This window comes from Bacteroidota bacterium, assembly GCA_016713925.1.
GTDB lineage: Bacteria > Bacteroidota > Bacteroidia > AKYH767-A > OLB10 > JAJTFW01.
Genome location: JADJOH010000002.1, coordinates 288358 through 403700, shown reverse-complemented (window position 1 = coordinate 403700; position 115343 = coordinate 288358). Strand labels below are relative to the sequence as shown.

At 42.9% G+C, this 115343-nt stretch carries 86 protein-coding genes, 1 tRNA gene and 2 pseudogenes (2 of these 89 only partly in view); 37 read left to right on the top strand and 52 right to left on the bottom strand.

The genetic code is table 11. The annotated features are described in order from the left end of the window. Positions 1-430, bottom strand: the 5' end (the start) of a protein-coding gene (locus IPJ86_01665; GenBank protein MBK7886041.1) for a nitronate monooxygenase. Its footprint begins 602 nt before the window's first position; the window shows 430 of its 1032 coding nt (coding positions 1-430); it begins with the start codon at positions 428-430; its stop codon lies off the left edge, out of view. Positions 431-510: 80 nt separating this feature from the next. Here IPJ86_01665 and IPJ86_01660 point away from each other — a divergent pair, with 80 nt between their 5' ends. Further along, positions 511-2283: a long-chain fatty acid--CoA ligase gene (locus IPJ86_01660; protein ID MBK7886040.1), complete on the top strand. Its 1773-nt coding sequence runs from the start codon at positions 511-513 to the stop codon at positions 2281-2283. Positions 2284-2591: 308 nt separating this feature from the next. Here the strand turns inward: IPJ86_01660 and IPJ86_01655 are convergent, their stop codons facing one another. The 3 genes from IPJ86_01655 to IPJ86_01645 form a co-directional block, all read right to left on the bottom strand. Then, on the bottom strand, positions 2592-3914 hold the full coding sequence (locus tag IPJ86_01655) for a pyruvate dehydrogenase complex dihydrolipoamide acetyltransferase (protein ID MBK7886039.1): 1323 nt from the start codon (positions 3912-3914) through the stop codon (positions 2592-2594). Positions 3915-4033: 119 nt separating this feature from the next. Then, positions 4034-5050: a pyruvate dehydrogenase (acetyl-transferring) E1 component subunit alpha gene (gene pdhA / locus IPJ86_01650; protein ID MBK7886038.1), complete on the bottom strand. Its 1017-nt coding sequence runs from the start codon at positions 5048-5050 to the stop codon at positions 4034-4036. 240 nt (positions 5051-5290) lie between these two features. Then, a complete protein-coding gene (locus tag IPJ86_01645) occupies positions 5291-5779 on the bottom strand; it encodes a cytidine deaminase (GenBank protein MBK7886037.1) in 489 nt (162 codons plus the stop codon). A 161-nt stretch (positions 5780-5940) separates the two neighbouring features. Here IPJ86_01645 and IPJ86_01640 point away from each other — a divergent pair, with 161 nt between their 5' ends. Together IPJ86_01640 and IPJ86_01635 are read left to right on the top strand one after the other, a co-directional pair. Further along, on the top strand, positions 5941-6741 hold the full coding sequence (locus IPJ86_01640) for a GNAT family N-acetyltransferase (protein MBK7886036.1): 801 nt from the start codon (positions 5941-5943) through the stop codon (positions 6739-6741). A 236-nt stretch (positions 6742-6977) separates the two neighbouring features. Further along, positions 6978-7559: a GNAT family N-acetyltransferase gene (locus tag IPJ86_01635; protein ID MBK7886035.1), complete on the top strand. Its 582-nt coding sequence runs from the start codon at positions 6978-6980 to the stop codon at positions 7557-7559. A gap of 62 nt (positions 7560-7621) precedes the next feature. Here the strand turns inward: IPJ86_01635 and dnaJ are convergent, their stop codons facing one another. The 6 genes from dnaJ to IPJ86_01605 all read right to left on the bottom strand — a co-directional run bounded on the left by dnaJ (position 7622) and on the right by IPJ86_01605 (position 15254). Further along, entirely contained in the window at positions 7622-8785 is a 1164-nt protein-coding gene (gene dnaJ, locus IPJ86_01630; protein MBK7886034.1) for a molecular chaperone DnaJ, read from the bottom strand. Between the two features lie 11 nt (positions 8786-8796). Continuing rightward, entirely contained in the window at positions 8797-9387 is a 591-nt protein-coding gene (locus tag IPJ86_01625; protein MBK7886033.1) for a nucleotide exchange factor GrpE, read from the bottom strand. A gap of 143 nt (positions 9388-9530) precedes the next feature. After that, a complete protein-coding gene (locus tag IPJ86_01620) occupies positions 9531-10115 on the bottom strand; it encodes a TlpA family protein disulfide reductase (GenBank protein MBK7886032.1) in 585 nt (194 codons plus the stop codon). Between the two features lie 293 nt (positions 10116-10408). Continuing rightward, the gene (gene murA, locus IPJ86_01615; GenBank protein ID MBK7886031.1) at positions 10409-11719 is read right to left on the bottom strand and encodes a UDP-N-acetylglucosamine 1-carboxyvinyltransferase; all 1311 of its coding nucleotides are present in this window, start codon (positions 11717-11719) and stop codon (positions 10409-10411) included. 19 nt (positions 11720-11738) lie between these two features. Further along, the gene (locus IPJ86_01610) at positions 11739-12407 is read right to left on the bottom strand and encodes a DUF4290 domain-containing protein (protein ID MBK7886030.1); all 669 of its coding nucleotides are present in this window, start codon (positions 12405-12407) and stop codon (positions 11739-11741) included. 429 nt (positions 12408-12836) lie between these two features. Beyond that, positions 12837-15254: a UvrD-helicase domain-containing protein gene (locus tag IPJ86_01605; protein MBK7886029.1), complete on the bottom strand. Its 2418-nt coding sequence runs from the start codon at positions 15252-15254 to the stop codon at positions 12837-12839. Positions 15255-15524: 270 nt separating this feature from the next. Between IPJ86_01605 and IPJ86_01600 the strand changes: the two genes are divergently transcribed. Continuing rightward, on the top strand, positions 15525-17897 hold the full coding sequence (locus IPJ86_01600; protein MBK7886028.1) for a T9SS type A sorting domain-containing protein: 2373 nt from the start codon (positions 15525-15527) through the stop codon (positions 17895-17897). A gap of 179 nt (positions 17898-18076) precedes the next feature. Continuing rightward, positions 18077-19606, top strand: coding sequence for a T9SS type A sorting domain-containing protein (locus tag IPJ86_01595; GenBank protein ID MBK7886027.1), 1530 nt, complete (start codon positions 18077-18079; stop codon positions 19604-19606). Between the two features lie 166 nt (positions 19607-19772). Here the strand turns inward: IPJ86_01595 and IPJ86_01590 are convergent, their stop codons facing one another. From IPJ86_01590 to IPJ86_01560, 7 genes are all read right to left on the bottom strand, one after another. Beyond that, positions 19773-20483 (bottom strand): DUF3570 domain-containing protein, encoded by a 711-nt coding sequence (locus tag IPJ86_01590; protein ID MBK7886026.1) that lies wholly within the window; start codon positions 20481-20483, stop codon positions 19773-19775. A gap of 6 nt (positions 20484-20489) precedes the next feature. Then, the gene (locus tag IPJ86_01585; protein MBK7886025.1) at positions 20490-21005 is read right to left on the bottom strand and encodes a hypothetical protein; all 516 of its coding nucleotides are present in this window, start codon (positions 21003-21005) and stop codon (positions 20490-20492) included. Between the two features lie 2 nt (positions 21006-21007). Next, positions 21008-21256, bottom strand: coding sequence for a DUF4266 domain-containing protein (locus IPJ86_01580; protein MBK7886024.1), 249 nt, complete (start codon positions 21254-21256; stop codon positions 21008-21010). Next, positions 21219-22124 carry an FAD:protein FMN transferase gene (locus IPJ86_01575; protein ID MBK7886023.1) on the bottom strand — a complete coding sequence of 302 codons (906 nt, stop codon included), beginning with the start codon at positions 22122-22124 and terminating at the stop codon, positions 21219-21221. The genes IPJ86_01580 and IPJ86_01575 overlap by 38 nt, the downstream gene beginning before the upstream one ends. Continuing rightward, the gene (locus IPJ86_01570; GenBank protein MBK7886022.1) at positions 22121-22522 is read right to left on the bottom strand and encodes a thioredoxin family protein; all 402 of its coding nucleotides are present in this window, start codon (positions 22520-22522) and stop codon (positions 22121-22123) included. The genes IPJ86_01575 and IPJ86_01570 overlap by 4 nt, the downstream gene beginning before the upstream one ends. Before the next feature lie 372 nt (positions 22523-22894). Next, entirely contained in the window at positions 22895-24571 is a 1677-nt protein-coding gene (gene hutU / locus IPJ86_01565) for a urocanate hydratase (GenBank protein MBK7886021.1), read from the bottom strand. 319 nt (positions 24572-24890) lie between these two features. Next, positions 24891-25052, bottom strand: a complete 162-nt coding sequence (locus IPJ86_01560) for a hypothetical protein (protein MBK7886020.1) — start codon at positions 25050-25052, stop codon at positions 24891-24893. Positions 25053-25179: 127 nt separating this feature from the next. On the opposite strand from IPJ86_01560, the gene IPJ86_01555 reads away from it, so the two are divergent. The 4 genes from IPJ86_01555 (at position 25180) to IPJ86_01540 (ending at position 31440) form a co-directional block, all read left to right on the top strand. Next, positions 25180-25773 (top strand): DUF3332 domain-containing protein, encoded by a 594-nt coding sequence (locus tag IPJ86_01555; GenBank protein MBK7886019.1) that lies wholly within the window; start codon positions 25180-25182, stop codon positions 25771-25773. Positions 25774-25785: 12 nt separating this feature from the next. After that, positions 25786-26670: a pyridoxal-phosphate dependent enzyme gene (locus tag IPJ86_01550; GenBank protein ID MBK7886018.1), complete on the top strand. Its 885-nt coding sequence runs from the start codon at positions 25786-25788 to the stop codon at positions 26668-26670. Between the two features lie 79 nt (positions 26671-26749). Then, complete coding sequence (locus IPJ86_01545) at positions 26750-27742, top strand: glucosaminidase domain-containing protein (protein ID MBK7886017.1); 993 nt, start codon at positions 26750-26752, stop codon at positions 27740-27742. Positions 27743-28065: 323 nt separating this feature from the next. Continuing rightward, positions 28066-31440 (top strand): T9SS type A sorting domain-containing protein, encoded by a 3375-nt coding sequence (locus IPJ86_01540; GenBank protein MBK7886016.1) that lies wholly within the window; start codon positions 28066-28068, stop codon positions 31438-31440. 34 nt (positions 31441-31474) lie between these two features. On the opposite strand, the gene IPJ86_01535 is transcribed toward IPJ86_01540, so the two are convergent. From IPJ86_01535 to IPJ86_01515, 5 genes are all read right to left on the bottom strand, one after another. After that, the gene (locus IPJ86_01535) at positions 31475-32446 is read right to left on the bottom strand and encodes a YitT family protein (protein ID MBK7886015.1); all 972 of its coding nucleotides are present in this window, start codon (positions 32444-32446) and stop codon (positions 31475-31477) included. 214 nt (positions 32447-32660) lie between these two features. Further along, entirely contained in the window at positions 32661-35009 is a 2349-nt protein-coding gene (locus IPJ86_01530; protein MBK7886014.1) for a gliding motility-associated C-terminal domain-containing protein, read from the bottom strand. 393 nt (positions 35010-35402) lie between these two features. After that, complete coding sequence (locus IPJ86_01525) at positions 35403-37163, bottom strand: choice-of-anchor L domain-containing protein (GenBank protein MBK7886013.1); 1761 nt, start codon at positions 37161-37163, stop codon at positions 35403-35405. Positions 37164-37557: 394 nt separating this feature from the next. Next, positions 37558-37797, bottom strand: coding sequence for an ATP synthase F1 subunit epsilon (gene atpC, locus IPJ86_01520; protein ID MBK7886012.1), 240 nt, complete (start codon positions 37795-37797; stop codon positions 37558-37560). Between the two features lie 21 nt (positions 37798-37818). Further along, positions 37819-39321 (bottom strand): F0F1 ATP synthase subunit beta, encoded by a 1503-nt coding sequence (locus IPJ86_01515; GenBank protein ID MBK7886011.1) that lies wholly within the window; start codon positions 39319-39321, stop codon positions 37819-37821. Positions 39322-39458: 137 nt separating this feature from the next. Here IPJ86_01515 and IPJ86_01510 point away from each other — a divergent pair, with 137 nt between their 5' ends. From IPJ86_01510 to IPJ86_01500, 3 genes and pseudogenes are all read left to right on the top strand, one after another. Further along, entirely contained in the window at positions 39459-40394 is a 936-nt protein-coding gene (locus IPJ86_01510; GenBank protein MBK7886010.1) for a bifunctional riboflavin kinase/FAD synthetase, read from the top strand. Between the two features lie 85 nt (positions 40395-40479). Continuing rightward, positions 40480-41085, top strand: coding sequence for a leucine-rich repeat domain-containing protein (locus IPJ86_01505; GenBank protein MBK7886009.1), 606 nt, complete (start codon positions 40480-40482; stop codon positions 41083-41085). Positions 41086-41241: 156 nt separating this feature from the next. Beyond that, positions 41242-42351 (top strand): annotated as a pseudogene (locus IPJ86_01500) (ABC transporter permease). A 751-nt stretch (positions 42352-43102) separates the two neighbouring features. On the opposite strand, the gene IPJ86_01495 reads toward IPJ86_01500, so the two are convergent. Both IPJ86_01495 and IPJ86_01490 read right to left on the bottom strand, forming a co-directional pair. Continuing rightward, entirely contained in the window at positions 43103-43573 is a 471-nt protein-coding gene (locus IPJ86_01495) for a hypothetical protein (protein ID MBK7886008.1), read from the bottom strand. Between the two features lie 183 nt (positions 43574-43756). Continuing rightward, the gene (locus IPJ86_01490; protein MBK7886007.1) at positions 43757-44674 is read right to left on the bottom strand and encodes a flavin reductase family protein; all 918 of its coding nucleotides are present in this window, start codon (positions 44672-44674) and stop codon (positions 43757-43759) included. A gap of 153 nt (positions 44675-44827) precedes the next feature. Between IPJ86_01490 and IPJ86_01485 the strand changes: the two genes are divergently transcribed. Next, positions 44828-44909 (top strand) — tRNA-Leu (locus IPJ86_01485). 262 nt (positions 44910-45171) lie between these two features. Here IPJ86_01485 and IPJ86_01480 read toward each other — a convergent pair. After that, a complete protein-coding gene (locus tag IPJ86_01480) occupies positions 45172-45372 on the bottom strand; it encodes a hypothetical protein (protein MBK7886006.1) in 201 nt (66 codons plus the stop codon). Between the two features lie 148 nt (positions 45373-45520). On the opposite strand from IPJ86_01480, the gene tig reads away from it, so the two are divergent. The 3 genes from tig to clpX all read left to right on the top strand — a co-directional run bounded on the left by tig (position 45521) and on the right by clpX (position 48904). Then, entirely contained in the window at positions 45521-46888 is a 1368-nt protein-coding gene (gene tig / locus IPJ86_01475) for a trigger factor (GenBank protein MBK7886005.1), read from the top strand. Between the two features lie 18 nt (positions 46889-46906). After that, the gene (gene clpP, locus IPJ86_01470; protein ID MBK7886004.1) at positions 46907-47596 is read left to right on the top strand and encodes an ATP-dependent Clp endopeptidase proteolytic subunit ClpP; all 690 of its coding nucleotides are present in this window, start codon (positions 46907-46909) and stop codon (positions 47594-47596) included. A 66-nt stretch (positions 47597-47662) separates the two neighbouring features. Continuing rightward, positions 47663-48904 (top strand): ATP-dependent Clp protease ATP-binding subunit ClpX, encoded by a 1242-nt coding sequence (clpX, locus tag IPJ86_01465; GenBank protein MBK7886003.1) that lies wholly within the window; start codon positions 47663-47665, stop codon positions 48902-48904. 62 nt (positions 48905-48966) lie between these two features. Here the strand turns inward: clpX and IPJ86_01460 are convergent, their stop codons facing one another. Beyond that, on the bottom strand, positions 48967-49458 hold the full coding sequence (locus IPJ86_01460; protein ID MBK7886002.1) for a dihydrofolate reductase: 492 nt from the start codon (positions 49456-49458) through the stop codon (positions 48967-48969). A gap of 182 nt (positions 49459-49640) precedes the next feature. Between IPJ86_01460 and IPJ86_01455 the strand changes: the two genes are divergently transcribed. From IPJ86_01455 to IPJ86_01440, 4 genes are read left to right on the top strand one after another with little or no spacing between them, the layout of a single operon-like run. Continuing rightward, entirely contained in the window at positions 49641-50036 is a 396-nt protein-coding gene (locus IPJ86_01455; GenBank protein MBK7886001.1) for a hypothetical protein, read from the top strand. 5 nt (positions 50037-50041) lie between these two features. Next, the gene (locus IPJ86_01450; GenBank protein ID MBK7886000.1) at positions 50042-50791 is read left to right on the top strand and encodes a polyphosphate polymerase domain-containing protein; all 750 of its coding nucleotides are present in this window, start codon (positions 50042-50044) and stop codon (positions 50789-50791) included. Position 50792: 1 nt separating this feature from the next. Next, the gene (locus tag IPJ86_01445) at positions 50793-51371 is read left to right on the top strand and encodes a DUF4956 domain-containing protein (protein ID MBK7885999.1); all 579 of its coding nucleotides are present in this window, start codon (positions 50793-50795) and stop codon (positions 51369-51371) included. A gap of 3 nt (positions 51372-51374) precedes the next feature. Then, positions 51375-52034, top strand: coding sequence for a DUF2490 domain-containing protein (locus IPJ86_01440; GenBank protein ID MBK7885998.1), 660 nt, complete (start codon positions 51375-51377; stop codon positions 52032-52034). A gap of 116 nt (positions 52035-52150) precedes the next feature. Here IPJ86_01440 and IPJ86_01435 read toward each other — a convergent pair whose 3' ends face one another. Continuing rightward, the gene (locus IPJ86_01435; protein ID MBK7885997.1) at positions 52151-54496 is read right to left on the bottom strand and encodes a CotH kinase family protein; all 2346 of its coding nucleotides are present in this window, start codon (positions 54494-54496) and stop codon (positions 52151-52153) included. 414 nt (positions 54497-54910) lie between these two features. Then, the gene (locus IPJ86_01430; protein MBK7885996.1) at positions 54911-55705 is read right to left on the bottom strand and encodes a thymidylate synthase; all 795 of its coding nucleotides are present in this window, start codon (positions 55703-55705) and stop codon (positions 54911-54913) included. 145 nt (positions 55706-55850) lie between these two features. Here IPJ86_01430 and IPJ86_01425 point away from each other — a divergent pair, with 145 nt between their 5' ends. Continuing rightward, the gene (locus tag IPJ86_01425; GenBank protein MBK7885995.1) at positions 55851-56252 is read left to right on the top strand and encodes a hypothetical protein; all 402 of its coding nucleotides are present in this window, start codon (positions 55851-55853) and stop codon (positions 56250-56252) included. Positions 56253-56309: 57 nt separating this feature from the next. Here the strand turns inward: IPJ86_01425 and IPJ86_01420 are convergent, their stop codons facing one another. Then, positions 56310-57617 carry an HlyC/CorC family transporter gene (locus tag IPJ86_01420; protein MBK7885994.1) on the bottom strand — a complete coding sequence of 436 codons (1308 nt, stop codon included), beginning with the start codon at positions 57615-57617 and terminating at the stop codon, positions 56310-56312. A gap of 86 nt (positions 57618-57703) precedes the next feature. Further along, a complete protein-coding gene (locus tag IPJ86_01415; protein ID MBK7885993.1) occupies positions 57704-58030 on the bottom strand; it encodes a nucleotide pyrophosphohydrolase in 327 nt (108 codons plus the stop codon). Between IPJ86_01415 and IPJ86_01410 the strand changes: the two genes are divergently transcribed. Then, the gene (locus IPJ86_01410; GenBank protein ID MBK7885992.1) at positions 58029-58223 is read left to right on the top strand and encodes a hypothetical protein; all 195 of its coding nucleotides are present in this window, start codon (positions 58029-58031) and stop codon (positions 58221-58223) included. The genes IPJ86_01415 and IPJ86_01410 overlap by 2 nt on opposite strands. Before the next feature lie 51 nt (positions 58224-58274). Here IPJ86_01410 and IPJ86_01405 read toward each other — a convergent pair whose 3' ends face one another. Further along, positions 58275-58727: a D-tyrosyl-tRNA(Tyr) deacylase gene (locus IPJ86_01405; protein MBK7885991.1), complete on the bottom strand. Its 453-nt coding sequence runs from the start codon at positions 58725-58727 to the stop codon at positions 58275-58277. A 321-nt stretch (positions 58728-59048) separates the two neighbouring features. Continuing rightward, positions 59049-59966, bottom strand: a complete 918-nt coding sequence (gene rsgA / locus IPJ86_01400) for a ribosome small subunit-dependent GTPase A (GenBank protein MBK7885990.1) — start codon at positions 59964-59966, stop codon at positions 59049-59051. Between the two features lie 63 nt (positions 59967-60029). On the opposite strand from rsgA, the gene gldA reads away from it, so the two are divergent. Together gldA and IPJ86_01390 are read left to right on the top strand one after the other, a co-directional pair. Beyond that, positions 60030-60944 (top strand): gliding motility-associated ABC transporter ATP-binding subunit GldA, encoded by a 915-nt coding sequence (gene gldA, locus IPJ86_01395; protein ID MBK7885989.1) that lies wholly within the window; start codon positions 60030-60032, stop codon positions 60942-60944. A 77-nt stretch (positions 60945-61021) separates the two neighbouring features. Further along, positions 61022-62383 (top strand): methionine adenosyltransferase, encoded by a 1362-nt coding sequence (locus tag IPJ86_01390; GenBank protein ID MBK7885988.1) that lies wholly within the window; start codon positions 61022-61024, stop codon positions 62381-62383. 95 nt (positions 62384-62478) lie between these two features. On the opposite strand, the gene IPJ86_01385 is transcribed toward IPJ86_01390, so the two are convergent. Next, positions 62479-63150: a DUF2461 domain-containing protein gene (locus tag IPJ86_01385; GenBank protein ID MBK7885987.1), complete on the bottom strand. Its 672-nt coding sequence runs from the start codon at positions 63148-63150 to the stop codon at positions 62479-62481. A 190-nt stretch (positions 63151-63340) separates the two neighbouring features. On the opposite strand from IPJ86_01385, the gene IPJ86_01380 reads away from it, so the two are divergent. Next, positions 63341-63565 carry a hypothetical protein gene (locus tag IPJ86_01380; protein MBK7885986.1) on the top strand — a complete coding sequence of 75 codons (225 nt, stop codon included), beginning with the start codon at positions 63341-63343 and terminating at the stop codon, positions 63563-63565. On the opposite strand, the gene IPJ86_01375 is transcribed toward IPJ86_01380, so the two are convergent. Beyond that, positions 63566-64642, bottom strand: a complete 1077-nt coding sequence (locus IPJ86_01375; protein MBK7885985.1) for an anhydro-N-acetylmuramic acid kinase — start codon at positions 64640-64642, stop codon at positions 63566-63568. Between the two features lie 83 nt (positions 64643-64725). Here IPJ86_01375 and IPJ86_01370 point away from each other — a divergent pair, with 83 nt between their 5' ends. From IPJ86_01370 to IPJ86_01360, 3 genes are read left to right on the top strand one after another with little or no spacing between them, the layout of a single operon-like run. Further along, the gene (locus tag IPJ86_01370; protein ID MBK7885984.1) at positions 64726-65865 is read left to right on the top strand and encodes an acyl-CoA dehydrogenase; all 1140 of its coding nucleotides are present in this window, start codon (positions 64726-64728) and stop codon (positions 65863-65865) included. 5 nt (positions 65866-65870) lie between these two features. After that, positions 65871-66638, top strand: coding sequence for a polysaccharide biosynthesis/export family protein (locus IPJ86_01365; protein MBK7885983.1), 768 nt, complete (start codon positions 65871-65873; stop codon positions 66636-66638). Then, complete coding sequence (locus IPJ86_01360) at positions 66635-69136, top strand: polysaccharide biosynthesis tyrosine autokinase (protein MBK7885982.1); 2502 nt, start codon at positions 66635-66637, stop codon at positions 69134-69136. The genes IPJ86_01365 and IPJ86_01360 overlap by 4 nt, the downstream gene beginning before the upstream one ends. 145 nt (positions 69137-69281) lie before the next feature. Here the strand turns inward: IPJ86_01360 and IPJ86_01355 are convergent, their stop codons facing one another. The 10 genes from IPJ86_01355 to IPJ86_01310 all read right to left on the bottom strand — a co-directional run bounded on the left by IPJ86_01355 (position 69282) and on the right by IPJ86_01310 (position 84217). Beyond that, positions 69282-70583 (bottom strand): UDP-N-acetylmuramoyl-tripeptide--D-alanyl-D-alanine ligase, encoded by a 1302-nt coding sequence (locus tag IPJ86_01355; protein MBK7885981.1) that lies wholly within the window; start codon positions 70581-70583, stop codon positions 69282-69284. A 141-nt stretch (positions 70584-70724) separates the two neighbouring features. Next, positions 70725-72356 carry a chaperonin GroEL gene (gene groL, locus IPJ86_01350; GenBank protein MBK7885980.1) on the bottom strand — a complete coding sequence of 544 codons (1632 nt, stop codon included), beginning with the start codon at positions 72354-72356 and terminating at the stop codon, positions 70725-70727. Between the two features lie 43 nt (positions 72357-72399). Beyond that, positions 72400-72678 carry a co-chaperone GroES gene (locus IPJ86_01345; GenBank protein MBK7885979.1) on the bottom strand — a complete coding sequence of 93 codons (279 nt, stop codon included), beginning with the start codon at positions 72676-72678 and terminating at the stop codon, positions 72400-72402. Between the two features lie 184 nt (positions 72679-72862). Continuing rightward, the gene (gene secG, locus IPJ86_01340) at positions 72863-73225 is read right to left on the bottom strand and encodes a preprotein translocase subunit SecG (protein MBK7885978.1); all 363 of its coding nucleotides are present in this window, start codon (positions 73223-73225) and stop codon (positions 72863-72865) included. A gap of 17 nt (positions 73226-73242) precedes the next feature. Then, positions 73243-75252, bottom strand: a complete 2010-nt coding sequence (locus IPJ86_01335; GenBank protein ID MBK7885977.1) for a hypothetical protein — start codon at positions 75250-75252, stop codon at positions 73243-73245. Beyond that, entirely contained in the window at positions 75252-75755 is a 504-nt protein-coding gene (locus IPJ86_01330) for an LptE family protein (GenBank protein ID MBK7885976.1), read from the bottom strand. The genes IPJ86_01335 and IPJ86_01330 overlap by 1 nt, the downstream gene beginning before the upstream one ends. Continuing rightward, positions 75752-76969, bottom strand: coding sequence for a sigma-54-dependent Fis family transcriptional regulator (locus IPJ86_01325; GenBank protein ID MBK7885975.1), 1218 nt, complete (start codon positions 76967-76969; stop codon positions 75752-75754). The genes IPJ86_01330 and IPJ86_01325 overlap by 4 nt, the downstream gene beginning before the upstream one ends. A gap of 393 nt (positions 76970-77362) precedes the next feature. Next, positions 77363-78835, bottom strand: a complete 1473-nt coding sequence (gene miaB / locus IPJ86_01320) for a tRNA (N6-isopentenyl adenosine(37)-C2)-methylthiotransferase MiaB (protein MBK7885974.1) — start codon at positions 78833-78835, stop codon at positions 77363-77365. 372 nt (positions 78836-79207) lie between these two features. After that, positions 79208-82522: a T9SS type A sorting domain-containing protein gene (locus IPJ86_01315; GenBank protein ID MBK7885973.1), complete on the bottom strand. Its 3315-nt coding sequence runs from the start codon at positions 82520-82522 to the stop codon at positions 79208-79210. Between the two features lie 18 nt (positions 82523-82540). Next, on the bottom strand, positions 82541-84217 hold the full coding sequence (locus IPJ86_01310) for a T9SS type A sorting domain-containing protein (protein MBK7885972.1): 1677 nt from the start codon (positions 84215-84217) through the stop codon (positions 82541-82543). 501 nt (positions 84218-84718) lie between these two features. Between IPJ86_01310 and IPJ86_01305 the strand changes: the two genes are divergently transcribed. Together IPJ86_01305 and IPJ86_01300 are read left to right on the top strand one after the other, a co-directional pair. Continuing rightward, positions 84719-85015 (top strand): hypothetical protein, encoded by a 297-nt coding sequence (locus IPJ86_01305; protein ID MBK7885971.1) that lies wholly within the window; start codon positions 84719-84721, stop codon positions 85013-85015. Positions 85016-85084: 69 nt separating this feature from the next. Next, entirely contained in the window at positions 85085-85306 is a 222-nt protein-coding gene (locus IPJ86_01300; GenBank protein MBK7885970.1) for a hypothetical protein, read from the top strand. Between the two features lie 470 nt (positions 85307-85776). Here IPJ86_01300 and IPJ86_01295 read toward each other — a convergent pair whose 3' ends face one another. Next, the gene (locus IPJ86_01295) at positions 85777-88872 is read right to left on the bottom strand and encodes a leucine-rich repeat domain-containing protein (GenBank protein MBK7885969.1); all 3096 of its coding nucleotides are present in this window, start codon (positions 88870-88872) and stop codon (positions 85777-85779) included. Between the two features lie 484 nt (positions 88873-89356). Between IPJ86_01295 and topA the strand changes: the two genes are divergently transcribed. The 7 genes from topA (at position 89357) to gldN (ending at position 99754) form a co-directional block, all read left to right on the top strand. Further along, positions 89357-91954, top strand: coding sequence for a type I DNA topoisomerase (gene topA, locus IPJ86_01290; GenBank protein ID MBK7885968.1), 2598 nt, complete (start codon positions 89357-89359; stop codon positions 91952-91954). A 26-nt stretch (positions 91955-91980) separates the two neighbouring features. Beyond that, positions 91981-93153, top strand: coding sequence for a formimidoylglutamase (locus IPJ86_01285; protein MBK7885967.1), 1173 nt, complete (start codon positions 91981-91983; stop codon positions 93151-93153). 773 nt (positions 93154-93926) lie between these two features. After that, complete coding sequence (locus IPJ86_01280; protein MBK7885966.1) at positions 93927-94841, top strand: type IX secretion system membrane protein PorP/SprF; 915 nt, start codon at positions 93927-93929, stop codon at positions 94839-94841. A gap of 135 nt (positions 94842-94976) precedes the next feature. Continuing rightward, positions 94977-96278: an SUMF1/EgtB/PvdO family nonheme iron enzyme gene (locus tag IPJ86_01275; protein MBK7885965.1), complete on the top strand. Its 1302-nt coding sequence runs from the start codon at positions 94977-94979 to the stop codon at positions 96276-96278. Between the two features lie 154 nt (positions 96279-96432). Then, positions 96433-97197, top strand: coding sequence for a gliding motility protein GldL (gene gldL / locus IPJ86_01270; GenBank protein MBK7885964.1), 765 nt, complete (start codon positions 96433-96435; stop codon positions 97195-97197). 55 nt (positions 97198-97252) lie between these two features. After that, positions 97253-98839, top strand: coding sequence for a gliding motility protein GldM (gene gldM / locus IPJ86_01265; protein ID MBK7885963.1), 1587 nt, complete (start codon positions 97253-97255; stop codon positions 98837-98839). Between the two features lie 66 nt (positions 98840-98905). Next, positions 98906-99754 (top strand): gliding motility protein GldN, encoded by an 849-nt coding sequence (gene gldN, locus IPJ86_01260; GenBank protein MBK7885962.1) that lies wholly within the window; start codon positions 98906-98908, stop codon positions 99752-99754. Between the two features lie 488 nt (positions 99755-100242). On the opposite strand, the gene IPJ86_01255 is transcribed toward gldN, so the two are convergent. From IPJ86_01255 to crtI, 7 genes and pseudogenes are all read right to left on the bottom strand, one after another. Beyond that, positions 100243-100386: a transposase gene (locus IPJ86_01255; GenBank protein ID MBK7885961.1), complete on the bottom strand. Its 144-nt coding sequence runs from the start codon at positions 100384-100386 to the stop codon at positions 100243-100245. 126 nt (positions 100387-100512) lie between these two features. After that, complete coding sequence (locus tag IPJ86_01250) at positions 100513-100851, bottom strand: transposase (protein ID MBK7885960.1); 339 nt, start codon at positions 100849-100851, stop codon at positions 100513-100515. A gap of 1653 nt (positions 100852-102504) precedes the next feature. Next, the gene (locus IPJ86_01245; GenBank protein MBK7885959.1) at positions 102505-104667 is read right to left on the bottom strand and encodes a PD40 domain-containing protein; all 2163 of its coding nucleotides are present in this window, start codon (positions 104665-104667) and stop codon (positions 102505-102507) included. A 25-nt stretch (positions 104668-104692) separates the two neighbouring features. After that, entirely contained in the window at positions 104693-105661 is a 969-nt protein-coding gene (locus IPJ86_01240) for a type IX secretion system membrane protein PorP/SprF (protein ID MBK7885958.1), read from the bottom strand. Positions 105662-105688: 27 nt separating this feature from the next. Then, a complete protein-coding gene (locus tag IPJ86_01235) occupies positions 105689-113551 on the bottom strand; it encodes a gliding motility-associated C-terminal domain-containing protein (protein ID MBK7885957.1) in 7863 nt (2620 codons plus the stop codon). A gap of 255 nt (positions 113552-113806) precedes the next feature. After that, positions 113807-114639: pseudogene (locus IPJ86_01230) on the bottom strand (phytoene/squalene synthase family protein). Beyond that, positions 114623-115343: the 3' portion of a phytoene desaturase gene (gene crtI / locus IPJ86_01225; GenBank protein ID MBK7885956.1), read on the bottom strand. 767 nt of this gene lie beyond the right edge of the window; 721 of the gene's 1488 nt are visible here — the last part of the coding sequence; the start codon falls outside the window, past its right edge; the stop codon is at positions 114623-114625. Before crtI ends, IPJ86_01230 begins: the two are co-directional and overlap by 17 nt.

Here is a 115343-nt window from a genome sequence, read left to right as displayed (position 1 = left end):
ATCCATCACACTGCAACGACGCACATTTTTCGGCATGTTCCGCATTGGTGACATCGCAAAACACTTTCCCTCCATATTCATGTGCTCTTTGAATTACCTCTTTTGGATTTCCCAGACTGGTAATGTAGAAGGGCACCTTTTCCTTTACACAAATTTCAAGGTGATCTTTGTATAACGGATTTGTTTGCTGAACAATAAGGTTCACACCATAATTTCCCGGAGCATTGTGTTCCTTTTTAAAAAGATTTAAGGTTTTAAGCAATGCACTCAGTTCATTCTCTTTTCTATAGTTGAGCGTAGGGAAGGTGCCCATAATTCCACATTGCATCGCGCTCTTCATCATGGCCTCGTTCGAAACCAGGAACATAGGCGCCATGATGACCGGAATGCGCAATTGAAACATGTCGGTAAATGAAGTATTAAATGACATAATTTATAATTATTTCTACGCTGTTTCGCTATTTCACGAACCAGATGTATATTTGACCTAAAGCTAAAACATTTCGGATTATGTCAGTGACCCGTCTCTTCGATTTATTAAACCGCTATCGTGAATTATATCCTGATAAAAAGGATGCACTCGCTGCTAAGGTAAACGGCCAATGGCTGCCGGTCTCCGCTGCTGAGTTGCTGCTTCAAACGGAGTTGGTGAGCTATGGTTTTCTAGAGATGGGCTTGCAAAAGGGAGATAAAGTGGCTACCCTGAGTAATAACCGACCCGAATGGAATTTCATTGATTTGGGTCTCATGATGGCCGGTGGTATTCATGTGCCGGTTTATCCAACGGTTTCCACGGATGATCTTCGGTTTATTCTCAATGATGCCGAAGTGAAATATGTCTTTGTATCAAGTGCAGAACTTTGGGAAAAGATAGCACCGGTAGTTCAGTCGATGCCTGGAATTAAGGCGATGTATTGTTTCGACACCATTCCCGGAAAACCGCATTGGACAGAAATTGTTGCATTGGGTAAAGCCCATCCTGCTCCTGAAAAAGTCAAGAGTATTTGCGATACCATTGGCGCCAATGACCTCGCCACTTTATTATATACGAGTGGAACCACCGGCTTTCCGAAAGGAGTCATGTTGTCGCATGATAACATTATCAGTCAGTTGCTGGCAGCACAAACGCTGGCCCCTGTTGACAGCAATAGCAGGGCACTGAGTTTCCTCCCCCTGAATCACGTGTATGAAAGAGTATTGAGCTATCTCTATATGTATCTGGGTGTCGGAATTTATTATGCAGAGAGTATTGAAAAAGTAGCCGATAATCTGAAAGAAGTACAGCCGGAAATTTTTGGATGTGTTCCGCGTCTCTTTGAGAAAGTCTATGACCGGATCATTGCAAAAGGTGCCGACCTCACCGGAATCAAGAAAAAGTTGTTTTTCTGGGCGGTAGATCTGGGATTAAAGTATGAAATCAATTCCGCCAATGGTGCTTTTTATGAATGGCAATTGAAGATCGCGCGAAAGCTGATTTTCAGCAAGTGGCAGGAAGCATTGGGAGGGAAAGTCAAGGCCGCCATTTCCGGTGGTGCAGCCCTTCAGCCCCGCCTTGCGAGAATTTTCTGGGCAGCGGATATTCCTATTTTGGAGGGATATGGTCTCACAGAAACCAGTCCTGTTATTGCAGTAAATACACTAAAGCCGGGAGGATTGAAATTCGGTACGGTTGGAAAAACAATAGAAAAGGTAACGGTGCGCATTGCCGAAGATGGAGAAATTCTTTGCAAAGGTCCGAACGTGATGTTGGGTTATTACAAACGCCCTGACCTCACCGCAGAGATGATCGACGAAGAGGGCTGGCTGCATACCGGTGATATCGGCGAGATGGTAGATGGAGTCTATCTCAAAATCACCGACCGTAAGAAGGAGATTTTCAAAACTTCAGGAGGAAAGTACATCGTTCCTCAAATCATCGAAAACAAACTGAAGGAGTCGCGCTTCATTGAACAAGTGATGGTGATAGGCGAGCATCAGCGGTTCGCTGCAGCGTTGATTGTTCCGGGTTTCGCTTTTGTGAAAGAATGGTGCGAAAGGAAACAAATACCAATACCGGCTACCAACGAGGAACTCATAAAAATCGAACGTGTCAAAAACAGAATCATGAAGGAAGTGAATGCGGTGAATGAAGGTTTAGGTTCCTATGAAACCATTAAAAAAATAGAACTCCTCCCCAGGGAATGGAGTATTGACAGAGGAGAGATGACGCCGAAGCTCAGCTTAAAGCGAAAAGTAATTCTGGAAGCGAATAAAGCATTGGTAGATAAAATATACGCCGATTGAATTCAGAATTCAGAATTCAGAATTCAGAATTGGAGTGTTGAATTATTGGAGTGTGCTTATGGAACAGGGGGCCTTAGTAATTAAGGTAAGACTTCAGCGAATAACGATGTGTTCAATTTGATTCTAAGTACCGGGAATCGACGTACAGAATAGTGTACGTGTTAGTTATAAGCTAGACCAAGATGCTGTACTATTCAAAATATCAAATACTCCGGCACTCAGGTCTTTTCAAATCATCTAATTCCATCATTCGATAACCATTCGAAATATTTTAATTCAACCTTCATCAAAAAAAATTCATAATTCAATTAAATATTTCCTTGCCCAAGCAGTACCACCGGATTTTCCAACAGCGCCTTAAACGTATTCAGAAATTTCGATCCAACTACTCCGTCAACAGCACGGTGATCACAGCTCAATGTTACCTTCATCACATTGCCCGGTTGAATAGTTCCGTTTTTCACAACTGGAATTTGCTTAATCGCTCCTACTGCTAAAATACAGGCATCCGGTGGATTAATAATCGCAGTAAATTCTTCGATATTAAACATGCCGAGATTAGAAATGGTAAACGTATTTCCTTCCCAATCTTGCGGCTGCAATTTTTTCTCCTTGGCTTTTTTAGCATACTCCTTCACTTCAACAGCAATTTGACTCAAGGTCTTGCTGTCGGCGAAACGAACTACAGGAACCAGCAATCCTTCATCTACCGCCACTGCGATACCAATATTGATATGATGATTATACCGGATACGATCGCCTAACCACGACGCATTTACGGCAGGATGCTGACGCAGTGCGGATGCCGCTGCTTTCACAACGAAATCATTGAATGAAATCTTGACTTCTGTGACCTGATTCACGCTCTCTCGGGCCCGAACCACTTCGTCCATGTCGATATCCATGGTGAGGTAGAAATGAGGTGCTGAAAATTTACTTTCACTCAGGCGACGGGCAATGGTTTTACGCATTTGGGAAACAGTCACCTCTTCAAAACTCTCTTTAGTGACCGCATTGGTAGCTAACGGCGACGAGGATACGAAAGTGCCCGGCTTAAACCAGTCGATATCACGTTTCACTATTCTTCCGTGTTCGCCGGAACCTTTCAGCATGCCGAGATCAATGCCTTTTTCATTCGCCAACCGTTTGGCCAGCGGAGAAACCTTCAAACGTTGATCGCCATTCATGGTGCTCATCATCTCCTTCACTTTTGGTGCAGCGATCGATGGGGCAGGAGGGGTAACAGGAGCAGAGGAAGGAACCGCTCCCGCAGAGGCAACAACAGCAGGTTCGGCTTTTTCAACCGGAGCTTTCTTCGCTTCCGGTGCAACCACAGATTTTGCACTGGCAGTGGCAGCTTCTTCCTTTGCAAGTAATTCTTTATAATCCTCACCGGCTTTTCCTAAAATGGCTAAGATGCTGTCAACCGGTGCAGCTTTCCCTTCTTCAATGCCAATATAAAGTAAAGTGCCCGCCTGATACGATTCAAATTCCATCGTGGCTTTGTCGGTCTCAATTTCTGCAACCAGGTCACCGTTTTTTATAGTGTCTCCTACTTTCTTATGCCATTTCACTACTACGCCTTCCGTCATGGTATCTGACATCTTGGGCATCCTGACTATCTCTGCCATATATTTTTTTATGTAGTTCGGTTTTTATGAAGTAACAAGAGGCGATAAATATATATGTTGTTCTCTACATATATTCAATATATCCGACTAGCGCCCTTGTTAAAATAATTTTAATTCCGTTAATCTGTAATATAAGGATAATCTCCTTGCGTATAAACATCTTTAAACAACTCACTCACATCCGGATAAGGAGACTCCTCCGCAAACCGGACACTGTCTTCCACCACTTCGTTGATACGCTCATTGATCTTTTCAATTTCCTCCTCTGTCGACATTTTATTCGCAATCAAAATCTGCTTTACAATTTCTACCGGATCCTGTGCTTTGTAACTTTCTACTTCTTCCTTGGTACGGTATTTTGCCGGGTCGCTCATGGAATGTCCACGGAAGCGATACGTTTTAATTTCTAAATAAATGGGTCCCTTGGTGCGGGCATGGTTCGCCGCCATCTCCATCGCCTCGTGTACTGCTTCTACACTCATCCCATCTACGGAATAGCTGGGCATATCGTACGCTAAACCAATTTTATGTAAATCATGAACATTAGAAGTACGTTCAACAGAAGTTCCCATGGCATAAGCATTGTTCTCCACAATGAATATGACAGGCAATTCCCATAGCATCGCCATGTTGAAAGCTTCATGTAATGCACCCTGACGAACCGCGCCATCTCCGAAATAGCAGACACATAGATTTCCGGTCTTGTTGTATTTTTCGGCAAAGGCAATGCCCGCTCCCAGTGGAATCTGTGCACCCACAATGCCGTGACCGCCAAAGAAGCGTTTCTCTTTAGAGAACATATGCATAGAACCACCCTTGCCTTTTGAGCAGCCTGTGATTTTTCCAAATAGTTCCGCCATCACTTCGCGGGCGCTGATCCCTTTTCCCAATGCATGTGCATGATCACGATAAGCAGTAATCATCGCGTCTTCCGGTTTCAATACACTCATGGCTCCTGCCACAACGGCTTCCTGGCCGATGTATAAATGGCAAAAACCCTTGATCTTTTGCATGCCGTACAATTGACCGGCCCTCTCTTCAAACCGCCGCATCAATTGCATGTCCTCATACCACTTCAGGTATTGCTCAGCGCTGTATTTAGGTTTAGTCTTTTTCGTCTTGGTGGCTGTTTCCATATGGGCAAAAATAAGGAAAGAGGGTGTATAAATTGATGTAGTCGTTCACGGTAAAGCAAATAAATCCCTTCCCACAATAAAATTTTAAATAATTGATAAAGTAATAGTTAAGTAGATCAAAGGATGTTCCGAGAACCATCCGTGCAAATCATTTCAATCCGTGTCAGCCGCGTTCCTTACAATTTTGATCTAAAAAACAGATCGGATATCAGGCAGATAATTCGGATGGACACGGATTTTCTATTTGAGGACATCTCCGCTGAACAAAAACGGCAGCAACTGAGCCACACAATCGGAAACGATATATGTTCCTTTGCCCCCCTCCATGATCAGCCGGATTTTATGTGCATAACGCAATTCATATTCGGCCATTACCTGCCGGCAATCTCCACAAGGGCTAATTGGAACGACAGGAAGCTTTTTTCCTTCGGGATAGGCGGTAATGGCGATGGCGATGATTTTATTTCCGGGATGTTGTGCTCCTGCAGCAAACAAGGCTACACGCTCAGCGCAGAGTCCGGAAGGATAGGCTGCATTTTCCTGATTACTCCCCCGCACAATTACCCCATTTTCCAGCATCACAGCAGCACCCACATGAAATCGGGAATAAGGCGCATAGGCATCATCGGCCGCCTTCTTCGCTTCCTCTACAAGCAAACGATCTTGTGCTGTTAACTCTTCAAATGATTCGTATTTTTCAAAATGACTGTCGAGGGTGAGTTTTTGCATAAAGGAGTATTGGTCTTTCAAAGGTAGTTATAATTTCAATCCTGACAACCACAAGCAATCACATTCACCCTCCATCAAATCTGCGTAAATCCGAATAATCCGTCAAATCAGTGTTCAAATGATCATCATGTAAAAATTAATTCACGATATTCGGATCTTCAATGAAATTCGAAAACTTCACTGAAGGCGACCTTCAGCAGCTGAAACCACTCGAGCCCGAAGGTTGGGGTGACCTGATACCGAGGTTCCGTTTGCTGCTCGAAAATGCAGGTTGTTTTACATTTAAACTCATTGTAAACAAGACCATCGCTGCTGTGGGAGCAACTATTCTGTTCCCGGAATCTGCGTGGCTGGCCTGCATCATAACACATCCTGATTACCAACGGCAAGGGATAGGAGAAAAGATGACGCGGTATTTAATTGATTCCGTCGACATGACGCTGCGACCCACGATCAACCTCATCGCCACACCCATGGGCTATCCCTTGTATAAAAAAATTGGTTTTATAACGGATAGCATATACGATCATTTTGATGTCGTCCCGGTTTATCGTCCGGAGTTGGCAGATCACCGCATCCGCAATTACGAGTCGAAAGATATAGAGGAGATTTCGCGACTGGATAAAGCCTTGTCCGGTGAGGACAGAAGCACCATGTTGTTAAACTATATGACAGAGGCTTCCGTTTTTTATGAGGGAGATGTGCTGACTGGTTACTATTTGCCATCACTGGGAGAAGGATTAATCTTCGCCCTCAATGCTACAGCAGGATCAGCACTCATGAATCTTCGTACATCCACCAAACGAAATGCTGTTATACCTCAAAGTAATAAAGCGGCACTAAATTTTATGGAAGCCGCCGGACTCCGGCCCTTTCGCATTTCAACCCGAATGTACATCGGAAAAAAAATGGATTGGGATCCGACAGCCATGTACAACAGGATAGGAGGGCAGTTGGGATGATATATGAATAAGATGTAATAAATTTAAAACGTCGGAAGCCCTCATCACTTCGCATTCAAATCATCACAACGCAAGACTTCGCGATCAAATCATCACAATTTTCAAATCATCACAATTTTCAAATCATCAAATCTTTGCATCTCCATCATTTTTATAACTTTGCGACTATCCATCGAAGATTACCGCAACAAACCATTAGTTTTGTGATCCTGTACATCTTCTCCTCCTTCATATAAATGCAAATGCTATTTGAGCCGCAACTTCTTCCTTTTCCGGTAATGGAAACACCTCGCCTGCTATTACGGAGGATGAAAGTTGAAGATGCAGAAGAAGTTTTTTTTCTTCGTTCAAATCCTGAAGTCAACAAGTATTCATTGCGCCCTCTCGCCACTGAAATAAAACAGGCAGAGGAATTCATACAGCTCGTTGAAAGTTTACTGATCAGCAATGAAGGAATCACCTGGGTGATGGCATTGAAGGACGCTCCGGAAAGGATGATCGGGAATCTGGGCATCTGGCGATTTATAAAGGAACATTACCGCGGTGAATTGGGGTATGTATTACATCCGCAGTATCAGGGAAAAGGATACATGCAGGAAGCATTTAACGAAGTCATTAAATATGGCTTTGAAACGTTAGGACTGCATTCATTAGAAGCGAATGTAGACCCGTCGAACCTCCCCTCCATCAAATTACTGGAGCGCAATAATTTCATTCGTGAAGCCTATTTCCGGGAAAATTATTTTGCCAATGGCACCTTTCACGATACAGCGGTGTATACGCGATTGGCAAATAAGTTTAGAAGCGACATTAGCTAGCCCCTACAGGGCTGGTGTTCGAGGAATGTGAGAGTCTATAGCTATAAGGTATACCTTAAACTTCAATTAAAATATTCTTTCATCCGCTCGAAAAAACTCTTATCTCCCTTTCCCGGCTTGGGTTTGAAGTTCTCTGATTCACGAAGTTTTTCCATCGTTTTCTTTTCTTCCGTGCTGAGTTGCTGAGGTGTCCAAACATTGATGTTGACGAGTAAATCTCCTCTTGTATAGGAATTCAGTGCAGGAACACCCTTGCCTTTCAGACGAAGAACTTTTCCGCCTTGAGTACCCGGCTCGATTTTAATTTTTGCTTTTCCTTCCAGCGTTGGTACTTCTATAGCAACACCCAAAGCAGCATCAGCAAAACTGATGTAGAGGTCAAAGATGAGATGGTCGCCGTCTCGTTGCAATTGAGGATGTGGTATCTCTTCCACCACAATCAACAAGTCACCGGGAATGCCACCACGTTCTGCTGCATTTCCTTTGCCGCTCACGGTGAGTTGCATGCCTTCCGCTACTCCGGGTGGAATGTTGATGCTGATAATTTCCTCCCCTTGCTGCAAGCCGGAACCGGTACACGCCTTGCATTTATTGGTGATCGTTTGGCCTTCTCCGTTACAGGTTGGACAAGTAGTGATCGTTTGCATTTGTCCAAGGAAGCTATTCGTCACACGACGGATTTGACCGCTCCCTTTACACGTATTGCAGGTAGAAAAAGCACCTGTTCCGGCCTGTGCTCCGGAACCACCACAGGTCTGGCAGCTGATTTGTTTGTTGACCTTTATTTTTTTCTCAGTCCCTTTAGCAATTTCTTCAAGGGTGAGCTTAACTTTTATGCGAAGATTCGTTCCTCTGTTAACAGTTCTTCTTCCGCCTCGACCTCCTCCGCCGCCTCCGCCAAAGAAACTTTCAAATGGATTTCCTCCTCCAAAAATATCACCGAACTGGCTGAAAATATCCTCCATGTTCATGCTCTGTCCGCCACCAAATCCTGCAGCACCGCCAACGCCATTGTGGCCAAACTGATCGTACCTGCTTTTCTTTTCAGGGTTGCTCAGGACCTCATAGGCCTCTGCAGCTTCTTTGAATTTATCTTCGGCCGCTTTATCACCCGGATTTTTATCGGGGTGAAATTTCAGCGCCATTTGTCGGTAGGCTTTTTTTATCTCTGCTTCTGATGCGCCTTTCGCAACTCCTAGTACTTCGTAGTAATCTCTTTTTGACATGTAATGTTCTCTTAACTGCCTACAACAACTTTTGCATAGCGTATAACTTTTTCGTTGAGCCAGTATCCTTTTTCTACTTCATCAACAATTTTCCCTTTCATGGCAGCATCTTCAACCGGTATTTTTGTGATGGCTTCATGCAATTCAACATCAAATTCATGACCAATGGAGTCCATGGGTTTCAATCCTTTTTGTTCCATTGTATTCAAAAGTTTTTGATGAATCAAGACGATGCCTTCCCGGGTAGAAGGATCTGCATTTTCACCCATTGCTTTTAAAGCTCTTTCAAAATCATCCAGTGTAGGCAGCAAAGAGGAAATGATATCTGATCCCGCCGACTTGATTAACTCCGCCCTTTCCTTGATGTTTCTTCGTTTATAATTTTCGAACTCAGCATATAACCGGAGATGATTGTCTTTTAGTTCACTGATTTCTTTTTCAAGTTTACCGATCGGATCCTCTTCCAATGGCTTTTGCTCGGAGGCCTCTGCTTCGGAAGAACGTTGGATTTCTTCTGCAATTGGGTTATCCTGAAATTCACTCTGCTTATCTGATTCCTGGCTCATCACTTTTCTATTGCTAAATGGGTTTCTTAGTTTCATGTATTTTTTTGCCCGACACAAAAATACTGCCATTGGGCAATAGTAGACAAATTGGCAGAAGTAATGGTCATAAAACAAAAAAGCCTCCCAAAGGAAGCTCTTTTGTCTTAGTTGGATGGGAGGGAGTTTATTCCCGGATTATTTTATTTTGTTTCGTTGGCCTTGTCTGAACCGGTGCTGCTTCCACCTTTAGCCAGATAAGATTCCAGTGTAGATTCAAGGTTTGCACCTCTTAAACCGCGTGCTACAATGACGCCGTTTCCGTCAATCAGGTAATTGGCAGGGATGGAATTTACGCCATAAGTCGCTGCCGGCTTCGACTGCCATCCGCCCAAATCACTCACATGGTAGGGCCATTCGAGTTTATCCTTTGCAATGGCTTTGATCCATGCTTCTTTGTTTTGGTCCAGACTCACGCTATAGATCGTAAAGCCTTTTCCGTTTTTAAATTTCTGATCCTTGAATTTTTGATAGGCCGCCACTACGTGGGGATTTTCCATTCGGCAGGGTCCGCACCAGCTTGCCCAGAAGTCGAGCAATACCATTTTGCCTTTTAAAGAACTGAGGGCGATTGATTTACCTTCAGGACTAGTATAAGCTAAGTCAATAGCCTTGTTGCCGATTGCAGTCCCGGTATTGTTCTGAGGACTCTTTGTAAAAGAAGTTAACGAGACAGCTGCGAGAGCTAAGAAGCCACTGAACCCCAGCAGAATAGCGATTTTTTTCATATGATTTTAAGATGTTTTTCTTTTAAGACGCGGGACTTTGGCAAAAATAGTACCAATTCCGATTTATTATAGTGTTTAATATAATTTACTTCTCCAGAGCTAACTTGGCTTCCGGCTTCCGGCTCCCGGCTACGGGCTCGGCTCCTGGCTCCCGGCTACCGACTTCTAGCTTCTGGCTTCTGGCTATTTCAACCTTTAACTTTAATCTTCAAATCTTTCAACTTAATTATTGAAACTTTAAACTTTAAACCTTAAACTTTAAACCTTAAACCTTAAACCTTAAACTTTGAACATTAAACTCTTTTTATCTGAGCTCCTAACGCGTTCAAACGTTCGTCAATTCTTTCATAGCCGCGATCAATTTGTTCGATATTATGGATCACGCTTTTGCCTTTTGCACTCATGGCGGCGATCAGGAGGGCTACTCCTGCACGAATATCGGGTGAGGTCATTTGAATGCCTTTCAAGGGGTGTTTACGGGCAAGACCGATAACGGTTGCACGATGCGGATCACAGAGGATGATCTGTGCTCCCATATCGATAAGTTTATCGACAAAGAACAACCTGCTTTCAAACATTTTCTGGTGGACAAGAATAGTTCCTTTAGCCTGAGTAGCAGTAACGAGGATCACACTGAGTAAGTCCGGTGTGAAACCGGGCCATATCTGATCGGCAATCGTGAGTATAGATCCGTCAATAAAGGTATCGATCTCATACATCTCCTGAGCCGGAATATAAATATCGTCCCCTCTGAATTCCATCTTTATTCCCAGCCGTTGAAAAGTAGAAGGAATAATGCCGAGATGTTGTAATCCTACATTTTTAATGGTCAACTCACTCTGCGTCATGGCAGCCAGACCGATAAAAGAACCGACTTCTATCATATCCGGCAGGATGCGGTGTTTCGTTCCTTTTAATGATTTCACCCCTTCAATCACCAGCAAGTTGGAGCCAATACCTGTGATTTTAGCTCCCATTTGATTCAGCATTTTGCAGAGCTGTTGCAAATACGGTTCGCAAGCGGCATTGTAAATCGTGGTCGTGCCTTCAGCCATCACTGCGGCCATCACGATATTCGCTGTTCCTGTAACCGAAGCTTCGTCGAGGAGCATATACGTTCCTTTCAGGTGCTGCGCATCTACCCGGTAAAAATTATCATTGCTGTCGAAATCAAATTTTGCACCCAGATTTTGGAAACCGATAAAATGGGTATCTAACCGTCTGCGTCCGATTTTATCTCCACCCGGCTTTGGAATCGCGGCTTTCCCATAGCGGGCAAGCAAGGGACCAATAATCATGATAGACCCTCTTAAAGCAGCTCCCAATTTGGCAAATTCTTTTGTCTCGAGATAACTGAGATCAATGTTTTTAGCCGTAAAGGAGAACGTATTGGGCTTTAAGCGTTGGGTCTGTACGCCCATTTTTCCGAGCAATTCAATCAGCTTGATGACATCCCGTATCTCCGGAACATTTTCTATGATGCATTCTTCTTCAGTAAGCAAAACTGCACAAAGTATTTGCAAGGCTTCATTCTTGGCTCCCTGAGGTTCAATAGTACCATTCAGTTTGCAGCCACCGGTGATTTCAAAACTGCCACCTGTCATATTCGAAGTTTCGGCGGGTTTATTTGCCACGGCTGTATCCATTGGTAGGGGTACGTTGTTTTCTGAGATTTTTATTTCGTTGATTTCTTCTGTCTGCTTCTTTCAGATCGATGAATTTGTTCGTGAGTTTCATATCATCACGAATCTCTAATACTCCTCCTGAAAATTCCTTCAATTGTTCTCTGATGACATCATCATCCACCGAGTCGCGGTTCCAGGTGAGGTAACTCATCTTCATAAAATTGGCAATGGCTTCCACCACCTGCTGACGTTCCGGAGTATCTTCCATCTTTAACGCTTCCTTGATCATAAGCTCGATCGTACTGCCATAATGTCTCAGTTTAATGTTTTTCTGAGGGTAGGGCATGGGAGATGGCTTCACATGGGTGAGGTCTTTGTCGGGCATCGGAAAAGGGGAATCGCAATCCAGTTTGAAGTCGGAGATGATATAGAGATGATCCCAAAGTTTATGTTTATAATCGACAAATTCGCGTAACTGCGGGTTGAGAATGGCCATAGCATTTACAATGGTCTTTGCGGCTTTGGTGCGCTCGTCACGGTCTTCAAGCTGAACGGTGAATTCTACCATTTCCTGTATGGAGCGCCCATATTCTGAAATGATCAGCGATTTTCTGGAGGTGTTGTATTGCATGTATTTATAGGAAAGTACTGTATTATTTACTGCCAAAGTTAAGGATTATTGGATTATCATTTTAGTGAAATTTATGTTCATCTATTAATTATAATTCCGATACAACATTTTGCTTCCGGCTAGCATTTCTCTGCTTCCGGCTGCCAGCTACCGGCTTCCAGCTCTTTGCTTCCGGCTTCCGGCTGCCAGCTACCGGCTCATTTGTTTTAGCATAAGAGTGTAGTTAAACCTTGCGAACCATATTCTCATATGCAATCATCCACTAGTAGAAATCAGCAAGATCAGCTCAGAGTTGCCTGCTCTGTTTCAGAAGCGCAGGTGATAATTTTAAAGGAAAGACTTTTGTTATGGTATCTCAAATTAATTCAGGAACACAGCAACAATGTACATTAGGCAACTATTTTTCAAACTTATTGCGGTTCGCGATCACAGCCGGCAGCTGGAAGCCGGAAGCCGGAAGCGAATTTACTCTACCACTCTAAGCTTCGCAAATTTCAGAAGCAGTTGCTTTTGTCCTTGACCATCAAAAAGGATAGTAGCTTTATGGTCCGGTGATCGGCCCTCAATGCTGATGACTTGTCCGCGCCCGAAACGCTGATGTTCGACAAATACGCCCGTCGTAATTTTTGAAGGATCATCCGCAATAAAATCACTGACCGGAGGAGCCGGTTGTGCCACATTGATTTTTTTGAATCCTTGTGGTACCGGGCTGCTGTTGGTCACAGGTGAGGGTTTAACGGTACTCTTTGCAGCACTTGATCCGGACTTCGGTGAATTTCCGCGGTAAGGTTTCGCATTTCGCTGAAAACTGCGATTTCCTCCGCCTCCTCCGCCTCCATAGTTACCCCATCCTCCCCGCTCATCTTCCTGATCAAATAAGGCCTCACCGCGTTGTACCGGCATTTCTATGCATTCACTATCGACTTCTTCTAAAAACCGGCTGGGTTCACACATGATCAGGTTGCCCCAACGGTAACGGGTAGCCGCCATTGATAATGTCAGCTTTATCTCTGCTCTGGTGATGGCTACATAAAACAATCGTCGTTCTTCTTCGAGATCAGTTCGTGAATTGACACTGAGTTGTGAGGGAAATAAATTTTCTTCGAGTCCGACGATGTATACATTTTTAAACTCCAGTCCTTTTGAACTATGGATGGTCATGAGTGAAACTTTATCGTCATCACCGTCTTTGTCATTGTCGGCATCGGTTAAGAGGGCGATGTCCTGAAGGTAAAGGTCAAGAGTACGCAAGGCGTTTAGATCCTGTTCTGCAGAAGGGGACTCCAGTGGAATTTTTCCATGCTCACTGAACTCCTTGATACCGTTCAATAGTTCTTGGACGTTTTCATAATGACTGACACCTTCCGGGGTCCTGTCATTGTATAGTTCGGTGAGCAATCCGGAAGCAGAGGCGATATGACTCGCCAGCTCATAGGCACTGTGATTGGGCAACATCACCTGCCAGCTTCTGACCATCACGGCAAACTCAGCTACCTTATCACGGATACCTCCGTTGATACCGGCTTTGAATTCATGAATATTTTCGAGCACATTCCACACCGAAACATTCTCCTGCGCCGCGTGCACAACAATTCTGTCGATGGTGGTTTTTCCGATTCCTCTCGCCGGATAATTGATGATGCGTTTCATCGCTTCTTCGTCCAGAGGATTGATCGCCATGCGGAAATAAGCCAGAAGATCTTTAATTTCCTTCCTGTTGTAGAAGGAAACGCCTCCAAATACCCTATACGGAATATTTCTTCGTCGCAAAGCTTCTTCCATCGAACGACTCTGCGCATTGGTGCGATAAAGAATAGCGAAATCTTTATGGCGGTAATGTTTGTTCATCTTCTCTTCAAAGATGCTTAAGGCTACCTGATTTCCTTCTTCATTATCACTGAGTGCTTTCAGGAGTTTTATTTTTTCACCGTGGTGATTGTCGGTCCAGACTTCTTTTTTAAGTTGATTCTTGTTGAAGGTGATCACAGAATTGGCCGCCTGAACTATGGTCTTGGTGCTGCGGTAATTCTGCTCCAGCTTGTATGTTTTTATCTCGGGAAAGTCACGTTCAAAGTTGAGGATATTCTGGATGTTGGCACCGCGAAAGGCATAAATACTCTGTGCATCATCTCCCACTACACAAATATTCTGATGCATGGCAGATAATTTTTTCACGATGATGTATTGTGCGAAGTTGGTATCCTGAAACTCATCTACCATCACGTACTTGAACTTCGTCTGATATTTATACAGTACATCGGGATGTTCCTGAAATAATTTCCAGGTATTGTACAGGATATCATCAAAATCCATTGCTCCGGCTTTGAAGCAACGTTTGCTGTACAATTCAAAGAGTAATCCCATCTTTGGTTTTCCGCTCGACTGATCATCTCCTGTAAGTTCACTGTTTTGCTGGTATTCCTGCCAGTTGAAGAGGTTGTTTTTTGCAGAGGAAATTCTGTTCAATACTGCTGAAGGCTTGTACGTTTTATCGTCCAGGTTTTGCTCTTTCAAAATATCCCTGATCAGACTTTTGCTATCGTCGGAATCATAGATGGTGAAGTTGGAAGGGTAGTTGATTTTATCGGCTTCGCTACGCAATATTCTTGCAAATACAGAGTGGAAAGTTCCCATCCATAAGTTCCGGGCTTCATTCCCCACTACTTTGGAAATACGCTCTTTCATTTCACGCGCAGCCTTGTTGGTAAAAGTCAGTGCCAATATGTTAAAGGGGTCGTTGCCTTTTTCGATGAGATAGGCAATGCGGAAAGTGAGGACCCTCGTTTTTCCTGAGCCGGCGCCTGCGATGATCATCACCGGTCCATCTGTTTGCATCACCGCTTCACGCTGTACTTCGTTGAGAAGGTCGAGGTAATTATTCATACAACAAAAATAGTGTAATTACACAGGCAAATCTTCCCTCGTCCCTGAATAGTTGACAACTGTCAGAAGCTCATGAGATTCAAAATATTGTGCCTGTTTATTCTTAACAACAGCCTTCTGACTACTACTCCGTCAGATCCGGTGTTTTGAAAGCTGTGTTGAAATGGACCGGCGATTCAAGTCGATCATCTTGATAACTATCATTTTTAATTTTTTTAAAGTACTTCAGTTTTTTTATCTACCTTTAGAGTCTCAAAACGCGTTGATCCAATGAAACATCTCTTATTGCTTGCCTTGGTTTTATTCTTAAAGCCAATAACTCTCCATGCACAATGCCCTTCCGGATTCAGTGAGGTCATAGTGACCATACAACCGGATCAATTTCCCGGGGAAACCAGTTGGAGTTTAAAGGATTTATCCGGGACCATTCTGGCTGCAGGTGGTGCAGTAGGAGATACACTCTGCGTCCCTCAGGGAATTTGTCTGATTTTTGAAATCCGGGATACTTATGGAGATGGGATGTGCTGTAGTTTTGGAAATGGCTTCTATGCAGTGGCGGTGAATAGTGTTATTCAGGCAGCCGGCGGTCAATTTACATATAACGAGTACAGTTATCTCAATTGTCCTCCCGGCACACATTGCGGGAGTGCATTCACCGTGTATGAAGATACTCTCTACACGGCATACGGTGCAAGTACCTGGCATAGTTTTACACCGGATTCAACCGGAACCTATAATATTTCTACTTGCTTTCCTTCCAATAGTTGTGATACCCGGTTGTGGATCTATGATCATTGCGCCGGACTCATTTGGAACAACGACATGGCCGGTACACTCTTTTACAACGACAGCACTTGTGGCATACAGGCCTTCATTCCTGCCGGTTTGCAAAGCGGACAAACATATTATGTTCGGGTAGGAGGTGATACATCTTGCATTACGGATAGCATCCAATGGCAGATCGCTTTTGCCGGACCAATCGTAGGTTGTCTGGATCCTGCGGCTTGTAACTATAATCCTTTGGCTACAGTGAGCAATGGTAGTTGTATTTATCCCGGGGATCCGAATTGTAATTCAGGACCTGATCTTATTGTGGATGGGAATACATTGCTGTCATCGCTCAATATGGGTATTGTAAACGGTAACGATGCTTGCCTGATTGGCGAAGGGTGTTTGTCGGGTTATGGTGCCAGAAATGTAATTAACTTCAGTACGCGTATCGCCAATATCGGTGATGCTGATTATTATATTGGTGCTCCTGCTACCGGTAATTCACAGTTTGTTTTTGATCAATGTCACGGCCACTGGCATTATGCCGGCTATGCGATGTATAATATTTACGATAGTTTGGGAGTGCCACTGCAGGCAGGATTTAAAAATGGATTTTGTGTACTTGATCTCCAGTGCTTCGGAGGAACGGCGAAATACGGTTGCAGCAATATGGGTATCTCAGCAGGCTGTGCAGATATCTATGGCGCCGGACTGGCCTGTCAATGGCTGGACGTTACTAATATTCCTGCCGGACGTTATACATTGGTTGTTCGTGTTAACTGGGATCAGGATCCGGATAAACTCGGCAGACAGGAGCAACGATTTGATAATAACGTAGCCGCTGTTTGTATCAATATCACTCGCGATACAGCGAATGTACCCTCGTTCACTGTCCTCCCCAATTGTCAGCCGATCATTGATTGTGCCGGAGATACATTTGGATTAGCCATCAACGATTGTATGGGGAATTGTAACGGCAGTCGTATTAGTGGTGATTTGAATGTGGATACATTAAGAAATGATATTGATGTCGACCAGTACCTCGTAGATATCACTGCACTTAATGCTGTCATGCCTTGCAATGATGTGAATGGAGATAATGCACTCACGGTTACGGATGCGGCTCTTGTGAGCGGATGTATTCGTGAAACAAATGGTTCACATGTTCACCCGGGAGCTACGCAAAATACGCATCGGCATTGTGAGTTTCCGTTTAACATTGTCAACACCAACGATACAGTGCATTTAGGAATCGGAATGGTCAATCAAACGTTGAACTATATTGATTTAAATATGCTCAATCCCGATTGCCGCTTACTCGCCCTCGATTTTACGATGAGTGGTGTAGTGATTGATTCTGTGGTTTCGCTTGTGGGTGGTTTTTATCCGTTGATAGAATGGAATGCCGCTACCGGACGCATTGCTTTGCTGGACACTGCTGAAGTTTCATTGGGCAAACAACTTACAGCAATGCCCTTTGTCAGAGTGTATTTCAGTACATTGACAAGTACAACCGTTTGTGTAGCTTCCATCAACGCGGCCGTGAATGCCGATTACGAAGAAACCCTGAAAAGCATTTTCAACGGTTGTGTTACAGTGACCGGTATCAATATTCTCTATCAAAGCGGACTTGTCAAGATTACCCCGAATCCTTCGGAGGGTGTTTTTGCTATCTCTACCGATGTGCTCAATGGCGAAAGGGCGAACATCACTGTGCTTGATGCAATGGGAAGAGTGATCTATACTTCGGTGGAAGTCCTCTCTGCAGGAAAAGGAATTTCCATTGATCTCAGCAAACACCCCAAAGGTGTCTATCTGGTGCGTGTTCTTACCGGACAACTTGAAGTGACCGAACGACTGGTGAAATTGTAACATCTTCCTAAAAGTGACCTTAGTTTAAGCGATGGGAAGGCAACGTCCTGAAGTATCGGGAAAGCGGCGTGCGCGGCGAGTTCTCCTAACAAATCATAATAATCTTAACAAATCTGCGGCCCACCAGAATTTTATTGAGCGCTATGTTTTTTACAAATTTTTTCCGTAATTTTATTGTGATGAAAAAATTCTTTTGCGCTTTGTTGTTGATGACTGCGGTTGTAGGGTGTGGGAAGGTGGTTGCTCAGTTCAATAACAACTACTGGGTGTTTGGAGACAGTGCTTATATAGATTGGAGTAATACTGCGGCTCCAGCAGTTGGAAATGGTCCATATTACTATCGAAATGGCAGCTCATCCATTGGTAATCAAAATGGACTATTAATGAGTGCTGGATTAATTAATAATTCGGCACCACTTGATTGTTTTATATGGAACAAATATGGTAAGCGAATAGGTGATTCAATTAGAATTAAAGGTGGTCTATGGTATCATGCGAGTTTATTTGTTCCTGATCCGGGGAATGATTCAAACATCTATTTACTTACGGCAGGTGTAACTTCAGTAGAAAGTTATGGACTATATTATTCGAAAGTAAACTATAAAGCTAATAATGATTCAGGGCTTGTAATTCAGAAAAATATAGTGCTTAACACTTTTCCTGCATTTGATGCATTAATGGCTGTAAAACATGGTAATGGTCGTGATTGGTGGTTGATTACTCAGCAATGGGTTGCACCTAATGCACAAACTCCTAACAATGAATTCCGGATTTATTTGATTTCTCCTACGGGGATATCCGGACCATCAGTACAAAATATCGGAAACAATCATACAACGAATATTGGACAGCTTGTTTTTTCAAGTGATGGAACAAAATTTGCAAATATCAGCGGACGTGGATTAGTTGAGTTATATGATTTTGACAGGTGTACCGGAATGATTACAGCAACAATACCAGTTGAACAAGAACCACCCGGCCAACCTTATATCCATCTTTATCCAACGTGTGCCTTTTCAGGTGACGATTCTAAATTATACATACTGGATCTGGATCAGTTAATCGACACATACTATTTAGTGCAGTATGATTTACTTTCTTCCAATATTTCTCAAAGCAAAGTTATCATTGATAGTATGGTTGCTCCACAAGCTCCCTGGCAAATGAAATTGGCACCGGATGGTAAGATTTATATAGCTGCTTTTGATGAAAATTATTCATGGCCATATCCTGATACAAGTACCGCTTATACTACCATAAATAATAATTTAAGTGTAATTAATCATCCGGATTCCTTAGGAGCAGCCTGTGACTTTCAACCCTTCAGTTTTAATTTAGGAACTGGCCGCTCCTATTACGGCCTCCCCAACAATCCCGATTATGAACTCGGTGCATGGGTAGGGAGTCCTTGTGATACGCTGAGTGTTGGGGTGGATGATAATGTACCGGAGCAGGAGGTGTTTTTTCAAGCCTGGTATAATAGTGAGTGGAATATGATTCACGTCAACGCCTCCAAACTTAAAGGAAGAACGGGAAGTTTGCGGTTGTTTGATATGGAAGGGAGGTTGGTGTTTGAGAAAAAAATGGAGGTGATTGCAGGAGGGTATGTGACGGGAGAGATACCGATGAATGCGGTGGCGAATGGGGTTTATCTGGTCAATCTTATTACTGATTCGGAAAGTGTTTCGTCAAAAACTATCAAATTGTAAGTGCATGGAGATTGACGTCTTCCAAGGAATTTTCCTTTTTAACCACTAAGGCACTAAGGACACGAAGGGGCACGGAGGATTTTTTATTAAAAATTATTTCCTATATTCTTTCAAAACATTCATCAATCTTGTCTCCCGGCAGGGAGATCATTAATTCAATAATTCATCAATTGTATTTTGGTGTAAGATAATTTTTTTGCCTCCCACGTTGGTTGATGTCAAAGAGCAATGTTCCCATCACGGCTGTTAGGCCATCGGAACGTTGATACCATGCCAGGCGCAGACCGATGCCTTTTGTGAAGTAGTTGCGTTGTTTTTTTTGAAGGGGTAGGAAGTAAAATTCCATTCCGGCTTTGATGGCATTGAATGCGGAAAGGTCGTAGTCGGAGGTGTAGAATTCAGCGTTGGGAAGATGAGCTGATATGGTGTTGAAATAATGCGATGCACTTTGTGTGTAGAGGCGGAGGAATGGTCCGGCGTAGAAACGGTTGGTGAACTTATAGCTGAGTTCTTCTTCAAAAGAGAGGGCCTGGATACCAAAATTATCGGAGTAAAATCCGAACTCACTTCGCAGAATACTTTTCTTGCCTGCAAACCAGGTGTTGAGAAAGCTCATGCCGAATTTCCACCGTTCCTTCGGTAATTTTTCTACACGAAGGTCGCCGTCGTTGAAGTATACCCGATGAAAAGGCGTACTGAGTAATCCACGTTGATAGTTCAGCATGGGCATTACATTCATCTGCATGCGTCTATTTATGATGAAGGAATAAGCGGCCTGAAGATTATACGATTGGCGTTTGTATTCAGTCGACCATTCTTTGTAGCGCAACCCGGCAGGATAAACTAATCGTACCGCTCTGTAATAATCCGGATTCAATCGTCCTCAGCGAAGATCATCAAAGGAAGCGTCGACATTTATTCGTAATTGTCTGCCGCTGCTGTCTTTCTTCGTCGCATAGCTGAACTGAAGGGGAACAGCCAGATAATCCGATTCGACGGAGATGCCGGAACCGATTGACATCATCTGCTCATTCTCCCCTTTTCGTATAAGGGTCCCGTTAGCATGTCCTCTTCTGTCAATTCTGGACGCAGACGAAAGCACATAGTCAATATTATCAGTGGAGGCGGAAGTGATGACGTCGATGCCGGCCTTCCAGTTCAACGAGAGTTTTTCCCCAATCGCATGTGTCAGTTGAAAAGTAGTCGCCTGCACATTAAGTTTCTCGGTGCCTGAACCACCCGTAACTGCGCTATGTGTTCCATCCTGGAAGTAGGAGGAGAAGAGCGCTTTGATTTCGGTAGGGTCTATGGGTTTGGAACGAAAGATCGAATCACGCTGTTGCGCCCTGCCTGCGAAGGAAAGCGTAATGAATCCGGCGATGATGATTTTTTTTCTCATGCTCAGTTGCAACCACAGCCCCCGCTTGTTTTTTCTCCTCCCGGAAAGGTGGCGCCTTCGCGGATGCTTTCGAAATAATCTTCAAAGGCCCTGATGGGTTTTCCGTTGATCTCCATGGCCCGATCGTTTAAGTAAGCGCGCTGATAGGGTTTCACCGCCTGACATCCTTGCGCGAGTAGTAATACCCCAAGCCCAAGGAGGAACGGGTGATATTTACGAGGGAAGATTCGAGTATACCTGTTTGTTTTCATGGGCGATCACGCAATAAGTGCCGGGTAATTGCTGTATAAAATGTTTTCCTGCTTCAAGACCCATCACGTAAACTGCAGTGGCCAATGCGTCGCTGAGTTCTGCCGAGGGACTAAATACACTCACACTTCGTATACCCTTGAGCGGTAGTCCGGTTTTAGGATGAAGGGTATGACTGTACTTCTCTCCCTTGTACATAAAGAATTGTTCATAGTCGCCGGAGGTCGCAACCGAGAACGTGGGCATATTGACTTTCATCAATAAGGTTTCTTTCCCGGGATCAGCAATTCCGGTTTGCCAGTTACTTCCATCTGCACGTGTACCCATCACCGAGAGGTCTCCGCTGGCGTTGATAACACCTCCCGTGAGTTCCATCTCCTTCCATATTTTCCGTACCCGGTCCGCAGCATAACCTTTGCCAATGGCTGCAAAGCTGATTTTCATACCTCTTTTCTCCAGAAAAATGCGGTTGTTGCCAAGTAGCAGAATATGTTGGAAACCTGTTCTGGATAGCGTCGCTTTTAATTCTTCTTCCTTTGGAAATACACCTTCTTCACCCTGAAAGCGATATAGCTTTTTCAATGGACCTATAGTGATGTCGAAAGCGCCCTGAGAGATTTCCGAAAGTTTTTTACAACGTTCCAGTAAACTATAGACTTCCGCGTTGATGGTGTAAATTTTATGCGCTTCCATAGCGTTGATACGCGCTGTTTCAGAATCCGGACTGAATTCAGTCAAAAGTTTTTCTATCCGGAAGACCTCTTCTTTACCTGCTTTAAAAAAAATATCCGCTTCCTGTTCATCAGCAGCGATGACGATGAACTCAAAGGCACTGCCCATCAATCTGCAATGGTGCCGGAATTCTTTCATGGTTGGTGAAGCGCTGATTTTATTTCTGATAGTAATTCTATAGTCCCCTGACGATGATATTCAATGACCCTGAAATCATTTCCCTGAAGTAAAACAATTTTCGGGAAAACACCTTCCCGATTATAGCGTTCGGCTAATGTGTTGTTGCGTGCTTCCTCTTCTGCCGGGAGCGATCGGTGCTGAGGGAAGTCGGCGATGAGGAGTTGGGAGTTGTGGGAGGTGAAAGCGAGAAATGCAGAATCCTGCAGTACATGCTTTTCCAGATACATGCAGTTGACACACCAATCAGAGCCGGTAAAAATAAGAAGTTGCGGAGAATTCGACTCCTGTGAATAAGCAGTGATGCAGTTAAAAAGAATCAAGAGAAAAGAAAGGTAAAGGTTATAGAATTTATTCATGTTTCTGTCTATACGGGTTTATATACTTTCAAATTTGAATTTTAATGAAAATCAAGTACAATTTTAATTGATCAAAATAAGAATTGGTCATTCATTTTTAAATTCTAATTGGTTATTAAACTTGTGACTTAACCGCGGGGAACGCAAGGTAAGCGCGGGGGACGCAAGGTAAACAGGAGGAACACGGAATTTCATATCAGAATTGAGGGATGAATTTTCTCCTCCCAGTCTCGTCAGATTCAAATCGTCGAAGACGAATTGAGTAATGACGAGACGATCCTCCCCTCCTCCCAGTCTCGTCAGATTCAAATCGTCGAAGACGAGTTGAGTAATGACGAGACGATCCCCCCGGCGAACGCAGAGAGCGCCCCACTACTTCAATCGTTCCCGAATATCGAGGCGATGCTTGCGTGCGGTATCCGTAGCGATATCATAACCGGCATCCATATGTCGGATAACACCCATCGCGGGATCATTGTGCAATACTCTTTTCAGGCGTCGTGCTGCATCTTCCGTTCCGTCGGCAACGATGACCATTCCCGAATGAATGGAATAACCCATACCCACGCCACCGCCGTGATGCAGACTTACCCAGGAAGCTCCGCCGGCAGTATTGATCAATGCATTCAATATGGGCCAATCCGCTACGGCATCGGATCCGTCCAGCATCGCTTCTGTCTCACGGTTAGGGCTAGCCACCGATCCGGTATCGAGATGATCCCTGCCGATAACAATAGGTGCTTTTACTTTGCCGGTGCGTACCAGTTCATTGAAGAGTTGTCCGGCCTTTTCACGATCACCTTGTCCGATCCAGCAGATACGGGCAGGCAATCCCTGGAAGGCGATGCGCTCCTGTGCCATTTTTATCCAGCGATGTAAGCCGGTATCCTCCGGAAATAATTTTAGGATAGCCTCATCCGTTACTTTGATGTCTTCCGGATCCCCACTCAATGCCGCCCAGCGGAAAGGTCCTTTCCCCTCACAAAACAGCGGACGAATATAGGCGGGAACAAATTCCGGGAAATCGAATGCATTTTCTACCCCGCGTTCCAGTGCACGTCCACGGAGGTTATTGCCATAGTCGAAGGTGATGGCGCCTTTCTTTTGTAATTCCAGCATCAGCAACACATGCTCGGCCATCGAATCATAGGCCATTTCAATATAGCGGTCCGGATTTGTCTCCCGCAGTACATTGCCTTCTTCAACGGAAAGTCCTTCGGGCAAATAACCAACGAGCGGGTCGTGTGCGGATGTTTGGTCGGTAAGCACGTCCGGAATGATATTTCGCTCTTTCAACCGTTGCAAAAGTTTAATCGCCGTACAAATCACGCCAATAGATTTATTCTCGCCCTTAGCTTTAAACTCCAGCGCAAGGTCGATGGCTTTATCAATATCTTTTTCAATGAAGTCAAGGTAGCGCGTCTCTACACGCTTCTGCGCCCGCCATTCTTCCACCTCCGCAGCCAGACAAACGCCATCTGCCATGGTAATCGCGAGTGGTTGTGCTCCACCCATTCCGCCTAAGCCGGCCGTCACACAAAGTCGACCCTTTAATGACCCGCCAAAATGTTTATCCGCAACCGCATTGAAGGTTTCGTAGGTGCCCTGAACAATACCTTGTGAGCCGATATAAATCCATGAGCCGGCAGTCATCTGACCGTACATCATCAATCCCTTTTTCTCGAGTTCATCAAACACTTCCCAGGTAGCCCATTTCGGTACCAGCTGTGAATTGCTGATGATCACTCTCGGCGCATCTTTATGGGTGGGAAGGATGGCGACGGGTTTCCCGCTTTGAACGAGCAGGGTTTCGTCATCGTTCAGGTCCTTCAGTGCTTTTACAATCAGGTGAAAGGCTTCTACATTACGCGCTGCTTTTCCACGACCACCATAAACGATCAGGTCTTCGGGACGCTCCGCCACATCCGGATCCAGATTGTTGTGCAACATGCGTAAAGCGGCCTCCTGCACCCATCCTTTGCAGGAGAGTGAAGTACCTGTAGGCGTTTTCGTTTTCGAGAGATCGAGTTTCTGTGCTGTATCCTGCATATCCGGTTATTATTTATCCTGCAAATTTAATAGAAAGAAAGCGATTTTACTGCCTTTACTACCGTTGAATTTACCCGATATACTATTAATCCAAATTAAGAACCGAAAGGATATTGGTCATGAATGAAACTATCATTTTCACCACGTAGGCACAGAGTTCACTTAGGGGCACTGAGAAATAGATTAGGATTTATCGTAAAAAAAGTATTTAAACATGTCCTACTATTTAAGAAGCCCGCAGCCGGTAGCCCGCAGCCGGAAGCCAAATTACTTTAGAAAGAAAACTAGTATGCTAAAATTATTTCCAGAGACAAAACAATTATTTTACTTTTTTTCGTTCAGGTTTTACTTTATACGGACAATGGCGGCATCCGCTTTGGCAGCAATAGCCGCGTTTTAAATGATATTTTTCTGTAAAAACAATATACCCTTCCGCTGTCAGGTAATAATCTTCTTTGTCGAATTTATCGGTGAATGCCATTTTTGCTGAATCAAACCTATTGATAATTATTGCAGGAAACTGTTGAAATCTTGTGGATGATTAACAACGATGAGTTGAAATCCTGTAACCGGATTCTATTAGTTTTGTAGGCATAACGTTATGTCATATGAAAAAGTTTAGCCGTTTATTGATATTAAGCATCTCTTTGGTGGGAATGTTGTTGCAATCCGGTTGCTATGGATCCTTCAAGCTGATAGGAAAAGTGTATGAGTGGAACGGTTCCATAGAGGATAAGTTCGTGCGCTCTATTGTGTTTTGGGCACTTTGTATCATTCCCGTGTATGCGATAGCAGGTTTCGTGGATGCCGTGATTCTGAATGTCATTGAATTCTGGTCGGGCTCCAATCCGGTTTCTATGAAGGAGGGGGAATACGAGCAGCAAGTGGTGCAGTATCGGGGCAAGACCTACCGGATGGAAGCTACCATGAATAAGTTTACAGTGACAGAAGTGAGTGGCAGGAAAGCGAAGAAGCCGGTGGAACTTGTTTTTAAACCTTCGGATTTATCCTGGAACCTGGTGCAGGATCAGCAGTTGGTGGCCATCTCCCGCCTCGAATGTACTTCTGAGGGTAAAGTCGGCTTGCGTGTTTTTTCTCCAACCGGAAAATCTACCCTCTTGCCTTATACGGAGCAAACCGAATGGGCTGCGTTTACCGATCATTTCAATGGCGAATCAGTCCGCATCGCTCAGCACCGGTAGATTTTTCTGCTGATGCATTCACTTTTTATGTTGCCTGCCGTCATTCCCATTGACGAAGTGCATCTCGAAACAAGGAGGGGGAGCAGAAGGATTTCTGTCTTGAGACTGGATACGATTCATCCACTGACGGGAGGAAATAAATGGTTTAAACTGAAAGAGAATCTGAAGCATTTTTATTCCGGGAATTATAGCGCTATTTTAAGTTTTGGCGGTGCTTTTTCCAATCATATTGCCGCATTAGCCGATGCCGGTCATCAGTTGGGCATTCCGGTCATTGGCATTATTCGGGGGGAAGAAAGCGCTGCGCAGAATCCTACGCTGAGCAGGGCACGTGCCGCCGGGATGAAATTGGTCTTCGTTTCGAGAGATTCGTATAGGCGTTACCGTTATCCAACTGAATGGAGTGCCTTGTACGAAGAATTCGGAGATGTGCTCATTGTTCCGGAAGGAGGTTCCAATGAAGCCGGTGTGGAAGGCTGCAAATCCATCGCCGGATGTATTCCGGAAAAGTTTACCGATATCGCCCTCGCTGTGGGTACCGGTGCCACACTTACCGGTCTCGCGCTGGGGTTGATGGGCAGAAGCAAAGTGATAGGGTTAAAGGTGCTGGAGGCTAAACAGGAGCATTTTATTTTTAGTTATCCCGGAATCTCAGAACTGCCTGACGGCTCCCTTTATCTGGAAAACCGCTTTACGATGGGGGGATATGCGGTCGTCCATCCTGATATAGAACAGTTTGTAAATCAGTGGAATAAGCGTCATGCGATACCCATTGAGCCGATCTATACCGGAAGATTATTTTATGGAATTAAAGCCCTGTTTGAGGAGAGTTTTTTTTCAGAGAAGAGTGAAGTGCTCGTGATTCATACCGGCGGCAGACAATATTTAGATCATTAACAGCGCTTTGTTAATAGTGGAAGTGGGGATGTAGATAATCGGGTAGAAGTGTCCTTACTTTTGCAGAGTGAGAAAACCTATGCTGACCAGAATTCTGATTTTATGTCTGATCGGGACCATGTCCCTGAATGCACAACCCAATGTACGTCGTGATTCCGGAAGAATAACACCGGAGATGTATATTGATATGTTTAAGGAGGCCGCCATCACCGATATGAAGAAGACGGGCGTTCCGGCAAGCATCACTCTGGCGCAGGGAATGTATGAATCCGATTATGGAAATAGTCCGCTGGCGACCAATGCCAACAATCATTTCGGAATAAAATGCCATAAAGAGTGGGAGGGACCTACCTATCATAAAGACGATGATGCGCCCAATGAGTGTTTCCGGAAATATGAATCTGTTTTACATTCCTACGATGATCATTCTGACTTTTTACGTAGCCGCGATCGTTATAGCGCATTATTCACACTAGAGATCACCGACTACAAAGGCTGGTCACATGGATTGAAGAAAGCAGGTTATGCTACAAATCCCGGTTATGCCTCGAAGCTGATCGGCTTAATCGAAAAATATCGGCTGCACGAATACGATGTACAAGGGGATAAAATGCCGGTTGCCAACACGGGAGTGAAGGATCCGTCGGAGATAGAAAACGTTAGAACTTCAGATGCAAAGGTAACTTCACCGGCTGAAAATAAAGCAGAAGCGCTATCGACAGAAAATACGGTGAATGGCATTCCGGTTGTTTATGCCCGCAAAGGTGATACCTGGACCAAGCTCGCCCGCGAGAATAATATCGAGCTGTGGCAGGTGCTGGAATTCAACGATGCAGCCAAGAACGACATCCTCAGAGAAAATGAAATGGTTTTTATAAAAGCGAAGAAAAATAAAGCCGAACAGCTTACTCATATTTGTGAAGAAGGCGAAACCATGCGCGACATTGCGCAACAGTACGGTGTTAAATTATCGAAGTTGTACCGGATGAATGAGATGAACTTTGGTGACCAACCGGAGCCCGGAACAAAGGTGTATCTTAAGAGAGCGATGCTTTTTGGAGTGGTGCTGTAGACTGAATTCGTGGCTTTTTCTCCATTCCGAATACAACTGCTTTACCCAATATTTTTTAAATAAAATCATTTCGTAATTCCTACATTTTGGTAATCCCGTAACGTTAGTTAGCATTTTTATAAAATACTGATATACAGAATCATATAAATTATTTTTCCACATCAAATTATTTCTCTTGCTTTGCATCACTATTCTTTTTAATATTGAAACGATCCTTGTCAAACAGGGATTAACCCTGTGAAAACAGCCTCTTACCAAGTATCGGAAACAAACTGATCCCGGTAAGTATATTTTAGCCTATAACTTATTGAGAGTAACTCCCATTGAAGAAGAATATATTCTTTAGCCTGATGGTATTGTTGTTGCTGAACCTGAATTTTTCTTCAGCGGCCACTTATTATACCCGTGTCACCGGTAACTGGAACGCGCTCACCACCTGGTCAACGGTAGGGTGTGGCGGTGTTATGGCGGCTTCTTTTCCGGCAGCAGGAGATAATATCATCGTTTGTGTCGGAACCACGGTCACTGTGAATATTAATACAACGATCGCGAATGTGACCATCAACAGCGGCGGCACTTTGCAGAACGGTGGCGGATCAACCACAAACAGATCATTAACGGTGACAGGAACATTGAATGTAGCCAATGGAGGTACTTTAATTCAGAACAGTACAGTCGTAGCTTCAAGTTCATTGTTTGCCGGGACTGAGATTTTTGGTATAAGCAGTACCGTTACCATCAGTAACTGGTCATCTATTGCAGTTCCGCTGATCAATGGTGTCGGTACAAATTTTGGTCACCTGAATCTGAACTGGAATCCCGGAGTAAACTGGTGGAATAATCAGGGACTGGGTACCACCAGAACCATTAATGGCTACCTGACAGTCGGTACAAATTGTCAGACATTTCTCGATAGCTCTTCGTCAAACATCAGTATCACCATTGGAAGCAATTTAACGGTCAATGGAAAATTGCAGGTGAAAAAATCCATGCCCGGGACTGCAACACTCTTAGTGAATGGAAATGGAAGTATCGGTGCAGCAGGAATTTTCACAGGTATATTTAATGGCACTAATCATTTCACATTTTCAATTAATAATTTGACTACAACAGCAGGTGGGACATTTAACGGTATTATGGATGGCATCGGAAATGCAAATATTACGATTAATGGTGTCTTTACTTCTGCCGGAAATTTCTATGGAATTAATGCGCCACTGCTCCTCAACAACGGTGTCCCCACTATTAACATCAATTCATTGTCCTACACACGCGGAACTTTTATGGCCAGTTACGCGCATAACGTAAATGGAACCGCTGTGGTCAATATCCTGGGGAATGCCACTGTAGCATTTACGGTTGCCACAGATAATATAAAGTTGCTGGGTCTCTCGGCCATTAGTGGAAATAATGTGACTACCAAATTAAATTTTTCGGTAGGTGGTAACCTCAGTATCTCCGGCTTATCAACATGTGTTTTTAATTCTTCCGAAGCTTTTGGTGATGAGACGATAACCATCGGAGGAACGTTTACAGTTACTGCTGCCAAGGCTATGTTTAACGGCGGTTTAAACGAAGGTAGCGGGCATAAAGTCACTGCCGTAATGGGTGGATTTACGATCAGCGGTGGAACAGTATGGTTCAGCGAAAACACATCTGATTCCACGAATATTACTGTGAACGGAAATCTGCTTTTATCCGGCGGAACACTTATTTTAAAAGCTGCAGGCGGACATGCCAGCCTGGTTATTAATGGCAGTTTCACACAAAACCTTGTAGGTAGCCTCTACTACATGCACGGTCCCGATCAGTGGGGTACCGCTTCTCCTTCAAATAATTTTGTGGATATGCATGTCAACGGCAGCTTTACACAATCGGGTGGAATCATTCATTTTGATATTACAGACTCTCCTTCTGAACAAAGAATTTACATCAACGGTCCATCGTATACTATTTCCAATTCTGCCTCTATGTATCGGGCGGGTAGTGGTACCGGCAGCACGTTTGCAAAAATTATTTTTGAATATCCGGGCACCATCACTTATTTCAGAAATCTCGCTCATAATATCCAGCAATGCAAACAAACGATTAGAACCGGATGTACAGTGAATGTGACTTCCGGTCCTTTCCAGATGAGTTCGCATAATACCGCCATACAGGATATGTTGAAGATTGAAGCCGGGGGTATTTTATCCATCGGTACACATCAACTGACATCAGATACTTTATTTACCTATTCCGGTTTAACAGTTGCAGATAATGCAAGGTTCAGACTGGCACGAACAACAGGTCTCTATGATGGAACGTCCAATGCGGCGATCAGCAATGCAGGAAACATGAATTTTTTTCTCGGAGCAAATAGTATCGTCGAGTACAATACATCTACCTACGCGAGAATAACGGGTATCAATGTGGGAATAGCTACCTTGCCGCAGCATAAATACGGGATTCTGGAAATCAATCATGTGGGCCCCGCAGGAACCTGGGTAGCACCCACCTATCTACCTACATTTACAACGGCGGTGTATATACGCACCCGCCTGATCATGACAGCCGGTGAATTCAATCTCTCTGATGCGTCAGGTAACCCGGTTAACGGTGGTCGCTATGTGCATATTGAAAATCCTTCGCCGACCGCCATGCAGCGTACCGGAGGTTTCATACGTAGTGAAGCATTGGATCATTCCGCGCGAATCGTATGGACCATTAATTCAACCACCGGAACCTATTTACTTCCCTGGGGTTATTCGTCTACTCAGTACATTCCTTTAACGTATCAGATGACGGGTGGAAATGCGGGAATTGTATCTTTCTCTACCTATCGTACTCCTGCTAATAATCTCCCATGGCCTCCGGGTGTTAACAATTTAACCAGTCATATAGGTCTGACTCCGGATAACCGCACGGCTACTGTTGATCGTTTCTGGCGCATGGCAAATACCGGCTCCAATCCGGTGTTGAACCTGACGTTTAATTATATTTCAACGGAATTACCCGGCATCCCTTATAATTCAGCGGGATTAATCAGAGCACATGCTTATAATTCACCCACCAATACCTGGATGGCTGCCTTACCCGGGCAAAATGCTCTTGCTTATCAGGTGTCAGTTCCTGCCGCAGGTGGTCAAACCCATTGGGCGCTTGCAAGTCTGAATGCGGCTCTTCCTGTTGCGTGGTTGTTTTTTGACGGTAAAAAATCCGGTACTAATGTACGCCTCGAATGGGCAACAGCCGAAGAAAAGGATAACAGCCATTTTGTAGTGGAGCGTACGCGTGACTTTGTCGAGGTGCAACAATTGGGTAGTGTAACCGGTGTAGGTACTTCCTCCTCTACTTCTTCCTATAATTTTATTGATGAAAATCCATTTGCAGGTGAAAATTATTACCGGCTCAGACAGGTAGACATCAATGGTGCCGAGGAACTAACAGGGTGGATAGCCGTTAATTTTAATGATAAGCTGAAGAATGTCGTAAGTCTATGGCCAAATCCGGTGAAAGATCAGGTCTATTTTACCGGTTTAGAAGAGGATATGCAGGGGGTGATTTATGACTTTACCGGTAAACAGATATGGCAGGGTGTGCTTTCTGTTGATGGATCAACTCTATCTATCCAAAATTTATCTCCCGGAATTTATACCCTCGTTTTAACAGATGCTATGAAAGATCAGCAAACGCTGCGATTTGTAAGAGCAAAATAAGTCAGGTATTCTTCATGTAAAATCTTTTACATCTTTAATGGGAGAGTGGTCTCTTTTTAACCATGCCACCCTTCGTATCCTTAATGCTGTTCATGATCACAAAAGCATTGGGATCAATGATGGTGATTTCTGCATTCAGTTTACTGATTTCAAGACGAGTGATGACTGTATAAATGATATCCATGTCTTCCCGGTGTCCATGACTACCAAAACCACGTTTCCCTTTGTAAATCGTTACCCCCCGTCCCATTTTCTGAATGATCATTTTCCGGATTTCCTCGCTATGGGGACTTATGATGGTCAAACCGGTATATTCTTCAATACCTTCAATAATGAAATCCACACTTTTGGAAGCTGATAAATAAGTGATCATGGAATACATCGCGGTTTCTACAGATAGGAGGTAAGCAGCAACAGAGAAAATGACGATGTTCAAAAGGGTGATGATATCTCCGACTGTAGTGCCTAATTTTTTACTGAGATACAGGGCGAGCACTTCTGTACCATCGATAACAGCACCTCCTCTAACGGAGAGGCCTATCCCCGCACCAAGAAAAAAGCCGCCGAACACAGCGACCAGAATTTTCTCATTCGTAATGTCGGGAAAACTCACTGTTGCCATTACCAGTGATAAACATGCAATTGCACCTGCTGTTTTAAATGCGAACTGTGTTCCGATTATTTTATAGCCCAATACAATAAATGGCAGATTGATGACAACGATGGTTATGGCCAGATTCCATTTGCTGATCCCGGTGATCAACAGCGCGATTCCGGTAGCACCTCCATCAATGAAATGATTAGGCAATAGAAAACTCTTTAGCGCAAAAGCTGCGGAAAATACTCCTGCCAAAATTAAAAGTATATCTTTAATCCATGTGGTCGAGAGAACTTTTAAAACACGGATTTTTTTGGCAACCTGATAAGAGCTGATTTCGCTATTATCCGGTGAGCCGCTACTCTTTTTAATATGTTGTGTAATAAACCTTGTCAGGAATTGATTCATAGCATGGTTTTGTTGCAATATAGCATTAGTTGTTGAACTTTAGTGGTATCCTCTTCTGATTTGGGAGGATGCCTTAGTTTATTACAAAAATAAATTAAAATGGCAGTTGACTATTTATTACAAAATACATATATATTAACACTTCATCCGTTAAGAGAAAATTCCGCATTATGAAGAATTGTTCTCTTAAAAAAAGGAAAAATCACTTGTTAAATTATCGTATCAGACTAAAAGTACCCGCATATTCATAGTACTTGCCTTTGATACTTGTGATTTTGATGAGATAGGTATAGAGTCCTTCCGGTGCTAAGCTGCCGTCACGATTTTCTCCATCCCAGGGACGGAAGAATGAATCCGTTGAATAAATTAATTGTCCCCAGCGATTGAATACAAGCATGTCGTATGAACTTACATTCATAACCGGTGTTCCGTCAAAGAAGACATCATTCTTCCCGTCGTTGTTTGGAGTAAAGGCATTCGGAACGAAGAAGGGAACTACTTCCAGATTGGTTTCATATTCGTCAAGGCAATTGACACCGTTAAAGGCAATGAGTTTTATTTTCAAAGTGCCCACCTGATCAAAAGTATGGTTTGGATTTTCTTCTTCGGAAGATTGTCCGTCGCCAAAACTCCATTTGTATCTGACAGAATTCACAGATTTATTGCTGAACGATACTTCAGAATTAAACACACTCACAATTCTTGCTGATTGACTGAATTCAGCTTCTGGAAATGGAGGGACAGTCACTTCAACCTGCTTTGAGTCATTGTCAATACAACCGAATGGGCTGGTTACTTTCAAAGTAGTATTGTATTCTCCAACAGTGGCATATACATGCGATGGCGATCTTTCTGTGGATGTTCCTCCATCGCCGAATGTCCAGGCATACAGGGAGGTGGGCTCACAAACAGAAGTATTGTTAAACTTAACTCTTATTTCTTCGCAGGTTATATTTTGCAAGGGTTCATATTCCGCCTGAGGTTGTGGATGCTCATTTAATGTGACACCCAAACTCTTTGTACAACCATTGGAAGTGGTAACTGTAACGGTATAAATTCCTCCATCTGACACAATGATAAATGGATCTGTACTTCCGTTCGACCAAACATACTGACCTTGTCCTGCGATAGTTTCTATACGTGTACTTTCACCTGAACAAATATCAAGGTCTCCGCTCAGCTGTACAATGGGCAAGAGATGAACGCTTAAATCAATGATGGTTGATCCGGTGCATCCGTATTGATCGGTTACTGTTACAGCGTAATTTCCCGATGTGTTTACAGTTTGAACAGCAGTGGTACCACCGTTTGACCATTGATATTGAACATATCCGCCTCCTGCATTCAGCACCGCTGTTTGATCCTCACATATATCGGTGGGGCCGGTAATAACAGGTGTGGGATGCTGATGAACAGTAACAGTTGCGCTGGTCGAATTGATGCAACCATTGTTATCGGTCACTGTAACGGTAATGTTTCCGGTGGCGGAGAGCGTAATCGACGTGCCCGTACTTCCATCTGACCATAAATAAGAAGCAAAATTGCCCGGTTGTAAGGTAGTGGACTCTCCATCGCAGATGTCAGTATTGGCAGCAAGCAGGGGAGAAGGCAGAGGGTTTTCAGTTACAAATTGTGATGCAGTGTTTGTGCAGCCATTGATGTCCGTAACGGTTAAAGTATATGTTCCTCCGGCGCTGATGGTGTTTTGCGGACCTGCAACACCGTTAGACCATTGATAATTGCTGAAGGTGCCACTTGCATTTAATGTTACATTGTTGCCCGTACAGAAAGCCGTTAGTCCTGTAATCGCTGCAACCGGTAAGGGATTTACTGTTAAATTCTGTGATGATGTTCCGGTGCAGCCATTGGCATCGGTCACTGTTACCGTATAAAGTCCGGAAAGGGTGGGTTGAATTTGAGCAGATATAGCACCATTCGACCAGGTGTAAGACACTGCACCGGCAAAGGTAGCATCCAACAATCCACTCACACCCTGACAAACTGTAAAGTTTCCTGAAATAACAGGTGCCGGATTATTGTTTACGGTTACTTGTTGAGAGATGGAAGCAGGACACCCGTTATTATCGGTGACTGTCAGCGTATAAATGCCGTTTGTTGTCGGTTGAATAGAGGACGCACTTGAACCGTTCGACCATAAATAATTCAGTCCTGCAGGTCCGGCCTGAAGATTAGCCGCTGCACCCTGGCAAATAGCAGTTACTCCGGTAATCTGAGGCACAGGTAATACCCATTGATTAATCGTGAAATTGCTGGTTCCTGAACATCCATTGGCAGCGGTCACCGTTACTGTATAATTTCCGCCTGCAGTCACATTGAGTTGCTGTGTATTGCCACCGGTTGACCATAGATAATTGCTATAGCCACTACCTGCATCGATCGTAGCATTATTACCGGTACAAAATCCGGAAGGTCCTGTAATCGTTGCCGCAGTGAACGGTAGGGAAGTGAAATTAACATTCGTTGTCCCGGTACATCCGTTGAGGTCGGTAACCGTAACGGTATAGGTACCGGATGTTGAAACAGTAATACTTGAAGTGGACACACCGGTTGACCAGTTATAGGAGGCATAGCCGTTTCCTGCATTTAACGACGAAGAAGTTCCGTCACACGCAGTCAGATTTCCGCTGATAGCAGGAGTAGGATTATTATTTACACTAACGTTTTGTGAAATACTTCCGGTACATCCATTCGCGTCCGTTACAGTAACTGTAAATATCCCTGCAGTTGCAGGCTGAATTGAATTTGAGGTAGACCCATTCGACCAAATATAATTTAAGCCGGACGGAGATGCGGTGAGATTTGCATTTGCACCCTGACATATTGCCGTAATTCCACCGATGGAGGGAGCAGGAAGATTAAATACGGTAATCAGTTGACTGGTGTTCCCGGTACATCCGTTTGCATCGGTTACTGTTACCGTATAGGTGCCGGCATTCTATACAGTGACAGTGTTAGAAGAGGAGCCCGTCGACCATAGATAGGAAGAATAAGTGGCGCCCGTAGAGATGACAGAATTAGCGCCCTGACAGAAATCAAAATCACCATTAATAGTGGGCGTCGGATTGGGTGTTACAGCCAGATTAAAGGTATTCGTAGCTGTGCAACCGTTAGCATCCGTTACAATGACAGAATAAGCGCCTGCTGTTCCGGTAGAGATGGTAGACGAAGTTTGACCTCCGGACCAGGCATATTGAGAGAATGGATTATTAGTAGAAAGGGTAGTAGTAGCATTTTGACAGATCGATGCCACACCGGTAATGCTAACGGTAGGATTTGCATTGACAGTAATTGTGACAGAGCTGGTAGAAGGGCAAAAACCGGCTGCAGTGGGAGTAGCGGTATAGTTGCCCGCAGTACTCACCACAATGCTTTGTGTTGTTGCGCCTGTTGACCATAGTACATCAACGGATGATGCAGTGAGAGTCACATTACTTCCCTGACAAAATGTGGTAGGTCCGGAAGGAGAAATGCTGAGTGTAAGTCCTGATAAATGATTTACGGTAATGGTATCCGTTATGTCAGAACAATTGCCACCGAAGGAAACGGTGCAATGGAAAGTACCCGGATTGTAAACGGTAATGCTTTGCGTGGTTGCTCCGGTTGACCAGAGGTAACTGAAACCCGTTGTTGCAGTCAGAACAACACTGTCGCCGGGACAAAAATCAGTTGGTCCGCTTGCGGATAAAATGGCTGCCGGATTTGTAAACTGAACATAAATCAAAGCAGAGAATGCAAAACATAATGGAGGATTGGCAATAGAAGTATAGTAAACACCCGGTTGTGTTACCCAAATGGAAGTGGTAGTGTCGCCGGTTGACCATAGTGGTGCGCGGCAGGAATATACACCGAGTTGTATGGAATCTCCCGGACAAATGTAGAGTGTGTCAGCTACCTGAGTATATTGACCACCGGTAGTCAGCACTGGAATTTCTCCCACGGATTGAAAGGAGTTTCCTTCAAGAAATACACCCGAGTCAAAGGCACCGTCACAAAAATCTTCAACCGCTAATTTGATATGATACGTTTCACAGGGACAAACCTGAGTTGCTGCGGTCAGCACGGTAGTCATCCCGTCATATTGCACACTGTTGCCACCGGTATTATCTGTAAAATATCCACAATTAGTGCAAGGACCCGATGGAGATGTTCCACCTGCGGCCCATCCGTTATTTACATTGTTGATGGTGATGGGTGTGTTAGTACCCGGTATGAGTGCTATATTTTTTTTACCTGTAATTCCCGGACCATTAATAAAAAAACCAAAGACATCATTACACGTGGTACCCACATAATCATGATATTCTTCAGATGCCCACACATATCGGAACCGAACGGAATCAGTAGCCACAGTAAAATCAAACTGAAGTATAGCTGCATCCTGTGGATTGGAGCCACCCGGATTAAGTGCGTTAAGATCTATATCCGAACCTGCACCTGTAGCAGAACCGGAACCTGTTGCATTATTGGGTCCTATAGCGTTACTAACGGCACCGGAGGTGAGAAGTATACCATTGCTGATTCCGACATTGCATGCTCCGACACAGTTAAAACTACCACGGGCTGTAGCCCCTCCGGAGTAGGTGATATTTGATGCAGAAACACCCGGTCCAAGAAGAATATTGGTAACCAATTGAGCAGGAGTGGGCGTGGAATTTACTGTTAACTGAGCGTTCACCGGAAAAAATGCGAAGAGCATTGCGAAGAAGATTAGGGTACGAAATAGTAGATTTTGCCTCATTCCTAAGAGATTAATTATCAAATATAAGTATAATCGTGTAGAAAAAAACGACATCCTATACCTTATTTTATCATTAGACGTTTTCCGGTGATAAATAGTTGCTAATGATGGGTGAAAAAAGTGAAAGTTTTGTCTGTGAAATCCTCTCCTTGAAATACAATCCGGATTCATCCAATTCCGACACGCAAAATTGATTCGTATAAGTATTTAATGTATTTACAGTCAATGTTATATAGCTAGTGAATACGAGGAGCCCGGAATTTTTTGTCAGTAATTTGTTGACTGAAAATTCTTCAAAACAAAAAAGCCGATACAAATGCGTACCGGCTTTTTCAAGTAGTGTTTTATAAATCTATGCGGCTTCTACCAGAATAACCACTTTATTATCAAGCATTTCAACAACCCCTCCTTTCACTTCAAAGCTTTCTTCACCGGTTGCCGTTTTTATCTTGACCGTACCATTAATCAAAGTAGAGATAATGGCGGCGTGATTCTCCAGCATCTGAAAGCGACCTTGCGCCCCCGGTACCAAAATAGAGCTGACTTCACCTTCAAATACTTTCTTTTCCGGAGTGATAATTTCTAGATGCATATTAAATGTATTAAAGAATAATTATTTTGATTCAGCCAACAGTTTCTTTCCTTTTTCAATAGCATCTTCAATATTTCCTACCAGGTTAAATGCACCTTCAGGGTATTGGTCCACTTCACCATTGAGGATCATTTTAAATCCTTTGATGGTTTCTTCAATACGAACAAGTACACCTTTTAATCCGGTGAATTGCTCTGCTACGTGGAACGGCTGAGAGAGGAAACGCTGTACACGACGTGCACGATGTACCACCAGTTTATCTTCATCACTCAACTCATCCATACCCAAGATGGCAATGATATCCTGAAGTTCTTTATAACGCTGCAAAATTTCTTTAACAGCCTGAGCGGTATTGTAATGTTCTTCACCCACAACAGCAGGGGATAGAATTCTTGATGTAGAATCCAAAGGATCCACCGCAGGATAAATACCTAACTCAGCAATTTTACGACTCAATACCGTTGTAGCATCAAGGTGACTGAAGGTGGTTGCAGGAGCAGGATCTGTCAAGTCATCAGCCGGTACATACACCGCTTGTACGGAAGTGATAGATCCACGTTTTGTTGAGGTAATACGCTCTTGCATCAATCCCATCTCTGTAGCCAGGGTAGGCTGGTAACCCACCGCAGAAGGCATACGTCCTAAAAGAGCGGATACTTCTGATCCCGCCTGTGTGAAACGGAAGATATTGTCAATAAAGAAGAGGATATCGCGACCGCCGGATTTCTCATCTCCATCACGGAAATATTCAGCAACTGTAAGACCTGAAAGGGCTACCCGCGCACGTGCACCCGGAGGCTCATTCATTTGTCCGAAAACGAGGGTGGCCTGACTCTGTGCAAGATCTTTCATGTTCACCTTACTCAAGTCCCAGTCACCATTTTCCATACTATGTTTAAACTCATCACCGTATTTGATTACGCCTGATTCGATCATCTCACGCAACAGGTCATTCCCCTCACGTGTACGCTCTCCCACACCGGCAAATACCGAAAGTCCGGCATATCCTTTTGCAATATTGTTGATCAATTCCATGATCAATACGGTTTTTCCTACACCGGCACCTCCAAACAGACCGATCTTACCGCCCTTGGAATAAGGCTCCAGTAAGTCGATTACTTTGATTCCGGTAAAAAGTACTTCCGCTTCTGTAGAAAGATCTTCGAAGCGGGGAGCATCACGGTGAATGGGTAATCCCTTTGAATTATCTACCATTCCGATACCGTCAATAGCTTCACCAACTACATTGAATAGGCGTCCTTTAATCGCCTCACCTGTAGGCATTTTAATAGCAGCACCGGTGGCAATCACCTCCATTCCGCGAACAAGTCCGTCGGTGGAATCCATCGCAATCGCACGTACCGTATCTTCACCAACGTGCTGTTGACATTCTAAAATAATTTTCTGACCGTTGGGACGATTAATCTCAAGCGCTTCCAGGATATTCGGTAATTCTGTACCTTCACCTTCGAAGCTTACGTCGATTACCGGACCAATTACCTGAACAATTTTACCTTTATTCATGAGTGGGGAATTTGATTTTGAGGGTGCAAAAATAGATAAAAATCTGATCGCTATGAAGTATATTCTATTTTTGCTCCGATGAAAGTTTATCAACATATTGGCAGAATTTGTTGATACCGAACCCTGTTCATACCCCCATGCAGATTTACCGACATATCGACGAATTCATTAAGCCTCAATATCCTATCGTTACCGTTGGGACCTTTGACGGCCTTCATATTGGCCATAAAATGTTGCTAAAGAGGCTGGCGGCCTTAGCCGGGGAGAAGAAAGGGGAGGTGGTCCTGTTGACTTTCCATCCGCATCCCCGAAAAGTGCTTTTTCAGGATGCAAATGGCCTGGAAATGTTGAGTTCCTTAGAAGAAAAGATAGAACTAATGGAGCAATATGGCGTGGATCATCTTGTTATACAACCATTTACTACTGAGTTTTCCAAAATGGAGTACGATGAATTTGTGCATAATATTCTTGTTGATAAACTCGGTGTCAAAACTTTGGTGATTGGTTATGACCATCAATTCGGGCATCAGCGCAAAGGCAGCATGAAAGCATTGGAAAAGATGGCGCCGGCTCTAGGTTTTAAAGTGGAAGAAATCCCGGAGCAGGATATCGATGCCATTGCAGTCAGCTCTACCCGCATCCGTAAGGCTTTAAAAAATGGAGAGGTAGAAGTGGCAGCACAGTTGCTGGGCTATCATTATTGCATTTCCGGTAGAGTGGTAGAGGGGAAGCAGATAGGTCGTACGCTGGGCTTTCCAACCGCCAATATTCAATGTGATGATCCGGATAAACTCATCCCCGCAAATGGCATTTATGCTGTTAAAGTAGAGGTGGAGCAGCGGCTTTATACAGGGGCATTAAGCATAGGCAATCGTCCAACCTTTGATAATGGAGCGCGAACCATAGAAGTGCATATTCTGGGATTTGATGATGATATTTATGGAAAAAAAATTCGCATCTATTTTCATCATTATTTGAGACCGGAGTTGAAATTTCATTCGGCGGAAGATTTGGTCGCACAAATGCAGAAAGATGTAGAACAATGTCAGGTGCTGCTCAGAAATGAGTTTTAATGCAAAGTTATTTACATCGGAGTATTAAATAATAATTGAATCGGAGCGTTAATGCTTTACGAGTGCTTATTACCTTCGCCATCAGATGAACAAATATATCTTGCTCTTTTTATTTTTTATCGCGCCAAATTTTGTTGCAGATAGTTACGGACAGGAAGTCCTGGACTCTGCATCCCTTTCTCTACAACGGTCGTTTCGAAATTTGGGTGATGCTTTACTACAACCCGACTCGGTATTCAAAATGGACCTCAGTCGTCAAAAAAGGAAGGTGGTTCCCGAGGAAGTACGCAAGTTCCGCAATTTGCAAGTGCTAAAATTATCCAGAAATAACCTAAGGGAAATCCCGGAATGGATCGGTGAACTGAAAAACTTGCAGGTGCTCGATTTGGGGTATAACAAACTCAAAGCCCTTCCTCCCGGTATTGGTAACTGCAAACAACTGGTGTTTCTTGGTCTGAACCGAAATCTCATCGAAACACTTCCGAAAGAAATTGGTCAACTGGAACTTTTGGAAGTGTTAGAGATGTGGGACAATGAAGTACAGTATTTACCGGAGGAAATTAAAATGCTGCATAATTTAAAAGTGTTTGAGTTACGAGGTATTCTTTTTTCCCAACAGGAACAGGATCAGATCCGGCAACTTTTACCCGATACCGACGTGTTGTTTTCGCCCAGTTGTAATTGTAAATAAACCTGCCTGACGTGGGGGAATATTTTATTCTAAAAAAACCAAGCGCGGTAATGTCCGAAATGAAGAAGCTGCTCACCTAATGAAATCGATTTGGAGTTATCTTTGGCCGGAAGAAAAAAATTGAAAGAAGAAGAAATTTTATCCCCGGGTCGGCTTGCCTGGCTGCGACTGAAAAGGAATCGCAGTGCCATGTTTGGTTTGTATACTATTATTATTGCTGTGTTTTTGGCGCTCTTTTGCTTTTTTCTGGTGCCGGATGCAAGTCCGGACAGTAATAGAATGAGTCTTCCGGTAAGCCTGCAACGACCGGGTTCGCGCATCGCTTTTTTAAAGATTCCTAACCATCGTGAAAAAGAAAATAGTGTCCTTCATTCCTTGTTTTTTGGTTCCTCAGATCAATTTACATTCATCCCTTTGTATAGCTGGAAAGCAGAGCGGGATAAATTAAAAATAGTAGAATACAGCGGTGATCCTGCGTTACCCGGAGATACTGGTGAAGTGAAACTTAATGAGCTGTTTCAGGTTGTCCATTCAGAAGGAATGGCGGAAACTGACATAGCGAAAAAAGTGAGTGAAGAGTTTATCATTCATAAAACATACCTCTTAGGTACGGATCGTTTTGGTCGTGATTTATTCAGTCGCTTAATTGTTGCAACACGGGTTTCATTGTCGGTCGGATTAATTGCTGTTGTAATTTCACTCCTGATTGGTGTTACACTCGGCGCTTTGGCGGGGTATTTTCGTGGATGGGTAGATAAATTAATACTTTGGTTCATTAATGTGATTTGGTCTATTCCTACCTTATTATTGGTAGTTGCGATTACCATGGCATTGGGAAAAGGATTTATTCAGGTCTTCATAGCTGTCGGCCTTACCATGTGGGTGGAGGTGGCCCGTCTCGTTCGCGGACAATTTTTTTCATTGCGGGAGCAGCAATATGTGGAAGCCGGTAAGGCCTTAGGCTACCGTGATGGACGAATCATGTTGCGCCATATACTTCCCAATATCATTGGACCTGTTATCGTGATTGCCGCTTCTAATTTTGCTTCAGCCATATTGTTAGAAGCAGGTCTGAGTTTTTTAGGGATGGGAGCACAACCTCCTACGCCTAGTTGGGGCATGATGATCAAGGAGAATTATTCGTACATTGTAGTAGATGCAGCCTGGCTCGCCATCTTTCCCGGACTGGCAATTGCTTTAATGGTATTATCATTTACCTTACTCGGCAATGGTCTTCGCGATGCTTTTGATACCCGAACAGGGTAGGAGGGGGTGAAGTTTAAAGTTTACCATGAAGCGTATCGCTTTTCGCGATTCTGCTTCATGGTTTTCACTCGCTCTGCGAACGCAGGTCTTGTGATGACGAGACACTCGCCACGTGTCCACGGGCCTCGTGATATACGAGATGATGCCTTCTGCCCGATAGCTATCGGGATTGTGCTGAAGGGAAAGGTTAGGGGGAAGGTTAATTGGTTCGTCCCTCTATCGATCTTGGTAGATTCATTGCATCGAAAATGAAAGGGGGGGGATGGAGAAAATGATCCATTCGGTGGCCCTGTGATTTCAGGACTATGCCAGCCCCAAACTTTTGGTCGATCAATATTGGTATGGCGAGTAATCGCATTCAATATAGGTAGGTTAGAATTTTCTATTTAAGAATAAATATTCATGCTTTTAGCAATCCTCAATATTCAACCCCGTTGGGGTTGTGGGGGGTGTCGTATAACCCCGGATTGCATCCGGGGTCAGTAGTATTGAACCCTTTCAGGGTTCAGAAATATCAAATCGATTTACTCCTCTCATTGGTGATATAGCTCCTTTAATGGTGCGGGATCGGCACACCGCGCCTCTCCCAAAGAGAAATATTCTCTGGCTGGTCAGATTCATCACAATGACGACGAGAAGTAATAAGACAAACCAGGTGAGTAATGACGAAAGTTCCTCCCGGTAATAAAGAGATAAAAATAAAAAAGCCACTCCTTGCGGAATGGCTTTTTGTACTAACTATTTTAAAGAATTAAGACAGGTGCTTATTTACAAGCTTAGTCATTTCAAACATTGAAACCTGACTTTTTCCACCGAATACCGCTTTCAATTTATCGTCAGCGTTGATCATACGACGGTTTTTCTTGTCCTGAAGGCTGTTCTTTTTAATGTAACCCCAGATTTTTTTAACTACTTCAGTGCGAGGTACAGCACCATTGCCAATCACAGCTGCAAGAGCTGAACTTGGCGTCATCGCCTTCATGAAGGCAGCATTTGGTGTACGTTTAACTTTCGCTTTCGCAGCTTTCTTAGGAGCAGCTTTTTTAGGAGCAGCTTTCTTAGCGGCTTTCTTAGGAGCAGCTTTTTTAGGAGCAGCTTTCTTAGTTGCTTTCTTAGGAGCAGCTTTCTTAGTTGCTTTCTTTGGAGCAGCTTTCTTAGTTGCTTTTTTTGGTGCGGCCTTTTTGGCGGCCTTCTTAGCAGGTTTTGCTTTTTTAGTTGCCATTGTTTTTATTGTTAATGATGTTGAGTGGTGCTAATTTATCTCAGCAATCGTTTACAGAGGGGGCTCCCTCTGTAATTTTATTAACAAGGCATCCTGCTGATATTGTTAATTACAGAGGGGGCTCAGAGGGAGAAAAAAGGGCGCGTTTTTTTTGATTTTTTTCAGAGATAAAAATTAGATTTCTCAGAGGAGAAACTGATTGTTTTTATGATGAGAGAGTAAGAGCAGCCATGCTTCACTCACATTGCCTTTTTCCAGCAGGTGATGCGCAGCCAGGTGTACTGCTATTGTTAAATTCTCTGCATCGTCACTCAATGTATCGAGGAGTTTTTTGACATCTTCCTGCTTGGCGAACGCTATTATTTCATCGTTTAGCGGGAGCTTTTCTACGTTTCCAAGTAGTCCAAGATCGTTTCCGGTGAGTATTTTACTGAAGCGGATGGGTTCAGGAATGCTGTCAACACCTATCCCAAGACTCGTTAAAGGCTTTGGAACCTCGAATAATCCTTTGGAGGCTCTGGAGTACCAATCACCGCCAAGTCGTGCCACCTGGTCCATTTTAAAAGGATTGATCTGACCTTTATCATTTATTACTTCCTCATTAATATGCATCATAACTATTTCGCAGATGACAAGATTGCCCGCACCACCACGCACTCCTGTTTGTATGATTTGCTTAACCTTACATTCGAGCTGCGCCGGGGATTCTTTCACTCTTGGTGGTTTTACGAGAATGGAATCCTGCATGGTGAATCCGGCCTTTTCAAATTCATTTATATTCTTTGCGTATTCAGTACTGGCCAGCGACATTTGCTGCACCATGGCATAGCTGACGATGTTGATTACGACCTCATCTACCTGCCTTACATTTTCTAAGGTATGTTTGGTGGTGCCGTCTCTTCCCCTCAAAGCCGGACTGAAAATTAACAGCGGGGGGTTAGACCCGAAAGAATTGAAAAAACTAAACGGACTCAGGTTAATCGCTCCGGCCCGGTCCATACTGCTTACAAATGCAATAGGCCTTGGCGCAATCGCTCCCAACATATAAGCATGCAGTTCCTGTGGCTGTATTTCTTTCGGATTTATGCTTTTGAAGTTCATATTTTGTTAATTAATTGATTTCAGGCTGCTAAATTCAGAAACTATCCTGTACCCGCGCTACCGAATTGCCAAAAAGATTGCTATTTTTGCCGACCCCTTCACCAAAGTAGAATTACGGTGGAGGAGTCGGTTCTTTGAAAACAGAATTACTTTGCGCATGTGGCGTAATTGGTAGCCGCGCCAGACTTAGGATCTGGTGCTGAAAGGCGTGGGGGTTCGAGTCCCTCCATGCGCACAAAGTAAGCAATGGAGCCAAGCCCGGAAGACGCCTTAGGCGTTCTTCCGTGGCCTCCAGGCGCACAAAGTAAAGATGCCCGTAAGACGCCTTAGGCGTTCTTCCGTGGCCTCCATGTCGCACAAAGCAAGCAGTCACGGAACTCACATCCCGGTGTTCTTCCGTGGCCTCCAGGCGCACAAAGTAAGGGAACCCGGAAGACCCCTTAGGCGTTCTTCCGTGGCCTCCATGCCGAACAAAGTAAGCAGCCCCGGAACTCGCCCTAAGCCAGCTTCAGTGGACTCCATGCCGGCCAAAGCAAGCAACCCCGGAATTCCATCTGATCGTTCTCAGGTAACCACCGAAGATCCATCTCCCCCACTTGTTGTGGAACCACACCTTCTTCAACAATTGATAAATGGTCAACATAAACAATGAATTCTTCCCGGAGATATTCCCTCCTTATGAATGTTCTCTTCCACATTGTCTCTGTTACGCCATCCACCCGCGAACAATTGAATTTACCTTTAATATAGTATACGTATCCTTATGGATAGCTGATAAAAATTTAAAATGTTTTCAATCGTTTCTTGTTTTTATCTATCTATCACTTAAAATTCCATTTATATCATATGAATATCGTTCAAGAGAATATTGATACCCTGAATGCGGTATTAAAAGTGCAGTTGAAGCCTGAGGATTATAAACCCCAGGTGGATGAGGCCATCAAAAAGTACAAGAAGAAGGCGGCAATGCCGGGTTTTAGACCGGGACATGTTCCTGAGAATCTTATCCGTAAAATGTACGGAAAATCAGTGTTGGCAGATGAGTTGAATAAAATTGTCGCCGATTCAGTCGATAAGTTTATCGTGGAAAATAACCTGCAGGTGCTCGGAAATCCGCTTCCAAAAGCAGAGAATGATATCGACATTAACTGGGATCAGCCTACAGATTTTGAATTTAGTTTTGATATGGCATTGGCTCCTGAAGTGCATCTTACACTTCCGCCCGCTCATACCTTCCTTACTTACGATATTCAGGTAGATGAAAAAACCATCGACGAAGAGATTGATAAGCTGGCCAGAAGATATGGGAACTATACCAGTCCTGAAGTAACAGATATTGAAAGCTCAGTCTATGGAACTTTTCGTGAAGTGGATGCAAATGGTGAGTTGGTGGAAAATGGTCACAGCAATCAGGCTTTTATGATGATTTCCAAAGTGGCCGATGAAGCAACACGGAATAAATTCGTGGGCGTAAGGAATGGTGATGCCATTGTATTTAATCCGGTCACCTCCATCCGCGTGGAAGAAGAAGTGAAATATTTGCTGGGAATTAAAGAAGGAAATATTCAGGATTATAGTAAAGACTACTCTTTTACTATTGAACGCATCAATAGAGTGGAAAAGGCAGAGTTCAATCAGGCGTTTTTTGATCAGGTATATGGGGAGAATGTCGTGACTGATCTTGCCGGTTTCCGCGAAAAAGTGCGCTCTGAAATTGCACAGGGCTATGGGTATGAAGCTGACAATGCTTTGCGTCACGAAATGGAAGATGTGCTGCTGAAGGAATCAAATCTGAATTTACCGGATGAGTTTTTAAAGCGATGGCTGAAGCATAGCAACGAGAAGATTACAGATGAGCAATTGGCAAAGGAATATCACCAATATGCCCGTGATCTGAAGTGGAAACTGATCGAGAATAAAATTTATGGAGATCAGAATATGCAGCTGACCAAAGAGGAAATCGAAAGCTATGCCCGTAATATGATTATTGATCAGTACCTGCGCTATGGTCAGGCGCATCTGTTGGATGAAGAGAAGCTTAAAGAATTGACCGAACGTTATTTAAAAAATCAGGAGTCGGTGCAAAGAGTGGTGGAAAGTCTGAGTGGAAGAAAAGTGTTCGAGTACCTGAACCAAATTGTATCTAAGGACGTAAAAAATGTAAGCCATGATGAATTCGTTGAAATCATGAGCCGTCATCATCATCACCATTAATTAAATCCAAAAAAAAATATGGACTTCCGTAAAGAATTTACAAAGTATGCCGTGAAACACCGCGGTATGAGTAGTCTGGGTGTAGATAGTTATATCAGCTCGGTTCACGCCGACTATATTTCTCCCACCATCATTGAAGAGCGTCAGTTGAATGTTGCTCAAATGGACGTTTTCTCTCGTTTGATGATGGACCGTATCATCTTCCTTGGTGTTCCTATCAATGATTATGTGGCGAATATTATTCAGGCACAGTTGCTCTTCCTTGAATCTTCTGATGCAAAACGTGATATCACCATCTATATTAATAGTCCGGGTGGATCTGTTTATGCTGGACTCGGTATTTACGATACGATGCAATGGATTAACCCGGATGTTTCCATGGTGTGTACCGGTATCGCTGCCTCTATGGCTGCCGTATTATTATGCGCCGGAAATAAAGGAAAGCGAAGTGCACTGAAGCATAGCCGCGTGATGATTCACCAACCTATGGGCGGAGCAGAAGGTCAGGCCTCGGATATTGAAATCACCGCCCGCGAAATCCAGAAACTGAAGAAGGAGTTGTATGAAATCATCTCCCAACATAGTGGCAAGGATTATGAGCAGGTATGGAAAGATTCAGACCGTGATTACTGGATGACAGCTCAGGAAGCCAAAGATTATGGTATGATCGACGAAGTCCTGTTGAAAGTAAAAGGCGGTACAAAATAATTAATTGAATATTAATTCTAAACCGGTCTGCTTCAACGGCGGGCCGGTTTTATACTTATATTTATCATCGTGAAGCAGAAGCAAGATATTGTATGTTCTTTTTGTGGTCGTGACAAGAGTCAGGCAAATGTGTTAATTGCCGGTATCAATGGTCATATCTGCGATCAATGCGTAGCACAGGCACAAACCATCATTCATGATGAACAGGATCAGAAGCTGAAGACCACCATTGGAACTCCTTTGACACTTCCAAAACCTGCCGAGATAAAAAAGTTTTTAGATGATTATATCATCGGTCAGGAGCATGCGAAAAAAGTACTTTCTGTTGCCGTTTATAATCATTACAAACGTCTTATTCATAAGAGTAAAATCGGGAAGGACGATGTGGAATTGGAGAAATCCAATATTGTGATGGTAGGGGAGACCGGTACCGGAAAAACATTGCTCGCCCGTACGATTGCCAAATTGCTGAAAGTGCCTTTTTGTATTGCAGATGCAACCGTTCTCACCGAGGCCGGGTATGTAGGGGAAGATGTGGAACATGTGCTGGCCCGCCTGCTGCAGAACGCCGACTATGATGTAGCCGCAGCAGAAAGAGGCATCGTTTTTATAGATGAGATTGACAAGATTGCAAGGAAAGGAGATAATCCATCTATCACCCGTGATGTTTCCGGAGAAGGTGTGCAGCAGGGATTGTTGAAGATGCTGGAGAGTTCGGTAGTGAATGTGCCGCCACAGGGTGGAAGGAAGCATCCGGAACAAAAGTTGATTCCATTGAATACTCAAAATATCCTCTTTATATGCGGTGGTGCCTTTGATGGTATCGATAAAATAATCACCCGTCGATTGCAAACGAATGCCATCGGCTATGCTCAAAAATCAGAGCAGGATGTAGATCATGACAATGTGGTGCAATATGTGAGTCCGGTAGATTTGAAATCATTTGGATTAATTCCGGAACTGATTGGCCGTTTGCCTGTCATCACCCATCTTTCTCCTCTGGATAAAACAGCTTTGCGCCGTATTCTTTCTGAGCCGAAAAATTCATTGATCCGTCAGTACCAGAAGTTATTCGATATGGAGAATATCAAACTTAGTTTTTCAGATGAAGTGTTCGATTTTATCGTTGAAAAGGCGATTGAATTTAAGTTGGGCGCGCGTGGCTTACGCAGTATTTGTGAAGCTATCATGCTGGATGCGATGTTTGAAATTCCGAGTGGTAAATCACCAAAGGAGTTTACGATCACGCTCGATTACGCCATTGATAAGCTGAATAAATCCAATATCAAGCAGTTGAAAGTGGCTTAATAGCGACTGATGTGCTTTTAAATGAAGACTCCGCACCTCTCTCTTTAAAACAAAATTCTCGTTTACCCCCCGGCTCGCTGATAGACAGAGAAGGAATAGTCATAGGCATTTTTATCATCTGCTTTGTGTTTTTCGAGATGAATCAGTTTCCATGCACTCATGCTGAATTCAGGGAAGAACGTACCTGCCTCCATGACCACATCTACACGGGTAAGGTATAATTTATCAGCTACCTGAATCGCCTGACGGTAGATGTCAGCCCCGCCAATCACAAATAGCTCGTCTTCCTTACTGCAACTTTTGATGGCATCAAAAAGGTCTTCATTGATTTCACAGCCCGGTGCCTCATAGTTTTCTTGCCGCGTCACAACAATATTCCGACGAAGCGGAAGTGCTTTACCGATGGATTCATAGGTGTTTCTTCCCATGATGACCGTATGGCCGGTGGTCACTTTTTTGAAAAACTTCAGATCCGCAGGTAAATGCCAGAGTAGACGGTTATCCTTTCCTATACCGGATTTTTTATCCAGAGATGCAATGAGTGACAGGATCATTTCTATGAGATGAAGTAAATTGGTTTTCGGTATGAAAATATGGATTTTATCGTTCATCGGGATAAATCATGGGCTAAACCTGCTTTTTCCTCTTACTTGATTAAACTTTTATACAATCAGTCGATCTACGCGTTAAGGTTACATTATTTTTTTGTAAAATCGTATCCCAAAACTATTCAGCCATGCGAATTACAATTATTGGATTTCTAATCCTTTCAATCCTGACTTCCTGCGAAAAGGAAGCCGGAGAAGGTGGTAATTCTGTCATTAAAGGGACTATTTTGGAAAGAAGGTATACAGTTTTTCCGAGTATTTACACGGATAAGGCTGCATTGGATCTGGATGTGTACATCATTTACGGGGATGATGGAAATGCCATCGATGATAGAACCCGTACCAGCTTTGACGGAAGTTATAAGTTTGAATTCCTGAAAAAAGGCAAGTATAAAATCTTCGTTTATACGGAAGATACCGCGTTAAGTAATTTTGGAAATGAAAAAGCCCTGATTCTTGAAACGGAAATCACCAAAAATAATTCAGAGGTGAATCTTCCCACGCTGACCAGAATCAACCTGTAGCAACAATGGATTTAAATAATTTGCTAGCAGGATTCCCTTCTATCACTCTAAAGGAGATGGATGAAGTTTCTCTTACAAATAGAATTGATACCAAGTATGTTTTTCATATTTCACTATTAAGTGATCTCCTGAATTCACTCTTGCCGTTCTATAGGATTCTTGAAATTGATCAGATTCGGGTGCATCCCTATGAAACGCTTTACTTTGACGATCAGGAACTGAGTTTATATTTGAATCATCACAATCAGCGGGGCAGCAGGTATAAATTAAGACTACGCAGGTATGGTAGCTCTTCGGTCTCTTATATGGAGATGAAGAGAAAAACGAATACCGGTCGGACGATTAAAGCCCGGATGAAAACTGCTGATTTTGATCCGGCATTGCACCCTGAGCAGGAAAGTTTTTTCAGAGAGCAGACTGCATTGTCTAACGGGAAATGGGACTTTACGACCCGAATTAAATTTAATCGAATTACCTTGGTGAGCCTGGATCCTCCGGAAAGAATGACCTTAGATCTTCAATTACATTTTGGGGATAGTACCAGGTCGAAAGAGTTTCCCAATCTGGTGGTGGCTGAAGTGAAGCAAGGAAGTAAATCTCCCTCCGCCTTCATTAAAGAAATGAAAAACCGGCATATTCATCCTTTTTCTTTATCTAAATATTGCCTTGGACTTTCGTTATTGCGGCCGGAAATAAAACAGAATCTTTTCAAAAAACAACAACTCATCATTCAACAATTACAAGACAGAGCTTAATATGGAACTAGATTTATTTGACAAACTGGGAGATAAATTCTTCATGCGATTTCTCATTGATCTGGTTGCGGTCAGTATTATCGTTTTCAGTATTTACCTCCCTAATTATAAAAAAAGAGACCACTTGTTTACCTTTTTTATGTTTAATGTGGTGATCTATATTATTACTTATTTATTGAGTAAGGTGGAGATGTCATTTGGTGCAGCATTTGGATTGTTTGCCGTTTTTTCATTACTGAGATATAGAACAGAAAATATTTCAGAGAAGGACATGACCTATCTGCTTTTGTTTATAGCGATGGGTTTGATTAATTCTACAGTGAAAGGAACCTACTTTGAATCGGTGATATTAAACGGTATTCTCATGCTAGCCGCCTGGATTTTAGATGGTGGTGTCTTGGTAAAAAATGAAAAAACGCAAACCATTTTATACGAGAAAATTGAGAATGTTAGAGATGATAAAGCACAGGTGTTGATGGATGATTTAAAGCTCCGGACCGGATTGAATATTCATAAAGTGGCTGTAGTCTATATTGACTTCGTAAAAGACAGTGCTGAGCTTAAGATTTATTATTACTGATCGATGTCAATAAGGAAAATACTTCTTTTATTTTTACTACTTGGTCCTGCCAGCGTTAATGCTCAGGTGACCCGGGAAAATCAGGTATGGACATCCGTTCAATTGCAGAAGAAATTGTTTTCAAAAACAAAAGCGGAACTTACCTTTGAATCGCGGTACAATACCGCTCCACTGATGATTGTCCGTTATTTTCCGAATCTCGCGATACAGCGGAAGTGGGGAGATCATTTTACCTCCGTAGTGCATTACCGTTATATCACCAGCAATAAAGGTCTCGGCGTCAGAGAGTCCTCTCATCGGCTCATGCTGGATGCTATCACTGGTGGATCAGTAAAGAAAACGGATATTGCCTTTCGTCTGCGCGCCGGACGTGAAGATGAACCGGGTGTAAATGAAGGAATTTTCTCCCTTTCAGAATTCGTTTTTCGACAGAAACTGAGTGTGAAACACAAGTTTTTTAAACAGGAATTTTCGCTCGCCATTGAGCAGTTTGAAACCATTCGCGGTAATGCTATTGAGTATGATCAACGCCGGTATATACTCGGAGCTGAAATTAAAATCAGCAAACAGCATTTTTTGGATTTCTTTGTGATGTATCAGGATCTGATTGACGTGCGACGTGTCAATTTTGGGGTTGGATATGTTTATGAGTTTAAAGATTGATGAAAGTCCTGTCTTGGTTAGAGGGCACTCTAACCGAGATCAGCATGTTTTAAGTGCATAAAAAAACCGCAGGATTGCTCTTGCGGTTTTTAAGTATTGGATTTTCTTTGTTAAGATTAATGTCTGATCACCAGTTTCTTTGAAGCTTCTCCACAACGCACATAATAGATGCCCGCCGGCCATGTCGTTGTACCAATGGAATAGAAGGAGGAATAGGCAATTCTTTCTACCGGTTGTCCTATCGCATTATAAATTTCAAGATCGCGTTGCTGGTCATCGAACATTTGTATCTGCACTAAATCAGCAGCAGGATTGGGATAAACCGACAGCTGAACGGGCAAAGAGATATCCTCGTTCAAACCAACGGAGTTATTATTGGCAGAGAACGTAGGACCTTGAATCACAAAGTTGCCTGTACCATTGGGTACGCGTGCTAAACCCTGATCGGCGATTTGTAATCCCCAACCCAGTGAATCAACAACATTATTCGCGACATCCAGCAGCATCAGTATTTCACCGGCAGCGGATAGTTTAAAGTTCATATGATAAGGACCCTGACTGCTATCTTCATCGGCCCATACTATTAAATAGTCATTGGGTTGAATGATTGTACCTGCAGGGAATGTCCACTTGTCGAGATTTACAGGATTGTCCGTTAATGTATATCCGCTGATATCTACCGCCACAGCAGATTTATTGTAGAGTTCCACCCAGTCATCATACTCACCGAAATTATCCGCTGCAGTTGTCACATTAGAAGCCATGACTTCATTAATAACAATTGAAGTATCACTGGAGGCATTGGGAGCTATGGTATAAATAAACACATTGTGTTCGGCACCTGCCGGCATATAACTTACACTTTTCGCTGTATTCGCTGCAGCCGCCTGTACATAGTAACGCACCCAGGTTCCTGCTGCAAATCCCGGAATTGTTCCTCCGAAAATTCCATCAGCGGCTAAGCTATCGTCGTGCAACCCGTCGTCAAACATTTGCGTTTTTGTAAACCTTCCTACGATATTATTGGAATAATAAAGTTGAACATTGTCAATCCCATTCACCGAACTGATCGTTGACCTGACATTTACAGTTTGGTTTTCAGCCGGCTGCTGATACTGAACTCCGTTTACCGCATAAGGCGCATCGGCTATAACAGGAGCGATTTGCTGCATTTCAGCATTAGCATTTAAATAGTTTTTACGGTTGGTGACAAAATTTCTTAAGACCTGCAGTTCGCTGTTAAATTGTGCATAAGAGTATAATTTCTTCGGATCATTCAGAACGATAGTATCTACCTGAGCTTTAAAAAAGTTAAATGAGGAATTGGTCAAAGCCGTATCAAATTCCTCTGCTAAAATGGTTCGCATATGCGCAAGATATCTTTGACGCAAAGTAGGAACATTTAACAATCTGTTTAAAAGTGGATAGTTGGCATTTGTAGAATGATAAAATGCATCCCACGTGGTGGCGGGTACAGTCTCCAGCGAACTATTTCCATCGTATTCATGAGGGACCATCAAGCCGGTCTCTGCTTCATAATGTAAATAATAATCCATTTTTCCTTTGTACACATAGCTGTCATCATCCGTCCACGCAATTTCCGTGGCAAGAAACCATAACGTTCTGTCCAGATCCATGTAATTGGCGAGCGTATCTTCCAACCCTGTGAGGGAGGTGTTTTCGAGTTTATCGGTGAGTCGTACCAGATAGTCCCAGGGATTTAAAATGGTGGACTCTTTCAAGGTATAATGTACTTTATAATCAGAAGTGTCATTGCTTAAATAGTTCAAAGCAGCAGTCCCATCTCCCCAGCCACCTCCAATACCTCCCGGTGATCCCGGTGGCTTGTCTGCTCTCCACCAGATTCCATCATTACTCAAATACCATTCTTCAAGAAAATCCTTATTCATTTGCTGAATATTCGGATAGAGTCCCCAGTTGGCTCCATTCAGATAGAGTTTAACGTAGTTGGATTTAGCAGTAGGAATATGCCGCTTGATTAAAGAAGTATAAAACACCTCCCGCATCATCGACGGATCCTGAGCGGCATTGTTTAATTTAAAGGTGCTGTAACCATCATAATCCTGACCTGCCTTCCAGAAATCCAGTTCAATCTTAAATGATTTTTTTTGAGACGATCCCGTCTGAAATGACGTTTGCCCGCGGAAGCGAACACCCACACTATCGTAAGTATTGCCATCAATGTTTAATGTCGCCGGAATATAGGTCCGTGTCGCATAGTTGTTTAATAGCAAGGTCCAGAAGTTGGTGGTTGGAAAAGTCAGATCCACTCTTCTCACCAGATTTTGATCGTAGAATCCGGTGTTGGGCTGACTGCCGATCATGAGCATTTTGCCATCTGGGGTGATGTGCATTTCGTCAGGTAAGGACTGTCCAACGCTGAAAAGTGAACTAAAAACGAGTGCTATCATACCGACAGCGTGCTGTAATTTTAAGAACATGAGGGTTTGAGGTTTGAGGGTTTAAGGTTCAAAGTTTAAGGTTTAAGGTTCAAGGGGCTCCCATGAAGCGTATCGCTTTTCGCGATTCTGCTTCATGGTTTAAGGTTTAATGTTTTCACTCGCTCTGCGAACGTAAGCGATAGCTTGTCTCGTGATATACGAGATGATCCCGTCTCCCGGTAGCTATCGTCCCGATAACTATCGGGATTGTGCTGACGGGAAAGGTTTGAGTAGTGATAGATGGTTACTAAGATAGATAGTTTAACGTTAATTTAAAATAAAGTAAACATTGGAAAAAGAGTTTTTGATGAGGCGTAATATGTTGCCAATCAATTTTTTTAAAATTAAATAGGGGGAACAACTATTCCTGTTGGGTGAAAAGTGGGCAATGGTGGTAGATGAAAAAGGGTCAGATCAGATAGCGACAGGTGCTTTTATAGCCGGCATCGGATGATAATTTTCAATCGCAAAGTCTTCGAATTTGAAAGAAAAAATATCTTTTACTTCCGGATTCATTTTTAAAGTGGGCAGCGATACGGGCGTTCTGCTAAGTTGTAATTCCACCTGCTCCATATGATTGCTGTAAATATGTACATCGCCAAAGGTGTGTATAAAGTCTCCGGCTTCTAATCCGCATACCTGCGCTACCATATGTGTCAATAAAGCATAAGAGGCAATATTGAAAGGAACACCTAAGAACAAATCTGCACTGCGTTGATAGAGTTGACAACTGAGTCTACCGTTGGCGACATAGAATTGAAACATAATATGGCAGGGTGGGAGGGCCATATTGGGAATTTCAGCCACGTTCCAGGCACTGACCAGTAAACGACGGGAGTCCGGATTTTTTTTGATCTGTTCTATCAGTTGGGTAATTTGATCGATGCTCTTTCCATCCGGTGTGGGCCATGATCGCCATTGTTTTCCATAAACGGGTCCGAGGTTGCCCTGTTCGTCGGCCCATTCATCCCAGATGCTCACCCCATTTTCGCGCAAATAACGAATATTGGTTTCCCCCTTAAGGAACCAAAGCAACTCATGTATGATCGATTTGGTATGTAATTTTTTTGTGGTGAGTAGCGGGAAGCCTTCTTGTAAATTGCAGCGCAACTGGTACCCGAAAACACTGATCGTTCCTGTACCGGTTCGGTCTTCCTTCTTCACACCATTTGCCAGTACATGCTTTAAGAGATCGTGATATTGCTTCATAAGGATGGATGCCTGGTACAAAGTTACACTTACCGTGATTTTATCGGGGATGAATTTATTGTGTTTTTTTCAGAAGTTATAACCAGAAGGCCTTCTTTGGTTTGTTTTTTGGTAGATTGCACTGTAGTTTCGTCCACTAAATCCAATGAAAAGATATCTTCTTCCAACTCTTGCCGCCGTTTTGTTTTTTAGTGCCTGTTCTGATGAGGATTCAGCGAATCCCACGGGCGATGATCGAACTAAATTTCTCGGCAACTGGTATTGCAAAGAGACCATCGGCAGCAATTCAACCACTTTCCTGATCAATATCACATCGTATGGGGAAAGTGATAGTATCCGAATCTCCAATTTTTCAAATTATGGAAATACGGCCGTAGCTTTAGGTTTAGTGAGTGGAAGTTCCCTGGTAATCCCAAATCAGCAGATCAGTATCACATATATTCCTGTTCAGGGCAGCGGAACATTCGTCTATCAGGGTGGGAATGAGAAAATAAATCTGATTTATACCACCGACGGTCAAAGTGCTACGGGGGTCTGTACCCGATAAGGTTGTACTCTGATAAAGAAAGAGTGGATAATTTTTTTAATAGAAAATCATCAGGTTTTACTCTGTCACCTGTTCCGGATTTAATACCGTCATCTTCACGGAATCCACACTATGTTTGAAGCGTTTGATAATGATAAATTCATAACCTCCAAAAGAACGCTTTTCATTCACCGCGGGAATTCTTCCATAAATATAATTCAACAAGCCTGAAACGGTATCGTAATTGGGACTTTCCGGTAAAGCAATAGGCAACAAATCATTCGCATCACTGATAGAAGACATGGCATTAACGACGTACTCAGTCTCACTTTTCTTTTCTACAGGTGGCTTTTCATCATCATATTCATCCTGAATTTCACCTACCAACTCCTCAATAATATCTTCCATCGTTACAATCCCTGCGGTGCCACCAAATTCATTGGTCACTATGGCCATTTGAATATGCTGCGTCTGGAATTCACGCAATAGATCATTGATCCGTTTATTCAAGGGGATAAAATATGCAGGACGTATAAGATCATTCACACCTCTGAAATTCTTTTCGTGCAAAGCTTTTATTAAATCCTTGGTATAAATCACACCGATAACATTGTCGAGAGAATCCTGAAAAACCGGCATACGGGAATAGCCTTCTTCAATTACTTTTTGAATGACTTCTTCCTTCGTCGATTCGACATCTATTGCAGAAATTTTCGTACGTGGAATTAAAATCTGACGTACTACCCTGTCATCAAATTCGAAAACATTTTGAATCAGGTCATGTTCAGAGGTCTTGATCGCTCCACCTTCTTCTGATTCGGTCAACAACATCCGGATTTCTTCTTCACTGTGAATCTCCGCATGATCTTTACCATGCAAGCCAAACATGCGTAAGACAGTTTTAGAAAGTCCGTTTAATACCCAGATAAAAGGAGAAAATAAAAGATAAAAACCTCTTAACGGCAAGGAAACATACATCGTATAAGTCAAAGGATTTCTGATGGCCGCAGTTTTTGGAACCTGTTCACCCAACACAATATGTAACACGGTAATTAAGCCGAATGCGATAACGATCGACAGTTGATGTAAACTTTCTTCCGTGATCGCCATACTGAAATAGTCGGTAAAGCTGCGCACTATTTTTGCAACCACCGGCTCTCCGATCCACCCCAAAGCCAGACTCGCCAATGTAATACCGAGCTGACAAGCGCTCAGGTATTTATCCATATTGTCGAGGATATGCTGAGCCGTTTTTGCTACGGTATTTCCCTGATTCGCTTTCAGATCAATTTGGGATTGACGCACCTTTACAATGGCAAATTCAGCTGCGACAAAAAATCCGTTTAAAAATACAAGTAAAGCAGTGAGTAATATATCAGCAATCATCAGATGGATAATGGGTCCGGTGCAAAGATACATTTCTGTAGCATGATGCCCTTCGAAAACTTATAAAATAGTTAGAAAACCAGGTGTTAGCGTAATTTTTCGTTGTTTTTATGCCTGTTTTTGTCGCGGTTGGTCTTCTTTTCCAGATTCTTTTCCAAGGCGGATTGTAAGTCGACACCTGTTTGATTCGCGAGACAAATCAGTACAAAAAGAATATCTGCCATTTCATCACCGGGGTCCGTATTTTCTTCTCCTTCTTTAAAAGATTGCTCCCCGTACTTGCGGGCAATGATCCGAGCCAGTTCACCTACTTCTTCGGTAAGCAAAACCATATTTGTCATTTCATTAAAATAGCGAACACCATGTGTTTTTATCCAGGTATCTACTGTTGTTTGGGCTGAAGAAATTGTCATGAGTGATTTTATTTTTGGTTCTTATGCTTCCGGCTTCCGGCTTCCGGCTACCGGCTACCGGCTACCGGCTACCGGCTACCGGCTACCGGCTTCCGGCTTCCGGCTTCCGGCTTCCGGCTTCCGGCTTCCGGCTTCCGGCTGTATGGGTGACAATGAAATTATAACATTTTCTAATAAACAAACTTTCAATTGATGATAAATCAAAGCTGGTAGCCGGTAGCCGGCAGCTGGAAGCAAAAAGATTTTACTCCCGATTCTTCGAATCAATGAGTATTGTTACCGGTCCATCATTAATAAGTTCAACTTTCATATCCGCGCCAAACTCTCCTGTAATAATTTTCTTACCTAATTCTTTTTCGAGAGAAGCAATGAATTTTTCATAGAGGGGAATCGCTTGTTCCGGTCGGGCGGCGTTAATATAGGAGGGACGGTTTCCTTTTTTTGTGGAGGCGTGTAAGGTAAATTGACTGATCAGTAAGATATCGCCATCACATTCCTGAATGGATTTGTTCATGGTCCCGTTTTCGTCGGCGAAGATGCGCAGTTTTACAATCTTTGGACATAGCCATTCAATGTCTTCTTCGTTATCATTCAATTCAATTCCAAGCAGGATGAGCATACCCGCTCCACAAATTCTTTTTTCAACAGCATTTATAACTACTGAAGAATGAGTTGTTCGTTGAATGACTACACGCATGGTTGCGAAATTAAAGGTTCGTTCTTTAGAAAAATTCGATGAAGTAAAATTTATTGTTCATCGATACTTTTTGCTTCGGGCTACCGGCTGCCGGCTTCCTGCTTCCAGCTTCCGGCTTATTTTATATTGGAAAAGAACTTTAATCCTTAAACCATGAAGCAGAATCGCGAAAAGCGATACGCTTCATGGGAGCCCTTTTCTCGTCAACACAATGGTTGCCGAGATCACATCGCCTACGTTCGCAGAGCGAGTGAAAACCTTAAACCTTAAACTTTGAACCTTAAACTTTGAACCTTAAACTTTGAACCTTAAACTTTACTTTCACCGATAAATATCTTCATTCCGAAGAATACTAATGTAATTATAATACCGTTGCGCATGAATTTTCCCTTCTTCAACGGCTTTTTTTACTGCGCAATCTTTTTCGTTATCGTGTAGGCAATTGTTATATTGACATTGATTCATGAGCGCGCGGATTTCGATGAAGTAATGTCCGATTTCGGTGGGTTTGAAATCGATGTTTACGAATTCACGTATGCCGGGGGTATCGATGATATAACCGCCGGTAGAAAGCGGATGCATTTCAGCGAAGGTGGTGGTGTGTTTGCCCTTGAGATGTTGTCGGGAGATATCACCGGTTTTAAGTTTTAATCCGGGTTCAAGGGCATTGATCAAACTGGATTTTCCTACTCCTGAATGTCCGGCCAGTAAATTTACTTTAGCATGAAAAGCATTTTTCAGGTCCGTGATTCCATCTCCGGTAATGGCAGAAACCGCGTAACAGGAATAACCGAGCGGCTCATAGATATCCAAATAGGCCGTCTGCACCTCTTGCAATTCATCTTTGAAAATATCCGATTTATTAAAGATCAAAGCTGTTGGAATTCGGAACGATTCGGCGGCGGCAATAAACCGGTCAATGAATCCGGTGGAGGTTTTTGGCAGGGCCGGTGTGACGACCAGCCAGGCCATGTCAATATTGGCAGCGAGGATTTGCGTTTGCTTGGAAAGTTTTACAGATTTTCGAATGATGTAATTTTTCCGGTCTTCAATCTCCAGGATGGTACCTGTGCCATCTTCCTGCATCATAAAAGTAATATGGTCCCCCACAGCGATGGGATTGGTGCTGCCAATGTCCTGCAAGCGCAAGGATCCTCTTACCCGGCAATCAATTAATTTACCGGCCTCGTCTTCTACCCTGAACCAGCTACCGGTTGATTTTAGCACTTTTCCTTTCACGGGACAAAGATATGACAGTGAACCGGAGCTTTACTTTCTTTTGAACTATTACCTTTGCCGCCGATGTCAGTATCCGTTGAAGCAATTACAAAGTATTATGGAAGCCAGAAGGCGCTCGACGAGGTGAGCTTTACGGTTGATCCCGGACAGGTGGTTGGATTTTTGGGTCCCAATGGTGCCGGAAAGTCAACGATGATGAAAATTATCACCTGTTTTTTACCTCCTTCATCAGGAAAGGTGACTGTAGATGGTTTCGATGTTCGGGAAAGTCCGGTGGAGGTGCGGAGAAGAGTAGGCTATTTGCCGGAGCATAATCCCCTCTATCTCGATATGTACGTGAAAGAATTCCTGGTTTTTATAGGAGGAATACAACTCGGAAGGGCTGAGGCTGAGAAGCGTACGGCGAGAATGATTGAGCTTACCGGATTAGGTCCGGAGCAGAAAAAGAAAATAGGAGCCTTGTCGAAGGGCTATCGTCAGCGCGTTGGACTGGCGCAATCCATGTTGCACGACCCGGCCGTACTCATTCTGGATGAACCCACTACGGGATTGGATCCTAATCAGTTGATTGAAATAAGGCAACTGATTCGAAACATTGGCAAGGAAAAAACCGTAATACTCTCTACCCATATTATGCAGGAAGTAGAGGCCATTTGTGACCGGACGATCATAGTAAATAAGGGAAAGATTGTGGCGGATGAAAAAACAGCCGTGCTGAAAGAAAAGTTAAGTGGACGGAATGTGGTGATAGTGGAGTTCGATAAACCCATTTCCCAAAGCGAAATCGGGAAAGTAAAAGGAGTGAATACAGTCAGTAACGTGAAGGGAAATATCTGGAAATTAGAGAGTGATCAACAGGTAGATATCCGACAGCAGCTCTTTCAATTTGCCGTGCAGCAGCAGGTGTCGATATTAGCGATGCAGAAGGAGGAGAGTAACCTTGAATCCGTTTTCCGTCAGCTTACCGTTGATAAATAATTGCGTATTGCAAAAGTTCTATTTCTATATTTGTGCGCTAAAATCAAAATAATTAAACTCATATAAATTTAAAAAAAATGTCTTATCTCTTCACCTCAGAATCAGTTTCTGAAGGCCATCCTGATAAAGTGGCTGACCAGATTTCCGATGCGCTTATTGATTACTTCCTGGCTTATGATCCTCAATCCAAAGTGGCTTGTGAAACACTGGTTACTACCGGACAGGTGGTACTTGCCGGTGAAGTAAAATCAGATGCCTATCTGGATGTTCAGGATATTGCCCGCGAAGTCATTCGTGATATTGGTTATACCAAGAGTGAATATATGTTTGAAGCCAATTCATGCGGCATTCTTTCAGCTATTCATGAACAATCACCGGATATCAATCAGGGTGTGGAACGCAGGAAGCCTGAAGAACAGGGTGCCGGTGATCAGGGGATGATGTTCGGTTATGCGAGTCGTGAGACCGATAATTATATGCCATTGCCGCTTGAATTGGCGCATCTTTTATTGCGTGAACTGGCTGCATTGCGTCGTGAGAATAAAGCGATGAAGTACCTGCGTCCCGATGCAAAAAGCCAGGTGACTATCGAGTACAGTGATGACCATCGTCCGATTCGTATTGATACCATCGTGATCTCTACACAGCATGATGATTTTGGTGCTGAGAAGAAAATGTTGGATCAGATTACAAAGGATGTGAAGAATATTCTCATTCCGCGTATCATGAAAAAATTGCCAAAGCGTGTGCAGGCTTTATTCAATAATAAAATTAATTATCACGTGAATCCAACAGGTAAGTTTGTTATCGGCGGACCACATGGTGATACCGGCCTTACCGGTCGTAAGATTATCGTTGATACCTACGGTGGAAAAGGTGCTCATGGCGGAGGTGCTTTCTCCGGAAAAGATCCTTCCAAAGTGGACCGTTCTGCAGCGTATGCGGCACGTCATATTGCCAAGCATCTGGTAGCTGCTGGCGTATGTGATGAAGCACTCGTTCAGGTAGCATATGCGATTGGTGTTGCGAAGCCTGTAGGTTTATATATCAATACCTATGGGACTGCTAAAGTTCCTATGACCGATGGTCAGATCGCCCGTGTCATTGAGAAGATGCCGGATTTTGATATGCGTCCTTACTTCATTGAGAAGCGTTTCGCCCTTCGTACTCCTATCTACAGAGAAACCGCAGCCTATGGACATATGGGTCGTGAAAGTAAAGAGGTAGTGAAGGTGTTCAATAAAGGAAGAAAGACAGAGAAGAAAGTGAAAGTGGTGCTCTTCCCATGGGAAAAACTAAATGCTATTGAAAGCGTGAAAAAGGCTTTTAATTTGAATGCCGTAGCCGAGAAGAAATCTTCAGCAAAAGCGCAAGTTAAAGCGAATTCAAACGGAAAAGCCGGTGATAAAAAAGGAAAGCAGTTGATGCTCCTCGCTTAATCTCATCTAATAATACAACGAAAGGCTGTCTCATGAAGGGACGGCCTTTTTTTTTAGTAACTGCCCCTACATGGATTAAAAACAAATTTCCTGGATTACTGATCATCATTCACTCTATTGAGGAAGTTAATCAGAGGTAACATGGCTTTATAAGATGCTTCACATTCCTTGATGAATTTGGGTTCTTTCAACTGTTTGATGTCGATAGTACGGGAAGCAATGAAGCTGGTGTATTTCAGGTATTCCCCGGCGGGATGGTCGGAGGGAATGCCTTTCGGGAGTTTTTTTAATTTATGATCTTCGAGGAGAGCGAAGTGTTTTTTGAAAGTTTTGTTTTCAATGATCTTTATAAATTCTTCGTGGTTGTACTCGATTTCCTGTCTGATTTTTTTCAATAAGGCCGACTCCGGCATCCAATAACCTCCGGCAAGAAAAGTACCCCATTCTCCTTGCGGTTCAATCTGAATATAAAATCCGCAATAAGGAGACTTTCTTCCACCTTTCTTGATAGAGGCACCGAAATTGGTTTTATAAGGGTCCTTGTTTTTACTGAACCTAACGTCTCTGTATATACGAAATACACAGTCCTTCGACTGCAGATCTTTTAAAGGAGCGTCAAATTTCGAAAGGCCTTTTATCAATTCATCTACAAACTGCTCAAAATCCTTTTTTGCATCCTCATATTTGCTTCGGTTTTCTTCAAACCATTCTCTGTTATTGTTTTTTTTAAGGTCTCTCAGAAACTTTAAAGTGGATTCTTTGATCATTTTAAACGAATTACTATAATTTTTGCAAAGATAAGTAACTGTATGTTAGTAACTTAATTATAAACAAAGATTGTACTCATATGATATTCGAAAAAAACTTTTTTACATTTGCCTTACAGTCTTAATAAGTTTGTAATTCAACCACTTAAATACCCAAAAAAACCTGACCATATCTCTTGCGTAGCAAACAATGAAGACCCCTAAAAAAACGGCTAAGCCAACCGCTGAAAAAGCGAAGAAGGCCGCTCCCGGAGGCAAGACCCGAAAAATGGAGCCCCTTAAGTCAAAGGAGTTAAAAAATCAAAAATTTGACGAACTCGACGAAGAAGATGATGAACAAATCGATCCTGAAATGTTGGACGATAATTTCAAAGGCTTTGATGACGGTTACGACGATGATGAGGATGATATTTAATTATTCTCCTCTGTAAAAAGCTCCACCCACATGTTGTTTCACTGAACCGGTAGCACTATCGAAAACATTTACTCTCCCCCAATAATTTAATACACCCAGGAAGGCAAATACTATTGCTTCCTTAAATTGAACGAGTTCTTTTTTAGGGACGTGGAGTTGTTTTTTACTTTTTTCCGAAATTCTTTCCACTAAAAACGTATTGAAAGCACCACCTCCCGTTACAAGGATTTTGGCTTGTTCCGGGAGGGATTGAAGGGCGAGCGTATGTTGGTCGGCAATATGCTCACAAACGGTACGACATAGATCAGCTGTTTTTCCGTTTTGAATTATTGGCAAAAAGTGCTTTTCAAACCATTCTCTGCCAATAGATTTCGCTCCTTTAATTTTGTAAAATTCCAGATCATTCATGGCTTTCAGTTTTTCCGGAATGACTTCTCCGCTTGCTGCTAATTTCCCTCTGTCATCATAGGGAAGCCCTTCCCGGTTGGCCAATACATTCAGCGCCATATTCACCGGTGAAATATCGAAGGCGATTCTCCGATTTTCTGCTATCATGGAAATATTTGCAATCCCACCAAGATTTATACAGGCATCGTAATCGGAAAATAAATAATGGTCACCTACCGGAACAAGAGGAGCACCTTGTCCACCAAGAGCGACATCTTTTGATCTGAAATCACAAACAGTATCAATACCGGTTACAGCTGCGATATGAGCCCCACAGCCAATTTGTGTAGTATAATCAAGGTCAGGGCGGTGAAAAAGGGTGTGTCCATGAGAGGCAATTAAGTCTGGTTTTTGAGGGAGGTGATGGGCAAAGGCGTTGATCATCTCTCCGTACATTCTACCCAGGGCCGCATGGGTTTCAAAAACAAGTGGTGCAGGGGCCTCATGCAAATGGCGCAGTTTATTTTCCCATTCGGAAGAATAGGGTATTGTTTCTGCTTTAATCAGGGCGTAGGCCCAGCGGTTTTCTAAGTTTTTAAATGAACAGGCCGCAAGATCCACACCGTCAAGAGAGGTACCTGACATGAGTCCGATCACGGTTATTTTGTTGCTTTCATCCTTTATTAACATACCTGCAAAGGAAAAACTTTTAAGCAGATAAGCGATCGAGACCTTTAAAGGTTTATTTTTGACACTTAAACTGAAAGAAAAATATGTTTTTTCAACTCACAGAAGAACAATTAATGATACAACAAGCTGCCCGTGATTTCGCGCAGCAGGAATTACTCCCCGGAGTGATAGAGAGAGATGAACACCAGAAATTCCCTAAAGAGCAGGTAAAGCGACTCGGTGAATTGGGTTTTTTAGGAATGATGGTAGACCCGAAGTACGGTGGTGGTGGACTCGATGCGATTTCTTACGTGCTGGCCATGGAAGAAATTTCAAAAATCGATGCTTCTGTCTCCGTGATTATGTCGGTAAATAATAGTCTCGTTTGCTGGGGACTTGAAACATTCGGCACCGAAGCACAAAAGCAGAAATACCTGATTCCTTTGGCAAAAGGGGAAATCATCGGTGCTTTTTGTTTGTCGGAGCCTGAAGCGGGATCAGATGCCACTTCGCAGAGAACAACGGCTGTTGATAACGGAGATCATTATATTTTAAATGGAACCAAGAACTGGATTACCAATGGAGGTTCAGCTTCTGTTTACCTTGTGATGGCTCAAACGGATGTTTCAAAAGGCCATAAGGGGATCAATTGTCTTATCGTGGAGAAGGATATGCCCGGTTTTACCATCGGATTGAAGGAGAATAAACTCGGAATCAGAGGTTCTGATACCCATTCCCTGATGTTCCAGGATGTGAAAGTCCCAAAGGAACAGCGTATTGGTGATGATGGCTTTGGATTTAAATTCGCCATGAAAACACTTACCGGCGGACGTATAGGTATCGCGGCACAAGCATTAGGCATTGCCAGCGGAGCCTATGAGCTCGCCTTAAAATACTCCAAAGAGCGCAAGGCTTTCGGCAAAGAGATCAGTCATCATCAGGCTATCCAATTTAAATTGGCCGATATGGCAACCGAAATCGAAGCCGCACGTTTACTATGTCTGAAAGCAGCCTGGTTAAAAGACAATGGCCTCGATTATAATCAGGCCGGTTCAATGGCTAAATTGTTTTCATCAGAGGTGGCCATGCGGACTACCGTGGAAGCCGTCCAGATTCATGGTGGATACGGGTATGTGAAGGAGTTTCATGTTGAACGATTGATGAGGGATGCTAAAATTACGCAGATCTACGAGGGCACTTCGGAGATTCAACGAATAGTTATTGCGAGAAGTGTCTTACAATAAATTATATGTATAGAAAAAGAATATTTTTTCCGGTTTTAATTTCATTGCTCCTCTTACTTGCCAATGCGTGTACTCCGCAGCGAAAGGTGGTCTATATGCAGGGAGATGTGGCTTTGCTCAATGATACCACCACATTTACTATGCTGTTGTATCCGGGAGACATACTCATGATTCAGCTCTTTACCATTAATCCGGATGCTTTTCCGGGGATTGGTATTTCAGCAGGGGAGTCGGAAGGGAATGATAACCGCTCTGCCTATGAGAAGGGCTTTGTATTGGATAAATCAGGAAAGGTAACGCTTCCTTATATCGGAGCTTTAAATCTGAATGGGTATACTTTAGATCAGGCGCACGATACCATCATCGAGCGATTTAAGAAATACATTGATGATCCGGTGATCATCTTGAAGAAACTTAGTTTTAAAGTTTCCATCATTGGAGAGGTGAATCGCCCCGGATTGTATTATGTTCCGAGTGAACAACTCACCTTGCTGGAAGCATTGGCCCTGGCAGGTGATCTGAATAATTTCGCGGATAGAACCAATCTTAAAATATTGCGTAAGACACCTACCGGAATTCTGGAGTTGCCCGTAGATATCACCAACAAAGCTTCGTTTACCGGAATAACTAAATTCATCTATCCGGATGATATTATTTATGTACCACCTACCCGAAAGAAAGCCTTTACCGCGATTTCTCCGGCAACCGCTGTGATAACTTCTTTCCTTACAGCCGTTGCTCTTATTGCAACAGCCTATTTGAGGTCACAATGAACAACATCAATAAAAAGTCTCGTCCTGAAGATGAATTTCAAATTCAGCAACTCCTGCGTGAACTGTTGCTGAAGTGGCATTATTTTGTGATCGCCGGAATTGTTTTCGCCGGACTTGCCTTTATCTATATCAAAGTTACCCTTCCGGTCTATCAGGCCAATTCAAGTATATTGGTGGAGGATTCAAAATCTTCCGCTTCTAACTTCGAGGATTTTCTCTCGAGTGATTTATTCGGGACCAGTTTAAATCTTCCTACCGAAATCGGCATCTTAAGATCAAGGACAGTGGTTCAACAAACGATTGAGCGTTTGAATTTAAGTACACAGTTCTGGTCGTTGAATCGCTTTCCTTCTCAAAACTGGCTGAATTCTATCTTTCCTGCTCAGCCGCTTTATCCGAAGTCTCCGCTGCGGTTGGAGGTAGATACGTTTATCAGAGAATTCAAAGACCTCGCCTTTGACGTTAAAATTATTGATGAAAAAAGTTATGAGCTGGAAGTAGAATATGAAGGCGATAAACTTCCCTATTTTCAGCTGAGTAAGAAATTTCTTTTTGGCGAAACGGTGACTACCGATTTTTTTAAATTCCGTTTGTTTAGAAATGAAGCCAATAATCCATTGAATGGAGGAATGTATGAGTTTAAAGTCAGGTCCACGAATAAACTGGTGGCTGAAATTTTAGAGAATCTCACTGCAGAACCACTCGATAAAGAAGCCAATATTGTGAAGCTTACTTATCAGGATTATATTCCGCTTCGTGCATTGGATATTTTAAATACAATCGGTGAAGTGTACATCGATCTGGAAGTACAGGACAAGGCGGAAGTGGCTTCATTGACCTTAAAATTTGTTGACGAACAACTGAGCAATACCGGTTCTACTTTAAGCAGTACAGAGCAGGAAATGCAGGCGTTTAAAGAAAAGAATAAAACGGTCGACCTCAGCGAAGAATCACGTTCCGTTTTGCAGAAACTGAATCAGCTGGATATTGAGCGGGTAAAAAATAACATCGAACTCGCTTCACTTGAAAATTTGTATAATTATGTCATCAGCAACGAAGACCTGACCAATCTCGCGCCTTCCAGCTTAGGCATTCCGGATCCGTTGTTGGTGGAACTGATCACCAATTTTCAGGCTCTACAATCCAAGAAGAAAAGTATTTCCTACGGAATAAAGTCGGATGCACCAGCGGTAAAAATACTGGATGAACAGATTCAGGAAAACAGAGCATCGCTGTTGGAGAATATCCGATCCATTCAAAAGCGAATGCTGATTACCAGAAATTCTTTGAACGGTCAGCTGAGTCAATATGAGGAAAGCATCAAGCAGATCCCTGAAATTGAAAGGCAACTCCTCGGCATAAAACGAAATTTCGAAGTCAATCAGAATATCTATACGTTCCTGCTGCAGAAAAAAGCAGAGACGAGTATTGCAAAAGCCACTGCGGTTTCAGACAATAAAATACTCGATGAATCTGCACTTGCCGATGAACCGGTTCAGCCAAACAAAAAAATTATTGCTGTCCTTATTTTCCTGTTAACGGGAATTGTGCCCACTGCTATTATTACCATTTCCACGCTGATGCGTACTACGGTGATGAACCGTGATGATATTACCGGAATCACTCAGGTTCCTGTTATTGGTGTTGTAGGTCATTCGGAAGATGAGAATAATCTTATTGTGCAGATGCGGCCGAAGTCGGCATTAGCAGAGGCGTTCAGGACGATTCGTACCAATATTCAGTTTTACGGTTCCGGCAATAAATGCAAAACCATATTGATCACCTCGTCGATAGGAGGGGAAGGGAAGTCATTTATCACGTTGAATCTCGCCACAGTACTTGCCATGCAGCAAAAGAAAGTGCTGGTGATCGGTCTGGATTTAAGAAAGCCGAAATTGTATCAGGATTTTGGTTGGAAGAACGATATGGGTGCTTCTAATTATCTGGTCGGTTCGGCGACGCTGGAATCTGTTATCAGAAAATCAAGCATTCCTTTTCTTGATCTGATCATCGCGGGACCTATCCCGCCAAATCCTGCCGAGTTACTTTCACGCCCTGCCATGGGAGAAATGATCAACGCGCTGAAAGAGCAATATGATTTCATTGTGATCGATACACCTCCGATTGGTGTGGTGTCTGATGCATTTATCCTGATGCCGTATGCCGATATCAATATGTATCTCGTACGTCAGGGCTATTCCCGTCTTGAATTCCTCAAGTCGCTGGATGAACTTTATAAGGATGGTAAAATTCCGAATGCCTGTATCCTGTTGAATGATTCCGATTTTGCATTGTCTTATGGATACGGACACCATTATGGATACATCAATGGCAATGCCGGCTATTATGATATGCAGGAAGTGGAGAATGAGAAGCGAAAGACGGGCTGGAGAAAAATTCTTTCTTCCTTCACGAAAAAAAAGAAAATCCCGTCAGGAATCCTGAAAGGCATTGTTCTCAATTTCTCTCATACGAATTTATTTTTCGATTATGAATAATTTTAGTTTTGAATAAAGGAATATTCTGATAATTAAATCTTTTGTTTAAACGCAGCGACCGCCGCGAACCCGCCGCGAACGCAGCGTTTACGAAAGACGACTGGTGAATAATTCCTTCCTCCTTCACGAATAAAAGAAAATCCGATCAGTAATCCTGAAAGGCGTTCATGAGCTGTTCCATTTTGGCACCTCTCGATCCTTTGATGAGGATGTTTCCTTTGGCGGGCAGATGTTGCTTTAACCATTCTGTACAGGCTTTAGCATTCTCAAAATGATGACAGGAAATTTTTTTCGAAGGTTCAGCGAAGAGAGAGCCGACTAATAAAAGTGTACTTCCGGAAATTTCCGCTGCGTGCTGAGCGATGCGCATATGTTCAACAGCGGCGTCCGTTCCCAGCTCCAGCATTTCACCGAGGGCGATGATCTTTTCACCGGGGAAGTGTTGGCTGAAATTATCCAATGCCGCCTTCATACTGCTTGGATTCGCGTTATAGGTGTCCTGCACGATAGTTAAGCTTCCTTTTCTTAGCACCTGGGAGCGTTGATTGTCGGGATGGTAATTCTCGATGGCCGATTTAATATCATGCGGCTCCACACCGAAATGGGCGCCTACTGCTACAGCCGCTAAAACATTATCCAGATTATAATCGCCGGTTAATTGAGTCTTAATGCGGAGATGGAAGGGACGCATCATTTCCACTTCGAGAAATGCCCCGCTTTGTTCAAAAATTCTGCCCTGGTATTGCACCTGATTGCTCGTTCCGTAGGTGATGATGCTATCGTAGCCATGCAGCATTTCACGGAGGATGGGATTATCCAGATGAATAAAAATCATTCCGCCCTTACTCCGCAGAAAATCGTAAAGCTCTCCCTTGCCTTTCTTCACCCCTTCCGGACCACCAAATCCTTCGAGATGTGCTTTGCCGATATTGGTGATCAATCCAAAATCAGGTTGTGCAATGGCACTTAAGGCGGCAATTTCCTGTTGATGATTGGCTCCCATTTCTATCACCGCGAAATCATGATCATCATTGAGTTGAAGCAAGGTGAGTGGAACACCAATATGGTTATTCAAATTCCCCTGTGTAAAATGCATCTCAAATTCCTGCTTCAACACAGCGGCGGTTAATTCCTTGGTGGTGGTTTTTCCATTGCTTCCGGTGATGGCCAGTATCGTTACATCGAGCCGGTGACGGTGGAAGGTGGCCAGGTCCTGCAGTGTTTTCAAAACATCATCTACCCGCAGCAACCTCGGGTCATCTCCTGCATCCTCATCTACCACGGCAAAGGCAGCTCCTTCCTGAAGCGCTTGCAGGGCAAAACTATTTCCGTTAAAGCTGGGACCTTTTAGAGCGAAGAAAATACAATCCTTCGGCAGATGGCGGGTGTCGGTGGAGATGATAGGGTATTGCTGAAAATATTCGTAGAGTTGGGCGGTGCTAAGCATAGGGCGAAAATAGGAGAAAGGTTGGAGGTGGGAAAAATCCCGAAGTATGATTTTTAACAGGTATAATGTTTATGAAGAATTCATCCTCAAAAAAAGAGGCTGTCCTTTTGAGACAGCCCCTTCTTTATAGAGTGGAGGAGATTAATACATTCCTTCCATTCCGCCACCCGGCATAGCAGGCATAGCGGGTTTATCTTCTTTAATTTCACTCAGTACGCACTCAGTAGTGAGGAGCATACCGGCGATAGATGCAGCATTTTCAAGGGCTACACGTGTTACTTTAGTTGGATCGATGACTCCGGCTTTCATCATGTTCTCGTACACATCGGTACGTGCATTGTAACCGAAATCGTCCTTGCCCTCTTTCACTTTCTGAACGATGATAGAACCTTCGCTACCTGCATTTTCAACAATCTGACGAAGGGGTTCTTCGAGGGCACGCTTAACAATACCCATTCCTGTTGTCTCATCTTCATTGATACCTTTCAGTTTTTCAAGTCCGGCAATACAACGGATATACGCCACACCACCACCGGGAATGATTCCTTCTTCCACAGCAGCACGCGTCGCATGTAAAGCATCGTCAACACGATCTTTCTTCTCTTTCATCTCTACTTCAGTAGCAGCACCTACATATAAAACGGCAACACCACCTGCTAATTTAGCCAGACGCTCCTGCAATTTTTCTTTATCGTAATCGCTGGTCGTTGTTTCGATCTGCGCTTTGATTTGGTTCACTCTTGCTTTGATATCTTCAGTAGTACCACCACCATTAACGATAGTCGTGTTGTCTTTGTCGATCGTTACTTTCTCTGCTTTACCCAACATCGTCAGGTCTGCAGCATCCAATTTGAAGCCACGCTCTTCGCTGATCACAGTACCGCCGGTCAAAATCGCGATATCTTCCATCATGGCTTTACGGCGATCACCAAATCCCGGAGCTTTAACAGCACCAATTTTCAATGAACCACGTAATTTATTTACCACAAGCGTTGCCAATGCTTCACCATCCACATCTTCTGAAATGATCAACATCGGACGACCTGTTTGAACCACTTTCTCCAGCACCGGTAACAATTCTTTCATGTTACTGATCTTTTTATCGTAAAGAAGAATGTAAGGGTTCTCAAGTACCGCTTCCATTTTATCCGCATTCGTTACGAAATACGGGCTGATATAACCACGGTCGAATTGCATACCTTCTACTACTGTTACAGTCGTCTCGGTACCTTTTGCTTCTTCTACAGTGATCACACCTTCTTTCTTCACTTTATTCATCGCCTCAGCAATCAATTTTCCGATCTCATGATCGTTGTTCGCTGAAATGGTAGCGACCTGCTCAATTTTCTGATTGTCGTCACCAACACTCTTACTCATTTTCTTCAGGGCTTCTACCACAGAAATCACCGCTTTGTCAATTCCGCGCTTCAGATCCATTGGATTCGCACCTGCAGCCACGTTCTTCAGTCCTGCTGTAACGATAGCTTGAGCAAGAACTGTTGCCGTAGTAGTTCCGTCACCGGCTACATCAGCAGTTTTAGAAGCCACTTCCTTCAACATTTGAGCGCCCATGTTTTCGATAGGGTTTTTCAGCTCAATTTCTTTTGCCACAGTCACACCATCTTTAGTGATCATGGGTGCACCGTATTTTTTATCAATGATTACATTGCGTCCTTTTGGACCCAAGGTTACTTTTACTGCATTTGCTAAAGCATCAACACCACGTTTTAAAGCGTCGCGTGCTTCCAGGTTAAATGAAATTTCTTTTGCCATGGTTTCTATAAGATTTTGTTGTTTTTAAAGTAGTGAAGGGGGGTTAAATAACTGCGAAGATGTCAGATTCGCGCATGATGAGTAATTCCTTGCCGTCAACAGTAATTTCTGTTCCTGCATATTTGCCATACAATACGGTATCGCCCACTTTTACGGTCAATGGTTCATCTTTCTTTCCATTTCCAACTGCGATAACGGTACCTTTCTGCGGCTTTTCTTTAGCAGTGTCAGGTATAATGAGTCCGCTGGCGGTTTTTTCTTCGGCCGGTGATACTTCTACAATCACACGGTCAGCTAATGGTTTGATACTTAATTTGCTCATGTTACTTGAGTTTATTTAGGTTTATATTAAATGAATTTTTAGTGGAAACAATTTCCGAAACCGCGAATGCAGCTATTATGCCAATCGCCTATTCAATAAAAAATGCTGTCATAATTTCCTTTAAGGAGATTCTGACAGCATTTTCCTGACAGTTGCAACGACAAGCTGTCAGTGCAATTCGTATTTATTGAGCCGGAGCCGGAGCAGCAGGTTGAGCCTGTCCACCCGCCGGAGCAGCACCACCCGGAGCAGGTGCAGGACCTGATGGCACGGGGGTATTCTGAATTTGTTCTTCAATCACGGAAGCGTTACCGGTAGAGGTATTTCTTGGCAACACAAAATTTCCGATCATCGCCAGCACGAGCATAGAGATCGCAAAACCCCAGGTTAATTTTTCAAGGAAATCGGTGGTTTTACGGACACCCATAACCTGGTTAGAGGATGCAAAACCGGAAGCCAATCCGCCGCCTTTTGAATTTTGAACCAATACAACAACGCCAAGCAGGAAGCTGACAATAATAAGGAGGATGATGATAAGTGTAAACATAGTTGCTACTCAGGAATTTAGTTTTTCTTCAATTCTTCAATGAGGGCTGCAAAGTAACGGCTTTTTTCGGGGAATTTCAAGCTTAATTTTTCATAAAATAAAATGGCCTTCTGGAAATTCCCTTGATTCGCATAAATCCCCGCAAGTGTCTCAGAAATAATGTCATCGGGTTCCTGGACGCTTTTTTTCGCCATATTGACCGGACTATAAAACGTACTTTTAGATGGAGTAATCCTCGGTTCTTGCTTTATAAACTTGTCGATCAGTTCCCCTGACGGCTTTTTCGGCTTGGGCGGATCGGTGTCAACGAGGGAAGGATCCGGGATCGGACGCTTTTCAGGGATCAGCGAAGTATCCGAAGGGGATGTTTCATCCATCACCATTTTATGAAGGGAACTTTCCGGCAAGAGTGATTCGGAAGGAGGTACGTCTTGCTCCGCCTGAGGTGTTAGTTCAGAAGGGGCGTGACGGTGTTCAATTTTTGAAGGTTGCTCAGGGTGTTCAATAGTATCCGGCTGTTTGGATGCTGTTGGGGTGCCACTTTTTTTATAAATCAGTTTCGGCACCGTAAAGTTGTAGGTGAGGGGTTCACCTTCTTCCGGAGATGTTGTGCTTCGACCGGAAAGGATATCGGTAGAGGGAGGTGCAGGTTGATCCACCGGATTTTCTACCGTAGCAATGGGTGTTTGCTTTTCTGAAATAGAAATTTCGTTGATTTCCGGAGCAGTGTCCAAAGAAGAAGGTGTTGCGGGAGTAAAGCTCGCCGGAGAATGCATTGAAGGAGCAATGTTCCCGGGAGTATCTGCTGCAGGAGATGCCTTGGATTTTTCATTGGGCGAATCAATTGCGGAGGTCTTTGCGGTGGCGGTGTTTAATTTCAGCCATTCACTGAAGGAATGAATTTCAGTGCCATGCTCCGAATAATCTACAACTTCATTTTTATGCGAATGTTCCGGAGAAGAAGAACTGATTTCTTTTTCATGTAACGGTGCTGCTGCGATAGCGCTCTCCGCTGTGATTCGCGATGATGCGGGTTCATCTGCCTTCGGATTTTCTGCAAAATAATCTACCTGCTTCAATCGGACTTCCTGCAGACTTTCATTGATAATCTCTGCTAATGGATCCGCATCTTCATTTTCCGGAACCTCCTCTTTCGTTGCTGCTAGCTCCACCGGTGGATGCGGAATGTCTTTTTCCGCGATAACTTCGTTCTGAACGTAGGGGATACTTTCCGGTTCTGTATTTTCTACAGGAGATGGGACTTCCTGTTTGATTTCAATTTTTATTTCAGCCTCTTGCTCCCCGGATGCGCGTTCAAACGTTGATTCGATGGCTGTGGATGTATCCTCGTCGGTAGAAAAAACGATCGCATCAGATGCCGTACTGATTTCTTCCTCTGCGTCAAGAGCCGCGACGGTTTCTTCTTCGGGTTCATAATCGAGGTTCAGCTCCACAGGAACATGTTCAAAAACCACGACCTGTGCAGAATTTGTTTCTTCTGACCAGAGTCCCAATTCTTTCAAACGTTCCGTCACGATATCCTGTGCAGAGAGCTCCTGCTTTTCATTCCGGATCTCTTCAATAGATTCTTTTTCCTCATGAACTATCTCCTCTTCACCCGCGATAATCGATTCGGTTTGCTCCATACTTTCTGATGGTTCATACCGCTCTAGATGCGTTACCTCTTCATTCAGCACTTCAATTTCCTCTTCTGTAAGAGGTGATTCTTCCACCGGAACATAGAGGTCATCCAACACAGTACTACTTTCAAAAATTTCAGCGTGAGCCGGGAGTGGCTGCTGATGGATCAACTGAAAAAGCCGGGTACGGTCAGGGGCATAAGCAGCTGTGACTTTCAGTTCCCGGGCATAGTGTACGCTCTCCAGATCATGAAGTTGTCGCAAATAAATATAACGCAGGGGCTGGCAATAGGGAAATTGATTGAGTAAACCTGCAATCGTTTCCACCGGAACTTGCATGGCGGCTTCCGGTTTGCGGATGAGTTCGAAGAATTGTTCTTTCGTCATTACCAGTTGCTCACAGATTTATTGAAAATATCATCCACTAACTGTCGGTTAATTTCATCTATCAGCGTGGCTTCTTCTTCTGATAAACTCTTCTGACTATCGTAGTCGGCGTAGCGTGTAAAAGTAGTTTCAAAATTTTGTTTGTCGTCCTTTGTATTCGTAAATTTCACCAATACACTGATGGTTAACCGGTTTAATGCAGCGGTTTGTGTCCCCTGAATAGCCACCGGACTCGCTTTATAATCACTGATGTATCCTTCGAATTGCAGATCACCGTCTCTTTCCACCTGCCTCAAACTCGTTTGCGAGATGAAACGCTCTTTAATTTTCTCCGTGATCGCCTGACTCAGGAGCGGCTGGACCAATGAAGCCCGATTGGGAAAATACTGCACTGAAAATGTCTTCACCTCAGGCGAGATCGACGCACCGGTGAAGGAATAGACCCCACAGCCAGACCAGATCAGGGACATTAAAAGGGACATACAAACTACAGCGTTCTTCATCCTTTGATCTGATATTCGTTAATTTTCCGGTAGAGTGTGCGCTCAGAAATACCGAGTTCCTTCGCGGCTTCTTTTCGTTTGCCTTTATGACGTTCGATGGCTTTACGGATCATTTCTTTTTCCTTGTCCGAGAGTGACAACGACTCATCTTCCACTTCTTCGTGCGCTTCAATCTTATAGGGCTTGGTGCTTAAGGTCACGCCCGGTTGCGTTTCAATAATCTGAGGTTCATCGGCACGATACAGTTCATGCTCAAAGGCATCCTGTTCCTGCACTCTTACCGGACCATTTCCCATCAAAGTCGCCACCACCTTCTTCATTTCGGTGAGATCTTTTTTCATGTCGAAAAGCACTTTATAGAGCAGTTCCCTTTCACTGAAATCGCCACCACTTTTCACTTCATCACGCAGGACCATCGGCAAGGTCTTCCCGTTCTCCTGAGGAAGATATTTCATTAAAACATCGGCTGTAATCTCTTTCTTCTGTTCCAGAATCGACAATTGTTCCGTCACATTTTTTAACTGACGCACATTGCCCGGCCAACGGTAATCTACTAATAAGCGTTGTGCTTCCGGCTGGAGATGAATCACCGGCATTTTATATTTATCGGCAAAGTCAGCAGCAAATTTCCGGAAGAGCAGGAAGACATCTTCCTTTCTGTCGCGCAGTGGAGGAACATGAATCGGTACGGTATTTAACCGGTAATATAAATCCTCCCTGAAACGACCTCTTTCAATCGCTTCGGGAATATTCACATTGCTCGCGGCCACCACACGCACATCTGTTTTTTGCACTTTACTCGATCCCACGCGGATAAATTCGCCCGTCTCCAACACACGTAAAAGACGTACCTGCGTCGTGAGGGGGAGTTCGGCGACTTCATCTAAAAAGATAGTACCACCGTTCACCACTTCAAAATACCCTTTGCGGGCTTCATGCGCTCCGGTAAAAGCCCCTTTTTCATGACCAAAAAGTTCAGAGTCGATGGTGCCTTCCGGAATAGCGCCGCAATTGACAGCGATATTCGGACCATGTTTACGACTGCTGAGGAAATGAATAATTTGCGGAAAAATTTCTTTACCCGTTCCACTTTCACCGGTAATCAATACAGAAAGATCAGTTGGTGCTACCTGGAAAGCAATGTTGATCGAATGATCTAACTGCAAGGAAGTACCGATAATACCAAATCTGTTTTTTATATCCTGTATCGTCATCTTTTTCTATGCAAACTTTTAGTGTGGTTTGAAATTTTAGCTCCGTCGTTTTGTATGCTACCGGCTACCGGCTTCCGGCTACCAGCTTCCGGCTACCGGCTTTGGGCTTGCGGTGAGGAGGAGCCGCTCTTCATCGCAATCGGAAGTCTCCTTGGGAGAACTGAAGCCTCGCGGCTTCCGGCTACCGGCTACCGGCTACCAGCTTCGGGCTGTTGGTTTTTAGTGAGGAGTTGAGCTTAGTCTTGAAGTGATGGAGTTTTTTGGTAAGACTTATTCTGTATTCTCAAACTGCATTGCCGGCCGTCAGGTAAGTTCTTAATTCTCGATTTCTAATTCCCAATTCCTAATTCCCAATTCCTAATTCTGATCCCGATAGCTATCGGGACTGAATTCTTAATTCTGAATTTCTCCAATCAGTGTTGCTGTTGTGCAATGTGTGATCCTAACGTTGACATAATCGCCGGGTTGGAGATTGCCTTTCGGGAATACCACGACGGTATTCTGCGAATTTCTGCCGGAGAGCATTTCATCGGATTTCTTCGAAACGCCTTCTACCAGGACACGGAATGTTTTTCCAACCGCTTTTTTCGTTCTGATGGCCGATAATTTTCTTTGTAAGTCCACAATCTCCTGTAGTCTTCTGCTCTTTACTTCTTCGGGAATATCATCGGTGAATTTTTTCTCCGCCGCTGTTCCCGGTCGTTCGGAATATTTGAACATGTAGGAGAAATCATAGCCTGCCCATTCCATGAGACTCAATGTATCCTGATGTTCTTCTTCTGTCTCGCCGCAAAAGCCACTGATGATATCGGTGCTGATGCCGCATTCCGGAATGATTCTCCGAATGGATTCGATGCGTTGGATATATTGTTCGCGGGTATAGCCCCGGTTCATTCGTTCAAGTACATTCGAGTTGCCCGATTGAACCGGCAGATGAACGTACTTACATATATTGTCGTATTTCGCAATCACGTGGAGGACGGCATCTGTCATATCCCGCGGATTGCTGGTCGAGAAGCGTATTTGCAGATCGGGATGGACACCCGCCACCATTTCCATGAGGTCGGCGAAGGTGGTGAAGCGCTGTTGTTCTTCCGCAGGGAGTTCATGATGCAGGGCTTTGTGAACGATGTCTGCTTCGAGTTCTTTTTTCTGTCCGCCGCCCCACCAGAGGTAGGAATCTACATTTTGTCCCAATAAAGTCACTTCCCTGTAGCCGTTTTCAAAAAGCTGTTTCGCTTCTTCAAGTATAGATTCCGGGTCCCGGCTGCGTTCACGTCCACGCGTAAAAGGAACGACACAGAAGGAGCACATATTATCGCAGCCCCGCATAATCGAGATGAACGCCGTAACGCCATTCGAGCTCAACCGCACCGGACTGATATCCGCATAGGTTTCCTCTCTCGACAATAAAACATTCACGGCTTTCTGTCCACCTTCCACTTTTTCGATCAGGTGGAGGAGGTCGCGGTAGGAGTCGGGGCCGGCCACGATATCCACTAACTTTTCCTCTTCCAGTAACTTCGATTTCAACCGTTCCGCCATACAGCCGAGCACACCTACGATCAATCCCGGTTTGGCCCGCTTCGCCTTCTTAAAGTCATGCAAGCGGGTACGGACACGTTGTTCGGCATTATCACGAATGGCGCAGGTATTAATAAAAATCACATCGGCCTCGTTATAATCGCGGGTCGTTTCAAATCCACCCTGCGTCAAAATAGATGCAACGATCTCACTATCAGAGAAATTCATAGCGCAGCCATAACTCTCCAGGAACAATTTTTTACCCGATGAAGCTGCCGTTTCCAGCAGGATGGCTTCACCCTGACGCTTTTCGTCGATTACCTTATTTCCTTCGTGTAACATGATTATTTAGGGGGAGCAAAGATAGGAAAAAAAGAGACGATGCTGACAATATGGCAGGAGAAATTTTGGACTTTTTAGACTTGGTTGGTTAGATACTATTTTTAGTTCTCAAAGTGATTTGATTTGAAAATTTGAAAATGGGTTGATTTGAAGATGCGAAGATGTGATGATGCCGAGCTGAGTGAATTTGATCGTGGGACTTGTGAAGGGATGAATGATGATGTGATTATTGATGAATGGGATGGAGGATGGTATCCTCTTTAGGTTAGAAGTCCACACTTTGGGAAACCTGAAAGATTAAAGGTAGGAACGCGGATTAAACGGATTTGGCGGATTTTCGCGGATGGGAATAGATGAAGGGTAGAATTAAAATTAATACTTAATCACCTTCCCCGAAATATTATCCTTTTCAGTGATCAAATTCACGATATAAATTCCGGCGTTCAATCCTTTGACGGGGATTTCCAGATTGAGTTTGCCGGCGGTAATTTCATGGGTGGGTTGTTGGTAGATTATTCTTCCGCTGAGATCCATTAATCGCAATTGGCCATTGGTGCCCCGGAGTTTTTCGGCGTGGAGGAGGATGTTTTCAGATGAAGAGAGATAACGTGTTTGGAAAATTACATCGGCAGTGATGGAAGAGGGGAGTCCGACGGTGGAGAAGGTATAGCAGGTGGAGGTGTCGATGCAATTGCCATAGGTGACTGCAACGGCGTAGCTGCCGGATTGGGTGGGTTGAAAGGTAGAATTCGTTGCTCCGTTGATAGCCGAATTGTTTCCGCAATCGATCCATTGATAAGTTGAGCCGCTCGCTGTGGTTTGTAAGGTAGATGAAATTTGTGAAACGATGTTTGTGATTACGGGTGTAACAGTTAATTGTAATTCGATAATTGAATCGCAACCATTACTATTCAAAAGTGAATCAAAATAAACACCGGATTGATGAAGATAGGCACTTCGAAATAAAATCGAATCATTCGAGCATATGGTTTGTGCTTGTTGAGTATAGTTCGCATTGATAATATCTAAATTTAATGTAATAACAGAGTCGCAGCCGAATACGGATGGCAAGGAATCAATATATATACCCGCCTGATAAAGATATACTCCTCCAAAAAACAGGGAGTCGTTTGTACAAATATTTTCAGATCGCTGAATATTGTAAGCGTTGTTTATAATCAGGTCCAGAACTACAATAGAATCGCATCCGGACGCATTCGTTAGTGTATCATTATAAACTCCGGTAAGTGATAATTGCTGTCCATTGAAATTATAAAAATCTCCATCACAAATTGATCCTGAAAGATAGCTAGCTGATGAATTAATAGTTAAATTAAGAAGAATTGTTGAGTCGCAGCCATTTGCAGTAATAAATCGTTGAACATGATTGCCACTGGTGGAATATGTAACACCATTTAATTGAAAATTCAGACTATTGCATATTGTAGCATTTATAATTGTTGGAGGAATCGAACAATTGATAAGCGTGTTGGCGGTGGTGTTTGTGATTATGGGTGCATTAAAATCAAAGAAAATATTTGCGGTGTTTTCAATTGTGCTTCCAATAGCCAAACTATCCTTCGCACGAATTTTAAATTGAATATATCCATGACTTCCCGGTTCATTCGAATTACTGTCCGGCAAATGGATATTGGGAAAACTAAATTTTAATAAGCCGTCCTGATAAATTTGAGTGATCGGTTGGTGGCTGTAAGAAAGCAAAGAGAATGTGGACCACTCTAAGTAAGTACTCAATGTATCTGTGATATAAATATGCTCTGCATCTGCAGTGCCTGTATTTTGAAAGCGTATCAGATAGGTTAGCCAGCGATCTCCGCTTATATCTAGTGTGGAAGCCGGATAAACAGATTTATCATTAGGGTCATAACTTCCTACAACAGTAAAACATTGTGAAAAGTAATTATTGCTATAATTTAATTCTGCTGCAGAGGTGGAAATTGAAACCTGAATGCAAATTTGATTTCCCAATGTTGCATTTGTATCTACCAAAATGGTAAAGTTAAAATTAATGTTATTACTCATGGCTCCAAAGTCGGCAACATTATAAGTTAAAACATTTCCATTAACGGAATCGGGAGTTAATGCACCCACCCCCGGAAAAAGATAATTGCAAGGTCCGGTAATACTGATGACTACTGTACCGCTGATTCCATTTGCACAATTTGCGCCAAAAGTGTTAGAATAATCTCCGGCTTGAATCTTTATTTCTCTTACACTTGCCGGTCTTATATTGTTTGAATAAATAGATGTAACTGCCAAATCTACCCCCTTGCATATTAATCCAAAATTCCGATTGTATTTCATAGAATCCACTGCAGAAATGGTGTCCGTGTAAAAGCCGGAAGAGGGACAACCAGTAGCAAAAGGTAAATCCAATGTGTCGAGTTCAGTTTTGTAAAAGTCAGGAGCAAATGTGTCAAAGAAGTAATCTCCATTTGTATTGACATAGGTTTGTTGAACTAACATTCCGTTTTTATACAATTTCACCTTTTGGTTGGTGAAATATGGCTCATTATTTCCAACGATGCAATTAGTATCCGGATCAAAAAATACTTCACCTTCAATATTCCAAAATAGCTCACAGCCGTTGGAATTAAACACATTACATATAGGAAGGGTGGTTATAAAAGGGGTGCTTGAAAATACAATTCCATAGTTTGGCACACATTCAACTAGAGTCGCGTAGAAATTTAAATCCGTGACTTGATTTAAATCAGGAAGACAAGTTAATGGATTGTATTGGCAATAAAGCCGAATTAAAGATGAAGGTAGGGGTGGCAATGATGCAAGTTGGTTATATTCACACCTAAGTTCCGTTAAAGAAGTAGGTAAGGAGGGTAAAAAAGTGAGTTGGTTATCTTGACACCATAGCATAGTCAATGTTGAAGGCAGGTTGGGCAACAAAGTGAGTTGATTATCTCTACAGACTAGTTCAGTTAACGATGAAGGCAAGACAGGCAAAGTAATGAGTTGGTTAAAGGAACAAGTAAGATATAATAATGTCGAAGGCAATGCAGGTAAAGCAGTGAGTTGGTTAAGAGAACATTCCAAAAAAGTTAACGACGTAGGCAAGGCCGGTAAATATGTGATTTGATTACTGCCACAAGATAGATAAATTAAGGACGAAGGTAAGACAGGTAAAGATGAGAGTTGGTTAGAACTACACAGAATATCTGTTATCGAACTTGGCAAGTTGGGTATAGAAGTGAGTTGATTACCCCTACAATCAAGACGAGTTAAAGAAGAAGGTAAAGTGGGTAAAGAAGTTAATAGGTTAATCCGACAATCAAGAGTGGTTAACGATGAAGGCAAGTTGGGCAAAGTAGTAATTTGGTTGTTACGACATTCCAGATAGGTTAAAGACAAAGGCAACGGAGGCAACGTAGTAAGTTGGTTGTTGTAGCAATTCAATGAAGTGTCATTCACAAAAACTTCGATTCCACTTAAATTAGAAATTCCTTTACTACTCACATTAATATGCTTTGTACCTAATACCGCAGGACACAATGGATCAATAGAGTCGCCTACCATGCAAGAAGCGTAATATTGGTTGAGATAGGCTCTGAATACAGGATCAGGAATATATACGAGATATGCCTCTACACGAGTGTTCATGGAGAATAAGAGCATGAAAACACAACATAACTTAAGTAAAATATTTCTCATTGCATCTAATTTTTTTGATTAATACTTAATCACTTTCCCCGAAATATTATCCTTTTCAGTAATTAAATTAACAATATAAATTCCGGCGTTCATTCCTTTTGCGGGGATTTCCAGATTGAGTTTGCCGGAGGTAATTTCATGCGTGGGTTGTTGGTAGATGATTCTTCCGCTGAGATCCATTAATCGCAATTGGCCATTGGTGCCCCGGAGTTTTTCGGCGTGGAGGAGGATGTTTTCAGATGAAGAGAGATAACGGGTTTGGAAAATTACATCGGCAGTGATGGAAGAGGGGAGTCCGACAGTGGAGAAGGTGTAGCAGGCGGAGGTGTCGATGCAATTGCCATAGGTGACCGCGACGGCGTAGCTGCCTGATTGTGTGGGTTGGAACGTAGAATTCGTTGCTCCATTAATAACAGTATTGTTTCCGCAATCGATCCATTGATAGGACGAGCCATTAGCTGTGGTTTGCAATAAGGACGAAGATTGGGAAACGGTATTTATAATACTGGAAACGGTTAGATGAAGTTTAATTATAGAATCGCAACCGAAACTTGTAATTAATTTTTGCTGATAGGTGCCGTCGTTATAATACAATACACCGTTTAGTGAATAGTCGTCTCCATTGCAAATACTCGCTGTAATGATGGTTGGCGGAATCGAACAATTAATCACAGCATTACTAGTAGTATTAGTAATTACAGGAGCATTAAAATCGAAGAAAATATTGGCAGTATTTTCAATCGTGCTTCCGATAGCCAAACTATCCTTTGCTCGAATTTTATATTGAACATATCCATGACTTGCCGGTTCATTCGTATTACTGTCAGGTAAATTGATATGCGGAAAACTAAATTTCACTAACCCATCATTATAAACTTGTGTGAGAGGTTGGTGGCTATAGGTTAACAAATTGAAAGTTGACCAATCTAACGATGAACTCAAAGTATCCGTAATATAAATATGTTCGGCAGAAGCTGTTCCTGTATTTTGAAAACGGATTAAATACGTTAACCAGCGATCACCACTAATATCTAAAGTAGCATTTGGAAATGCTGTTTTGTCATTAGGATCAAAACTGCCTACCACCGTAAAACATTGAGATAATAAATTATTGTTGTAATTTATTTCTGTAGCCGGAGTGGATATGGAAACTTGAATACAAATTTGACTTCCAAGTGCAGCAGTAGTATCTACTAAAATGTTAAAATTAAAACTACTATCATAACTCAAAACTCCAAAGTCTGCTACATTGTAAGTTAAAACATTTCCTATAACTGTATTGGGCGTTAAAGCACCAATAGCTGGAGAAATATAGTTGCATGCTCCAGTTATTGTGATATTAACCATTCCGCTTATTCCTGCGGCACAATGTGCACCAAAATAATGAGAGTAATCACCTGCTTTAATTTTAATTTCTCTAATACTTGCTGGTCGTATATTAGCAGTAAAAATACTTGTTACTGCTAAGTCGATTTCCTTGCATTTCAATCCAAAATCACGATTGTATTTCATGGAGTCTGAAACTGAAATAGTATCCAAATAAAATCCGATGGTTGGACAGTATACTTCCAAAGGTAATCCTGTCGTATCAAATTCAATTTTGTAATTATTAAGTGAAAAAGTATCGAAATAATAATCGCCATATATATTCGTAAAAGTTTGTTGGTCGAGCACACCGTTTTTATATAAGTTCAACTTTTTATTTTTAAAAAGGAGTTCGTTTGCACCTATTGTGCAATTTGTGTCGGCATCAAAAAAGATTTTCCTTTAATATTCCAAAATACATCGCAACCGTTGTTATTAAAAAGGTCACATATTGGAAATCCAAGGAATGGGGGAATGCTCACTTGCAACATTCCATAACCAGGGAAGCAATTGATTTGAGTGTTTACAAAATTCAAGGATATTAATTGGTTTAGATCAGGAAAACATAATAAAGGGTTATCTGAACAATTTATACCCTCCAATGATGAAGGTATTATTGGTAGAGAAGTTAACTGATTATTGCTACACCCAAGACTTTCTAATTGCGGTGGCAAAGCAGGTAATGAAGTGAGTTGGTTGCTATCACAATTTAGCGTTTTTAAAGATGTTGGCAAAGTTGGTAATAAGGTAAGTAGATTATTTTTTAAGTACAGGTAAATTATTGATGAATGTAGCGCAGGTAAGGAGGTTAGCTGATTCCTTTCGCACTTTATGTACTTTAATGAGATCGGTATTAAGGGTAAAGATGAGAGTTGGTTGTCATTACAGTTTAGAGATGTAAATATTGAATCAGGGAAAACGGGTAATGATGTAAGTTGGTTGTTATTACAGATTAAATTATTTAAAGTCGATGGCAAAGGTGGTAAACTTGTAATTTGGTTGTTATTACATATAAAATACATTAAACCATTTGGTAAAGGTGGCAATGTTGTTAGTTGGTTTCCTGAACAGTTTAGGGCAAATAAACTCAAAGGCAAATTTGGTAGTGTATTAAGTTGGCTGGATTGACAATAAAGTCTCGCCAATGATGAGGGTAAAGTTGGAAGTGAGTCGAGTGGGTTATTAGCACAAGTAAGTGTGTGTAAAGTAGATGGTAATGTAGGTAAGGAGGTTAGTGGGTTAGCCGAACACCCAAATGTAACTAAAGATGAAGGTAAAGTTGGAAGAGAGTTTATTTGGTTACCACTACAATCAAATGTTGTTAAAGACGGAGGAAGTGTAGGCAAAGCATTGAGAAGATTGAAGGAACAATTAACGTTATTCAATGACTGTGGTAATGTTGGAAGAGAAGAAATTTGATTATTACCGCAAATAAGTGTAGTTAATGCAGTGGGCAGTATTGGCAATGAGGTGAGCACATTAGCATTGCAATTAAAATATGTTAATGACTGTGGTAAATTTGGCATAGAGGTGAGTTGATTCTCGTAGCAATAAAGATAAGTTAAGGACAGCGGCAAATTTGGCAATGAAGTAAGTTGATTATTGCTACAATTTAACAAAGTATCATTCACAAAAACTTCAATTCCACTTAAATTAGATATTCCGCGACTACTAACATCAATATATTTCGCAGCCAAAACTGCCGGACAACTCGAGTCAATAGAATCGCCGACCATGCAACTTGAGAAATAAATGTTGAGGATATTCCGAAATGCCGAATCCGGAATATGAACAAGCTGAGCTTTCGAAACAGTTGATGTTCCTATTGTCAGAGCTAAAATGCAAGTTAGTTTCAGTAAAACATTTTTCATCTTATATTATTTTATAAATTAATACTTAACCATCTTCCCCGAAACATTATCCTTTTCGGTAATCAAATTCACGATATAAATTCCGGAGGTCATTCCTTTAGCAGGGATTTCCAGATTGAGTTTTCCGGCGGTAATTTCATGGGTGGGTTGTTGGTAGATGATTCTTCCGCTGAGATCCATTAAGCGCAATTGGCCATATGTGCCCCGGAGTTTTTCGGCTTGGAGGAGGATGTTTTCTGAAGCGGAGACATACCGGGTTTGGAAAATGACATCGGCAGTGATGGAAGAGGGGAGTCCGACGGTGGAGAAGGTGTAGCAGGCGGAGGTATCGATGCAATTGCCATAGGTGACTGCGACGGCGTAGCTGCCGGATTGTGTAGGTTGAAATGTAGAATTCGTTGCTCCATTGATAGCCGTATTGTTTCCGCAATCGATCCATTGATAGGACGAGCCATTAGCTGTGGTTTGTAATATGGACGAAGATTGGGAAACTGTATTTATAATACTGGAAACAGTTAGTTGAAGTACAATTATTGAATCACAACCAACACTTGTAATTAATTTTTGTTGATAGGTGCCATCGTTATAATACAATGCACCATTGAGTGAATAGGCGTCCCCATTGCAAATGCTCGCTGTAATGATGGTTGGTGGTATGGAACAGTTTATAACTGTATTGCTGGTAGTATTTGTGATTACCGGTGCATTGAAATCAAAGAAAATATTGGCCGTGTTTTCAATTAGGCTACCAATAGAAAGGCTGTCCTTAGCGCGTATTTTATATTGCACATACCCATGACTAGCCGGTTCGTTTGCATTACTATCGGGCAAATTGATATGAGGAAAACTAAATTTTATCAGTCCATCATTATACACTTGTGTAAGAGGTTGGTGACTATAGCTCAGCAAATTGAAAGTTGACCAATCCAACGATGTACTCAAAGTATCGGTTATGAATATATGTTCTGCAGATGCTGTTCCTGTATTTTGAAATCGGATTAAATACGTTAACCAACGATCTCCACTAATATCTAAACTTGTAGAAGGATATGCAGTTTTATCATTTGGATCATAACTGCCTACCACCGTAAAACATTGAGATAATAAATTATTGTTGTATTTTGATTCTGAAGACAGAGTGGAAATGGAAACCTGAATGCAAATTTGACTTCCTTGTGTTGCTGTCGTATCTACCAAAATGTTAAAATTAAAACTACTGTCATAACTTACTAATCCAAAATCAGCAACATTGTAAGTAAGAACGTTTCCAATGATTGTAATGGGCGTTATTCCACCAATGGCTGGAGAAATATAATTGCAAGCACCGGTAATAGTGATGACCACTGTTCCGCTTATTCCGGTGCCACAATGTGCACCAAAATTATTAGAGTAGTCGCCTGCATGAATTTTTAATTCTCTAATGCTTGCTGGTCTTAAATTATTAGAAAAAATACTTGTGACCGCTAAGTCAACATCCTTGCATTTTAATCCAAAATCCCTATCATATTTCATAGAATCTGCAGCGGAAATGGTATCTAAATAAAAACCTGGTGAAGGACAATATACTTCAAATGGTAATCCCGTTGTGTCAAATTCCGTTTTATAAAAATCGAAAGAAAAAGTATCAAAAACATAATTTCCATTTATAGTAGAAAAGGTTTGTTGGTCTAATACTCCATTTTTATACAAATTTAATTTTTGATTTATGAAATATGGTTCGTTTGTTCCCGCGATGCAATTGGTGTCTGCATCAAAAAATGTTTTCCCCTCAATATTCCAAAATACATCACAACCGTTGGCGTTAAATACGCCACATAGTGGAATTGTGGAAACTGCAGGGTCACTCATTAACACAATGCCGTAGTTGGGTAAACAATTGACTAATGTATTAGTGAAGTATAAATTTTTAACATTTTTTAAAGATGGCAAACAAGTTAATGGGTTGTCGCTACAAAAAAGATTATTTAACGAAGACGGTAATTCGGGCAATGAAGTGAGCAGATTCTGACTGCAATCAAGATGAAACAGCGTTGCAGGCAAAGTGGGTAAGGAAGTGAGTTGGTTATCGAGGCAATGCAGAGCAATTAGCGAAGTCGGCAATGCAGGCAAGGAAGTGAGCGGGTTATTGCTACAAGAAAGATTATTTAACGAGAGCGGCAAATTGGGCAAAGAGGTGAGTTGGTTCTCGCCGCAAAATAGAGTATGTAACGCTGCCGGCATATTTGGCAAAGAAGAGAATTGGTTACCGTTTACGTCAAGATGAGTCAACGAAGCCGGCAATGCCGGCAAGGAGTTGAGTTGGTTATTGGAGCTCTGTAGATTGGTTAAAGATGCAGGCAAAGCAGGCAAGGAAGTGAGTTGGTTAATATCACATCTAAGACTAGTTAACGACGTAGGCAAATTTGGCAAGGAAGTGAGTTGGTTATATTCACAATTAATTTGTGTTAACGAAGCCGGTAATGCAGGTAATGCGGTTAGTAGATTAAGGTAGCAATCTAGATAAGTTAACGAAGAAGGCAATGTAGGCAAGGAAGGAAGTTGGTTCACACCACATTCAAGTCTAGTTAACGACGAAGGCAAATTTGGCAAGGAAGTAAGCTGATTCTCGTTGCAAGATAGAATACTTATCGACGCCGGCAATGCAGGCAGGGAGGTTAGCTGGTTAGCGCCACAATCAAGATAAACCAGTAGCGAAGGCAATGTAGGCAAAGATGTGAGTTGGTTATTGAAACAATCAAGATATGTTAAGGACTGGGGTAAATTTGCCAAAACAGTGAGTTGGTTAGTAGAGCAATCAAGATAAGTTAAAGATGGAGGAAGTTGAGGAAAGGTAGTTAATGGATTTAAATTACATCTCAAAAGTGTGTCATTTACAAAAACTGCTATTCCGCTTAAATCGGAAATCCCTTTATTGTATAAATTAATATCTGTCGTAGCTAATACCGCCGGACAAGAAGAATCAATAGAATCTCCCACCATACAAGCCCCAAAATTTTGATTTAAATAAGCTCTAAAAGCGGAATCAGGAATATAAACCAACTGCGCATCCACATCCGTTCTCATTCCGGAAAACAGCGTAACCAAAAAAAGTAATCTGAGTAATTGTTTTTTCATGATACTTGTTTTAAAAATACTTAAGTAGCGCTGAATCAAAGTTAAATATTAATTCGGGATAATTATAGTTTAAATTCAATAGACCAGTACCGCTTTCCTTTTAAGGCAGAATTTTATTAAAAGGAAAGTCTTCAATGAACCGGGGATGTGATTGCGCCAAACTTATATTTTGGTGAATTTATGGGTTTATTTTCTTTTAAAGATAACCTTTTCATTAAATCGGACCCTTATCGATCGGTCGAAATTTTTAGGTTCAAAAGCTCTTTTTCGGGAATGTGGTTCGGGTTCGGAAAGGGGGATTTTGGGCGGGAATTCGGGAAAGAGTGGTTCAAAGGGTGGGCATAAACACTTGTATACGATTATTAATTGACTGAAAATCAGATAAGTTAACCTATTAGGGCGATTTTGGAGGGATAGGCTATTGGTTAAAATTCTCTTATTTTGCGCCGCTGATAATAAATACTGAAACACCCAAAAACCCCTGATGGCAGATAATTTAGTGATTGTGGAGTCGCCGGCAAAGGCCAAAACTATTGAAGGATTTCTTGGTAAGGATTTTACCGTGAGATCGAGTTTCGGGCATGTCCGTGATCTGGTGAAAAACGATAAAGCGATTGACGTTGATAACGATTTTGCCCCTCAGTATGAGGTGAGTGAGGATAAAGCGAAGGTGGTGGATGAACTGCGTCGCCTGGCGAAGAAAGCGAAGATGGTCTGGTTGGCGACGGATGAGGACCGTGAGGGAGAAGCCATCTCCTGGCATCTTTATGAATCGCTCGACCTGAAGAAAAGTAATACGAAACGTATTGTTTTCCATGAGATTACGAAGAAGGCCATTAAGGACGCTGTCGATAATCCGCGCTTTATAGATATGCACCTGGTGGATGCTCAGCAAGCCCGCCGGATCCTGGATCGTTTAGTGGGTTTTGAACTTTCGCCTATTCTGTGGAAGAAGGTGAAGCCCAGCTTGTCGGCCGGTCGTGTGCAATCGGTTTCTGTCCGACTTATTGTGGAGCGGGAGCGGGAAGTGGAGGCGCATACCAGTGCATCCGCGTTCAGGGTAATTGCTATTTTCAGAGTGAAGGATAAGAAAGGAAACCTCTCTTCTCTAAAAGCGGAACTTCCTCAGCGCTTTGCGAAGATGGGTGATGCAGAAGCTTTCCTTAAAAAATTGATCGCGGCTAATTTCTCTATAGCCAACCTCGAAGTAAAGCCTGCAAAGAAAACGCCGGCTGCTCCTTTTACCACATCTACACTGCAACAGGAAGCTTCCCGTAAACTGGGATTCAGCGTGGCGCAAACGATGGTGGTGGCTCAGAAACTCTACGAGAGCGGGAAGATTACTTATATGAGAACAGATTCGGTGAACCTTTCTCAAACTGCCCTCGATGCTGCACAGGCCGCTATCACCAAACAATACGGAAAACAATACTCGCATACCCGTCAGTACCGCACCAAAAGCGCGAATGCACAGGAGGCTCACGAAGCGATTCGTCCGACCTATTTTGAGATGAATACCGTAGATGGTGATAATTCAGAGCGCCGCTTGTATGAATTGATCTGGAAGCGTACCATTGCCAGTCAGATGGCCGATGCGCAGTTAGAAAGAACGATTGTAAGTATCTCCAATGATAAGTCGAAGGAAATGTTTACCGCTACCGGCGAGGTGATTCGTTTCGATGGATTTTTACGGGTGTATATGGAAGGCACCGACGATGAAAACGAAGAAAATGAAAGTGGTCTTTTACCACCGCTTGAAATAGGGCAGCACCTCGATTTAGATGTGATGACCGCCACAGAAAAATTTTCGTCACCCCCTGCCCGTTATACGGAAGCAAGTCTGGTGAAGAAGCTGGAAGAACTGGGAATTGGTCGTCCTTCTACCTATGCACCCACCATTTCCACCATTCAGAAAAGAGGATATGTGATCAAGGAAGATCGCATGGGCAAGGAAAGGAAGTATTCTATTGTCACGCTGAAGGATGGAAAAGTGAGCAGTGAAGTGAAGATGGAAAATTACGGAAGTGAAAAGTCGAAGATGTTTCCTTCCGATATCGGCACCGTAGTCACCGATTTTCTGGTTGCGAATTTCCCGGTCATCATGGATTATAATTTCACCGCTACTGTAGAAAAAGATTTTGATGAAATCGCAAACGGTCATCTCGTATGGTCGAAGATGATCAAGAAATTCTATGGTCCTTTTCATAAATCGGTAGAGCAAACGGAGAAGCATAGCGAGCGGGCAACCGGAGAACGTGAACTGGGAACTGATCCGAAGTCGGGCCGGAAAGTGATTGCGCGTATCGGACGATTTGGTCCCCTGGTGCAGATCAGCGGTGATGATGATGAAGAGGTGAAACCACAGTATGCGAAATTAAGAAGCGGTCAGCGCCTCGAGACCATCACCTTTGAAGAAGCCATGGATCTTTTCAAAATGCCGCGTAATTTGGGTAAATATGAGGACGAAGATATCACCATCGGTATCGGACGTTTTGGTCCCTATGTAAAGCATGTTAATCTCTTCGCTTCTCTCACGAAGGAAGATGATCCCTATACTATCGATCTCGACAGAGCCATTGAACTCATCGAAATAAAACGCAAAACAGAGCGCGAGCGGATCATTAAAGTGTTCAAAGATCGTCCGGATGTGCAGGTGTTGAAAGGCAGATGGGGACCCTATCTTGTTGTAGACGGTGGCAACTATAGAATTCCAAAGGATAAGGAAGCCGAGAAATTGAGTCTGGAAGATTGCCTGGAAATTTCAGCGAATTCCAAGCCAAGCGGAGGAAGAAAGGGCGGAAGATTTCAGAAGAAAAAGCCTGCTGAAACCACGGTGACCCGGGCCGCTGCAACTTCTCGTCCGACAGCTAAGAAAGCCGCCGCGAAAAAATCTCCGGCAAAGAAAACGGCAGCGAAGAAAACGGCAGCAGTAAAATCAGCTCCTGCAAAAGCCGCACCCGCGAAAAAAGCAGCCGCGAAAAAATCTCCTGCGAAAAAAGCAGCGCCTGTAAAGCCATCTCCCGCAAAAAAATCGCCCGCTAAGAAGTCTCCTGCAAAAAAAGCAGTCAAGAAGAAAAGGTAAGACCATTTTCGCAGCAATAACCCCACATGCTTGAAGCGTATTTCGATCCGGTTTCACCCGATATTATCAGAGGAATTAAAAGTCCTTACCCTCCTGATGCCTTAGGTCAGCATGTCCAGGCCTATACCACCGACTCCGGTTTTCCCTCTTTCGAAGGAGCACGGCTGGCTATTTTGGGAGTAGGCGAGGAGCGGGGGAGTATCGGCAATGCAGGTGCTGCACAAGGTCCCGATTTTATCAGAGAACAATTTTACAAGCTAAAGAAGCATCAGCAAGGGCTGCATTTTATTGATCTCGGCAATTTAAAGATCGGTCATAGCCTGAACGATACCTATGCTGCCATAGCCATCGTTGTCACTGAATTGCTTTCTGCACATATAGTACCCGTTATATTGGGCGGCAGCCAGGATATTACTTACGGACATTATACCGGTTATAAAATTTCCGAGCAAATCATCAATATTGTTTCCATCGATTCACGGTTTGATCTCGGTATTCCGGAAGAGACCACCAATAGTGAAACCTATCTCGGGAAAATCATCCTTGAGCAACCCAACTATCTTTTCAATTTCAGCAATCTCGGTTACCAGACCTATTTTACCGGCGTGGAGAATGTGGCGCTCATGAAAAAACTGCATTTCGAAACGCATCGTCTGGGACAAGTACAGGCGGATATTCAGGAGACAGAACCTATCGTCAGAAATGCCGATCTGATCACAGTAGACATCAGTGCTGTCCGGCAAAGTGACGCTCCCGGACATGCGAATCCCTCCCCGAATGGTTTTTACGGCGAAGAATTATGTCAGATTCTGCTGTATGCCGGATTGAGTGATAAGTGCACCGGGCTCGGATTATATGAGTACAATCCTTCCTTCGACCGGCAGTCGCAAACGGCGAAGCTTTATGCGCAGGCCTTATGGTATTTTTTTGAAGGGATGGGACAGCGTAAAATGGATTTGCCGTTGAGCAATCCCAACAATTACATCACTTACCGGGTCGCTTTCGAAGAGCTGGAACAGGAAATAACTTTTATTAAGAGCATGAAGAGTGACCGCTGGTGGATGAAGTTACCCACTGATGGCACGAAGAACCGCTATCTGAGCCAGCATCTGCTCCCTTGTTCCTACAAAGACTATCAGCAAGCCTGCAGCAATGAAGTGCCGGAACGTTGGTGGAATGCCGTGCATAAAATGGTTTGACCGAGATACCGCCCTTACAGGACTTATGTGAAAGGTAAGGCATTTTAATAATTACGGATATTGATCACCGTTGTAGTTTCTGTCAGAAGGTTCCGGTCAATTCACTTAACTTTTTTCCTGACTTCCGCAGTAAAATGGAGTTGTTTTAGAAGTAATAAAAAATCAGCCTGATGGTGTAAATCACTTGATGTTTTAGGTTTTCCCACGGATGATAGGTCATACTTGAGACATGTCCCTTGAAGTCTTCGATGTAAAAGCCCTGTAGGGGCGGTATCTCTGTAAAAAGGACATCATCTTCCTCCACTTATGCCGGCAGCCGACCTTGAGTCGGCTGCCGGCGGTTGTAAGGATGGTGGGGCGTTTGTCGGTTACAGAGATACCGCCCCTACAGGGCTTATGTAGAAGGTGAAGCTTTATAATAATTACGGATATTGATCACCGTTGTGCTATTTGTCAGCAGGTTCATGGCTTACATTTCGTTCCTATTTTGAATCAAGTTCATAACAAAATCGGAAAATCAGGGGAGAAGAGGAGGTGTCAATTTCGAAAAATATAGCAAATATTAGTGATATAAGGAATGTTAATCTCTCATTATCAACACATTTCAAAAATATTCGGAATTAAACATCTGCAATGAGCAAATAGCTATTTTAGTCCCGCCCAAGAATGGAAGCCGGCGGTGAAAAAAAATGTCTTAAACTTCGTTTTTGGGTTTGTTATTATTATTTACTTACTTTATCCCCCCAATTGAACCCGAAATCGAAACTATCTGTATGAAGAAACTTTTAGCGGTAATAACAGCAGGATGTATCTCCACACTTGCACTTGCACAACAGGACCCACAGTTCAGTCAAAACATGTTTAACAAGTTGTGGGTAAATCCAGCCACTGCCGGAAGTAACGAGGCGATCTGTGCCAGTCTCTTATACAGGGCACAGTGGGTAAGCTTCGATGGAGCCCCGAAATCCGGAGTTCTGGCCATCGATGCCCCCTTATTCAATAACAAGCTCGGCTTAGGTTTAACTATTAATACTGACGAAATCGGTTTCGAGCAAGGATTAACAGCGAAGTTGGCTGCTGCTTACCGGATGGATGTCGGCAACGGTAAATTATCGTTAGGCGTAGATTTCGGTTTGCTGCAGAACACGATTGACGGCAAGTTCACTGCTCCTGATGGGGTAGCGAATGACCCTGCCATTCCACAGAACGCGGTGAGCGGGACGGCCTTTGATTTAGGAGCAGGTGCATATTACCAGAGTGAAAAGTTTTACTTCGGCGTTTCTTCTACGCATTTGATGGAGAGCGAGCTGGACCTCGATAAGTTTTCAAAAGAATACAAGAGACATTACTATGGAATGATCGGATATACCCTGGAGTTAACCCCAAGTGTATCCTTAAAACCGATGATATTTGTAAAGAATGTGACGGACAACACCACAATTGATGTGAATGTCAATGCACATTTTAATAATAAGTTCTGGGCAGGTTTATCCTGGAGAAATGAAGATGCGGTAGTTGGAATGTTAGGTATTACGCTCATCGAGAATCTGCGATTGGGGTATGCTTATGATTTCACCACTTCTGAATTAAAAGATTACAGCGATGGATCCCACGAAATTATGTTGGGATATTGCTTCAATGTCAAGAAAAGAATCCCGGTTTCAATCAGAAACGTAAGATTCCTCTAATAATTAGAAGATATCCGTATCACAAAGAAACTATCTTTGAAATCAAACGTATCATCCTACCGGAAACGTGGCATAATAAACCAAAGTTTTCGACGTTGGATGATAACGTTTCCGGAACCCAAAAGCGAACAAAGCATGAAAAACCTGATTATTGCTTCCCTCGCACTGCTGCTACTAAGCAGTTGTGGAGGCGGTAACCGTGGTCAATTGGTGGGGGTACAAGGGCGCGAGAGATGGTATCAGGCCGATCCTTATGGCATGGTATTTATCCCTCAAGGCTCTTTCAACATGGGTCCTAGTGACCAGGATGTTCCTTACGCCCAAAACGCAATGGCAAAGACTGTGTCGATGCATGCGTTTTACATGGACAACACGGAGATTACCAACAATGAGTACAGACAGTTTGTGTATTGGGTGAGAGATTCCCTGGCACATCGTCTGCTAGGTGGTGATCATCTCACCGAGGAAGGGGAGTATGGAGAGCGCATCAACTGGGATGAGCGGATCCGATGGGACGACGAAGAGAATGTGGAAACACTTTCTGAGTTGTATCTACCTGAAAGCGAGCGTTTTTATCGCAGAAAGGAAATTGATTCACGGAAACTGAACTTTGAATATTACTGGATTGATCTGGTAGCTGCTGCTCAGAAAGACTTCAGCCGCGACCGTGATCCTGCTTCAGGAAGTCTGGCCAATCGTCCGCAAGGCCGAACCGACCGCTCCGTTTATATTAAGAAGGAAATTATCAATGTATATCCCGATACTTTAAGTTGGGTACATGATTATACCTATTCCTTTAACGATCCTATTACAAAAGCTTATTTCTGGCATCCTGCCTATGATGATTACCCTGTAGTAGGTGTAAACTGGTTACAGGCGAAGGCTTTCTGTGTTTGGAGAACTCAATTGCTCTGTAGCTATATGGAGGATGTAGAGGAGACCTATGTACAGGACTATCGTTTACCGACAGAAAGTGAGTGGGAATATGCTTCCCGTGGTGGTTTAGCCAACAACCCGTACCCCTGGGGCGGACCATATACCAGGAATAGCAGAGGCTGTTTCCTTGCCAACTTCAAACCGTTACGCGGAAATTATATTGACGATGGAGGTTTCTATACGGTGAAAGCTACCGCTTACTGGCCGAATGATTATGGCCTGTATTGCATGGCCGGAAACGTAGCAGAGTGGACCAGCAATGCCTATGACGAATCAGCCTATAGCTTTATACATGACCTTAACCCGGATTATACTTACGATGCAAAGGATACCGATCCTCCTGCATTGAAAAGAAAGGTGATCAGAGGTGGATCATGGAAAGATGTCGGATATTTTATGCAGACCGGCACCCGCAGTTATGAATACCAGGATACTTCGAAAGCCTATATCGGTTTCCGTTGTGTGATGGATTTCCTTGGCCGCGACAAAGCTGACTTCTAAAAGTAACTAAGCAGGATCTGCGGCCTTCAACCTGTCGCTGATCTTTCTTTATAAGAGATTAAACAACACAAATCATTCTAACCAAAACCATTAAAAACACGAGAACAACATGGGATTAGCTCAATTGACCAAAGGGAAAGGGTTCAAACAGCTCATGGCGAAACTTTACGGTTTCGGGGCGGCAATCGTAATTGTCGGCGCCCTCTTTAAAATTCAGCACTGGGAAGGTGCAGGTATCATGCTTACTGTAGGTCTGTTTACAGAAGCGGTTATCTTCTTCTTCTCTGCATTTGAACCACCACATGAAGAAGTAGATTGGTCATTAGTTTATCCGGAGCTTGCAGGAATGCACGAGCCGGGAGCTGACCGCAAAAAAGCAAAGGCCGGCGATCCGGTAGCACAACACCTTGATAAATTATTATCGGATGCGAAGATTGGTCCGGATCTGATTCAGAGTCTGGGTACAGGATTAAAATCACTGAGTGAGAACACGGCTAAAATGGCTACTGTTTCCAATGCTGCAGTGGCGACTGAAGAGTATTCAAAAAATGTTACCGCCGCTGCGAAGCAGGTAAGTTCTTTGACCGCTTCTTACGAGAAGGCTGCTACAGCGATGAACAGCATGAGTGCTGCTCACGATGATGTGAAAGGATATACCGAGCAAATGAAATCTGCCGGTAAAAACATGGGCGCTCTCAATGCCGTGTATGAACTTCAATTGCAGGAAGCCAATACACGCATGAAGGATACCAAGAAATTTTATGACGGTATTCAGGAACTGTTGTCGAACCTCAACAATACTGTGGAAGACACCAAGCGTTACAAAGATGAAGTGGGTAAACTCGCTAAAAATCTGGGAGCCCTCAATACCATCTATGGCAACATGCTTTCTGCCATGAGTCAAAATGCAAACAAATAATTCTTGTACTTTTTTCGTTATAGAATCAATCAACCAAACAACCTAAGTACGAGAAATGGCAGGTCAAAATTTATCACCGAGGCAGAAAATGATCGGGATGATGTATCTGGTGTTAACAGCTCTGTTAGCCCTGAACGTCTCCAAGGAAATCATTAATGCATTCGTTACGATCAACGACAGCCTTGAAGTTACTGTAAAGAATCTTCAGGGGAAAAACGCGCAAGCCTATTCGGCATTTGATAAACAAATGCAAAATGATAAGGCGAAAACTGAGCCATTTTTTAAGAAGGCACAGGTAGTAAAAAAGCAATGTGAAGATCTTGATAAGTATGTTGCAGCACTGAAAGAAGAGCTGATTCGTACAACAGATAAGATGGAAGCAGGTGCGAAAATGGTTCCATTGGGCGAAATGAAAGCGAAGGACAACTACGATGAGCCGACACGGATTATGTGCGGTGACAAGCAGGATGGCCGCGGACATAAAGCTACGGAGCTGAAAGAAAAAATCAACGGTTTAAAGAAAAATATCATTGCTACACTTGACGCGAAGGACAGAGATAAGTTCACGAAGCGTTTAGATGCTCTTTTTGATACCAAGGATCCGGTTACCGGTGCTTTGGAGGATGGAAAGAAGACCTGGGAGATGGCTAATTTTTACCATAACCCGGTGGTAGCAACGGTGGCGTTATTATCAAAAATCCAGACGGACGTTAAGAATGCGGAATCAGAAATTATTACGCATTTATTGAGCGCCATTAATGCTGCCGACTTTAAATTCGACACACTTGCTCCTAAAGTTATTGCTCCATCCAGTTATGTTATCGAAGGACAGGAATATTCAGCCGACATCTTCTTGGCGGCAATGAGTTCTACCAGTGATCCTGAAATAACGGTTGGTGGTTCATCTCTGACTGTGGATGGTGGTGTAGGAACCTATAAAGTTCGTGCTTCCGGCATTGGGGAGAAGAAATATGCAGGTATTATTAAAGTAAAGAAACCTGATAACACTTATGAATCCTATCCGTTTGAAAGTTCTTATATCGTAGCAAAACCAAGTGCATCGGTGGCTGCGGATAAGATGAATGTAATTTATATTGGTGTTCCCAATCCGATTACGGTTTCTGTACCTGGTGTTCCTGATGAAAAAGTGAAAGCGATTCCAACGGGATTCTCACTTTCTCCGGATGCAAAAGCAGGTAGAGGGCATTTCATCGCGGAAGCAAAGGGTCAGCCCGGAGAAGCGAAAATCGTTGTCTCTGCTGATTTCAACGGCAAGCCGATGCAAATGGGAGAGTTCAAATTCCGTTTGAAGCGTATTCCTGATCCGGTGGCTAAAATTGGTGGTAAAAAGGATGGTAATATTCCTAAGAGTGCATTAGCTGCACAGCAAGGGATCATTCCAACCATGGAAAATTTCGACTTCGATCTTTATCCAAAGGTGACCAGCTTTAAGATGAGCCGTTACGGTAAGGGCCGCGATCCGGTGGAGAAATCTGCTGAAGGCGGAGCGCTTACAGGTGATATGAAGTCAATTATTGATCAATGTCGCGCAGGTGACAAGATTTTGTTCGAGTACATCAAGGTGTCAATGCCCGATGGTACAACAAGAACGGTGAATTCTATTCCCCTGACTGTACAATAAGGAAATCAGTAAAAACCGCAACTGCAAAGGCGCAACTACGTTAAATAAAACAAAGGTCATAAACCCATGAAAAAGTTCATCCTGATGCTGACTATATTTACTACGGTAAGTATAGCATCGTTCTCACAGAACGTCCTTGATGGAGTGTATGTGAAGGAGAATAATCCGGCCCGTCGGGTGATTCCTTATACGTATTTGAGGGAGGCCGATGTGATGTGGGCGAAGCGTATGTGGCGTCACATTGATCTCAATGAGAAAATCAATGCACCGTTACGTTATCCTAAAACAGGTGACACCAAGGATCGCAAGAACCTGATCAATGTGTTTATGGATGCCGTGAAAGAAGGCAGCTTAACAGCTTACGATCCGCAGGATGATGAATTCGTGCTTCCCATGACATTAGATGAGTTTTCTAAAGTGGGTGGAGCAGATTCCTTGCAGATTAAAGTAACGCGCGCTGAGCCGCCTTATGACGAGTATGATTCGACTGTATTCCGTCCGTTTAATCCGGATGATGTGATCCAGTATCGTTTGAAAGAAGAGTGGTTCTTCGACAAGCAGCGGTCAGAATTAAAATGCCGTATTATTGGCATCTGTCCGATGATCCTTGCCCGTGATCAGGAAGGTAATCTGATCGAAGGCGGACAGAAGAAACTCTTATTCTGGATATATTATCAGGAAGCACGACGAATACTCGCCAATGCCGAAGTAGCCAATCGCTTCAATTCAGCACAGCGGATGTCATTTGAGGATATCTTCCAGAAGAGGATGTTCAACAGCTATATCATTAAAGAGGACAATGTCTACAACCGCAGGGTAGATGATTACAGAGTTAACCCGATTGATGCACTTCTGGAATCAGAGCGTATCAAACAGGAGATGGTTAATTTTGAAATCGACTTGTGGGAGTATTAGTCGCTCTACAATAAAAACAAAAGCCCCGGAGAGATTCTTCGGGGCTTTTTATTTGCAAATGAATTTATTTTGATCAATAAATTTTTTCTTCCGAAGAAGCAATTGATGAATTGATGAATCACTGTTGTCCGGTTAAAACAAAAGTCGGTTGTTCTGATAGTTGAACTATCTGATTTCCACTTGAGGGTTGTTGAATAGAAGAAAGTAAGCCCTTGTTAAAATCACGAATCTTCGAAAAGAAGTATTTGTTTGGCTTGATGATCTTTGTTTCGTCGCAGAGCTTTTTCAGGAGAGGTTAAAATTGCCATATATCGATATACGTGGCCAAATGCTTCGAATCATAGAGCTAAGATTAGAGAGTGACCATATTCTTTTTTTTACTGATTCTTGACTACTTTTATAAGTAAGTCAGCAATTAGAGAGCACCAGATTGTATCCTTATTGCATTTTCAGAATCACCCAAAAATACTTTAACTGATAATTTTGTTTTATGCTTTTAAAGGTAGCTCTATTTGCCACCTTTTTTTGTACAATCCAGCTATATTAGAAGGACTAAATCGCTCATGATTGGTAACAAATTCAAAATGCCGCTGCTTCTCCGTGTCCCAGAATAAAACTCTTCTTGCCAGAATTACTTCGTACCTTTAAAAGTGCCTCGGCCTAATAAAATCTTTTGATCAGACAGGACACCTGCCTTTTCTGTTTTCATTCATTAAATTCTTCTAATACTTGATAAACCGAATCACTTCTCATTCTAGTCACCCACCATACCCCCTGTTCAGTCCATTTTTGCCATTGGAGTTGAAATACCCTCTGTCAAAGACCAGTATTGAACCTTTTTCGGCTATTACTTTTGAAAGGAAAACACGATCATTTTCCTTGGCCGGGGTTAAGTAAACTATATCGGGTATGCCATGAATTGGATTCAACATTACATGGGCCTTAACACCTCCTTTGCGCTTCCCGTCTTTGGAAAAGCAACCGGCTCCACCCATCACGTCACTAAAGAGTTCAAACGTTGTAGAATCGATTAAAAGCAATCGGGAATCAATATCGTTGGATCTGCGGCTGTCCGGTAAACTGGATCTGGAATACATCTTCACTAAGTCATGGAATAACTGCTCGAAAAATTGAGCAGATCGCCGTTGATTGGCCTCTGACAGGGTACTCCTTTTGGGGTATGATTTGACCCCTAAATGTTTTAAGCGTGCTCCCGGCCTGCATTCCGGTAACGACTTCTTTGCGTACATCGTTGAAAAACACAGAACAACATGGACACCAAATGTTCATAGGTGCTAAAGCTTTTTACACCCGTTGTTTGATAATGGCTTGACAGCGGACACCCTCTCTGGGAATTAACTTTAAAAGCTGCGTAAAGATCGGGCTAAGCGCAACTCAAAACAATCTTTATCTTTAGGGAGGACTTCCCTTATTTTTTACTTTCCCCGGACAACAGTGATTGATGAATTGTTGAATTGATGAATGTTAAATGAGTTGAGGAGTGATTGTGTTGAGGTCTGGGGAGGAGGTATGAAGTGAATGAATGGATGAGTTCCAGCGCGTCTTAGTTCGTAATCGAGAGCAACACTTCCGGATTGAGTTTATTAAATTAATTCCTTCTTTTCACCACTAAGTCACATAGGACACTCAGAGCACTAAGAATAAGAAAGAGTCCTTAGTGAATCTTGTGTTCTAAGTGCCTTAGTGGTTATAGAGATAAATACCTTGGAAGACGATGATTTCTTCTCACCTAAAATTTGACAATCTTAGACGAAACACTTTCCGCATCCGTAATTAAATTCACAATATAAACCCCCTTCGCCACCGCATTCATCGGTATCTCTCCCGTCACATATCCTCCCGCTATTACCACGTACACATACATCATTAATGTTTTAATGGTGTGATGAGTGATTTGTCCCGCAGCCTGAGGATGATGAAAGTAGAGAATGAATGGATGAGTTCCAGCGCGTCTTAGTTCGTAATCCCGAGCAATACTTCCAGATTGAATTTGTATAATTAAAAAAGCCTTTCTTTTTTTACCACGAAGACACATAGGCCACTAAGGGCCACTAAGAAGAAGATAAAATCCTTAGTGAATCTTGTGTTCTAAGTGCCTTAGTGGTTATAGAGATAAATACCTAGGAGGTCGATGATTTCTACTCACTTAAAATTTGACAATTTTCGACGAAACACTTTCCGCATCCGGATTTAAATTCACAAAATAAACCCCATTCGCCACCGCATTCATCGGTATCTCTCCCGTAACATACCCTCCTGCTATCACCACCTACAAATACATCATTAATGTTTTAATGATAAGATGAGTAATTTGTCCCGAACCCTGGGGATGATGAAAGTAGAGAATGAATGGATGAGTTCCAGCGCGTCTTAGTTCGTAATCCCCAGCAATACTTCCAGATTGAGTTTATTAAATTAAACCCTTCTTTTCACCACTAAGTCACATAGGACACTCAGAGCACTAAGAATAAGAAAGAGTCCTTAGTGAATCTTGTGTTCTTAGTGCCTTAGTGGTTATAGAGATAAATACCTTGTAGGACGATTATTTCTACTCACCTAAAATTTGACAATTTTCGACAAAACACTTTCCGAATCCGTAATTATAATCAGAGAACAAAATTCATTCGAAGTTAAAGTAAAGAAAGAGTAATTCTACTCATTTCTAATTGAAGCAAAACAGAAAAGGCTACCGAAACCCGACAGCCTTTTCATTAAACAGGAAGTGTATTTTAATCTCTTTTAACTTCCATCACCATAATTTCCGTACGGCGATTCAGTTGATGCATTTCTTCAGAACAGGGTGCTTCGTCCCCGCAATCGTTTACGAGTACCGATTCGCCGGTCCAGGTAATTCGAGCCACCTGCTTGGGATTCACTCCTTTTTCAATCAGGTATTGTCGGGCAGATTTAGATCTGTTTTGGGAGAGGCGTTCGTTGTATTCTTTCGTAGCGCGACTGTCGGTACTGGAGGAAAGAGAAATTTTAACATTGGTGTTTTCTTTCAGGAAGACAGCCACTTCATCGAGTACAGGTACCGCATCTGTTCGCACATTAAATTTATCCAGATCGTAATAGACGATTTTAAACCAGTTTTCGTAAGGTGAAATTTCACTGGCCTTAGATAATTCCACTACATACTCATGATTTTTTGGCGCCTCGGCATCTTGTCCTTTTAGCATCAGCACTTTCGGGCGATAGCCGGCCATAGAGATGACGAGTTGTTCATCTTTCTGTGGAACGATGGGTTGAGTATATTTTCCTGCTAAATCCGTCGTGCCGATATCTTTTTGTGAAGCATCATCGCGAATCATGGAGCCGGGTAAGGGTTCCTTCGTGTCTGCATCGATCACAGTGATGGATAAAGCGAATTCGGAAGATTTCGTTCCAAGCTCAATTCTGATAAAGGGATCGCCGGGATAGGTAGCAGAAGTTTCGAAGTTAACAGTAGAGTCTCCCAAACCTTCGGCACTTCCTTTTAAAGCATATTGCAAATCGAATTCAGCCGGAAAGTCAAAACGACCATTTTCCATCGTGGTGAAATTTTGTGATTTATCACCTGTTTTCAGTTCTACTCGGGCCTCCTTGATCGGAGTACCATCTTCCTTTCTGACTACTATTCCTTTTACGCGAATACTTTTCTTTTTAAAAGTGTATAGATCATCATCAAAGCCACGATTCGCGCGGTTAGAACTGAGGTAACCGATTTTATTTTTCATATCATACACCATGCTGAAGTCATCATCATAGGTGTTGAGTGGATATCCAACATTAACGGGTACGGTATAACGTAAACCGTTGTCGCGGGTAAAGAAGATGTCGAGGCCACCTAATCCTGGCAAACCATCTGAGGAATAATACAAGGTGCCATCATCCATTACCACCGGGAAAACTTCATTTCCTTTTGTATTGATGGTATCTCCAAGATTGACGGGCTGACTCCATCCATTTCCTTGTTTGGTACACATAAATATATCCATGCCACCTTTTGAGCCGGGCATATTGGAGGAGAAAAATAATTTCTGTCCATCCGGACTCAATGCAGGGTGTGCACAACTATAGCTGTCGCTGTTGTACGCGAAAGGTTCGAGCTTACTCCAGTCATTCTCTCCATTACTCTTAGCTTTGAAGATTTTTAACTTCACCACTTTATCAGCACTCTTCTTGACTTTGCCACCCTCGATGTTGTTTCTGGTAATCCAGATTTCATCACCCTTTTTATTGAAAGCCACCGGACCATCATTCAGTTTAGTTTGTAAACTTGATGCAAATTGTTCCGGTTCTCTGAATTTATTTTCTTTTCCACGACTGTAGTATAAATCCAGAAAGGGCTGATTCGTCCAGGAGTGTTTACGCTCTATGACTTCTGTTGTTTTTCTGGAAGAAGCGAAAACGATTCCATCCTGATAGAGTGTAGCACCAAAGTCAGCATTTTCAGAGTTGATATCGAGCTTTGTCATCGCGTAGTTGGACGAGTCGATGAAGAAACTTTGATAGGTATCAATGGCTTTCACAAAGGCCTGACCTCTTCCATCGGCTTTATTGTCCAGCACAAAATCTGTCATCCATTTTTTAGCTTGGGCAAATTTTCCGCTGTTCATCAATGCCTGACCATAGTAGAATTTATGAATGGGAAGTACTGCCGGCATTTTCACCGCTTTTGCGTACCATATTTCAGCTTGTTGTCTGTTATTGGTCAGCCTGTAGCAGTCGGCCAGTTTGAAGATAGCTTCCTGTAAGGTGCTGTCTTTTTTAATCGCCTTGGTATAATAATGAATTGCTTTAGTATAGGCCATTAATTTATAATGGAAATCCCCTTTACGTAAAAGACCTTTTTGCGCCATAGCCGGGATGATAGCCAAAGCGAGCAGGAAGGAAAGGATATAATTTTTCATAATTGACTGGTTGGATGGGTTGGGTTTAGAAATAGCGAGGGGTGACAACTTTGTTTTTATCGAAGGAGAAATCAAAACCTAAAGTGATTTCATGGGTGCCCGAAGTGAATTGATTTAATTCTGTCAATGTATAATCATACGAGTAACCCAGTCGCATTTGCTTATTCATTTGAATCTGAATGATTGCAGCCCATGAGTCGGATGTCCGATAGGAGCCACCTAACCACAGCACTTCACTCAGCAGCACATGCGCGCCAAAATCAGCTACCACCGGTGCGCCACTCACGGCCTTCACCATACAAGTAGGTTTTAATTTGATCGATTCATTGAGTGTAAACACGTAACCTCCCATGAGGTAATAGTGCCAATAGGGAACATTGATTTTATTCTCGGCTTTTCCGGTGGCTGCATCCACTTTATTCTGCAGCATGCGCGGGATAGATAATCCGACATAATAATTTCTGGTCGAGAGAAACGTTCCGAAGCCCATATTCGGTACCGTTAGTCGGGGTGTGCCCATGAAGGATTGATCCCCCTGATCCTGGGTTTTTAACTCTAGCAATTGTTCCTGATGGTGAATGATACCCCCTGAAAGCGCCATAGAGAAAAATCCTTTTTGCATCGGAATTCTGTAGGCATAAGTTCCAAAGGCAGAGAAATCCTGAGTCACCCCAATCTCTTCGTGTAAAATAGAGAGACCCAACCCGATTTTTTCATTCCGCAGCGGGGTGTGAGCGCTAAAGGTTTGTGTTTTCGGCGAACCTTCGATTCCCACCCATTGGTTTCGGTAGAGGGCTGTCATTGCCATATGATCTCTCGAGCCGGCATAAGCGGGGTTGATGAACATCTCGTTAAACATGTACTGTGTGAACTGCGGTTCAAACTGAGCCCTGGCCTGGGCGCACATCATCAGCACGAAAGTCATCATGATGATCACTTTTCTTACAATTGCATTCAGCTTATTCATGGTGCCTGTTATCATTAAATTGGACATTTATACTTCGTATTATTTTTTGTTTAGTTATCTGCGTATGACGACAAATCCGTTAAATGGTTTTTGGTCAACATTTAAATCTAGTATATAATAGTAGGTTCCGTTGGGCAATTCTTCACCAAATATTACACCGTTCACATTGGATCTGCCATCCCATTCATTGGCATATTCTTTCTTCTTATACACCAGATTTCCCCAGCGATTGTAGATGAAGAGTATATTTCCGGGATAGCCATCTATGCCATCTATGACGAAAGTATCATTGGTTCCATCGTTGTTGGGCGAGAATCCATTAGGAATATCAAGCGTATCACAAATCACACTCACGGTTACTGTTGCGGTGGCGGTACAGCCGAATTCATCTTTAATCGTCACTGTATAATCTGTGGTTTGTACAGGTGTCGCTACCGGATTGGAAATGGTCGAATTATTTAATCCCAGTGTTGGTGACCAGGAATATTCTACACCTCCTCCCGCCTGTAATTGCGTACTCTCACCTTTACAAACGATGACACTATTGTTTATACTTACATTATTCAACACACGAACAGTTACCACAACAGGATTGGAAGTATAAGTTCCGCAAACTGTGGTTGCAGTAAGTGTATATGTTCCTGCTACAGGAGTGACAAATGAATTCATTGTGGCTCCCTGAAGAAGTGCTCCGTTGTAGTACCATTGTAAAGTCGCATTCGGAATAGTATCTGTTCTTATGATCGCGGTTTGTCCCATACATATTTCGGGATCACCCACAGCCGCTATATTCAGGTCTGAAATGTCTGAAACAATTAAACTCTGCAGTGATTCGCAACCGTTCGCATCTGCCACAGTAACGGTATAGGTTCCGGGGATTTGATTGCTGAGCGTTGATGTATTGGCACCTGTGTTCCATAAGTAGGTATAAGGAGCAGTACCTCCTGTTGTCGCCACGGACAAAGTTCCCAGTTGACCGGTTATGCAATCGGCGCCTGAGGCATTACCTGTTACGTTCAAAGAGCTGACCGGTTCAATTATTTGTGTTGTATAGGTTTCACTGCATCCGTTGGCATCAGTTACTGTTACAATATATGTTCCGGCTCCGATTGATGTTAATGAGTCGGTAGCAGCTCCGGTATTCCATTGATAAGTATAAGGGGAAGTTCCGCCTCTCACAACAGTGTACACAGCCCCATTCTGCATTCCTGTACAACTCACGGGTATAGTCACCGCACTTACAGTTGGGAAGGCGGCAGGTTGAGTAATTTGTGCATTAATTTGTGAAGAACATCCGTTTTGGTCGGTCACGGTAACTGTATAATTTCCTGCCAGTAATTGAGAAGGATCTTCTACTGTTCCTCCGTTATTCCATAAATAGGAATAGGTGCCTGTTCCACCGGTAACCGTAATATCAATCCAACCGGTGGGTTGAGCATGACAACTCAGGTGTCCGACACTCGCGTTGAGTTGAAGAGCCGCAGCGGGTTCTGCAATAGAGATGGTTTCAAGAGTTGTACAACCATTCGCATCTGTTACTGTGACATTGTAATTGCCGGCGGGCATTCCCGATGGATTTTGGAGAGTAGCTCCTGTGTTCCATAGATAATTATAAGGACCTGTACCTCCCGAAACACTCAACGAAACTGCCCCGGTACTATCTCCTGTGCACATTACCTGATTTACTGCAGGTGCGGCAGAAAGGACAGCAGCCGGTTGCGAAATATTTATTATTTCAGTATAGGTACAATTGTTGGCATCTGTTATGAGGACCGTATAGGTTCCTGATGAGATGTTGGTGATATCTTCTGTAGTGGCCCCGTTGTTCCACATGTAAGAGTAAGGTGTTGTTCCTCCCGTTACATTAATATCTATACTTCCTGTACTATCACCATAGCAAAGCGCAGCATTGGTTACTGTTGTATTCGCCAGTGCAGCTGATGGTTGGGTTATTGTATAGCTGTTGTTAATTGTACAGCCATTGATATCGGTTACCATGACGTTATAAGTGCCTATGGAGATATTACCAAGAGCTGAATTGGTACTACCATCATTCCAGGAATAGGTATAAGGTGCAGTTCCACCGTTAACAAAGACCTGAATGAGGGCATCTTGTCCGGCAAAGCAATTCACCATTGCGATGGAGTCTGTTAAAGCCAAAGTAGCTACCGGTTGATCAATAGTAAATGACTGACTTGAAATGCAGTTATTATTATCGGTTACCGTTACTGTATAAGTACCTGCCGCAAGATTATTAAGGTCTTCATTGGTACTACCATCATTCCACAAATATGAATAAGATGGAGTTCCTCCTGAAACAGAAAGATCAATCATCCCGGTAGCATTTCCAAAACAGCCAACATTGGTCATCTGATTGGTTACAGTAAGAGAGGCAGCAGGTTGAGTGATGGTCACATTGCCGGAGAGGATACATTGATTGGCATCCGTCACTGTATAGGTATATGTTCCTGACTGCAAACCGGTCGCCTGCATTTGAGAGCTTCCGTTACTCCATTGGTAGGTATAAGGCGCAGTTCCGCCTGAAGTTTGTAAATCAGCAGCACCTGTACCATTTCCGTTGCAATCAATATTTACAAGAATTGGGGCAGTAGAAACAGGAGCCACGGGTTGAGATACAGAAACATTTTCAGTTAGAACACATCCGTTCACATCTGTCACTACTAATTGATAAGATCCTGTAGGAAGGGATTGAATATCCGCGTTGGAGGATTGATTGCTCCAGTTGTAGGTGTAAGGAGCGGTACCACCATTGATCACTGTTTGAATACTTCCACTTGAATCACCATAACAGGCGGCATTCGACACAATGAAATTCGATTGTATCGGCGCGGAGGGTTGAGTGATGGAGATTGTATTTAATAGGGTACAACCGTTGGCATCTGTCACAGTAATGGTGTAATCGCCCGCAGTAAGCTGCAGCAGATCCTCCGAAGTACTGCCGTTAGACCAAATATAAGTATAAGGTTGAGTACCGCCATTAGAATTAAAGTCGATCAATCCTGTTGCGTCACCAAAGCAAAGTACAGGAGTAGTGGTTTGTGAAGAAGAAAGTGCAGCGATCGGTTGAGCAATAGCCGCATTTGCAGAAGTAGAACACCCGTTGGCATCCGTTATCGTGACCGTATATGATCCTGCATTCATGTTGTTAAGGTCCTCCGAAGTTTGTCCGGTATTCCATTTGTAGAGAAATGGCGGTGTGCCTCCGGAAATGTTAAGATTCAAGGAGCCTGTTGGATCACCATAACAAGGAACAGCGGCAGAAACGATGTTTGCAGTAAGTATAGCCGCTGCATGATTGATCGTATAAGATTGCGAAGATGTACAACCGTTCGCATCCGTTACGGTTAGTGTATAAGCACCTACCGGAAGATTTGAGATAGTTGAATTGGTTTCACCGTTGCTCCATAAATAAGTGTATCCTGACGTTCCGCCGGCCGCTACTGCCTGAATGGATCCATCCAAAACATCATGACAGTTCAGATTTACTTGTGTGGCCGATAAAGAGAGAGGGGCAGCGGGCTGTGCAATGGAGGTCTGTGCTGAAGTTGTACATCCGTTTTGGTCGGTTATGATCACCGAATAGTTTCCGGCACTGATGTTACTTTGATCTTCGTTTGAATTTCCATTGCTCCAGGCAAAAGTATAACCTGATGTTCCACCGGTAACTGATAGATTCAAGGATGCTGTGGAGTTGCCGAAGCAAGCCACCGGAACATTACTTATTGAAGCAGCCAAAGGAGCAGAGGGTTGTGTTACGAATAGATTATTCGTCAAGGTGCAGCCGTTATTATCAGATACAGTAACGGTATAAGATCCTGCGGAAAGATTATTAATATCTTCACTGGTGCTGCCTGTACTCCATGCATACGTATACGGAGGTGTACCTGCAGAGGCAGTAATGTTTATGATACCGTTATTGTCATCGTGACAAAGTAAATTGGTCACTGCACTATTTACATTGAGCGCACCGGCCGGTTGTGAAACTGTTTTGCTCAACTGGAAAGTACATCCGTTTGCATCTGTTACTGTCACCGTATAAGTATTTGCTGAAAGGTTAGTGATATCCTGCTGACCGGAACCATTGCTCCATAAATAAGAGTAAGGGCTGGTTCCACCATTCACTGTAACATCAATACTACCTATTGAATTTCCTGTACAATTAATATCGTTGCTGGTTGCAGATGCCTGAAGTGTGGCAGAAGGTTGTTGAATATTTACAGAGGAGTTTGAGGTGCAACCATTGGCATCCGTAACGGTGACGGAATAATTACCAGCAGCAAGACCTGATGCTCCTTGAGTTGAAATTCCATTGCTCCAGTTGTATGTATAGGGTGTTGTTCCGCCTGCAGGAGTTACAACCGCACTTCCGGAGCTATTTCCAAAACAAGCGACATTCGCAGAGGTAGTACTCAAGCTCAATGCGGCTACAGGTTGACTAATTGCTGTATTTCCATTAACGGTACAACCATTTGCGTCAGTAATAGTCACCGAATATGTTCCTGCTGCGGCGTTCGCGATAGATGATGCTGCAGATCCTGTATTCCATTGATAGGTGTAAGGAGTAGTACCTCCGTTAGCCACTACAGTAGCTGAGCCTGTACTATTACCAAAACAGCCAACAGCGTTTGCTGTAAGTGTGGCAGAAAGTATGGCAACGGGTTGACTTAATGTATAAGTATTGTTTATTGTACACCCTTGCGCATCTGTAACAGTAACGGTATAACTTCCGGAAGAAAGGTTATTCAATGAGGAAGAGGACATACCATTATTCCATTGATAGCTATAGGAGGACGTTCCACCTGTAACAGTGGTAGTAATGGTTCCGGTAGGAACATTGCGACAGGAGATATTTGAAGTGGTTGCGGAAATGGCTAATGCAGCGGCAGGCTGAGTAATGCTCACCGGTGTTGCGGAAGTACATCCATTAGCATCAGTAACAGTTACAGTATACGTTCCTGCTGTCAGGTTATTGATCGATGATGTACTCGCACCATTGCTCCAGCTGTAGGTATATGGAGAAGTTCCACCACTACCAATTGCAGCCGCAAGTCCGGTAGTGTTACCAAAACATCTGACATTCGTTTTTGTGGTGGAAAGCGAAACGGCTGTTGCAGGTTGGCTGATATTTACTGATACATTAGTTATACAATTTTGAGCATCTGTTACTGTTACAGTATAAGTGCCCGCAGAAAGGCCGAAAATATTTTGTGACGATGCTCCGTTATTCCATTGATAAGTGTAGGGAGATGTTCCGCCAAGGGTCGTAAGATTAATTGATCCACTTGCATTACCGAAACAAGCAACATTTACTTTAGAAGAAGTAGCATTAAGTGCAGCCGTTGGTTGAGTAATAGAAATAGAGGAAACGGCGGAAGTACAGTTGTTGGCATCAGTCACAGTAACTGTATAGTTGCCGGCAGAAAGCCCTGAAAGGTTTTGTGTAGTTGCACCGTTGTTCCAGTTGTAGGTATAGGGTGTAGTTCCTCCATTGACATTTAAAATTATACTTCCATTTCCCCCACCAAAGCAGGATACTGCATTCGTTGCAGAGGTAGAAGCAGTTAAGTTAGCGGTGGGTTGTGTTATGGTACGACTGATAACGCTTGTACAGCCTACAGCATCTGTCACAGTAACGGAGTAGGTTCCGGCAGATAGGTTATTTATATTTTGTGTTTGAGCGCCATTATTCCATAAGTAGGTATAAGGAGTAGTACCACCACTTACTGAAACGGAGATCGTGCCGGTTGACTGACCGAAACAATTTACATTTGTTTGAGAGGCTCCGGTTGTTAATGTAGCAAGGGGCTGACTAACAGAACGGATTAAAGTAGATGTACAACCTTTATTATCGGTTACCATAACCGTATATGTTCCTGCAGCAATATTATTTGAAGAAGAAGTTGTAGCACCATTACTCCATAAATAGGAGTAGGGAGATGTTCCTCCACTTGCATTCACACTTACTGTTCCCGTAGCTTGACCAAAACAATTTACAGCAGTAGCTGTACCTGTTAATGCAAGTGCAGCTGCCGGTTGAGAAACCGATGCTGTTGAAGTAGCGGTGCAACCGTTTGCATCTGTAACTGTAAGAGTGTAATTTCCGGCATTGATATTAGTGAGTCCTGAACCGGTAGCACCGTTACTCCATATGTAATTATATGGTGCAACGCCATTGTTCGGAGTGGAAGTAACCATGCCGGTAGCATTTCCAAAGCAGTTCACAGCAGTAGGAGTAGTAGTCAGACTGACTGAATATGTTCCTGCAAGTGTTGTTGTACTTGTTTTTGTACAGCCGTTGGCGTCAGTTATAGTCAACGTGTATGTACCTGCAGGCAGACTACTCAGATCTTGATTTGTAGAACCATTGCTCCAGTTGTATGTATAGGGTGTATTTCCGCCGGTTACAGTTGCATCGATAGCACCGTTAGAAACACCAATACACGATGGTTGTGTTGCAATCGCAGTAGCGCTCATGCCTGTAGGTTCAGTAATTACAACAGATTGTGATAGCGAGCACCCCGAACCAGGATCTGTAGCTGTTACGGAATAAGTTCCGGCAGATAATCCATTTATGGATGAGGTGGTTGCTCCATTGCTCCATAGATAGTTATATGTACCCGAATACACAGGGAATGCGGAGGCAGTACCTGTAGCGTCACCACTGCAATTTATATTTGTACTGCTGGTTGTAAAATACGGGTGAGGCACATAAATATTGAAGGAGTAAGTCTGGATACCATTTGTAGGACAGGCATTATCCCTAACAGTAACTGTAAAGGTATGAGGCCTGAGACTGATATTTGCAGTTGTGGGTGTCCAGCAGAATGTTAATGTTGGACGATTACCGGTTCCGATAGTATAAGTTGCATTTGCAATACCATTGTTAGTTGTCAGAGACACGATTTGAGAAGCATCTATATCAATCGAATTTACCGTAAAGCAGATTTGTTGATTCGGGCAGGCATTCAAGGTAAAATTGGTAGTGCCATTGATACCGGAGACGGTCGGCAGATTATTGACACATACATTGGTATATACCTGCATATCTCTGATGACAGAACCGATCAGTTGATTATTTCGATACTCCTGAACCAGAATTGCCATAATTCCAATCTGCGTTTGGCTTGGTGTAAAGTTTAAGTCGCCGGTAGTAGCATTAATCAGGAATGGAGTAGAACTGGCAATTGGAGTATTCACAGTTGCAGGCGGCACAAAACTTACGTTGGACGTTGCTGTAGTTTTTGGTGTTATTAAAGAATAGACAAGTGAATCTCCATCCGGATCCAATACACCATGATTATAATTAAAATTCTGACCTGAACAAACAAATGCAATTGGAATATTCGAAAATGTTGGAGAGCTGTTGCAGGGTGCGAGAATATTATTAAGTTTTGCTTCAACATATAAAGTAGAATTGGAAGCGCAGGGATTAGTAATAGTTGTAATAGTACAGTTACGACAACAAACACTATAACTAAAAACCCAGTCGGCTCGAGCGGAAGGCAATGTCACGGTAGCGCGATACGTCCATTTTCTGACGCCGGTAGAACTACCACCATTACAGGTAGAATTAGAGGAAGCACATGGAACTGTTATTTCAACCCCGTTGGAAGATCCTGCAACTTTATTAGCAGTAATATTTATATTGTGATTCCCCGGCCCGGAAGCACTTTTACAGTTGATGGTAATTGTAGAAGGTTCTGCGACTCCATCACAATCACGATAGAAAGTAACTTCAATCTCATATAGCAATCCGCCCAGGCATCTATACTTGATATCTGAACCGGCGGCATGTGTAGCCATTATTTGGTTGTTGATGCCTGATGAAAGCAGGATCATCAGCAACAGATAAACACTTCGTAAAATTCGATTTTGATTAGGTAGTTGGTGTCTCATTTTTGAACAATAGATTGAAGCCATTTTCGCTTAATCCTTTATTCGTGAATTGAGATCAAATCGTTGCGTTTTCAGTTAGAATAAAAAAAATATTGAAAAAAATGTAACCTTTTAATGACAGAAACGTATATGCAAAGTTTGCAGAAAATTGGTCAACCTGAAAACGTAGTCATGTGTTAGCGTAAAAGTACATTCGAAAGGAGCTTCACAATAGGATTTTTTCTCCCGGTCAAATTGTATAGGTGTCAGCGATTATTACAGTATGTTCAATCTGAACCTGCACCAACACGCAAAAAGAAGAGCAATTTTCTCTTTATTAGGAACCCTGACACGTTCAGTTTTTATGGAATGAGCAGGCTTATTCTTGATTTTCCTAAGCAGTGCTTGATAATAGATGTAAGCCACATACACACCAAAGCGGGCTTCATTGGGAAGTTCAATAATGCCTTTGTAGGCATCTTTAAAATCATGGTCAATATCCTGTTCAATTTCTCGTTTCGTTTGATCATTGAAATTACTAAGATCAACACTAGGGAAATAGGTTCTGCCCCGGTCAACGAAATCACTATTCAAATCCCGGAGGAAATTCACTTTCTGAAAAGCCGCACCAAGCTTTTGAGCCGGCGATTTAAGTCGCTCATAGTCTACTGCGTCTCCATCGCAGAAAACTTTCAGACACATTAATCCAACCACTTCGGCAGAACCAAAAATATATTCATTGTATGAATTCGTGCTGTGGTTGTTACGATGAAGATCCATTTCCATTGACTGAAGAAATGCAGTGATGAGTTGATGGTCGATATTATATTTATGAACTGTCAGTTGAAAACTTAAATAGGATTGGTGCTGATTTGCTCATTAACGGCTTCCCATGTTTGCTGAGAAAATCTTTTAAAAAGTACATCTTTATCATAATCGTGAAAGGTATCTACAATTTCATCAGCTAAGCGAACAAAGCCATAGATACTATAGATCGGGTCATGCAATTTTTTGTGTAGCATTTTTATTCCAAGAGTAAATGATGTACTATAACTCCAGGTAATCCGCTTACTAAGTTGGATACAAACTTTATTATAAAGATTCATCATCTTGTAAAATGCGTTCGGTTGTTAGTTTTGAACTAATGATTACAATAGGGAGTCCTGTGCCCGGTACTGTACTTGCGCCAACATAGTAAAGGTTGGTGAAATCCTCGTCTTTATTTGACGGACGAAATCCACCAATTTGATCCAGGCCGTGTGCAAGTCCAAGCCCCGAGCCTTTATATAGATTGAATTTTTCTTCCCAATCAATAGGAGTGAGAATAGTTCTGGTAAGCGTATTTTTTTTAATGTCGAAATTTATTCTTTGGCTCATATCATCAATGATGTTATCAGTTAATTCTTCGGCATCGGACCAATCGGGTTTATACCGTAAATCGGGAACAGGGCAGAGAATAAAAAGGCTTTCACATCCCTCCGGGGCGCTGTTGGAATTAGAACGAGAGCGCACATTCACATAGTAGTAAGGCTTTTTAGGACTTACGGCAGTCTTAAAAATATTATCTGCATATTCTTTGAAATTATTTCCAAGGAAATAGTTATGATGATAGAGCTTATCAAGTTTTTTATTTACACCCAGGTAAATAGTAAAGGGAGCGAGCGTCCATTGCAATTTATCCAGTTTGACCGACGAGTATTTTTTTCTATTAAGCACTTTCCCTCTAAAGGAAGCAGCGTCGCTGTTGCAGATGATTTTATCGGCAGTAAATTTTCTGCCATCTGCTGAGATAGCTGCAGTTACTTTTTTGCCT

What these genes read in the sequence shown, in the direction of transcription:
- IPJ86_01660 (MBK7886040.1), top strand. Translation starts at nt 511, where the DNA reads ATGTCAGTGACCCGTCTCTTCGATTTATTAAACCGCTATCGTGAATTA.
- IPJ86_01655 (MBK7886039.1), bottom strand. Translation starts at nt 3,914, where the DNA reads ATGGCAGAGATAGTCAGGATGCCCAAGATGTCAGATACCATGACGGAA.
- pdhA (MBK7886038.1), bottom strand. Translation starts at nt 5,050, where the DNA reads ATGGAAACAGCCACCAAGACGAAAAAGACTAAACCTAAATACAGCGCT.
- IPJ86_01645 (MBK7886037.1), bottom strand. Translation starts at nt 5,779, where the DNA reads ATGCAAAAACTCACCCTCGACAGTCATTTTGAAAAATACGAATCATTT.
- IPJ86_01640 (MBK7886036.1), top strand. Translation starts at nt 5,941, where the DNA reads ATGAAATTCGAAAACTTCACTGAAGGCGACCTTCAGCAGCTGAAACCA.
- IPJ86_01635 (MBK7886035.1), top strand. Translation starts at nt 6,978, where the DNA reads ATGCAAATGCTATTTGAGCCGCAACTTCTTCCTTTTCCGGTAATGGAA.
- dnaJ (MBK7886034.1), bottom strand. Translation starts at nt 8,785, where the DNA reads ATGTCAAAAAGAGATTACTACGAAGTACTAGGAGTTGCGAAAGGCGCA.
- IPJ86_01625 (MBK7886033.1), bottom strand. Translation starts at nt 9,387, where the DNA reads ATGAAACTAAGAAACCCATTTAGCAATAGAAAAGTGATGAGCCAGGAA.
- IPJ86_01620 (MBK7886032.1), bottom strand. Translation starts at nt 10,115, where the DNA reads ATGAAAAAAATCGCTATTCTGCTGGGGTTCAGTGGCTTCTTAGCTCTC.
- murA (MBK7886031.1), bottom strand. Translation starts at nt 11,719, where the DNA reads ATGACAGGTGGCAGTTTTGAAATCACCGGTGGCTGCAAACTGAATGGT.
- IPJ86_01605 (MBK7886029.1), bottom strand. Translation starts at nt 15,254, where the DNA reads ATGAATAATTACCTCGACCTTCTCAACGAAGTACAGCGTGAAGCGGTG.
- IPJ86_01600 (MBK7886028.1), top strand. Translation starts at nt 15,525, where the DNA reads ATGAAACATCTCTTATTGCTTGCCTTGGTTTTATTCTTAAAGCCAATA.
- IPJ86_01595 (MBK7886027.1), top strand. Translation starts at nt 18,077, where the DNA reads ATGAAAAAATTCTTTTGCGCTTTGTTGTTGATGACTGCGGTTGTAGGG.
- IPJ86_01585 (MBK7886025.1), bottom strand. Translation starts at nt 21,005, where the DNA reads ATGAGAAAAAAAATCATCATCGCCGGATTCATTACGCTTTCCTTCGCA.
- IPJ86_01580 (MBK7886024.1), bottom strand. Translation starts at nt 21,256, where the DNA reads ATGAAAACAAACAGGTATACTCGAATCTTCCCTCGTAAATATCACCCG.
- IPJ86_01575 (MBK7886023.1), bottom strand. Translation starts at nt 22,124, where the DNA reads ATGAAAGAATTCCGGCACCATTGCAGATTGATGGGCAGTGCCTTTGAG.
- IPJ86_01570 (MBK7886022.1), bottom strand. Translation starts at nt 22,522, where the DNA reads ATGAATAAATTCTATAACCTTTACCTTTCTTTTCTCTTGATTCTTTTT.
- hutU (MBK7886021.1), bottom strand. Translation starts at nt 24,571, where the DNA reads ATGCAGGATACAGCACAGAAACTCGATCTCTCGAAAACGAAAACGCCT.
- IPJ86_01560 (MBK7886020.1), bottom strand. Translation starts at nt 25,052, where the DNA reads ATGGCATTCACCGATAAATTCGACAAAGAAGATTATTACCTGACAGCG.
- IPJ86_01555 (MBK7886019.1), top strand. Translation starts at nt 25,180, where the DNA reads ATGAAAAAGTTTAGCCGTTTATTGATATTAAGCATCTCTTTGGTGGGA.
- IPJ86_01550 (MBK7886018.1), top strand. Translation starts at nt 25,786, where the DNA reads ATGCATTCACTTTTTATGTTGCCTGCCGTCATTCCCATTGACGAAGTG.
- IPJ86_01545 (MBK7886017.1), top strand. Translation starts at nt 26,750, where the DNA reads ATGCTGACCAGAATTCTGATTTTATGTCTGATCGGGACCATGTCCCTG.
- IPJ86_01535 (MBK7886015.1), bottom strand. Translation starts at nt 32,446, where the DNA reads ATGAATCAATTCCTGACAAGGTTTATTACACAACATATTAAAAAGAGT.
- IPJ86_01525 (MBK7886013.1), bottom strand. Translation starts at nt 37,163, where the DNA reads ATGCTCTTCGCATTTTTTCCGGTGAACGCTCAGTTAACAGTAAATTCC.
- atpC (MBK7886012.1), bottom strand. Translation starts at nt 37,797, where the DNA reads ATGCATCTAGAAATTATCACTCCGGAAAAGAAAGTATTTGAAGGTGAA.
- IPJ86_01515 (MBK7886011.1), bottom strand. Translation starts at nt 39,321, where the DNA reads ATGAATAAAGGTAAAATTGTTCAGGTAATTGGTCCGGTAATCGACGTA.
- IPJ86_01510 (MBK7886010.1), top strand. Translation starts at nt 39,459, where the DNA reads ATGCAGATTTACCGACATATCGACGAATTCATTAAGCCTCAATATCCT.
- IPJ86_01505 (MBK7886009.1), top strand. Translation starts at nt 40,480, where the DNA reads ATGAACAAATATATCTTGCTCTTTTTATTTTTTATCGCGCCAAATTTT.
- IPJ86_01495 (MBK7886008.1), bottom strand. Translation starts at nt 43,573, where the DNA reads ATGGCAACTAAAAAAGCAAAACCTGCTAAGAAGGCCGCCAAAAAGGCC.
- IPJ86_01490 (MBK7886007.1), bottom strand. Translation starts at nt 44,674, where the DNA reads ATGAACTTCAAAAGCATAAATCCGAAAGAAATACAGCCACAGGAACTG.
- IPJ86_01480 (MBK7886006.1), bottom strand. Translation starts at nt 45,372, where the DNA reads ATGTGGAAGAGAACATTCATAAGGAGGGAATATCTCCGGGAAGAATTC.
- tig (MBK7886005.1), top strand. Translation starts at nt 45,521, where the DNA reads ATGAATATCGTTCAAGAGAATATTGATACCCTGAATGCGGTATTAAAA.
- clpP (MBK7886004.1), top strand. Translation starts at nt 46,907, where the DNA reads ATGGACTTCCGTAAAGAATTTACAAAGTATGCCGTGAAACACCGCGGT.
- IPJ86_01460 (MBK7886002.1), bottom strand. Translation starts at nt 49,458, where the DNA reads ATGATCCTGTCACTCATTGCATCTCTGGATAAAAAATCCGGTATAGGA.
- IPJ86_01455 (MBK7886001.1), top strand. Translation starts at nt 49,641, where the DNA reads ATGCGAATTACAATTATTGGATTTCTAATCCTTTCAATCCTGACTTCC.
- IPJ86_01450 (MBK7886000.1), top strand. Translation starts at nt 50,042, where the DNA reads ATGGATTTAAATAATTTGCTAGCAGGATTCCCTTCTATCACTCTAAAG.
- IPJ86_01445 (MBK7885999.1), top strand. Translation starts at nt 50,793, where the DNA reads ATGGAACTAGATTTATTTGACAAACTGGGAGATAAATTCTTCATGCGA.
- IPJ86_01440 (MBK7885998.1), top strand. Translation starts at nt 51,375, where the DNA reads ATGTCAATAAGGAAAATACTTCTTTTATTTTTACTACTTGGTCCTGCC.
- IPJ86_01435 (MBK7885997.1), bottom strand. Translation starts at nt 54,496, where the DNA reads ATGTTCTTAAAATTACAGCACGCTGTCGGTATGATAGCACTCGTTTTT.
- IPJ86_01430 (MBK7885996.1), bottom strand. Translation starts at nt 55,705, where the DNA reads ATGAAGCAATATCACGATCTCTTAAAGCATGTACTGGCAAATGGTGTG.
- IPJ86_01425 (MBK7885995.1), top strand. Translation starts at nt 55,851, where the DNA reads ATGAAAAGATATCTTCTTCCAACTCTTGCCGCCGTTTTGTTTTTTAGT.
- IPJ86_01420 (MBK7885994.1), bottom strand. Translation starts at nt 57,617, where the DNA reads ATGATTGCTGATATATTACTCACTGCTTTACTTGTATTTTTAAACGGA.
- IPJ86_01410 (MBK7885992.1), top strand. Translation starts at nt 58,029, where the DNA reads ATGAGTGATTTTATTTTTGGTTCTTATGCTTCCGGCTTCCGGCTTCCG.
- IPJ86_01415 (MBK7885993.1), bottom strand. Translation starts at nt 58,030, where the DNA reads ATGACAATTTCTTCAGCCCAAACAACAGTAGATACCTGGATAAAAACA.
- IPJ86_01405 (MBK7885991.1), bottom strand. Translation starts at nt 58,727, where the DNA reads ATGCGTGTAGTCATTCAACGAACAACTCATTCTTCAGTAGTTATAAAT.
- gldA (MBK7885989.1), top strand. Translation starts at nt 60,030, where the DNA reads ATGTCAGTATCCGTTGAAGCAATTACAAAGTATTATGGAAGCCAGAAG.
- IPJ86_01390 (MBK7885988.1), top strand. Translation starts at nt 61,022, where the DNA reads ATGTCTTATCTCTTCACCTCAGAATCAGTTTCTGAAGGCCATCCTGAT.
- IPJ86_01385 (MBK7885987.1), bottom strand. Translation starts at nt 63,150, where the DNA reads ATGATCAAAGAATCCACTTTAAAGTTTCTGAGAGACCTTAAAAAAAAC.
- IPJ86_01380 (MBK7885986.1), top strand. Translation starts at nt 63,341, where the DNA reads ATGAAGACCCCTAAAAAAACGGCTAAGCCAACCGCTGAAAAAGCGAAG.
- IPJ86_01375 (MBK7885985.1), bottom strand. Translation starts at nt 64,642, where the DNA reads ATGTTAATAAAGGATGAAAGCAACAAAATAACCGTGATCGGACTCATG.
- IPJ86_01370 (MBK7885984.1), top strand. Translation starts at nt 64,726, where the DNA reads ATGTTTTTTCAACTCACAGAAGAACAATTAATGATACAACAAGCTGCC.
- IPJ86_01365 (MBK7885983.1), top strand. Translation starts at nt 65,871, where the DNA reads ATGTATAGAAAAAGAATATTTTTTCCGGTTTTAATTTCATTGCTCCTC.
- IPJ86_01360 (MBK7885982.1), top strand. Translation starts at nt 66,635, where the DNA reads ATGAACAACATCAATAAAAAGTCTCGTCCTGAAGATGAATTTCAAATT.
- IPJ86_01355 (MBK7885981.1), bottom strand. Translation starts at nt 70,583, where the DNA reads ATGCTTAGCACCGCCCAACTCTACGAATATTTTCAGCAATACCCTATC.
- groL (MBK7885980.1), bottom strand. Translation starts at nt 72,356, where the DNA reads ATGGCAAAAGAAATTTCATTTAACCTGGAAGCACGCGACGCTTTAAAA.
- IPJ86_01345 (MBK7885979.1), bottom strand. Translation starts at nt 72,678, where the DNA reads ATGAGCAAATTAAGTATCAAACCATTAGCTGACCGTGTGATTGTAGAA.
- secG (MBK7885978.1), bottom strand. Translation starts at nt 73,225, where the DNA reads ATGTTTACACTTATCATCATCCTCCTTATTATTGTCAGCTTCCTGCTT.
- IPJ86_01335 (MBK7885977.1), bottom strand. Translation starts at nt 75,252, where the DNA reads ATGACGAAAGAACAATTCTTCGAACTCATCCGCAAACCGGAAGCCGCC.
- IPJ86_01330 (MBK7885976.1), bottom strand. Translation starts at nt 75,755, where the DNA reads ATGAAGAACGCTGTAGTTTGTATGTCCCTTTTAATGTCCCTGATCTGG.
- IPJ86_01325 (MBK7885975.1), bottom strand. Translation starts at nt 76,969, where the DNA reads ATGACGATACAGGATATAAAAAACAGATTTGGTATTATCGGTACTTCC.
- miaB (MBK7885974.1), bottom strand. Translation starts at nt 78,835, where the DNA reads ATGTTACACGAAGGAAATAAGGTAATCGACGAAAAGCGTCAGGGTGAA.
- IPJ86_01315 (MBK7885973.1), bottom strand. Translation starts at nt 82,522, where the DNA reads ATGAGAAATATTTTACTTAAGTTATGTTGTGTTTTCATGCTCTTATTC.
- IPJ86_01305 (MBK7885971.1), top strand. Translation starts at nt 84,719, where the DNA reads ATGTACTTTAATGAGATCGGTATTAAGGGTAAAGATGAGAGTTGGTTG.
- IPJ86_01295 (MBK7885969.1), bottom strand. Translation starts at nt 88,872, where the DNA reads ATGAAAAAACAATTACTCAGATTACTTTTTTTGGTTACGCTGTTTTCC.
- topA (MBK7885968.1), top strand. Translation starts at nt 89,357, where the DNA reads ATGGCAGATAATTTAGTGATTGTGGAGTCGCCGGCAAAGGCCAAAACT.
- IPJ86_01285 (MBK7885967.1), top strand. Translation starts at nt 91,981, where the DNA reads ATGCTTGAAGCGTATTTCGATCCGGTTTCACCCGATATTATCAGAGGA.
- IPJ86_01280 (MBK7885966.1), top strand. Translation starts at nt 93,927, where the DNA reads ATGAAGAAACTTTTAGCGGTAATAACAGCAGGATGTATCTCCACACTT.
- IPJ86_01275 (MBK7885965.1), top strand. Translation starts at nt 94,977, where the DNA reads ATGAAAAACCTGATTATTGCTTCCCTCGCACTGCTGCTACTAAGCAGT.
- gldL (MBK7885964.1), top strand. Translation starts at nt 96,433, where the DNA reads ATGGCGAAACTTTACGGTTTCGGGGCGGCAATCGTAATTGTCGGCGCC.
- gldM (MBK7885963.1), top strand. Translation starts at nt 97,253, where the DNA reads ATGGCAGGTCAAAATTTATCACCGAGGCAGAAAATGATCGGGATGATG.
- gldN (MBK7885962.1), top strand. Translation starts at nt 98,906, where the DNA reads ATGAAAAAGTTCATCCTGATGCTGACTATATTTACTACGGTAAGTATA.
- IPJ86_01250 (MBK7885960.1), bottom strand. Translation starts at nt 100,851, where the DNA reads ATGTATTCCAGATCCAGTTTACCGGACAGCCGCAGATCCAACGATATT.
- IPJ86_01245 (MBK7885959.1), bottom strand. Translation starts at nt 104,667, where the DNA reads ATGAAAAATTATATCCTTTCCTTCCTGCTCGCTTTGGCTATCATCCCG.
- IPJ86_01240 (MBK7885958.1), bottom strand. Translation starts at nt 105,661, where the DNA reads ATGTCCAATTTAATGATAACAGGCACCATGAATAAGCTGAATGCAATT.
- IPJ86_01235 (MBK7885957.1), bottom strand. Translation starts at nt 113,551, where the DNA reads ATGAGACACCAACTACCTAATCAAAATCGAATTTTACGAAGTGTTTAT.